This is a genomic window from uncultured Shewanella sp. (assembly GCF_947491715.1).
Lineage (GTDB): Bacteria > Pseudomonadota > Gammaproteobacteria > Enterobacterales > Shewanellaceae > Shewanella.
On record NZ_CANLKR010000015.1, the window covers coordinates 1 to 113,403 of the forward strand.

92 protein-coding genes and 1 pseudogene are annotated in these 113,403 nt (G+C 41.2%); 46 read left to right on the top strand and 47 right to left on the bottom strand.

Annotation, left to right across the window (positions count from 1 at the left end; genetic code table 11):
* The first annotated feature begins 145 nt into the window (after positions 1-145).
* The 4 genes from Q0779_RS11665 (at position 146) to Q0779_RS11680 (ending at position 2,773) form a co-directional block, all read left to right on the top strand.
* Positions 146-268 (top strand): hypothetical protein, encoded by a 123-nt coding sequence (locus Q0779_RS11665; RefSeq protein ID WP_298772755.1) that lies wholly within the window; start codon positions 146-148, stop codon positions 266-268.
* A gap of 153 nt (positions 269-421) precedes the next feature.
* A complete protein-coding gene (locus tag Q0779_RS11670) occupies positions 422-796 on the top strand; it encodes a hypothetical protein (protein WP_298772756.1) in 375 nt (124 codons plus the stop codon).
* Positions 797-1,032: 236 nt separating this feature from the next.
* Positions 1,033-2,247, top strand: a complete 1,215-nt coding sequence (locus tag Q0779_RS11675; protein WP_298772757.1) for an Nramp family divalent metal transporter — start codon at positions 1,033-1,035, stop codon at positions 2,245-2,247.
* 193 nt (positions 2,248-2,440) lie between these two features.
* Entirely contained in the window at positions 2,441-2,773 is a 333-nt protein-coding gene (locus tag Q0779_RS11680; protein WP_298772758.1) for a hypothetical protein, read from the top strand.
* A gap of 113 nt (positions 2,774-2,886) precedes the next feature.
* Here the strand turns inward: Q0779_RS11680 and thpR are convergent, their stop codons facing one another.
* A complete protein-coding gene (gene thpR, locus Q0779_RS11685) occupies positions 2,887-3,417 on the bottom strand; it encodes an RNA 2',3'-cyclic phosphodiesterase (protein ID WP_298772759.1) in 531 nt (176 codons plus the stop codon).
* Positions 3,418-3,683: 266 nt separating this feature from the next.
* Complete coding sequence (locus tag Q0779_RS11690; protein WP_298772761.1) at positions 3,684-5,678, bottom strand: TonB-dependent copper receptor; 1,995 nt, start codon at positions 5,676-5,678, stop codon at positions 3,684-3,686.
* 592 nt (positions 5,679-6,270) lie between these two features.
* Between Q0779_RS11690 and Q0779_RS11695 the strand changes: the two genes are divergently transcribed.
* Entirely contained in the window at positions 6,271-8,103 is a 1,833-nt protein-coding gene (locus Q0779_RS11695; RefSeq protein ID WP_298772763.1) for a M20/M25/M40 family metallo-hydrolase, read from the top strand.
* A 119-nt stretch (positions 8,104-8,222) separates the two neighbouring features.
* Here Q0779_RS11695 and putA read toward each other — a convergent pair whose 3' ends face one another.
* The 4 genes from putA to Q0779_RS11715 all read right to left on the bottom strand — a co-directional run bounded on the left by putA (position 8,223) and on the right by Q0779_RS11715 (position 14,364).
* Positions 8,223-11,429 (bottom strand): bifunctional proline dehydrogenase/L-glutamate gamma-semialdehyde dehydrogenase PutA, encoded by a 3,207-nt coding sequence (putA, locus tag Q0779_RS11700; RefSeq protein WP_298772765.1) that lies wholly within the window; start codon positions 11,427-11,429, stop codon positions 8,223-8,225.
* A gap of 218 nt (positions 11,430-11,647) precedes the next feature.
* A complete protein-coding gene (locus Q0779_RS11705) occupies positions 11,648-12,235 on the bottom strand; it encodes a TIGR04211 family SH3 domain-containing protein (protein WP_298772767.1) in 588 nt (195 codons plus the stop codon).
* Positions 12,236-12,390: 155 nt separating this feature from the next.
* Positions 12,391-13,659, bottom strand: a complete 1,269-nt coding sequence (locus Q0779_RS11710; RefSeq protein ID WP_298772769.1) for an inorganic phosphate transporter — start codon at positions 13,657-13,659, stop codon at positions 12,391-12,393.
* 24 nt (positions 13,660-13,683) lie between these two features.
* Positions 13,684-14,364, bottom strand: coding sequence for a TIGR00153 family protein (locus Q0779_RS11715; RefSeq protein WP_298772771.1), 681 nt, complete (start codon positions 14,362-14,364; stop codon positions 13,684-13,686).
* Between the two features lie 233 nt (positions 14,365-14,597).
* On the opposite strand from Q0779_RS11715, the gene Q0779_RS11720 reads away from it, so the two are divergent.
* Positions 14,598-15,692, top strand: coding sequence for an inorganic triphosphatase (locus tag Q0779_RS11720; protein ID WP_298772772.1), 1,095 nt, complete (start codon positions 14,598-14,600; stop codon positions 15,690-15,692).
* Between the two features lie 16 nt (positions 15,693-15,708).
* Here the strand turns inward: Q0779_RS11720 and Q0779_RS11725 are convergent, their stop codons facing one another.
* The 8 genes from Q0779_RS11725 to Q0779_RS11760 form a co-directional block, all read right to left on the bottom strand.
* Entirely contained in the window at positions 15,709-16,530 is an 822-nt protein-coding gene (locus Q0779_RS11725) for a potassium channel family protein (RefSeq protein WP_298772774.1), read from the bottom strand.
* 100 nt (positions 16,531-16,630) lie between these two features.
* Complete coding sequence (locus Q0779_RS11730) at positions 16,631-16,954, bottom strand: hypothetical protein (RefSeq protein ID WP_298772775.1); 324 nt, start codon at positions 16,952-16,954, stop codon at positions 16,631-16,633.
* Positions 16,955-17,026: 72 nt separating this feature from the next.
* Positions 17,027-17,683: a hypothetical protein gene (locus Q0779_RS11735; RefSeq protein WP_298772776.1), complete on the bottom strand. Its 657-nt coding sequence runs from the start codon at positions 17,681-17,683 to the stop codon at positions 17,027-17,029.
* Between the two features lie 11 nt (positions 17,684-17,694).
* A complete protein-coding gene (locus Q0779_RS11740; protein WP_298772778.1) occupies positions 17,695-18,384 on the bottom strand; it encodes a PspA/IM30 family protein in 690 nt (229 codons plus the stop codon).
* Between the two features lie 11 nt (positions 18,385-18,395).
* Positions 18,396-18,809 carry a DUF2170 family protein gene (locus tag Q0779_RS11745; protein ID WP_298772780.1) on the bottom strand — a complete coding sequence of 138 codons (414 nt, stop codon included), beginning with the start codon at positions 18,807-18,809 and terminating at the stop codon, positions 18,396-18,398.
* Positions 18,810-18,943: 134 nt separating this feature from the next.
* Positions 18,944-20,653, bottom strand: a complete 1,710-nt coding sequence (locus tag Q0779_RS11750; protein ID WP_298772782.1) for a polyamine aminopropyltransferase — start codon at positions 20,651-20,653, stop codon at positions 18,944-18,946.
* 80 nt (positions 20,654-20,733) lie between these two features.
* Complete coding sequence (locus Q0779_RS11755; protein WP_298772784.1) at positions 20,734-21,633, bottom strand: DUF350 domain-containing protein; 900 nt, start codon at positions 21,631-21,633, stop codon at positions 20,734-20,736.
* Positions 21,634-21,647: 14 nt separating this feature from the next.
* Entirely contained in the window at positions 21,648-22,619 is a 972-nt protein-coding gene (locus tag Q0779_RS11760; RefSeq protein ID WP_298772785.1) for a hypothetical protein, read from the bottom strand.
* A 547-nt stretch (positions 22,620-23,166) separates the two neighbouring features.
* On the opposite strand from Q0779_RS11760, the gene glnE reads away from it, so the two are divergent.
* Positions 23,167-26,022: a bifunctional [glutamate--ammonia ligase]-adenylyl-L-tyrosine phosphorylase/[glutamate--ammonia-ligase] adenylyltransferase gene (gene glnE / locus Q0779_RS11765; RefSeq protein ID WP_298772786.1), complete on the top strand. Its 2,856-nt coding sequence runs from the start codon at positions 23,167-23,169 to the stop codon at positions 26,020-26,022.
* Between the two features lie 40 nt (positions 26,023-26,062).
* On the opposite strand, the gene Q0779_RS11770 is transcribed toward glnE, so the two are convergent.
* Positions 26,063-26,869: an ABC transporter permease gene (locus Q0779_RS11770; RefSeq protein WP_298772788.1), complete on the bottom strand. Its 807-nt coding sequence runs from the start codon at positions 26,867-26,869 to the stop codon at positions 26,063-26,065.
* 180 nt (positions 26,870-27,049) lie between these two features.
* Between Q0779_RS11770 and Q0779_RS11775 the strand changes: the two genes are divergently transcribed.
* The 6 genes from Q0779_RS11775 to Q0779_RS11795 all read left to right on the top strand — a co-directional run bounded on the left by Q0779_RS11775 (position 27,050) and on the right by Q0779_RS11795 (position 36,312).
* Positions 27,050-27,304 carry a DUF3081 family protein gene (locus Q0779_RS11775; protein WP_298772790.1) on the top strand — a complete coding sequence of 85 codons (255 nt, stop codon included), beginning with the start codon at positions 27,050-27,052 and terminating at the stop codon, positions 27,302-27,304.
* Complete coding sequence (locus Q0779_RS11780) at positions 27,294-27,419, top strand: hypothetical protein (RefSeq protein ID WP_298772792.1); 126 nt, start codon at positions 27,294-27,296, stop codon at positions 27,417-27,419. The genes Q0779_RS11775 and Q0779_RS11780 overlap by 11 nt, the downstream gene beginning before the upstream one ends.
* Before the next feature lie 18 nt (positions 27,420-27,437).
* Positions 27,438-27,644, top strand: a complete 207-nt coding sequence (locus tag Q0779_RS24015) for a helix-turn-helix transcriptional regulator (RefSeq protein WP_367180815.1) — start codon at positions 27,438-27,440, stop codon at positions 27,642-27,644.
* Between the two features lie 25 nt (positions 27,645-27,669).
* Positions 27,670-28,056, top strand: coding sequence for a hypothetical protein (locus Q0779_RS11785; protein ID WP_298772794.1), 387 nt, complete (start codon positions 27,670-27,672; stop codon positions 28,054-28,056).
* Between the two features lie 334 nt (positions 28,057-28,390).
* Positions 28,391-35,983, top strand: coding sequence for an RHS repeat-associated core domain-containing protein (locus Q0779_RS11790; protein ID WP_298772796.1), 7,593 nt, complete (start codon positions 28,391-28,393; stop codon positions 35,981-35,983).
* On the top strand, positions 35,980-36,312 hold the full coding sequence (locus Q0779_RS11795) for a hypothetical protein (protein WP_298772797.1): 333 nt from the start codon (positions 35,980-35,982) through the stop codon (positions 36,310-36,312). The genes Q0779_RS11790 and Q0779_RS11795 overlap by 4 nt, the downstream gene beginning before the upstream one ends.
* Positions 36,313-36,523: 211 nt before the next feature.
* Here Q0779_RS11795 and hxpB read toward each other — a convergent pair whose 3' ends face one another.
* The 4 genes from hxpB to Q0779_RS11815 all read right to left on the bottom strand — a co-directional run bounded on the left by hxpB (position 36,524) and on the right by Q0779_RS11815 (position 40,633).
* Entirely contained in the window at positions 36,524-37,219 is a 696-nt protein-coding gene (gene hxpB / locus Q0779_RS11800; protein ID WP_298772798.1) for a hexitol phosphatase HxpB, read from the bottom strand.
* 171 nt (positions 37,220-37,390) lie between these two features.
* Positions 37,391-37,813 carry an organic hydroperoxide resistance protein gene (locus tag Q0779_RS11805; RefSeq protein WP_298772799.1) on the bottom strand — a complete coding sequence of 141 codons (423 nt, stop codon included), beginning with the start codon at positions 37,811-37,813 and terminating at the stop codon, positions 37,391-37,393.
* Between the two features lie 221 nt (positions 37,814-38,034).
* A complete protein-coding gene (locus Q0779_RS11810) occupies positions 38,035-39,987 on the bottom strand; it encodes a lipoxygenase family protein (RefSeq protein WP_298772800.1) in 1,953 nt (650 codons plus the stop codon).
* Positions 39,988-40,138: 151 nt separating this feature from the next.
* The gene (locus tag Q0779_RS11815) at positions 40,139-40,633 is read right to left on the bottom strand and encodes an Lrp/AsnC family transcriptional regulator (RefSeq protein WP_298772801.1); all 495 of its coding nucleotides are present in this window, start codon (positions 40,631-40,633) and stop codon (positions 40,139-40,141) included.
* Between the two features lie 209 nt (positions 40,634-40,842).
* On the opposite strand from Q0779_RS11815, the gene dgcA reads away from it, so the two are divergent.
* The 4 genes from dgcA to Q0779_RS11835 all read left to right on the top strand — a co-directional run bounded on the left by dgcA (position 40,843) and on the right by Q0779_RS11835 (position 47,013).
* The gene (dgcA, locus tag Q0779_RS11820) at positions 40,843-41,832 is read left to right on the top strand and encodes an N-acetyl-D-Glu racemase DgcA (RefSeq protein ID WP_298772802.1); all 990 of its coding nucleotides are present in this window, start codon (positions 40,843-40,845) and stop codon (positions 41,830-41,832) included.
* A gap of 37 nt (positions 41,833-41,869) precedes the next feature.
* Entirely contained in the window at positions 41,870-42,865 is a 996-nt protein-coding gene (gene dgcN, locus Q0779_RS11825) for an N-acetyltransferase DgcN (protein WP_298772804.1), read from the top strand.
* A gap of 330 nt (positions 42,866-43,195) precedes the next feature.
* Entirely contained in the window at positions 43,196-46,123 is a 2,928-nt protein-coding gene (locus Q0779_RS11830; RefSeq protein WP_298772805.1) for a DNRLRE domain-containing protein, read from the top strand.
* A gap of 20 nt (positions 46,124-46,143) precedes the next feature.
* Positions 46,144-47,013 (top strand): hypothetical protein, encoded by an 870-nt coding sequence (locus Q0779_RS11835; RefSeq protein ID WP_298772807.1) that lies wholly within the window; start codon positions 46,144-46,146, stop codon positions 47,011-47,013.
* Positions 47,014-47,051: 38 nt separating this feature from the next.
* On the opposite strand, the gene degS is transcribed toward Q0779_RS11835, so the two are convergent.
* From degS to Q0779_RS11850, 3 genes are all read right to left on the bottom strand, one after another.
* Positions 47,052-48,134, bottom strand: coding sequence for an outer membrane-stress sensor serine endopeptidase DegS (degS, locus tag Q0779_RS11840; RefSeq protein ID WP_298772894.1), 1,083 nt, complete (start codon positions 48,132-48,134; stop codon positions 47,052-47,054).
* 208 nt (positions 48,135-48,342) lie between these two features.
* A complete protein-coding gene (locus Q0779_RS11845) occupies positions 48,343-49,695 on the bottom strand; it encodes a DegQ family serine endoprotease (RefSeq protein ID WP_298772809.1) in 1,353 nt (450 codons plus the stop codon).
* A gap of 173 nt (positions 49,696-49,868) precedes the next feature.
* Positions 49,869-50,186, bottom strand: a complete 318-nt coding sequence (locus tag Q0779_RS11850) for a DUF1043 family protein (RefSeq protein WP_298772811.1) — start codon at positions 50,184-50,186, stop codon at positions 49,869-49,871.
* Between the two features lie 163 nt (positions 50,187-50,349).
* Here Q0779_RS11850 and zapE point away from each other — a divergent pair, with 163 nt between their 5' ends.
* The 9 genes from zapE to Q0779_RS11895 all read left to right on the top strand — a co-directional run bounded on the left by zapE (position 50,350) and on the right by Q0779_RS11895 (position 59,845).
* Positions 50,350-51,462 (top strand): cell division protein ZapE, encoded by a 1,113-nt coding sequence (zapE, locus tag Q0779_RS11855; RefSeq protein WP_298772813.1) that lies wholly within the window; start codon positions 50,350-50,352, stop codon positions 51,460-51,462.
* A gap of 250 nt (positions 51,463-51,712) precedes the next feature.
* Complete coding sequence (gene rplM / locus Q0779_RS11860) at positions 51,713-52,141, top strand: 50S ribosomal protein L13 (RefSeq protein ID WP_298772814.1); 429 nt, start codon at positions 51,713-51,715, stop codon at positions 52,139-52,141.
* A gap of 14 nt (positions 52,142-52,155) precedes the next feature.
* Positions 52,156-52,548: a 30S ribosomal protein S9 gene (rpsI, locus tag Q0779_RS11865; protein WP_298772815.1), complete on the top strand. Its 393-nt coding sequence runs from the start codon at positions 52,156-52,158 to the stop codon at positions 52,546-52,548.
* Positions 52,549-52,703: 155 nt separating this feature from the next.
* Entirely contained in the window at positions 52,704-52,892 is a 189-nt protein-coding gene (locus Q0779_RS11870; protein ID WP_298772817.1) for a DUF2065 domain-containing protein, read from the top strand.
* Between the two features lie 66 nt (positions 52,893-52,958).
* Positions 52,959-54,254, top strand: a complete 1,296-nt coding sequence (locus Q0779_RS11875) for an adenylosuccinate synthase (RefSeq protein ID WP_298772819.1) — start codon at positions 52,959-52,961, stop codon at positions 54,252-54,254.
* 334 nt (positions 54,255-54,588) lie between these two features.
* Positions 54,589-55,134 (top strand): flagellar protein MotX, encoded by a 546-nt coding sequence (locus Q0779_RS11880; protein WP_298772896.1) that lies wholly within the window; start codon positions 54,589-54,591, stop codon positions 55,132-55,134.
* Positions 55,135-55,198: 64 nt separating this feature from the next.
* The gene (gene rnr / locus Q0779_RS11885) at positions 55,199-57,721 is read left to right on the top strand and encodes a ribonuclease R (protein WP_298772821.1); all 2,523 of its coding nucleotides are present in this window, start codon (positions 55,199-55,201) and stop codon (positions 57,719-57,721) included.
* Positions 57,722-58,474 carry a 23S rRNA (guanosine(2251)-2'-O)-methyltransferase RlmB gene (gene rlmB / locus Q0779_RS11890; protein ID WP_298772822.1) on the top strand — a complete coding sequence of 251 codons (753 nt, stop codon included), beginning with the start codon at positions 57,722-57,724 and terminating at the stop codon, positions 58,472-58,474.
* A gap of 1,020 nt (positions 58,475-59,494) precedes the next feature.
* Complete coding sequence (locus Q0779_RS11895) at positions 59,495-59,845, top strand: hypothetical protein (protein WP_298772824.1); 351 nt, start codon at positions 59,495-59,497, stop codon at positions 59,843-59,845.
* 114 nt (positions 59,846-59,959) lie between these two features.
* On the opposite strand, the gene Q0779_RS11900 is transcribed toward Q0779_RS11895, so the two are convergent.
* Entirely contained in the window at positions 59,960-60,559 is a 600-nt protein-coding gene (locus tag Q0779_RS11900; protein ID WP_298772826.1) for a hypothetical protein, read from the bottom strand.
* A gap of 462 nt (positions 60,560-61,021) precedes the next feature.
* Between Q0779_RS11900 and Q0779_RS11905 the strand changes: the two genes are divergently transcribed.
* The gene (locus Q0779_RS11905; protein WP_298772828.1) at positions 61,022-61,495 is read left to right on the top strand and encodes a DUF1203 domain-containing protein; all 474 of its coding nucleotides are present in this window, start codon (positions 61,022-61,024) and stop codon (positions 61,493-61,495) included.
* A 299-nt stretch (positions 61,496-61,794) separates the two neighbouring features.
* The gene (locus tag Q0779_RS11910) at positions 61,795-65,163 is read left to right on the top strand and encodes an Ig-like domain-containing protein (protein ID WP_298772830.1); all 3,369 of its coding nucleotides are present in this window, start codon (positions 61,795-61,797) and stop codon (positions 65,161-65,163) included.
* A gap of 659 nt (positions 65,164-65,822) precedes the next feature.
* On the opposite strand, the gene Q0779_RS11915 is transcribed toward Q0779_RS11910, so the two are convergent.
* Positions 65,823-66,566 carry a YdiY family protein gene (locus Q0779_RS11915; protein ID WP_298772897.1) on the bottom strand — a complete coding sequence of 248 codons (744 nt, stop codon included), beginning with the start codon at positions 66,564-66,566 and terminating at the stop codon, positions 65,823-65,825.
* A 279-nt stretch (positions 66,567-66,845) separates the two neighbouring features.
* Here Q0779_RS11915 and rpsF point away from each other — a divergent pair, with 279 nt between their 5' ends.
* Genes rpsF through rplI form a run of 4 tightly spaced genes read left to right on the top strand, consistent with a single transcriptional unit; the run spans position 66,846 to position 68,305 of the window.
* Positions 66,846-67,271, top strand: coding sequence for a 30S ribosomal protein S6 (rpsF, locus tag Q0779_RS11920; RefSeq protein WP_298772898.1), 426 nt, complete (start codon positions 66,846-66,848; stop codon positions 67,269-67,271).
* 8 nt (positions 67,272-67,279) lie between these two features.
* A complete protein-coding gene (gene priB / locus Q0779_RS11925) occupies positions 67,280-67,585 on the top strand; it encodes a primosomal replication protein N (RefSeq protein ID WP_298772832.1) in 306 nt (101 codons plus the stop codon).
* An 11-nt stretch (positions 67,586-67,596) separates the two neighbouring features.
* Positions 67,597-67,824 carry a 30S ribosomal protein S18 gene (rpsR, locus tag Q0779_RS11930; RefSeq protein WP_248939820.1) on the top strand — a complete coding sequence of 76 codons (228 nt, stop codon included), beginning with the start codon at positions 67,597-67,599 and terminating at the stop codon, positions 67,822-67,824.
* Positions 67,825-67,852: 28 nt separating this feature from the next.
* On the top strand, positions 67,853-68,305 hold the full coding sequence (rplI, locus tag Q0779_RS11935; protein WP_298772836.1) for a 50S ribosomal protein L9: 453 nt from the start codon (positions 67,853-67,855) through the stop codon (positions 68,303-68,305).
* A 64-nt stretch (positions 68,306-68,369) separates the two neighbouring features.
* Here rplI and Q0779_RS11940 read toward each other — a convergent pair whose 3' ends face one another.
* The 5 genes from Q0779_RS11940 to Q0779_RS11960 all read right to left on the bottom strand — a co-directional run bounded on the left by Q0779_RS11940 (position 68,370) and on the right by Q0779_RS11960 (position 74,867).
* Positions 68,370-68,699: an HdeA/HdeB family chaperone gene (locus Q0779_RS11940; protein WP_298772838.1), complete on the bottom strand. Its 330-nt coding sequence runs from the start codon at positions 68,697-68,699 to the stop codon at positions 68,370-68,372.
* Between the two features lie 143 nt (positions 68,700-68,842).
* Entirely contained in the window at positions 68,843-70,051 is a 1,209-nt protein-coding gene (locus Q0779_RS11945) for a hypothetical protein (RefSeq protein ID WP_298772840.1), read from the bottom strand.
* A gap of 352 nt (positions 70,052-70,403) precedes the next feature.
* Positions 70,404-72,212, bottom strand: coding sequence for a curlin (locus Q0779_RS11950; RefSeq protein WP_298772841.1), 1,809 nt, complete (start codon positions 72,210-72,212; stop codon positions 70,404-70,406).
* A gap of 614 nt (positions 72,213-72,826) precedes the next feature.
* Complete coding sequence (locus Q0779_RS11955) at positions 72,827-74,470, bottom strand: curlin (protein ID WP_298772843.1); 1,644 nt, start codon at positions 74,468-74,470, stop codon at positions 72,827-72,829.
* A 22-nt stretch (positions 74,471-74,492) separates the two neighbouring features.
* Positions 74,493-74,867: a curlin gene (locus Q0779_RS11960; protein WP_298772900.1), complete on the bottom strand. Its 375-nt coding sequence runs from the start codon at positions 74,865-74,867 to the stop codon at positions 74,493-74,495.
* Between the two features lie 549 nt (positions 74,868-75,416).
* On the opposite strand from Q0779_RS11960, the gene Q0779_RS11965 reads away from it, so the two are divergent.
* Positions 75,417-77,930, top strand: coding sequence for a S8 family serine peptidase (locus Q0779_RS11965; protein ID WP_298772845.1), 2,514 nt, complete (start codon positions 75,417-75,419; stop codon positions 77,928-77,930).
* Between the two features lie 418 nt (positions 77,931-78,348).
* Complete coding sequence (locus tag Q0779_RS11970) at positions 78,349-78,795, top strand: hypothetical protein (RefSeq protein ID WP_298772847.1); 447 nt, start codon at positions 78,349-78,351, stop codon at positions 78,793-78,795.
* A gap of 46 nt (positions 78,796-78,841) precedes the next feature.
* On the opposite strand, the gene galK is transcribed toward Q0779_RS11970, so the two are convergent.
* The 3 genes from galK to Q0779_RS11985 all read right to left on the bottom strand — a co-directional run bounded on the left by galK (position 78,842) and on the right by Q0779_RS11985 (position 84,307).
* Entirely contained in the window at positions 78,842-80,038 is a 1,197-nt protein-coding gene (gene galK, locus Q0779_RS11975) for a galactokinase (RefSeq protein WP_298772848.1), read from the bottom strand.
* Between the two features lie 299 nt (positions 80,039-80,337).
* Positions 80,338-81,954 carry a cation:proton antiporter family protein gene (locus Q0779_RS11980; protein ID WP_298772849.1) on the bottom strand — a complete coding sequence of 539 codons (1,617 nt, stop codon included), beginning with the start codon at positions 81,952-81,954 and terminating at the stop codon, positions 80,338-80,340.
* 502 nt (positions 81,955-82,456) lie between these two features.
* Positions 82,457-84,307 (bottom strand): protein-disulfide reductase DsbD, encoded by a 1,851-nt coding sequence (locus tag Q0779_RS11985; protein ID WP_298772851.1) that lies wholly within the window; start codon positions 84,305-84,307, stop codon positions 82,457-82,459.
* A 358-nt stretch (positions 84,308-84,665) separates the two neighbouring features.
* On the opposite strand from Q0779_RS11985, the gene Q0779_RS11990 reads away from it, so the two are divergent.
* Positions 84,666-85,214, top strand: a complete 549-nt coding sequence (locus Q0779_RS11990) for an FxsA family protein (protein WP_298772853.1) — start codon at positions 84,666-84,668, stop codon at positions 85,212-85,214.
* Positions 85,215-85,245: 31 nt separating this feature from the next.
* On the opposite strand, the gene Q0779_RS11995 is transcribed toward Q0779_RS11990, so the two are convergent.
* Positions 85,246-87,126, bottom strand: coding sequence for a protein kinase (locus tag Q0779_RS11995; protein WP_298772855.1), 1,881 nt, complete (start codon positions 87,124-87,126; stop codon positions 85,246-85,248).
* A gap of 275 nt (positions 87,127-87,401) precedes the next feature.
* Between Q0779_RS11995 and Q0779_RS12000 the strand changes: the two genes are divergently transcribed.
* From Q0779_RS12000 to Q0779_RS12020, 5 genes and pseudogenes are all read left to right on the top strand, one after another.
* Positions 87,402-88,013, top strand: a complete 612-nt coding sequence (locus Q0779_RS12000) for a hypothetical protein (protein ID WP_298772857.1) — start codon at positions 87,402-87,404, stop codon at positions 88,011-88,013.
* A gap of 58 nt (positions 88,014-88,071) precedes the next feature.
* Positions 88,072-89,063, top strand: a pseudogene (locus tag Q0779_RS12005) (transposase).
* A 404-nt stretch (positions 89,064-89,467) separates the two neighbouring features.
* The gene (locus Q0779_RS12010; RefSeq protein WP_298772858.1) at positions 89,468-89,920 is read left to right on the top strand and encodes a hypothetical protein; all 453 of its coding nucleotides are present in this window, start codon (positions 89,468-89,470) and stop codon (positions 89,918-89,920) included.
* Between the two features lie 44 nt (positions 89,921-89,964).
* On the top strand, positions 89,965-90,387 hold the full coding sequence (locus Q0779_RS12015) for a hypothetical protein (protein WP_298772860.1): 423 nt from the start codon (positions 89,965-89,967) through the stop codon (positions 90,385-90,387).
* A 211-nt stretch (positions 90,388-90,598) separates the two neighbouring features.
* Positions 90,599-91,723 carry a hypothetical protein gene (locus Q0779_RS12020; RefSeq protein ID WP_298772862.1) on the top strand — a complete coding sequence of 375 codons (1,125 nt, stop codon included), beginning with the start codon at positions 90,599-90,601 and terminating at the stop codon, positions 91,721-91,723.
* A 118-nt stretch (positions 91,724-91,841) separates the two neighbouring features.
* Here Q0779_RS12020 and nfi read toward each other — a convergent pair whose 3' ends face one another.
* Positions 91,842-92,609, bottom strand: a complete 768-nt coding sequence (gene nfi / locus Q0779_RS12025; RefSeq protein ID WP_298772863.1) for a deoxyribonuclease V — start codon at positions 92,607-92,609, stop codon at positions 91,842-91,844.
* A 102-nt stretch (positions 92,610-92,711) separates the two neighbouring features.
* Between nfi and Q0779_RS12030 the strand changes: the two genes are divergently transcribed.
* Positions 92,712-93,134 (top strand): hypothetical protein, encoded by a 423-nt coding sequence (locus tag Q0779_RS12030; protein WP_298772864.1) that lies wholly within the window; start codon positions 92,712-92,714, stop codon positions 93,132-93,134.
* 135 nt (positions 93,135-93,269) lie between these two features.
* Here the strand turns inward: Q0779_RS12030 and Q0779_RS12035 are convergent, their stop codons facing one another.
* Together Q0779_RS12035 and Q0779_RS12040 are read right to left on the bottom strand one after the other, a co-directional pair.
* A complete protein-coding gene (locus tag Q0779_RS12035; RefSeq protein ID WP_298772865.1) occupies positions 93,270-93,605 on the bottom strand; it encodes a hypothetical protein in 336 nt (111 codons plus the stop codon).
* Positions 93,606-93,838: 233 nt separating this feature from the next.
* The gene (locus Q0779_RS12040) at positions 93,839-95,101 is read right to left on the bottom strand and encodes a cytochrome P450 (protein ID WP_298772866.1); all 1,263 of its coding nucleotides are present in this window, start codon (positions 95,099-95,101) and stop codon (positions 93,839-93,841) included.
* Positions 95,102-95,366: 265 nt separating this feature from the next.
* Here Q0779_RS12040 and Q0779_RS12045 point away from each other — a divergent pair, with 265 nt between their 5' ends.
* The gene (locus tag Q0779_RS12045; protein ID WP_298772867.1) at positions 95,367-96,170 is read left to right on the top strand and encodes a glucosaminidase domain-containing protein; all 804 of its coding nucleotides are present in this window, start codon (positions 95,367-95,369) and stop codon (positions 96,168-96,170) included.
* A gap of 18 nt (positions 96,171-96,188) precedes the next feature.
* Here the strand turns inward: Q0779_RS12045 and dkgB are convergent, their stop codons facing one another.
* Positions 96,189-96,995 (bottom strand): 2,5-didehydrogluconate reductase DkgB, encoded by an 807-nt coding sequence (dkgB, locus tag Q0779_RS12050; protein ID WP_298772868.1) that lies wholly within the window; start codon positions 96,993-96,995, stop codon positions 96,189-96,191.
* 19 nt (positions 96,996-97,014) lie between these two features.
* Here dkgB and Q0779_RS12055 point away from each other — a divergent pair, with 19 nt between their 5' ends.
* Both Q0779_RS12055 and Q0779_RS12060 read left to right on the top strand, forming a co-directional pair.
* Positions 97,015-97,293 (top strand): hypothetical protein, encoded by a 279-nt coding sequence (locus Q0779_RS12055; RefSeq protein WP_298772869.1) that lies wholly within the window; start codon positions 97,015-97,017, stop codon positions 97,291-97,293.
* Positions 97,294-97,425: 132 nt separating this feature from the next.
* Positions 97,426-98,091: a thiopurine S-methyltransferase gene (locus tag Q0779_RS12060; protein WP_298772871.1), complete on the top strand. Its 666-nt coding sequence runs from the start codon at positions 97,426-97,428 to the stop codon at positions 98,089-98,091.
* 42 nt (positions 98,092-98,133) lie between these two features.
* Here Q0779_RS12060 and Q0779_RS12065 read toward each other — a convergent pair whose 3' ends face one another.
* The 4 genes from Q0779_RS12065 to Q0779_RS12080 all read right to left on the bottom strand — a co-directional run bounded on the left by Q0779_RS12065 (position 98,134) and on the right by Q0779_RS12080 (position 103,254).
* Complete coding sequence (locus tag Q0779_RS12065; RefSeq protein ID WP_298772873.1) at positions 98,134-99,249, bottom strand: porin; 1,116 nt, start codon at positions 99,247-99,249, stop codon at positions 98,134-98,136.
* Positions 99,250-99,614: 365 nt separating this feature from the next.
* Positions 99,615-100,670 carry a porin gene (locus tag Q0779_RS12070; protein ID WP_298772875.1) on the bottom strand — a complete coding sequence of 352 codons (1,056 nt, stop codon included), beginning with the start codon at positions 100,668-100,670 and terminating at the stop codon, positions 99,615-99,617.
* Positions 100,671-101,053: 383 nt separating this feature from the next.
* Positions 101,054-102,100 carry a porin gene (locus Q0779_RS12075; protein WP_298772877.1) on the bottom strand — a complete coding sequence of 349 codons (1,047 nt, stop codon included), beginning with the start codon at positions 102,098-102,100 and terminating at the stop codon, positions 101,054-101,056.
* Positions 102,101-102,204: 104 nt separating this feature from the next.
* Entirely contained in the window at positions 102,205-103,254 is a 1,050-nt protein-coding gene (locus Q0779_RS12080; protein ID WP_298772879.1) for a porin, read from the bottom strand.
* A 479-nt stretch (positions 103,255-103,733) separates the two neighbouring features.
* Here Q0779_RS12080 and tcdA point away from each other — a divergent pair, with 479 nt between their 5' ends.
* Positions 103,734-104,567: a tRNA cyclic N6-threonylcarbamoyladenosine(37) synthase TcdA gene (gene tcdA / locus Q0779_RS12085; protein ID WP_298772881.1), complete on the top strand. Its 834-nt coding sequence runs from the start codon at positions 103,734-103,736 to the stop codon at positions 104,565-104,567.
* 286 nt (positions 104,568-104,853) lie between these two features.
* Here the strand turns inward: tcdA and Q0779_RS12090 are convergent, their stop codons facing one another.
* The 6 genes from Q0779_RS12090 to rsgA all read right to left on the bottom strand — a co-directional run bounded on the left by Q0779_RS12090 (position 104,854) and on the right by rsgA (position 112,341).
* Entirely contained in the window at positions 104,854-105,048 is a 195-nt protein-coding gene (locus Q0779_RS12090; RefSeq protein ID WP_298772883.1) for a bacterioferritin-associated ferredoxin, read from the bottom strand.
* A 118-nt stretch (positions 105,049-105,166) separates the two neighbouring features.
* Positions 105,167-106,093, bottom strand: a complete 927-nt coding sequence (locus Q0779_RS12095) for a D-2-hydroxyacid dehydrogenase (RefSeq protein ID WP_298772884.1) — start codon at positions 106,091-106,093, stop codon at positions 105,167-105,169.
* 116 nt (positions 106,094-106,209) lie between these two features.
* Positions 106,210-106,908: a glycerophosphodiester phosphodiesterase family protein gene (locus tag Q0779_RS12100; RefSeq protein ID WP_298772886.1), complete on the bottom strand. Its 699-nt coding sequence runs from the start codon at positions 106,906-106,908 to the stop codon at positions 106,210-106,212.
* Positions 106,909-106,940: 32 nt separating this feature from the next.
* A complete protein-coding gene (locus Q0779_RS12105; protein ID WP_298772888.1) occupies positions 106,941-110,141 on the bottom strand; it encodes a mechanosensitive ion channel domain-containing protein in 3,201 nt (1,066 codons plus the stop codon).
* Between the two features lie 241 nt (positions 110,142-110,382).
* The gene (gene asd / locus Q0779_RS12110) at positions 110,383-111,252 is read right to left on the bottom strand and encodes an archaetidylserine decarboxylase (protein WP_298772890.1); all 870 of its coding nucleotides are present in this window, start codon (positions 111,250-111,252) and stop codon (positions 110,383-110,385) included.
* 18 nt (positions 111,253-111,270) lie between these two features.
* The gene (rsgA, locus tag Q0779_RS12115; protein ID WP_298772892.1) at positions 111,271-112,341 is read right to left on the bottom strand and encodes a small ribosomal subunit biogenesis GTPase RsgA; all 1,071 of its coding nucleotides are present in this window, start codon (positions 112,339-112,341) and stop codon (positions 111,271-111,273) included.
* A 201-nt stretch (positions 112,342-112,542) separates the two neighbouring features.
* Here rsgA and orn point away from each other — a divergent pair, with 201 nt between their 5' ends.
* Complete coding sequence (orn, locus tag Q0779_RS12120; protein ID WP_298772902.1) at positions 112,543-113,088, top strand: oligoribonuclease; 546 nt, start codon at positions 112,543-112,545, stop codon at positions 113,086-113,088.
* The last annotated feature ends 315 nt before the right edge of the window (positions 113,089-113,403 follow it).

Below are 113,403 nucleotides of genomic sequence, written 5' to 3' on the forward strand. Positions count from 1 at the left end.
CGTAGGGTGAAATGGGCGTTGTTGGCGAAGCGTAGCTTTGCGCCCATTGATAGAAAATAGTTCCAGACATTTTCTACATTCTCCAGATCCATGTAGTTTAACGCGGAGGGTTTACCCGCAGCTGGTGACCTATAGGATGTAGGAAATGTCATTGACGCAGGATGCATATCAATGGCCCATGACAGGCGCCACTCTTTGTTTTGTCTGCTTTTTGGTAATGACCCATGACAGACGTCATTGTTTACGAGATTGGTATAACGCAATGTAGCGTGTTTTGAACCCCGTATAGGTGAGTTTCTGAATTGATCAATTATGGGGAAAATTTATTATAATTAGTATGTTACATATTTAAAGCTTGTGAACTTAATTGAACAGCTTTGGTCTTAACTATGTGAGTTTAATTCTCTGGATAAGGTGTGTTATGAATCGAATTGTTTTGTTTTTCTTACTTATCTTACCTGTGATCATGATGCGTAGTGTTTTTGCTGATAATGATCCCAATAGAAATGTGGGATCGTGTATTGTTCCTAATTATGCAAAAGTGCTGGGGATCCCAACCAATACTGTAGGCAATAACATCACAGTTGAAGCTTGGAAAGATTGCTTTACTGATGTAAAACCGGCAGAAAATAAGCATCCCGATGGTGATTTACAAAAACGTAATAAGGCGATTCAGTTTTCTTGTTTAAAGAAATTAGCCCCTAGTTTAACGAATGAAATAGTTGATAAAGTCATGAATACTTGTCGTCCTGAAGGTGATATTGGTATTGGTAATAAACATGGCGATATAGATTGATGTTTCTCTTTACTTATAAGAAAAATTTTTATTCTTAGATTCAGTTGCTAAGCAGAGTCGTTTAAATCATGTGTATCAAGAGTTACTTTATCAAAATAGACAAACTATCAGAATCTATCTTCAATTTTAAAGGGGCGCTGTGAAAGAGGAAGTATTTAATACAGCATCACCTAATGAGTATTGCTATAACTACTATATAAAAACTCAGTCAAAACTCAGCAATAGTGATTCAATACATGAAATTTCCTCAGCTTGGACCTGCTTGCCTTGTCACTGCCGCCTTTATTGGCCCTGGCACAGTGATCACGGCTTCTCTTGCTGGAGCGGATTATGGTTTTTCATTGCTATGGGCTTTACTTTTTTCAATGGTGGTAACGATAAGCTTGCAAGAGATGGCTGCTCGTTTAGGTATAGTGACTCAAAAAGGATTAGCAGAAAATATTCGAGAAGCTTGTAGTAGCCGAGTATTAAAAGTAGCAATTGGAAGTCTCATTATGATTGCGATTGTCATTGGTAATGGTGCATATCAAAGTGGCAATATTCTAGGAGCGAGTTTGGGATTATCTCATTTATTTTCTGATGGTTATCTTTATTCTCAGATTTCAATCTGGCCACTACTCATCAGTCTTATCGCTTTTATCATATTGTTTAAGGGGAATTATCAATTCATCGAGCGTAGTTTGATGTGCTTAGTTGGATTAATGAGTATGGCTTTTTTAGTGACATTTATTTTGACAAAACCGGAATTAAAACTATTTTTTAGTGGGTTACTTATACCGAGAATTCCTGCTGGTGCGAGTTTAACGATAATTGCATTGATTGGTACCAGTGTGGTGCCATACAGCTTATTTCTACATTCATCAATAGTCAGTAAAAAGTGGCATAAGAGTGATGATTTACTCTTGGCTAGAAAAGATATTTTTGTTTCAATTCCATTAGGAGGGTTGATTTCTATCGCGATTGTCTCTACGGCTGCGATGGCTTTTTTTGGTAAAGGTATTGCTATTATTAATGCTGCTGATTTAGCGCCGAGTTTGACACCCATTATGGGGGAGTATTCAAGCGTCTTTATTGCCATTGGACTCGTCACAGCTGGCCTTTCCTCAGCGCTCACAGCGCCTCTTGCAGCGGCATTCGCATTGAGTGAAATATTGAATTTAAGCCGTGATTTACACTCAATATCATTTAAAGTTATTTGGGGCGGAATTATATTGATTGGCGCACTTATCTCGAGTGCGGATTATGAACCGATCAGGGTGATTTTCCTTGCGCAGATTGCCAATGGCATTTTATTGCCTTTGGTGACGTTATTTCTCTTGTGGATAATGAATACAGAAAAATTAGGCGCATATAAAAATGGCTGGTTTGGGAATATTTCAGCCGTAATTATTTTTTGTGTCACCTTAGTATTAAGTGCACGCAGCCTCTTTATCGTGTTTGATAAGATGTAAGTTATGTGAATTGATGTATGGGCAAATTAATGGTTCATCTTAGTTTATATTTTAAAATATGAACATCATCGAAGAGATCTTGTATTAGCATTGAGATATAATAAATCTCTAATTGGCAAATCGATTGAGTATTTTTATTTAAACTCGATCATAAGCTAGTATTGATTAATTATGAGTAACATAGGAAGTATTTATGATATATTTATTCAAATTAACGATGATAGTTTTATTACTATTATCTTCTAATGTTTATGCAGTAGGCTGGAGCAGTTATGGAAAAATAACAGAGTTTAATCAACAACCTCCTGGTCAAGCTGATATTATATTAACTGTAGATGTTGCCAGTAATCCAACGACTTGTGGTGTTAAGAATAAGTTTTTAATTGATGTTGAGACGAAAAAAGATGAGAGACTATATAGTTTGCTTTTGGCAGCATTTATGTCAGGAAAAGAAGTAAAACTTTTTATCGAAGATGGTTGCCCTGTTTGGAATATGCCAAAAATAACAGGTGCGTATGTAAGATAGATATCATTTTTTAGGTAATCATGGTTTTAATTTATTTGGATGCAAAACTCGCTTTTTTCTGCTTTACTTTTTATTTGTCAGATCATGTAACAACCCTGTTTGGCTTTATTTACTCAAAGCACCCAACTTTCAATAATAGGGTATTCGACACTATTTTTGCCGGGAAAAGATTCAAACAGGTGCAATTGCTTGGGGCTGAGTATGAGTGGTTGATAACGGATATGTTTAATGAGTGTTTCTATTTCCGGTTTAGCTTTTCGGCAGAGCGTAATATGAGGTGTGTAAGGGTATTCACTCTGGTGTAGGTTTAACTTTTTTGCCATTAATTGTGCGTGATTGGCGAGTTGCAGCAAGTTTGTGTCATTAGCGGACCCTTTTAAACAGACTATTTTAGGTTTCTTCCAATATGTGAGTTCATTTAACGTGACTTGGAATGTGGTTTTTGTAATCAGACTAACGTGTTGATTGAGTTGGAAGAGATGATGTGTGCTTATACGGCCTAAAAAAGCTAAGGTCATATGTAAATTGGCCTTGGGGACTAATCTGACATTATCCGGTAATTTGCTCTGTATAAGAGCGATTTTTTGAGTTTGTTGTGCGGTTAGCGAAAACCCAAGAAAGATGCGTTTGTTGTTTAGCGGCATGGCTTTTCTTTATATGGTGATAAATCATATCATCATTATACGTGTTGTTAATGAATATAATCTTGTTTTTTGGCTGTAAAGGTGACTGTTTTCCTTGCTTATATATTTAATGTAAGTTGTCGGACCGTCTGTGTATTATCACAATACATGGAATCTAACATAATCAAGACATAACATTATATTTGAACTATACCTATTTAAATTAAAGTCTAAATCATTTGCCAATAAACAGTGTTTTTTGGCAAATGATCCATTGTGAAACAAGGTTAAAAAGTATAATCGACTTTAACCCACGCCGTGCGACCAGGTTCATTCACTTGAAACATAGGTTCGCTGCCCGGTGCATCATTACTGGCTCCTGAGCGGCTAATATGCTCAGCATAAGTGGAATTAAAAAGGTTCTCAATCCCCAAGCTAATCAGCAAACCTAAATCATGACGCCAGCTGGCATTGAGCGCAACAGTGTTAAAAGCGCTGCTCTTGCTTAAATCTTGTCCTGCAATATTACCTTCACCTAATGTGACGCGGTTTTGGGCTGCAACCACTCGCCATAATGTGCCAACTGCCCATGCTTGGTATTCATAATTCAATGCAAACTTTGCCTCTAGTGGGGATATTTGTCCAAGGGGCGTATGTTCTGTGTCATTTCGGCCATGACTGTAGCTGAGGCTGCTTTGGGTTGACCAATGTGCCGATAGCGGTACATTGAGTTCCAATTCACCACCCCATATAGTGGCGTCAATGTTGTAAGCTGTTGTTTTATCTGTGTTGCTGTTAATCAGTATATAGTCTTTAACTTGGCTATAAAATAATGATGTTGAGACGATTATTTCATCTTGGTAAATCCAACCTATATCAATTTGGGTGTTTTTTTCTGGTTTTAAGTTGAACGCTTTTTGGGAGAGATCACCTGAGTCGGCTTTCATCAATTCCCAATAGTCAGGCATTCTTTGGGCATGAGCTAGACCTATATAATACTGATCTTGCTGTATTGGAAGCTCATAGCGAAGGTAACCGCTGCTGAGTTCATCGGTTCGCTTGCCCGTTTGCCCGATAAACAGTTCAGTATTCCAATGATCAAACCGTAAACCTGAGACGATATTACCATTTTCTAATGCATAGGTGAGTTCACTAAATAAGGCACTATTTTTATACTCTAAATTGTCTCTAAAGGGCTTTGCGAGTAGATCATTGAGTCCATTGTCTTGGGTTTTATCTAGGTATCGACCCTTATGTTGACTTTGCATGTGATCCATACCTAGCGTAAGGGAGAGATCGTCACTTGGAATGAGATCGAACCAAATATGTCCTCCGGCGGTATTGCGCCTGACATTGGCTCCAGCATTCACACCAAGGTCAAATTGGTCCATGATGTGATTGTTATGATTACTGTAGGCTTGCATTTCTATTTTATCTAACAAGGGATGATCAAAATCTACTTGAGCGAGCAAACTCACATTTTCATTTTTAATTTCGCGTGCTCGATTGGAGCGATCAGCATACTCTGCATTACCATTAGAGTACCCATAAGCAAGTTCAATAACGCTGTCTTGCGTCGGTGTCCAGCCCATAGCAATACTGGCATTGTGGCGATCGTAGCTTGATTGTACTCTATTGCCGCTGCCATCTTTGTAATCATTACTACTGGATTGATTGGCATCGATATCAATATAACCTTGTGTGTTGCCGCCTTTTAGGGCTCCAACATAATCACGACGATTAAAGCTGCCAAAGGTGGTGCTGAGGCGGCCTTCCAAATCAGTGTCAGTGAAACTATGACGATCTTTTTCAAATAAAACCGTCCCTGCGGATCCCACTGGACCATATTTAACGGTTTGTGGCCCTTTGATGACAGTAATACTGGAGTAGGTTTCAGGATAGATATAAGCCGTAGGCGGATCCATTCTCCCTCCGCATGTGCCGTATACATGTTGGTTATCATCAACGATACTGACACGCGATCCTCCCATACCTCGTAACGTAGGATCGCCACCAGCTCCTCCTTTACGGCCCACATTGAATCCTGAAATGGTTTTGAGATAGCCCGCACCATCATAAGCAGGCAGTGGAAGCCTAGGCTTTTTGGGATCAGTACTGATTTTGACAGGCTCAAGCATGGGGTCGCTGGTGATCACCAGATGTTCATCAATTTCCACAGTATCAGTGTTAATGATTTCTGTATGAGCGAAAGCGAAATGTTGAGGCGCTAAACTCAGACTCAAAGCGATAGCGGCATAAAATGAAAAATGCGGGGAGGTCATGGTAACTCTATTTGATTATTCTGTTTGGTCATTGAGGCGGGCATTGTCAATAAACAATCTATCAGGTCAAACATAAAGTGATTGATTGCGACAATGGGTCACACATGGTGGCGATCTTTGTCACAAAATGACTTTTGTCTCATATAGCTATTGATCGATAGTCCTGATGGTTGATCTGTAATGAGCACCTTGAAATAAAGTGAATACTTCTGAAAATAATTAATTTAGAGTAAACTAAATTAGTGTTATCGAATTGTTATTGCCTATAATGTGAAGGGCGATATGTTGACGGGTTTATCGTCAATAAATGCATTATAAAAAAATCCTGAACTCAGTTTATGTCATACAGAGGGATATCATTATTTTGCTTTTATCTGTGTTGAGACTTCGCGTTGTCGCCTGTATGTGTGGTGGAAATCCCCGCTTTGATATCGAATAAAAGTGCGATACCTGTATGATTAAAAGTGATTGAAATAATTAAATTAATTATTTTAAAGACTGATTAAACATTGCTTCAAGTTTAACTGACACTGAACATTCTGAGTTCAGGCTAAAAGGATGTTTCAACAATAACATTAAAAGGAAAATAACAATGAAGCGCGTTTTTACTACTGCACTACTGGTTTTTTCGGGGGCAATGCTGGCATCAAAGGCTTATGCGAATGATTTATGGATCACAACTGATGCTGATTCACTTAAGCTTTTGAAGCGAGTGAATGCAAATGTATTAGTTCCTAGCAGTCCGAATAATTTACAACATAAAATGGTTGCTAAAATTTCAGAAAAAGAAGTACTGACGTTAAGCGAATTGATGCATGAGGAGCATCAACGCTGTGGAGGGTTCACCGTTCATGATTCTGAAGCCGAAGCCTATGCGGTGAGTCAACTTCCTGTGCATTTGTTGGCGTTTAATCCACCACCAATTAATCAAGCTGATAAAGTGAATGCAGCGTTGCCGCTACTTTCAAGTGCGAGTTTACTGGCTTCTATCAGTACGCTATCGGCTTTTGACAATCGTTATTATAATTCCACTCAAGGTGTGAGTGCAGCGCAGTGGATAGGTGATACTTGGAGCCAACTGAGTAGTGGCGAAAGCTGGGCGAGTATGAGCTATTATCCTCATGCTGCTTGGTCTCAAGACTCAGTCATATTAACCTTAACAGGGAGCGAAGCCCCTGATGATATTATTGTCATCGGTGGGCACTTAGACTCTATCAGTAATTCAGGTTCGGGGAATAATATGCAGGCTCCTGGGGCCGATGATAATGCCTCTGGTATTGCAACGATAACGGAAGTGATCCGTGTTTTCATGTCGCAAGGTATCCAGCCTAAACGGACTATTAAGTTTATGGGCTATGCTGCTGAAGAAGTGGGGCTTAGAGGCAGTGGTGAAATTGCCAGTCAGGCTTCAACCGATAACGATAATATCATCGCTGTAATGCAGCTCGATATGACAGGGTATATTGGCAGTACAGAAGATATTATCTTTATGGATGATTATACCGACTCTGGACTCAACAGTTATTTAATGAGCTTAGTCGATACTTATTTGACGGGTGTGAGTTATGGGACTGACAGTTGTGGATATGGTTGTTCTGATCATGCTTCATGGCACAATTTAGGTTATCCGGCCAGTATGCCCTTTGAAGCGCGAATGAATCAGTATAATCGCTCTATTCATACGATTAATGATACCGAAGATAAACTCGATGCAACGGGTAACCATGAACTAAATTTTGCCAAACTCGCCATGGCGTTTGCCATTGAGTTGGGATTTAATACCGAGGCGGGTAATGATGACAGTATTCCTTTGGTTAACGATGTGCCTGTGACCAATTTATCGGGTGCTAAGAGCAGTGAAGCTTATTATGTGTTATCGGTGCCTGCTCAAGCTAGTAGTGTGACGATTGCCACTTCAGGTGGAACAGGCGACGCTGACTTGTATGTAAAATTAGGTGCTAGACCGACTACCAATGATTATGATTGTCGTCCTTATATTGGGGGGAATGATGAAAGCTGCCAATTCACTCCTAATGATGCTGGGGATTATTATGTCATGGTGCGTGGTTATGCCAGCTATGCAGGGATGACATTGTTAGGTTCTTTTTCTGAAGGTAATGGCGGAGGAGACAGTGGTCATTGGCTGGGACAATCGGCGACTAGGGGGAACTGGCTGCAATATGAAGTTACCGTACCCAGTGGAATGCAATCTTTGATTGTCTCAACAACAGGTGGTTCTGGGGATGCAGATTTATACGTTAGGCAAGCGGGGCAGCCAACACTATCGAGTTATGATTGTCGTCCTTTTAAGAATGGGAATGAAGAAACCTGTACCTTGAGTACGCCTGTTGCTGGAACATGGTATATTGGCGCATATGCTTACAGCAATTTTGCTGATCTTGATGTGAGTTGGAAGGCGCAATAAGTTGATAGTTTACGCTAGCTGTTAACTTAATGCTTCTGCTCGAAAAAGGATCGGTATAGTAAAATAAAACCCACTTGTTGGTGGGTTTTATTTTTACCTTGCAATAAAAGTGAGAAGGGTTATTGGTCTAACCAATCATCACCATCCCCCAAGGATAATAGTGTGGCATTGCCGCCAATGGCGGTAATATTATTGGTACGCGTTTTCTCTGTGACGAATTGAGTGAGGTAATGTGGACCGCCAGCTTTTGGACCTGTGCCTGAAAGGCCTTGGCCGCCGAAAGGTTGTACTCCCACTACTGCGCCAATTTGGTTGCGATTAATGTAGACATTACCCACATTGACGCGATCAGCCAAGGCGAGTGCATGGCCTTCATTTCGGCTATGGATCCCCAGTGTGAGTCCAAAACCTGTACTGTTGATGTCATTAATAATGTCATCGAGCTTATTGGCTGCAAAGCGTATGATATGCAAAATAGGGCCAAAATGTTCCTTGTTAAGGACTTTGATAGATTCAATTTCAACGGCTGTGGGTGAGACAAAATACCCCTTGTCACTTCCTTTTGGAAGAGGGACAGACTTTACTAACTTTCCAGTTTGCTTGATATGATCAATGTGGGCATTCAGATTGGCTTGCGCGGTTGCATCAATAACCGGTCCGACATCGGTTTTTAACAAACTAGGATCGCCAATGCAGATCTCATCCATCGCGCCTTTCATCACATCGATGACACGATCGGCAATATCTTCTTGTAAATATAGCACTCTTAGCGCTGAGCAGCGTTGTCCTGCACTGGTAAAAGCGGAAGAAATAACATCATTAACCACTTGCTCAGGCTGTGACGTTGAGTCAACAACCATGGCATTTTGACCACCGGTTTCAGCAATAAGAGGAATGATCGCCCCTTCACGGTTAGCCAGTGTGATATTGATCCGTTTGGCTGTTTGAGTCGAGCCAGTAAAACAAACCCCAGCAATACGCTCATCACGAGTAATAGCTGAGCCCACTGTTGCTCCTGTACCGGGGAGAAATTGCAATACATCGGCTGGGATCCCAGCTTGATGTGCAAGCTCTACAGCACGATAACCAATTAATGACGTTTGTTCCGCGGGTTTGGCAATAACAGTATTACCTGCTGCCAGTGCAGCAGTAATTTGTCCTAAGAAAATGGCTAAAGGGAAGTTCCAAGGACTGATACACACAAAGAGGCCTCGACCTTGTACAAAAAGCTCATTTAATTCTCCCGTTGGGCCATTAAGTTTTTGGGGATGGGTCATCATTTTAGTGGCTTGAATTGCATAATAGCGGCAAAAGTCGACGGCTTCTCTGACTTCATCAATACCATCTTGAATGCTTTTCCCTGCTTCTCGCGTGCATAAGGCAATGAGTTCACATCGGTTTTCTTCTAGTAAGTCAGCCAGTTTGTTGATGGTCTCAGCGCGGACAGCGACTGGTGTTTTTGACCAGCGATGAAAAGATTTGCTGGCACTGTCGAGCGCATTTTCTATGGCCGCTTCATCGGCAAAACAGATTTTCCCCACTATTAACTGAGTGTTGAATGGGCTGTTGACGCTTATGCTGTCGCCTTCTAACGCTTTACCGTCCACTAAAGGGGCACCAGACCATTGAGTGTGATTAAATTGATTGATGGCTTTAAGGAAAGGAATAGATTCTGAATCAATATTCAGGTTTAAACCTTTTGAATTTTGACGATTATCATCGAAAATATGTTGAGGCAATACAATGGCTTTGTTTGCAAACGTCGCATGTTTTTTAAGGTTAACTATCGGATGAGTGATCAGCGAGTTAATGGGGGTTTTGGGATCAATTAACTTATGCACAAAAGAAGTGTTAGCGCCATTTTCTAATAGACGGCGCACTAAGTAAGGTAATAAATCTTTATGGGCGCCAACGGGGGCATAAATTCGAACGCTGGTGGACTGCTTCTCGGCTAATAGCGTGTCATATAACTCTTCACCCATACCATGAAGACGTTGGAACTCATGTTTACGTTCCCCTGCCATATAGGCAATGCTGGCGACAGTTTGTGCATTGTGGCTGGCAAATTGTGGGTAAATGGCTCCTTGAGTTACCTCAGATAATAAATAGCGTGCGCAAGCCAGATACGATACATCGGTGCCAGCTTTGCGGGTAAATAATGGATAACCCGCTTCCCCTTTTTCTTGGGCCCACTTCAGCTCGCTATCCCAATAAGCCCCTTTGACGAGCCTCAAAGGGATCTCATCGCCTTGTTCTTTGGCTAAACGAGTGAGCCAGCATAAAACCGGTAAAGCTCGTTTAGAGTAGGCTTGCACAACAATACCCAGTAATCCCCAGCCTTTAGCGGCGGTTGATTGATAGAGCTTTTGGAATAGCTTTAAAGACAGCTCGAGTCGATCGGCCTCTTCTGCATCAATTGAAATCCCAATGTTCAACTTTCTGGCTTGGGTGATAAGGGCACTGACAGTGTCAAATAGCTCGGTTAACACGCGGGCTTCTTTGGCAGCTTCATAGCGAGGATGCAATGCAGATAATTTAATGGAAATAGTCGGTCTAGGCGCATCATTCTCATTGTAGCGTTTAGCAGCTAAAGCATCGATAGCTTGACTATAATCTTGAAAATATTGCAGTGCATCTTTTTGCGTTAATGCGGCTTCCCCGAGCATATCATAGCTGTGGGTATAGCCCATTTTGCGTTTAGCTTCGCTGTTTTTTAAGGCTTCTTTAATGTTTCGGCCTAATACAAATTGTTTACCCATGATCTTCATTGCTGCGAGCATCGCTTGGCGGATCACAGGTTCACCCATGCGATTTACTAAGCGGTTGAGTAAGTGACTGGGTTGGCCGTCGGTGTTTTTATCCAGTTTGACGATTTTGCCTGTCAACATCAGCCCCCAAGTGGATGCATTGACTAAAACGGAATCACTTTGCCTTAGATGTTCATCCCATTGGGCACCAGATAACTTATCTTGAATGAGCGCATCGGCGGTGGCACTGTCTGGGATCCTAAGTAAGGCTTCTGCCAGACACATCAAAATAATGCCTTCTTGAGTCTCTAAGCTATATTGTTGTAGAAAAGCATCAATGCCTACTGTGAGTCCTTTTTTATCGTATTGACGGACTTGTTTTACTAAGTCTTCTGCGCGGTGATGAATGGTCTCTAAGGTGTCCTTTGATGTGGGCACTAAGGTGATAAGCTCAGATAAATAGGCTTCTTCATCGACGATGTAATTATCGCTAATTGCATTAAAGAGTTGATCAAGAGTTGCAGAGTCATAGAAACCGGAGAGAAGCTGACTGGCTTTAAACATAGTGAATAGTTCCATTTGTGTGCCCGCTTACCTGATAAAGCACCGCTTAAGTTGGATATGGGCTGGTTTTTGTATTTTGTATACAATATATGATTATTTGATCGAGAGTATAACGATAAAATAATGTGAGGAACAAGCGCTAGTTTTGTTATTTTTTACTGGCAACAAAAAAGCCAATGCAAAGGGCATTGGCTTTTTGAATCATTGGAATATAAAAATGATTTACAATTTATTTAAAACCTTGATTGGTATTTGTTTTTATTTCTGCGTCTTGGTCTTGGCATGTAAATTAGAATCATACCGACAAGTGCACCAATGCCCGCAATGATGCCGCCTTCTTTCCACATTTCAAAGCGCTCGTTGGCTTGAATATGATCCAACTTGGCGTTAGCTTCGTCTCTTTGATCCGTTGTGGTTTCAAGGATCGCTTTTAATTTAGCAACTTGCGCTTTGGCATCACTTAAATCTTGAGTATTGGTCTCATTTGAACTTAAAGACTGAGTCAGTTTGACTTTAGTGTCTTCCAATTCTTTTTGAAGTTTAGGGTATTTAAAACGTAAGCTTTCTTCTTTGGTCAGTAACTTAGTTTCAACCCAACCTTCACGCCCCTTAGGATCGATAATTTTGCTGTAGTCACCCTGTGTTTCAGAAAGAAAGGTGACACTTTGACCTGCTTCGACACTGCCAAGTATACGGTATTGGGTTCCGGGTCCACCGAGTAAATAGAGATAGACATCATCAGAGATATAGCGAGTTTGATTGGCCGCCAGTAAGCTTGGGGAGAGTAATAGTAACCCCACTAAAGTCAGGAGTCTTAACACTTCAGAATTCTCTTCAATTAAATATATGAGGACATGCTAGGGATTTAGCGCGCTGTTTGCAAGTGATACTGCTAATTGTTAATGGTAAAAAAGAAGCCTGCTCATAAGCAGGCTTCTATGCATTGAAGCTATTTCAATGATGTTATCTTATGGCGTTAACTAAAAACACCTTTGATGGTAAAGAAGAAAATAATAGACAACCCAGCACCTGCGGGTAAGGTGATCACCCAAGAGACAACAATATTACGAACAACCCCAATATTAATCGCCGCAATGCCGCGAGCCATACCGACACCTAGCACTGCACCCACTAAGGTTTGTGTGGTTGAAATCGGTAAACCTGTGCCTGATGCAATGACAACCGTTGAGGCGGCTGCAAGCTCTGCAGCAAAGCCTCGACTCGGGGTTAAATGGGTAATGTTAGAGCCAATGGTTTTCATGACGCGTTTACCAAAAATAGCCAGACCCATGACGATACCGATGCCACCGAGTGGAAGGATCCACCAAACAAGAGGGGATTTACTGCCAATTTCGCCACCACTTTGTACCACAGAGACAACAGCAGCCAGTGGACCAATTGCATTAGCCACATCATTTGAACCATGAGCAAAGGCCATACAACAGGCTGTTACGACCATTAAAATGGCGAAGACTTTCTCAACATTACCAAACTGTGTTTGGCGATCGGCCTTCGCATCCATTTTGAGGCGTTTAACGGCAATCATACCACCGATAACAACTAAGACCGATAGGCCAACAGCTAAGGCATACGCTTGGCCATTAGTGAAGTCTAAGCCCAAGTGCTTTAAGCCTTTTTTAATGGTAACCAGTGACATTACAAAGGCGGCTAATCCCATGTAATAGGGCACAAAACGTTTAGCATTACTCAATGGATCATCGGTATTGAAGATGAGTTTTTGTACACTTTGGAAAATAGCAAAAGCAATAAAACCAGAAATCGCAGGGGTGACAATCCAAGAGCCAACGATACCACCCACTTTACCCCATTCAACCGCATCGGGACTCACACCTACCGCAGCAAAACCAACAATGGCGCCAATGATAGAGTGTGTTGTCGATACCGGCCAGCCTAGCGCAGAGGCTAAGATTAACCAGATACCTGCAGCCAACAAGGACGCTATCATTCCGTAGACGAGTAATTCGGGCGCATTCACAAAATAGGCTGAATCGATAATCCCTTTACGTATCGTACTGGTGACTTCACCACCGGCAAGATATGCACCCGCAAATTCAAAAATCATCGCGATAATAATCGCTTGTTTAATGGTAATTGCTTTAGAGCCTACCGAAGTCCCCATTGCATTGGCGACGTCATTTGCGCCAATACCCCATGCCATTAAAAACCCAAATGTAGCCGCGATGGCAATTAGCCACGGGCCATTGGTGATTAATACATCAACCATGTCACTGCCTTATTAATCTTATTGTTAGACGCGAGCTAGCATTAGCTCTAAGCGAGAACCAACGCGTTCTGCGAGGTCGGCTAAATCACCTACCCATTCGATGATCTTATATAAAAACATCACATCAATTGGATTCATTTCATTCTCGATGGCAAAAAGTTGGCGACGAATATTGATTTGTAAACTATCCGTATCCTCTTCAATGCTATCAAGCTTGCTGATCATTTTTTCTACTAAAGTCACTTCGCGACCCCGAAAACCTGTTTCTAACAAGTCATCAAGTTCGTTAATGGCTTCTTTTGCCATCCCTACAGCGTCTAAACAACGAGTCAGGTAGGTTAAGAAAGGGGTTTGGATCTCAGTAGGAACAAGTAGTTCACGACCAATGACTCGGCCTGAGATATCTTTCGATTTATTTGCTATTTTATCTTGCTGGGTAAGCAGCTCCAGTAAATCAGTGCGCTCAACTGGCATAAATAAACCACCAGGCAGTTTCAAGCGGATCTCACGTTTTAGTGAATCAGCATCTCTTTCTGCTTGGCTAATTTTTTTGCGCAGCTTAACGGCACTATCCCAGTTTCCTGACATAGTGGCTTCGAAAAATGGGACAAGTAGGGATGAACAATCATATACTTTGTCGATATGCTCTTGTAGAGGCTTTATGGGCGATTTTGCAAACACGCCTAAAATAGAGTTGACTGGCATTGCCGTTTACCTATTTTTGGTTATTCCATTATTGGAAAAATCGGGCGCATGTTAACTCAAGCGCCAACGTATTAAAACTGTGTTTTTGTATAAATGGACCAGTTTTTATTTTAACGAGTTACTTCATAACTGTAAATCGCATCCTACGGCGTTAATATTACAAAAATATTACACGAATGAAGGCTTGATGACAGTTTGATTAAAATTTCATGATGAGGCGTGTTAAAAGTTATATGGCAACGGAAATAGAATTGAAGTTACTGTTTCAGCAACAGAACAAAAAAAGCATTATTGAGCTGTTTAATCATTTAAATGATTGTGAGGCTAAGCCACTTGTGACACTCAAGAATAAATATTTTGACACGCCAGGGTTGCAATTACGCCACTGGGATATGGGGCTGAGGATCAGGCAAGTTGGTTCTAAAAGAGAACAAACAATTAAGACGGCAGGCACTGTGGTGGGAGGGGTGCATAATCGACCCGAATTTAATGTGAATATTGAGCAAGATTTTCCGAATTTGGTTCTTTTTCCGTGTCATATCTGGCCAAGTAATGCACAAGTTTCATTCGTGAATAATGATTTACAATGTTTATTTAGTACCGATTTTCAAAGACTGTGCTGGCATATTAGCTGGAATAATAGTCTTATTGAGGTGGCTTTAGACGTGGGTTCTATCTATATCGACGAACTGAATGAGTCCATTTGTGAGTTGGAGCTTGAGTTGATTTCAGGTAGCAGCGAGACACTCATCACGCTGGCAGAGTACCTGCTTACTAAGATCCCAATGCGCTTTGGGCAATCCAGCAAAGCTAAGCGAGGCTATGCTTTAGCCGCGAAAGCAGGCATTATTCGTGCTGAAAATCGCCAGCAATTGAGCGATACAGAAAAATTGGCGCACTTTAAAGAGCAAGTGAGCCTTATGATTAATCAGCAAGATTCGGCTTCTTATCCTGTGAGAGTCCATGAATGCTTGACGGCAGGGTTAGCGAATTGGTTGGCGTTGGAAGAGGCTTTGGGTGAAGAAGAGATAAGTGACTCTGTGAGTCGATATCAGCTTTTTCAACAGCATTTAAAATTGCTACAAATTGTATTTTCTTATATCCAAGGTCTTTCAGATGAGGGTAAAGCGATGTTTGAGCAGCTAATAGAAGCGATTGACGAAGTCTCATTTGATGATGAAAGGGAAGCCGAACAACAGCAAAATGAGACAAATGATCTGATTGTAAGCGCTAAAATGGCGTCACTCTTCTCTCATACTGACTATGGTAATATTCAACTGATATTATTAAATAATATATTGAAGAGTGAAGATTTTTTAATGGCTTAATGTTCAGCTGTTTAGATTAAGGTTTTTCATTGGACTGGCTTTGGCTGAAATTTTGTTGCGCTATCATCTCTTTAAGTGCACTAATTTCGGCCAGTAATTTATTTTGACTTTCTTCAACTCTTAGACAGTAGTCTTCAAAATCATTACGCATTTCATTTCCATAGGCTTCGAGTTGTTCATGATCGCCAGGCGCAATGAGAATGGAGGCCATATAACCTGAAATAACACCAAAAAAACTAACGCCACAAATAATGACGAGTGCGCCAATCACATGACCTAATGGCGTAATAGGAAAATAATCTCCATAACCGACAGTTGAAATAGTCACAATCGCCCACCAAATAGCATCTTCTGCAGTAATAATATTGGCACCGGGTACACCATTTTCAACAATTAACATAAAAACAGAAGATAAAGTTAAAATAGTCACCATGGCAACGAGTAATCCGGCAAGGGTCGTTTGGTTTCGCTGTGTGACAAGCGGAACCAGTAAAGATCGGGTCATGCGAATTAAGCGGATCACTCTGAGAATTTGAAACAGCCTGGCAAAACGAAAGGCTTCCACTGCCGGAATGCTGGCAATGAGATCGATCCAATGATGTTTTAGGTAATTTTTTTTGTTGGATGATTTAAAAAAACCATAAAAGAAATGGGTCAAAAAAATAATGCAAATACTGGTGTCGATAATAAAGAGCAGATAGCGTGTTTCAGGATTGAGTTTGGCAAAAGCCAAGGTCAACACAACAATCACTGAGAGTAATGATAGTAACATCATTGCTAACAGCATTGGCGTTAAGGCTTCCGTTTTGTGGAGTATTCGACGCTCTGTTTCTTCCATGCAGCAAGTCCATTTCAAGTTTGCAGGGCTTCAGTATAAGCTGCAAGCTTAACGGATGTAAAACTTTTGAAAGCGGTGAGATATTGTTGATGAAAAAGGCTTATTCTTCATCAACAAATTTTACTAAATCATTGAGAACTTGCTTTTTAATTTCTAATTGAGCGTCGATAGGTAGCTGATATTTTTCTGCCAGTAATGCATAATCTTCGCTGCTTAATGAGACGGTCAGTCTAGGACGTTTGGGGCGCTTTGTGACACTGAGGCCTAAAATATCTCTAATTTGATCAGAAGGACTGACACCAGCATCTAGAGCCGCCTTACGAATACTGTACTGAAATTTTTCATCGAGATCGAAAGCCACTTGAGTCGCTTTTGCCGCTTTTTGGTTTTGTTGCCAGTGGGGCGGTAATGATGGTTTACTCATGGCATTATCATCTTGTCATATCAATAAAGCCATCAAACCCAGTTAACGTCGAACTTGGCTTGATGGAATAGGTTATAGCTCTGCAGGCCAGTAATCACGGATATCAGATAGGGGTCTGTAGAGTGTGAGCATCACGTCAGTGACACCTCCTTCATAGACTTCAATATCGATAGCTTTGGTCTCATCATTACTGAGAAGCTGATAAGACTCAAATGCTTCACCTCGTTCACCTTCTTCATCTTGTGGTGGTTTTTGACCACGATAATCGAGTTTATGAAAATAACCGAGATCCGAAAAAGAGACCTGATGATAAGCATCTGCATACCAATTATCAAGCAGATCAGCCAACTCTCCCTTCAGGGAGTGCGTGGTTAGCTGTGCTTTGCCTGGCTCTTCAAAAATATTGGCAAATTCGTCAAGATCAAATAATTGCTCAACTTGATCCCGTGTCACTTTGATGGATAAAGACAGGTAAGTCTCATCATCTTCATCTAATGACAGAAACACAGCTTCGTTGCTGTGGCCTTTGAGAACCCATTCGGCAAATTGCTTACGCTTATATTCGTAAGTATTCACTGTTTCGACCCTAAGCTGTTGCCCACGTAGCTGTATGGGCAAGGCAAAGCTATCATCAAGGGAGATCATGTCTCCCTTGTTAAGCTTGTTAGGATGGTCGAGTTGACGTTTAGGTGCTTCTTTTTTGCCAAAGAGGCCGCTTAGAAATCCCACGTCTGTCTCCTTTAGCCTTTACGTGCTTTAATGCGGTCGAGTACAGCATTGGCATTGGATTTTTGCTCACCAATTCCGGCTTCTGCTAACTTATCATTTAAGGCTTTATCACTATTATCTTCAGCTAATGTTTCTGCGGCTTGAAGACGATCATCAAAAGTTTGTTGACGAGCTTTGATACGTTCTAATGAATCTTTAGCATTTAGCAGTTTTGAATTGCTGCCTGCAAACGAGTCTGTAATGGTCGCCGTGGCTTTTTGCACGCTTTCAGTGGTTTTAACCATGGTTAACTGACGTTGGTAATCAGCCACTTGGCGCTCTGTTTTACGAACAAGCTCTTTTAAGCGAGTAGCATGTGCGGTAAAGCTTTCATTGGCAGATTGTTGCTCGGCGAGCTCTTGTTCAAGTCCGGCAATTTTTTCAGCCACTTCGAGGGCTAAACTTTCATTTTCTTTTTCAAGCGCTTGAGCAACATAACCTTCATGTTCGGCGACAGAGCGCTTTAAGCGGTCGACTTCACGACTGGCTTGCATTTCTTTAGCCATCACATCAGTAAGATCGCGTTTGGCTTTCGTTAAGTGCTTTTCTGCATCACGTATTTCTTGTTCAAAAATACGGGTTGAGTTTGCATCTACGATACTTTGTCCGACTTCAGTGGCGCCGCCACGAAAAGCAGTAAGAATTTTATTTAAAATGCCCATAATAGGCTCCTTTATTTCAAATAGTCGACCAATTCGTCGATGACTTCTAGGCAGTTATCAGACAATACTGATAACTCTTGTTCTACTTCTAGCATGCTTGATTGCACAGAGAGTGCACCATATACAACATATTTATCATCGACTTTTGCAAAAGATGATAAAGGCATGGGAATATTTAATTCCAACATGGTTTCAAACATGGCTAAGCGTGTGTCTGGTTTAACTTCATCTTCTCCCCATAAATAGCTAATGCAGAGAATTTGGTTATCCGTAACCGATACAAATATGGGTAACTCTTCACGGTTGACTATGTTGACTTGCAACACATCCACTTCACCATCAATAGGGTAGCAATCAAATTTAAGACCCGTATGGCTACTATCACCTAAAGCATTGAGGTGATCCGCGATATTGTGTATATTCATGTTTGTCCTTATGACATATTATGTCTTAATTAAAGATTAGCACTGTGACATAATATGTCAAGCACTATCTTACTGTTAATATACCTAAACCTACTTAAACTACCGTTTTTATAACCCTGAAGCATTCAAAGGCATTATCCTTGATCATTTAACCATGCTTGTTGATGATATTGATACAATTGCATTGAACCTAACACATTCACTTTGACTAGTGCTTTATCTTTATAAAATTGTGCGGGAAACGCGAAAGCACCATGGATAAGTTCAGGTGTTAACCAAGGATCGTTCACTGGCAGTTGCTGTAATTTTTGTAACCGTTGCTTAGCATTACTGCCCATTAGGGTGCCAATACTCCAGCCCCATTCACCGAAGCTTGGCACATTATGATGATACTGTTTTACATTAAATCCTGCGCTTTCTAGCGTATTACCAACTGAAATAAAGGCATTAGCGGCGTGGTACGGTGAGGTTGATTGCACCGTAATAGCCCCATCTCGACTTAATAATTCCTTTAGTTTTCGATAGAAAACGTCTGAATAAAGTTTATTTAAATCCGGATGACTGGGATCCGGTAAATCGACAATAATGGCATCAAACATTTTGCCTTCAGCCAGTAATTGATCGACTGCATTATAGGCATCATTAAAGACTAAATTCACGCGGGGATCGTTAAGGGCGTTACCGTTGAGGGCGAATAACGCTCGTTGAAGACGAGGTGGGATGGTGTGATTCGGCTGTTTAAAGATATCAATTAATCCCACATCGAGATCAACAAGAGTGACCTGTTTTGGCTGCCATTTAAGGACTTGTTTCAACCCTAAACCATCTCCTCCTCCAATAATTAAAATATTATCATGGCGAGCACTGGCGGCCAGTGTTGGATGAACGAGAAAGGCATGGTAAATATGCTCATCGCTGCTGGAAAATTGTAATCGGCCATTGATATACATGGAATAAACAGGAGGAAGCGGGGCGGCCCTCAGGCGTTCTGTGAAAGTGAGCTGTTGAAAGCGGGTGGCTTTCGAGTAAATAACCTTATCTTTATAAAGTAAATTATTAAAGTCTTGTTCCCACTTGGGCCCATGTAATGCTAAAAGTACGAGCAAACCACTGGCAATAATATGACCCGCAAGTAATAATTTAGGGTGTTGAATTTTATGCCAAAATCGGCTAATAAAAACAAAACCGGCTAATAAGTTAAAGCTGGCAGTGAGTGCTGCGGCCAGTTGAATATCAATGGCGAGCATGAATGTCACCCAGATAGCCGCGCCAATCCCAGCGCCAATATAATCTGCACCATAAATAGTGCCCGCATTATGTAATAGGTGTTCATCCGATAATGCCTGACGCACGCGCGCAATGAGTGGGATCTCCATGCCGATCATCAGGCCTAATAATACGCCCCAAACATAAGGTAAGTACTGACTTAAATTTTGAAAAGTGCCAATAAAGCCACCGTTGGGTAATTGATCGGCGGGTAAACCTAAGGTGTTGGCGATAATTTGAGGTAATTGCTGGCTAAAACCAATAACCGATGCGGTGATCAAAATGGCTAATGCGCCGCATAGAGCAACAATAAGCTCTAAAACAGCAAAACCGGTGAACGCGCAGCGAATTTTTCGAGCGGCAAAAGCGCCTAAGCCCATAGAGACGATCATCAAGCCTATCATGGTATAAATGGCCGCTTCTAATGCGCCAAGTATACGGCCAGCATAGTGAGATAATAGGTATTCATAAATTAGCCCGCAAGCGGCGAGCACGGCCATGATGCCGAGCAATAACACATCGTCGAACCAAGCTAATTTTCGGTTTTTCACCTGTGGAGTGTTCACATTGGCGTACATCAATTTGTCCAATTATCGTCAAGTAAGGCGATTAGTCATAGAAAAAGGGCAGCGATAAAAACTGCCCGTATGATCTAAGATTAAGCCATTAATGCCATTAAAATTAAGGCAATAGAAACACTGATGGCCATTTCGACCGCAGCGACACCAATATTTTTCTGTTTTTCCACTTCATCGGTAAGATTAATCCTTGCTAAGACTAATTTTTTGACTATGGCTAACAGCACAGATAAGGCAATGAGCATAATGATGGAGAAAATAAGCCAACCCAGCAAATTATTCACATAGGCTTGAGGATCATAATCGATGAAATGACTTGCAGCGCTAAAACTAAAGGCCATAGCTAACAAATATCCGGCATGACGGACGGCAATGGCAATTTCACCTTGCTCTAATGCAGCTTGCATTGAGGCATTTTGATTGCGTTTCGCGTAACGATTCTCTCTCCAGCGAGTCAGTAAAACCAACATTAACTGAGAAATGATAAAGGCGCTAAAGATAGCAATAAAGGTGTCTAAGGTTAAGTCTTCGGCCCACATCAGCACGGAGCGAATAATGATTGCAGTGGCGATTACTGCGCTAGCATCAACAATGGAAACAGCGACATTGCCTTTAATAATGAGATCATTTTTACTGATTTCATTGAGTGCTATCTTATCGTGCAAAAAACGACCTAATTTGATGAGGACAAGCCCAAATACACCATAGGCTGTCATTCCGATTGCCTCGATTAAATATGAGCTCGCGGCTTCCCCCGTAATGGCGCCAGTCAGTACAATACCAAGTGCCATTACGCCACCAGCTGTACTGATCCCAAAGGCGAAATTGTCCTTTTCTGCCAGTTCATGGTGACTGTTTACATTAATGCTCCAACCTTGTAGATAACGCATTAAGGTTAGCAGTATGACGGCAATCGTTAAATCAATGGCTAAAATAACGGCCAATTCTGGTGTTAAACCGTAGTCTTGAAAAAATGTCATATCAGTTCCTTAAATTATTTGCCCCGACGAACACTACGGGTAGTCCGGCTACTGGAGTTACGAAAGCTACTGTCTTTGGAATAAGTTGAATTAAACTTACTGCTACTTTTTGTTTTTGAATAGCTGCTTTTAGTGCCCACAGTGCTGGCTTTTGGGCTGCTGGTGCTTTGGCGAGATAAGCTTGAACCTCCCGTGCGCGTTTTAGCGTAAGGACTATTAAATTGACGTCCTTGGGAGTTGAATTGTTTTTTAGTTCTCTCATAAGTACTATTTTGTGCTGCTGCTTGTTTGGGGGAGGTATATCGAGAGCGACCGACATCGTTGTAATAACTGTAATTACGGCCACTTGACCAACGATCATAGTAGACAGGTCCACGAGTGAGATTGGAAAACATAGAGTACATGCCATACCAAGCCCAAAATGACATGCCATTTGAACCCGTTTGCCAACTGCCATAACTTGGATTGCCGACGAGTTGATTGCCTTCACTGCCATCGACATTATTGGCCAGTTTTGATGCGGCTTGGCTGATGGAGTTTACTCGCCCGAGTTCTCCATTAGACATGTCAGCAACCACATTAACGGGATCGGAGAGCATATCGTTATATTGGTTCGGATCGGCCGCCTCATAAATATTTTTAACCTCAGCAAGCTGCTGATCTAAATCTACAAAATTAGAGGCTGTTTTTGAAGCGATCAAGCGACGTGTCAGCGAGGTAAATAAGGGGCCGTTGGGGGTTGAATCGGTCGCAAGTTGATTTAACAGCGGAGCGAGATCGGGTTTTTGTTTCGCTAATATATTGGTATATTGGCTCAATAAGGTGGCGTTTCGAATTTGGCCATCATTGAGCATACTGGCGAGGGTATCTAACCGTTGTTGAGCTAAGGTTTGAAATTGGGTTATTTTTTCCGGTCTTTCATCACCACATCCTGTTAGCGATAACGCGAGTATGACGGTGAGAACACCTAGCAGCATTCTTGCCATGCTTTCTCCAAATTAATGATTATGGGTATTTTGATAAAAATACCGAATGTAAATTACAATAGGCCAAAATGATTGTGGTACAAAGAATAACAAGTGTTCATTAAAGGGCCAGCTCTTTTGAGTTATTCTTTTCTATGGCAGCATAAAATCAATTGACTGAGCCATATTGCTCTGACATGACAGATTGAGAATGTCAGTCATACAATATGGCTCGTTCAATTGTGGCACAGTTATACCATCGACGACATATTATGTCGATAGTCTAAAGCATTAGGGCCTGTTTATCTTTGGTGAATATTTCTGCAGCAGTTTGTCGTTTCTTTATACAAGGCAGAGCTTATGCGGTGTAGTTATTCTCCATAAATAAGCGATAATGCCGTAGAAAGGAGCGACAAGCGCTGTCCGTAGGATCCGGCTACACGTGTTTTACTCTTTGTTGAGAGGCATTCGCTTAGAATGACTAGGCATCACACCTCTCGCCGCGATTAAAACACGTTTATCTCGGACATAATTTAATCACGAAATATAAACAGGCCCTAGGGGTATTATGACCACGCTTGAACCAGGTAACAAGTTGTTCTCTCAACTTCTTCTACAAACAGCCGACGAAGCTTGGCAGCGATTATCGTCAATTTGGCCAGAGGCTGTTGCGGCATTGAATGATGCTGAGCAAAATGAGCTACGTCGTGTCATGGGGCTGAGTGATTTTATTGCCGAACAGATTTGTCGTCATCCCGATTGGATAGCCGATTTATTGCATGATAAATTGCATACATTTGCACGAGATCAGTTTGCTAATGAGTTACAGACTTTAGTCAAAGATGTGAATGATGAAGAAGTCTTTAAACGGGTGTTAAGGCAATTTAGAAACAAGCAAATGGTGTGTATTGCCTGGCGAGATTTTCTAGGCTATTGCGAGCTTGAGTCAGCTTTACTCGATTTATCTATGCTGGCTGAAGTCTTGGTTGTGGCGGCTAGAGACTGGCTCTATCAAAAAATGTGTCTGCAATACGGTACGCCTTGTGACGATGAAGGTCGGCCACAATCTTTATTCATTTTAGGTATGGGTAAACTGGGGGGCAAAGAGCTTAATTTTTCTTCCGATATCGATTTGATTTTTACTTTTCCTGAACATGGACAGACCAAAGGTGGCCGAAGAGCACTTGAAAATCAAGAGTTTTTCATTCGCTTAGGACAAAGATTAATTAAAGTCTTACATCAAGTGACCAGCGACGGGTTTGTGTATCGAGTGGATTTACGCTTGAGACCTTATGGTGAGAGTGGACCTCTTGTGGTGAGCTTTTCAGGCCTTGAAGATTATTATCAAGAGCAAGGGCGTGATTGGGAACGTTATGCCATGGTTAAAGCGCGTCCACTGGGGGAAGAAAATGAGCATACCCGTGAATTACTGAATATGTTGAGGCCTTTTGTTTATCGGCGCTATATTGACTTTTCAGCTATCGAAGCGCTTCGAAGAATGAAGCAGTTAATTACTCAAGAAGTGCGTCGTCGTTCACTCGTTAATAATATTAAATTAGGGGCCGGTGGGATCCGCGAAGTTGAATTCGTGGTGCAAAGTTTTCAATTAATTCGCGGTGGACGTGAACCGACATTAAGACAGCAAAGTCTTTTTGCGGCCATTGAAAATTTATACCAATTAGGGGTATTAGAATATTTAGCCGTTGATGAACTGAAAAAAAGCTATGTGTTCTTAAGGCGAGTCGAGAATTTGCTACAGGCGATTAACGATGAGCAAACGCAAACTTTGCCAGAGGATGAACTTAATTGGCAACGCTTATGTTATGGATTGCAAGTGCAATCGCCTGAAAAGCTTAAAATGAAAATCGATGCCGCCATGAAAACAGTCCATGGGCATTTTATCGACACGATAGGGGGACAAGAAAAAGAAGATAATGATCAAAGCTGGACTCATCAGCTTTGGCTTGCTTACACCGAAGAAGATATGCAAGTCTTGTTTGACGAGCAATATATCAGTGATACTCAATTTTGGCCGGTATTACAGCAGTGGCGAGAAAATATTACCAGTCGAACCATTGGTCATCGTGGGCGAGAGACCTTAGATAAATTAATGCCGAGGTTGTTTACAGAGCTTTTTTTGCAAACAAGCCCTTCTGGAGCATTCGCTGCGGTCTCAAGCGTGTTGGACAAAATTTTAACGCGGACGACTTATCTAGAATTGCTGTTTGAAAATTTAGGCGCCCGTCAACAATTAGTCAGATTGTGCTGCGCAAGCCCGTGGATCACGGAGCAATTAGCTAACTTTCCTATGCTACTTGACGAGCTTATCGATCCTGCCCAGCTTTATCACACTACCTCGTTAAGCGATTATGCCAGTGAATTAAGGCAGTATTTACTTCGTGTGCCTGAAGGCGATTTAGAGCAGCAAATGGAAGCACTTAGGCAGTTTAAATTAACCCAGCAATTGAAAGTGGCCGCTGCGGATGTAACAGGCATATTACCCGTTATGGCTGTGAGCGATCATTTAACCTTGCTTGCTGAGGCGATTACAGAGCAGGTGGTTATTCAAGCTTGGGCGGAACTTAAAGCACGCCATGGTGTTCCCGCTCATTTAAGGCAAGGTGAAATGGGCTTTGCGATTGTGGGTTACGGAAAAGCCGGCGGAGTCGAGCTAGGCTATGGCTCCGATCTTGATCTGGTTTTTTTGCATAACAGCCCTGGGCAAACGGAAACCAATGGTGATAAGCCTATTGAGGTGGGCCGTTTTTATCTTAAGTTGGCTCAGCGTATTTTGCATTTATTTTCCACTCGTACTTTATCGGGGGAATTATATGAAGTGGACATGCGCCTTAGGCCTTCAGGGGCTTCTGGTTTGTTGGTGAGTGAAATAGAAAGTTTTGGTGAATATCAAAAACAAGAAGCGCATACATGGGAGCATCAAGCTTTAGTGAGAGCGCGGTGTTTATTTGGTGATAATGAATTATTGAGTCGATTTGGTGAGATTCGAGATGAGGTCATTCGCCTGAAACGAGATACGACCCAGTTAGCAATAGATGTGAAAACCATGCGTAAAAAGATGTGCGATCATTTACTGAAAGTGAAAGCAGATACCTTTGATTTAAAACAGAGTTGTGGTGGTATGGTTGACATTGAGTTTATTGCTCAATATCTCGTGCTTGCCCATGCTCATGAATATAAAGAGCTCGCGGCATGGTCAGATAACATCCGTATTTTTAGTATGTTAGCCGATTTAGATTTGATTTGTATTAATCAAGCTGAATATTTAACTCAAGCGTATTGTTTTTTAAGGGATGAAAATCATAGACTCACTTTGCAACGATTACCTGGATTATTACCCGCTGAGAAAGTGGAGCCCAGTGTGCATAATGTGAGGTTGATTTACCAAGAGATGCTAGGGGAATAAGAAAGAACTCAGAGCCACCTTAAGGTGGCTTTTTTATTTATCACTTGACGGTTTTATTATGTTTATTATTAGAGACTAAAACCAAGCCGCTGGGGTTAATCAGTTTGCGCGTAGTGAGGAGTAACGCTGTAGTGACTGACAAAATAATCATGACAAAAATGGCGATTAAGATCACCAGTTGATATTTAATGGCAATGATAGGATCAACGCCCGCCAATATTTGTCCTGTCATCATACCGGGTAAAGTGACCAATCCTGTGGTGCTCATTGATGCTAAACTGGGGGCTAACGCCTGTTGCACTGCTGCTTGTATAAAAGGAAAAGCGGCTTGCCTTGGACTTGCACCGAGTGCAAGCAAGCCTTCATATTCCACCTTTCTATCCTCAAATGCGCTAAAGAGGCGTTGTAAGGCAACAATGTTTCCGCTTAGGCTGTTGCCCAATAGCATGCCAGCGAGGGGAATTAAATATTGTGCACTATAAATGGGTGAAGGTGACAGTAACCCTATGAGTATAATGAAGAGTAATGGAATAAGTCCCGCTAATAAACCACTAAAAATGGGAATGAAAAGTGGCTTTTTGGGCAGATGACTCTTACCTATGATGGAGCTGGTACCAATTAATGCCATTAATAGCAGCCAAAGTACATTTACCCATAAGCTATTTAAAGTGAATAAATATTGTAAATACAAGCCAACAAGCACTAGCTGTATAGCCATTCTCAGCGCGGAAATTATGATTTCTTGTGTCAATGCGAGTTTAAGGAAGTAATTAATGCCTAAGGGGATAAGTAAAATAAAGCCAAATAGCGAGAGCTCAAGCCAACTGATCTCAATAATTGATTGCATCGTTAAGCCCTATAGGTTGAATGAGTATGCCAGTGGATACAGAGATAATTCAAGTATACCGTTTGAATGTGACGAAGTGATATTAGAATGAAATTGTTTTTACTTGCATTCAGGTCAAGGTGGGAGTATCACTAAATAGAGACTGTTATTTTTCTTTTCTCTATTGATGAGGAGTCTTCCATGAGAAATGAAATCGATGTACATCAAGCTTTAGCTGTGGTGAATAAAATCACTCGAGATGGCGTCAAACAAGAGGGGGCCTATCATTTTGAGGGATTCACCGTTGAGCCTGACAGTGATGGTTACACGGTTGTGTTAACCGATGGCCGTACCAGCTTAACGCTTTTTTTTCATAATAAGTATGAATTTGACTATCCAGATAAAACCGCCTTAGACAGTTTTATGCACCGCTACTGGGCGGTTTATGGAATGTGACTTTTTAAATGTCACTAGCCCGGTCGTCAGTGTTTGTCGGGTTGATGTCGTGTCTATGACGGTTATTGATCAAGGTGTGATTGAAAATATTCTGCCAGTATATGGATTAAGTTGAATTTGAGATTAAGACAAAATGACTGGCAACTTTTTTAACAATAAAGCTAATTCAAAACAAACACTCGACATAAATAAGTTAAAGGCTCTTAGGGAAAATCAAGCATGGACTCAAGAAGAGTTAGCCCACTTGTGTAATGTGTCTACTCGCACCATTCAGCGGGTAGAAAAAACCGGGCACACTTCAAAAGAAACCCTTAAAGCCATTTCATCTGCGTCCGAGTGATTTTTTTATTCAAATAGCACCAAAATTGACGCCTATTGAACATAAAAATCAGGCTCGTGGGCGTTATATCGGGTTTGCCCTACTGTTAAGCTCGGCGTCTGTTTTATTTGGCATTAATGTTTATGCTGATAGTGAAACGAAAATAGTCTCTGACTCAATAGAGACCTCTATGGACGGCAAGAAAATGATTTATGCGGGTGATGTTCAGATCACAGCAGCAATGGATAATATCGATTCAATCGTAGCGGACAGTGTTTGGACACAAGGATCGGCGGCCGTATACACTGGGAATGTTCAGCTGACTTTAGCGGGAAAAACCTTGAACCTCAAAGACACTATCGTGACGCGAGGCGCTGATAACACCTATCAATTGCTTACCGACAGGGCAACAATGCCAGTGAAGACATTTTGATACTTACTGTTTAGTAAGTGAAATTGTAGAATATTTGGTAGCATTTGTGAGAAGTTAGTAATTGGAATTGTCCTTTGTTTCTTATGGCGTTCTCTTCGTTCATATTGTATTTATTCACTACTTTCCATACTTTACTTTTTCTGCCTTATGACTTCATTTCAATTTTAACAGTCCGTTATTTATTGATGATTGTTCAAAAATAAACCGATCGAGATAGCCTGAATAAATTAAGACTAAAGTTGTATTCCTTGTGTGTTAATATCGCCAATTGTTTCTATATTGTATTGATTTGTGCTTTTTTGTGTCTGTTTTGGGTAATTGATGGCGGTGGTTGATGTTTGGTTTTAAGTCAGTGTTTAGGGCAAGTTTGTTCTTTTTTGTGGTAATGATCAATTCAAAGATGGGGTTTGCAGCATCAACTAATATTTCGAAGATTTATATGGGTGAAGGGCAATTTTTATTAACAGTTTTTGACCCTAAAGAACTTGAGGCGCAAACACAATCAGAAGATGAAATTTTTATTCCTAGAGTTTGCGATATTTTAGATGAAATTGATCCTGCTGATAAAATAGATGGCGGTGTTGAGGATGACAGAAAAGATAGCATTGGAAGCTTTGCTCAAGTAGAAACGCAATTATCATCAATTAATACCAGTGATACATCAAGCAGTTCAGTTAGTCAAAATTGCACTGACTATCAATGGTCTCGTTCTTTAATTGAAGAGGGACAGTTAATTTCACAAGAGTCTGTTGGGGTGGCTGATACTTTAGGTCAAGGTTTATTACCCGAAGGGGAGTATGAATATACGTATCAGCGATGCCGTTCGGGAATTTGTTCTGCGATTACAAGTCCTTTAATTATCCAAGTACAGAAACCGATCCCTCCTGTAAAGTTAGCGGCTTCCTATAATGCAGCGTTAAGCATTAATCTAACATGGCAAAAAGATCCTAGTGCGAAAGACAGTATTATCGAAGAAAGCGTGAATGGTTCAGCTTGGCAAAAAGTATACAGTGGCACTAAGCAATCATTAACGGTATCGGCGGGTTTTGGGCGATATCGATATCGAGTAAAAAACTGTTCTTATGGTGCTTGCAATGATTATGTCAATTTTAAAGAGATCATCATCAATAAGCCTGTGAGCGCAGGAAAAATAGTTGAACTCGATTATCAATTATTTAAAGACAGTAAAGGGAATTTTTACCTTAAAGCACCTAACGAGTTTGTGCTCATTGCCAGTGATATTTCCATTCCTTTATTTGTCGAATCAAGATTGCCAGTACTTATGTTGTCTAAATTGCAAAATAAGTGGAATATTTCGGAGATTGCACTCGATTATTTTAAGGTACAAAAAGCCCAAGCTGTGACAGACTATCAACTGAAGTATGTTGATCAAGATGGCAATAAAAATAAAGAGCTCATTGTTTCATTAGGCCAAGGCCGCGAGTTTTCACATTTGGTGATATCAGATATTAATTCAAGTGCACATGCTGTTGCTGAATATGATGCGGCGGTACTGTCTGATAATCCTGAGGCCGATGTGAGGCCGACTAAAGTTCAAAATCCATTAGATGATACTGATAGAGGGGAAGTCGTCGGTTCTATTCCTGCTGAGTTTAAAGTCACTTCAATGGGAACAGCCAATTATAACATGCCAATTGAGCAAGCACCGGGAACCGCAGGGCTAGTGCCTAACTTGAGCTTGGATTACAGTAGCAGTAGTGGAAATGGTTGGTTAGGTGTGGGTTGGAGCATCGGTGGTATTTCAGTGATTACACGATGTCCTCAAAATAAAGAACAAGATGGTCAAGCCAGCGGCATTAGTTTTACCGATACCGACCGTTTTTGTCTTGATGGTAAAAAACTATTTGTAAAAAACGGTGGCCAATATGGCAGTAGTTATTCTAAATATCGTCTAGAAACCCATGAGCCACTCGATATTGAAATTATTGAGACGAACCAATTTGGCGCAACTAAATTTACAGTTAACAATATCGATGGTTCACAGCTTATTTATAAAGGCGTCAATGTAACCTCTTCACGTGGTGCAGTGGCATGGCCATTATGGAAAAAAGTGGACGCTGCAGGTAACGAAATAGTCTATCAATATACCAACAGTAATGTGAATAGCTTAAGTTATCGTCTATCGTCAGTAATTTATGCAAACGGGCTCAATAGCATAGAATTTGACTATGAAGACCGAGAGGATATTAAGCAAGGTTATTCAGCAGGTTATCGGTTTAGCATTGATAAACGGTTAACAACAATAACGTCTTATGTGAATAATCAAGAATTACGTACCTATCACTTTGATTATGTTTATGGCGCGGCCACCAAGCGCAGCTTAATAAGCTCAATTCAGGCTAGTCGTGGTGATAGTTATCTGCCTAAAACCCAATTCGATTGGGCTGAAGGGGATGTGAGTTTCGCTAGTGAAGTCAAATACAGTAATAACAATAACGATAGCTATAAAGATAACCGCATATCATCCCCTTTACCTTATTTGTTATTGGATATGAATGGAGATGGCATACAAGATTATTGGAAGCTAAGGGATGATTCTAACTCATCCAGTGATGATATTATTTTTATTAAAGGTGGCGCAACCTTTAAGCAAACTGCTTATTTTGAAGATGATGCTAAGGCTGATTTTCGCTTTACGGCAAAAGTAATTGATGTTGATAATGATGGTCGTGATGATGTTATTTTTAGACAAGCGGGTTACTGGCAAATTTACCGTTCTCACTTGGATGTCAATGATCCCTATGCCATTGATTATAAAATTGGCACAGGCGCTATTAATACCAATATTCGCTCGCAAGGCGATCATATTAAAATTGCTGATTTTAATAGTGATGGCTACGCCGATTTTGCTTATCAGGTAGGTGACAAGTTAATTGTTCATTTTAATGAATTTAAGACTCAAGGATTTGGGCGTTTTTCCGCAGCACAACAATGGACAATCCCTGGGGTGGCGAGCGCTAGAAATGCCTTTCCATATTTTTTCCATGATGACTACTTTTTAAAAAATTACATTAAGGTGTTGGATATTGATGCCGATGGGATAAATGATTTTCTCTTCGGCATTCCTGAGCATGATTTTAAAACCGTAAATATTACTCCTTGGGGACCTCGTACAGGCCCTTTTGGTGGCAGATGGAAATTATTTAACCTTAAGAATAATCAATTAAGTTTTGTAGAAACAATTGAATATTTTAATACGCCTAAGAACCTTTATACAATTGCACAAGGGGCTAGTGGTATAAGTTATGGTGATGTGTCTGCATATGGTAATGGGATCATTACTAATTCATTAACAGTTGAAGATTTAAACGGTGATGGTTTAGCAGATCTTACTTATTTGAAAATACATATTGAAAATCCACGTACTTATATTGATGAGGGCGAAGTTTATGTCCGTTTTAATAAAGGAAATGGTGAGTTTACCGATGAGCAGCATTGGTTAATAGTTAATGTAGATGATGAAGGATTACCCAATTTTCATTTAGCTGACATTAATGGTGATGGCTATACTGACTTTCTTATTAAGAAAAATGGCTATTACTATGTGCATTATTTTGATGGGGAAGGATTAAGCGCTCCCGTCAAAACCAGTATTCCCAGTTATACCGGCATGATTGATCAATTTGTGGACTTGGATGGTGATGATAATGCCGATTATTTACACCTCAATGGCCGACTATCCAATTTTAGATCTACAAGTGGTTTACGAGATGTTATTACCAATATTACTGATGGTTATGAAAATGAGAAGGTCATTACTTATACGAGCCTTACCAGCAGTGCTGCACTGACTAAATATACTCGTGAGGTCGATGGATATACCAAAAATTGGGGCAATGGCAGCTTAGTGGTGGATGTCAATCAACCTTATAAAGTCGTCACTAAAGTGACCTTTAAGGCGGGGTCATCCGAGTCAACCAGTAGTTATGTGAATTATTTTTATCGCGGTTTAAAGGCGCAATTTGGCCGTGGTATGTTAGGTTTTGCTGAGGTCTCTAATTATGAGTCAGACACTAAGACAAAACGGGTAGCCACTTATCATCAAGATTTCCCTTATACAGGCTTATTAAAATCAACTAAAACCTATGTTGATTCAAAGCTGATTAATGAAACGAAGAAGAATTATAAACGGTATTTAAATACAGGTTATGTTTATTCATCGCTTGAAGAAACCTTTCAATATGATTTAGCGACGACAGATGCGTTATCTTATACGCAATTGAAAAACGAGTTGCCGGATGCGTGGGGGAATTTTGGCAAAGTCACGACGCTCACCAAACCTTCTGCTTCCAGTAGCACTTGGTATAAAAGTACTGTTAATAATACTTATGAACATGCTGATTCCTTTTTAGGCGGCAGATTAACGCATCAAACGATAACGAAAAGCCGCAGTAGTGAAGCGCAAAGTATTTCTACCCGTCAGCATTTTGGTTATGACAGCTTAGGTTTACTTGAATTTACCGAAACCGATGGTTCCCAAGGTTCAGGTAGTGCGCCCGATGATGAACTCAGTGTAAATTTTTACTTAAAGGAAGCGTATACACGCGACAAGTTCGGTAACCTTGTGTTTGTTAAAACCACGGGAGATGGCATTAAAACTCGTGCAATTGAGTATCAGTTTGACACTTATGGCCGATATGCTACGAAAGAAATAGTATATCGAGGCTTTCCAACCGATGATTATGCCTTAACCACTCAATATACTTACCATTCTGTTTTGGGCGCTAAAACCAGTACCCGTTCCCCTAATGGCCAAACAGATTATTATGGCTACAGTCAATTGGGTCGGCTGAATTTTGAATATCGAGCCGATGGCACATTCTCGAGTATCGATTTACAAAAATGCACCAATACCTGTGTCGATGGCGCTTGGTATTATCAGACACAGACCGAAAGCCATGGTGGCGACAGTGTGGTTTACTTTGGCAGTAAAGGCCGAGAATTAGCAAATAAAACCCAAGTCATTGAAAGTTATAATGGTAGTGGGGTGACCCAAAGTTGGTTATGGACGCGACATGCCTATAACAGGGAAGGTCAAGGTATAGGAACCAGTATTCCGCATTTTAGTGATTTGGGTTTGACGCAACTGCGTGAAACGACTTTCCAATATTTACCACAAGGCTATGCGGGTGTTCAATATGATGCCGTGGGCCGAAAAGTGGCTGCAAAAGATGCCAAAGGCAATAGTTGGGCCATTGAATATGATGGTCGTACAGTTAAAGAGACTGATCCAGATGGTCGAGTACAGTCAAAAACAACCAATGTGATCGGTGAGCTTGTTGAGTCCACCGATGTCGATGGTAATAGCCTTTCTTATAAGTATGATGCGGCGGGTAATTTAACTCATGTTATTCGTTCGCACTCTGCTCATTCTGGTGGTTCGGGCAATATTATTACGCGTAATTATTACGATCACTTAGGCCGCAAGGTTAAAATGAGCGATCCTGATAAAGGCATTATTCAGTATAAGTATGATGCGGTTGGCAATATCATTTGGCAACAAGATAATAAAAGCCAAGTCACGACCCAAGAGTTTGATGCCTTAGATCGCATTATTGTTCGTCAACGTCGATTTGCCAATAGTGTATTAGATCAAGATACTCAGTGGATCTATGACACTCGCGCTTACGGCAAAGGCTTAGTCAGCCGAGTCAGTGATAAGGTTAATAACATCACTCAAGATTATCACTACCATTGGTTGTCTAAAGTCAATCAACGCAGCTTAACTTTTAACACTGGCAGTAGCACAGATCGTTACACTGAGCGGACGTTATTTTATGGGCCAGAAAATGCCTATGCGGTGAAAACTGAGATCGATGCCACGGGGTACGGTATAAAGAATACCTATACGGATTTTACTTTAGTTAAGCGTCATAATTTAAAATACAACAAGTTGTTATGGCAATTTGGTAAAGCCGATGCGTGGGGGAATACCACAGAGTATCAGCTAGGTAATAAATTGCTCACCGAGCAAGAATATGATGAGTATACGGGGCATCTAACCTCGATTAAAACGGGTCAATCAGGCGGAGTGCAAAATTTAAGTTATCATTTTGACAAATATGGTGACTTAGAGTATCGCTACGACAACTTAAATAATATCGATGAAAGCTTTGTTTATGATGATCTACATCGACTAACGGATATTACCCTGAGTAATGGCGGCGGGACGCAGCGCTATGCGATTCGTTATGATGAGCTGGGGAACATTATCAGCAAAACTGATGTGGGCACGTACCATTATGAGTCTGGACGGCCTCATGCCGTCAGTCGCATCAGTAATGGCGATTTAGCGGGCAGCTTTAGTTATGATGCTAATGGCAACATGACAAGTGGTGGTGGCCGTAGCTTAGTTGAATACAATACGGTCGATAAACCCACTTTAATCAGGGCAGGCAGCCAAACCACAGAGTTTGAATATGGTTTTGATGGTGTGCGCTTTAAACGGTTAGATAAAAATGGCAGCAGTGTAAAGCAAACCTTGTATGTGGGTAATGTCGAGTTTACCCGTACCAATGGGGTGATGTCGTTAGTGCAGCGCCATTTAGCCGGCGTCGCGGTCGAGATGGAATATTTTGGCGCTAACAGTCGTCAAGTATTAAGCTACTTGTATCGCGATCATTTAGGCTCTGTCACTGTAATGACCGATGCCAATGGCAAGGTCGTCAGTGAACACAGTTTTGATGTTTGGGGGCAACGCCGCGCATTACAAGTGGGCAGCGACAACCCGTTAAAGCCGTTAAATCGTGCCATGGACTTTGCCCATGCCGATTACAATCGCGGTTTTACAGGCCATGAGCATATCGATGAGTTAGGGATCATTCATATGAATGGTCGTGTCTACGATCCTCGCCTCGCGCGCTTTTTATCGGTCGATCCCTTAGTGGCCGACGGCACTAATTTACAAGCTTATAATCGCTATAGCTATGTACGCAATAATCCCCTCAATGCGGTCGATCCCAGTGGTTATTCGGTGGTGGCTATTTTGGCACAAGTTGTGGCCATTTTAGTCGCTGCCGATATGGTCTATGAAGCGGTGGCAATTGCTTATTATATTTATATGATTTATCAGGCGGTGGAAACGGTATACAACTCAGTGCAAGCTTTTAAATATGGTGATGGCGGGCCTGGGGCGATTGCCAATGCCGCCATGGCGGCTTATAGCGTCTATGGTTCAATGAAAGGGATCAGTGATACAGGTGCGGATTCATCCACCAAAGGTGCGGGCGCTGAAGGGAATCAAGTTAACCAGGCTAAGGGACAAACTGATGGCCGCACTAATACCTATGGTGGTGCTGTTCAACGAAATACTGCGGGCTCAGTAACGGGACCCGCACCGACTTTGGCACAATTTCAAAATAAATCGGACTTAATGGGGAGTTGGGGTGGCGATCTTCCCATGAACACCTTAGTGCATGAAGCCGATTATTGGATGGGGGCTGCAGATTGGGATTTCATGGCCCAAGTGAAGTACAATATAGCATTGGCTCAGCACAATTTAGTCACAGCAGCGGGGATAACCCCAAAGACCTATTTTACTGTGGTGAATACCATTTCGATGGCGGGTGGTGTCGGTGTCATTGCCAAAGCGGCAACGAAGAAGGTTGTTGCAAAGAAAGGGCCTGTGTTGTCAGATGAGGCTTGGTACAAAAATGCACCAACCCAAGTAAAACCTGGTACTAAATTTTTGACCCATACAAAGTTTAATCCCAACACCAAAAAGTTAGAATACTCTGAAGTTAAGTATGATCAATATGGTCGGCAAATAAAGAGAACTGATTATACTGATCATGGTTATGGTGATATTAGTAAGCCTAAGGAGTACCATTCAAACCCACATTCTCATTCGTATGAATATGGCCCTAAATTTGGCCCTAAGGGAAAACAGACAAGGTTAAATCAATGATTGAAATTGAGAGCTTAAATGAAAAACTAATAGTGTATAATTGTGTTTACTCTATTCATTTAGATGTTGATGTTGACACTTTACAATATAATTTATTGTTGACTTTAACTGAATCTGAAGATTTTTATACGCCTAAATTTCAGCTTCATTTTTTGGATATAAGTGATTTGAAAGTTGCTGATGTGGGAGGAGGTTTAACTCAATTTATGCACCTTCAGATTAATAGTGTAAATGACGGTTTAGAGCGTAATAGTTATAGATTAATTGATTGTGAGGAAAATAAAGTTTCTTTCAATTTTTACGATGTCAAAGAGTTGCTTGAGAATTAGGAAATTGTTGTAATCAAGTGATAGGTGATAGCCGAAGTAAAACGACCTACGTCACTTTCTTCACCAATAAATGCAAATCATGTATGAAGGCAGAGAAACACAATAAAGATTAGTCTGGCTTAGTGTTAACAATGAAGCGAGTACATTCAAGGTAATGTACTCACTTCATCCCTATTCCCTATTTATTCCCCTATTCATTTCCCAATTCACTCTATTTATTACTCTCTAAATAGCCCGCTAATTCGGTTAAATTCGCAAGCTGCTGGTGGGCAACAATCCACTTTGGAAGGTGCTGTTGCTCGGGCGCGGGGATCGCGATGGTGTGCATGTTGGCAGCGCGGGCGGCGATCAGGCCGTTGAACGAATCTTCAATTGCTAAGCAATGATGGGGCGAGACGCCTAATGCATCAGCGCAGTTAAGATAGACTTCGGGATGAGGTTTGCCGTGGGCGAGGTGCTCTGCGGACGTTGTCACTTCAAAGTAATGCGTGATATTAAGCTTCGTGAGTACGGTTTTAATCATAATGGAGGGGGATGAGGTGGCAAGACCGATTTTAAGCCCGTGAGCTTGGCAGTAATCAAGGGCTTCAATGACACCATGCATAGGCTTTGCATTTTGATTAATAGTGATAATAGCTTGATTGATAATCCGTTCAGCGATGGCGTGATTACTGTTTTCTTCGCTATGCTTTCCTTTTCTTTGATAGTCTGGCCAAGGATAACGTTTATACCAGTACTCAACCAATTGATCGATCCTCAGCCCCGTAGTTTGTAAAGTGTCTTCATAGGTGATGGGCAACCCAAGTGCGGTCATGGTATCAAACTCGACTCGTTGCCATAAGGGTTCTGAGTCAATGAGTACACCGTCCATGTCGAAAATAACGGCGTGAATGTCAGGAAAGGCCATAGTAAACCTAAGATAATAATAGACAGATTGTCATCTTAGCCTTGTTGGAATGATTTTTCAGTAAGATTTATGTTAGCCAAGGATCAGCGCCACTAGAAATGGCGCTGAGGGGCTCTATAAAAATCGCTTTTCGCTCTAAAAAAACTTTTCACAAATATAATCGAATATCAATTAGATTCTTTCACCATTCACGGTCAAACCCACATCGATGTTATTGCGGGTGGCATTGGAGTATGGGCATACTTGATGCGCCGTTTTAACCAGCTCTACTGCTTGAGTTTGCGGTAAATCCAGTGTAACGGCAAGACTTGCCGTTAATGCAAATCCGCCTGTGTCTTTAGCGCCGATGCCGATATCTGCTGTAACCGGTGCTTGGGTTAATGGAACCTTAGCTTCTTTGGCTACATGTAAAATAGCATTAGAGAAACAGGCGGCATAACCTGCTGCAAAAAGTTGTTCTGGGTTGTTACCGGCGCCTGAGCCGCCCATTTCTTTTGGGTAGCTTAATGATAAAGACAGTTGACCATCATTGGTGTTAACTTCGCCATTACGGCCAGCAGATGCGGTTGCGCTTGTTTGGTATAACGTTTTCATAATCGGAGCCTTAAAAGTTATCAATTTTTGGTGTGCTCAACAATGTAAATTGATATTTAAGTTGTGCACAATTTATCTTGTGTTCACTATAGCGCTGCTAACGGATATTTGCAACTAGGTTGTGCACAATTTAATTTTTAAAAAAGGTAATAGATGGCATATAGCAATATGAAGTTTATATAATAAATTGTTTTATATGGTTTTTTGTTTTTTGCGAGAGTTTAAATATTTATGCTGCATGGGATAGTGCTAGGTAATAAATAATCATAAGGTTCACCGTCAGGATTATATGATTGACGAGCAATAATTGCAGTCTTTATATCGTTTTCAATGCGCAGCAATTGATTTTGAAATTGGGTTAAAGGCCCATTGGCTTCGGTGACTTTTTTGTCTTTAAACCAAGGCTTGTAGGGAAAATGGTTGTCTTTGTATTCCCCCAGTTTTCGATAGTGGATAGAGCCCAATAGGGTTAACATCACTTGTTGTTCCAGTGCGATAACAATGGGCGGAAGGGTCTTTAACCAAGCGGCTTCATCATTCCTTGATTTGGGGCGCTTATCCCATATAGCCCCTGTCATAATAGGTGAAAATGACATTAAATTACGCTGAGGAAAGTTAATGGCAGCATGTTGCGCGCTGGTGGTGAAAATGATCATGGTTAATACTTCAGAAAGAATATGACGGCTGGTTAAGGTAGGAATATTATGGATTTTTCCTAATGAATGCACTTCGTTGTGCCAAGCTTGTATTTCATTATCTGTGATGACCTCATCATCACTCTCATAATATAGGTACACATAATTTTCACTCCATTGAGCAATGGCATGCCAAACTTTAAGCCCATCATCTCGATAGGGAAAATAAGGCAGAATTTGTGGATCAAACACGCCGCGGCGACTTAATTCATTTGGTAAGTAAGATCCTGAAAAATCAAATGATAACCGACTTTTTACAGCGGCTTGTTGCGAAGCGGTTATTTGGCCTGCAAAAATATTGGCGATAGGACCATGAGCGGCAATTAAATTGGATTCTAATTCAGAGTTTATAAATAAAGTGCCTTCAAAATGAGGCAGTAATAAACGGTTAATGGGGTGGCAGTGGGGTAATTGCCTATGTGTTGCAATGGCGAAGGCTTCTGCAATGAGGTGGGTTCGCCCAAAATGGACGATTAATTCATGATAGTTTGCGTCAGCATAATTGACACTGTTTTTGGCATATTGCCAAAGGTAATCGGTTTCATCATGGCAAGGAGGAGTGAATATAGGGCTGATGGCTGGATCTTGTGTTAACTGAATGGCAATGGGCATAAAGTGGTGTCTGTTTGCATTTAACAGGAAGGCGGCAATGGGGGCGTTGAGGTTTTTTTTACGATGTTGAAAAATGCCAGTTTGCTCTGTGAGGCTGGTGAGTGATTTGTAATCGCTAATAAAAATACGCTGATCTTGTAGTGCCTTATCTAGGTTATCATGGCCAATAAATAAGTGCTTAACCATGTCATTAGTCAGCGGAAAGTGTGAGGGAAGTTGTGTGATATTTTTCAGTAGCATAGGATTGGGGCCCGCCAGTCTAAGATTGGCAAAGCTTTGATCTTTTTTCATTTGACTTGCAATTCGCGGCAGCTTTAGAGTTTTAAACAGTTGCTGGTACTGTTCAGTAGACAGGCCTGATTGTGTGTTGTCTTTCTCCAATTGATGCAAGATGCGATCAATCTGTTTAATGTTATTTTGTATTTCAGGCCAAGCGATATTTTCAACATCATCCATGAGGCTTTTTCGATCAAATTCAGTATGATGGATAAGGTGCATAAAGGTATGCCATAGCGAATGATGATGGGGCGCTTGATGTAACTTTAAGTGCTCGATAATGGGTAACATATTTTGGTGACTGTCTTTTAAGGCGGCTAAATCAATATTGGGTGTGACCTTGAGCGGGAAATCTTCCATCACCACCAAAAAGTTATTGATGATTTCAGATAATGTAATACAAATTAAACTCTTCCACTCTTGCGTGGGCAGTTCTTCTTCATCAAGCTGGCTCACCAATGGCACACCCATTAAATTGGCCGAATGCATATTCCACTGATAGCACTTTCTTTGTTGTTCCAGAAAGTGGTTGCGTTCATGTTTTTGCGCCGTAGAAGCATGTTGAGGCAAAATGGGAGTGTGACTGTCCATGGTGCTTGATCTTTATGTGTTAGACCTATTATTAAAGTAAAGGTCTATACCCGCAATAATTCAAGATGCTTGTTTTTTGTGCGCATCGAAGTGTGTGATCCAAGGCGCATCTTTATGGCTATTGAGTGACATTGTTATCACACGGTAATGATTAGGTTTTTAAAACAGACAGTAATTCGAGTAATTTGACATCGAATTCATTTTTAACTGTTTTACTCACTGCATGGCTCGTGTATTCAAAGATAAAGTGTTTGGCTTGCAATGTTTCAATCAGTGATTGGTAATGTTGCACCGATTTAGCCGCAAAGGTGAGAAAATAATCCACTTCACCTAATACCGCTTTAATTTCGACGACTTCCGGCATAGCCAGTATGGTCTCTAAAAAACGGGCTCTTTCTGTGGGGAAAAAATCAATAAAGGCAAACTCAACAATAAAATAATTAATCTCAGCTAAGCGGTCATAGTCGATTTGGGCATGATAGGATTTAATAAAGCCTTTATCTTCTAATTTCTTTTGTCTTTGAGAGCAAGGGGTATCAGATAGACCAACGGCATCGGCCAGCTTGACTTTTGTCATTCTACCCTCTTGTTTTAACTCAGATAATATTTTTAGATCGTATCGATCCAGTTTGGCTTTTTTGACCATAAGGCGATATGTGCTCTCTTTTTATGTGCTAATCATTTGTTCTATTTGCTTTTATTGTTTAAAGCAAGGGAAATTCCCTTTATTTTTACAAAAAAGTGCGGGAATACCTAGAATATAAGTGTCAGTTTGTGGATTTCATAATAGGCTCTCTTGCTAACATCTGTGTTGTATTCAACCCAGCTGGGTGTCGACTAGAAGGAAATATGATTGTGCAATTACAAATGTATTCTGAAAAATGGGCGCTAGATACGCCATTTGTTATCTCTCGTGAAAGTACCACTTGTCAAGAAGTCTTAGTGGTTGAGGCGTCTGATGGGCAGTTAACGGGCTTTGGTGAGTCCTCTCCTACTGCGCGGTATGGTGAGTCCGTTAAGTCAGTGATGTCACAATTTGCAGCAGTACAGAAAAGGCTTAAAGATGATCCTCAATTGATGTTGACACCTCAGAGTTTACAAACGCTATTGAGGCCAGGTGCTGCTCGTAATGCGATTGATTGCGCGTTATGGGATTTAATCAGTAAACAACAAAATAAACCTGTTTGGCAACAATTTGAAATGGCTGAGCCTAAGCCAGTAGACACAGTCTTTACAATTAGTTTAGGCAGGCCTGAAGACATGGCTTTTGCGGCTAAAAAAGTGCAAGGGCATGCGGTGCTAAAGCTAAAATTTGGGGGCAAAGGGGACGTGGAAAGGATCAGCGCTATTCGGGATGCATTGCCTGATCAACGTTTAATCATCGATGCCAATGAAGCTTGGGCGCAAAGTGATTTAGAGCAGTTTCTGGATGTGATGTACCAACATAATGTGGAAATGGTCGAGCAGCCATTACCTGCAGGGCAAGATGAGATTTTAGCAAGCATTGAGCACCCTATGACAATATGCGCTGACGAGTCATGCCATACCAGTCGTGATCTTGATGCCCTTGTGGGGAAGTATGACATGGTGAATATCAAGCTCGATAAAACCGGTGGTATCACTGAGGCGATGCAGTTACTTCAAAAAGCGAAAGAAATGCATTTTGAAGTCATGGTGGGCTGTATGGTTGGGACTTCGCTGGCGATGGCGCCAGGCTTGTTGATCGCTCAACATACCAAATATGTCGATCTTGATGGTCCTTTATTGATGGGACAAGATCGTGACAATGCATTGAAATATGCAGAAGGCTTAGTGTATCCCTCTCACCAAGGGTTATGGGGTTAAATTTAAAGAGTCTAGCTTAGCATTTGAGGAAAGCAGTATGAATATCAAGAAACCTTATTTACTTTTTTTAGGTGACAGTGAGTTTGCTAAAACGGCCCAAGGCATTTGTCATTGGCGGCCCCAAGATTGTGTTGCACAATTTCGTTTAACAGGCTGTCAGGTGGATTTGGGCTTGCCCGAAGTGTCTATGCAAGAGGCGGCAGAAAGAGGGGCTAAGACGTTAGTGATTGGTGTTGCTCCTCATGGTGGATTGTTGAAAGAAAGCTGGTTACCCCATTTAAAAGCGGCATTAGAAGCGGGAATGGATATTGCGGGGGGGTTACATACCAAAGTGGCCGATATTGATGTGCTGCGAACCACTGCAAATAAGCATGGCCGCCAAATCATCGATATTCGCCATCCCAAGACCACCTTTGCTGTTGGTGATGGCGATAAACGCAGCGGAAAACGTTTACTGGCAGTGGGAACCGATTGCAATGTCGGCAAGATGTTTACTACTTTAGCCATTGAAAAAGAAATGCATAAGCGAGGCATGGATGCAACGTTTAGAGCCACAGGTCAAACAGGCATTTTTATTGCGGGAAAAGGTGCGGCAGTCGATGCGGTGATCTCGGATTTTGTCTCAGGGGCAGCGGAAACCTTATCACCAGATAATCATGAAGCGCATTGGGATCTCATCGAAGGACAAGGCTCTTTACATAATCCGTCTTATGCGGGAGTGAGTCTTGGATTACTCCATGGAAGTCAGCCCGATGCAATTGTGCTTTGTCACGACCCACTGCGTGAACATGTGGTGGACTTAGAAAATTATGCTATTCCTCCTTTGTTAGAGGCCATCGATACTGCCTTACGCGCCGCTCGGTTAACCAACCCCAATGTGCAATGTGTTGGTGTTTGTGTGAATACCTCAAAAATGACAGCAATCGAAGCTGAAGACGTGATTGCAAAGATCAGCCAAGAAGTGAGTCTACCTTGTGTGGATCCAGTTCGTACGGGAGTGGGGGTTATTGTCGATAAATTGGTGACTCTATAGCACCAAATGAATAGTCATAGTAGGGTAAGAGGAACGTCTCTTGCCCGCATTAGGTTTCATTGATTGATCATTTCCCCTTCATTTTTTTGTCATTTTTTCCATCTATTTTTGTCATGAATAAATAGCCTTTTGAGTGAGTGTCTTTTTAAGTTGACTTTGTATAATCAAATTCACTTAATCAGGTTTAAGTAATTTAGTGTTATCTTATGGTGCGTGTTTATGGCGATGTAAGATGCTGATAAATTAGGGCGTTCTTTAACCTCGTTTGACAATTCAAATCATCATCTTAACTCTTTACTGACGTGAAGAGCCAACAAGGAAGATAACCTTATGCGTCAAGCTTACTTTTTTTATCGGATCTTGCTGTGTTTATTTCTTTTCGTTCCCTTACTGGCAAATGCTGCTTCGGTGACGCGGGGACCTTATTTACAAATGGCCAATCAAGACAGTATCACAGTGCGTTGGCGTACCGATGTGTCGACCAGTTCGGTTGTGCGTTATGGCACCGATGTACAGCAGTTGAATCAATCCGTGGTAATTACAGGAAATCGAACTGAGCATGAAGTCCGCGTGACAGGGCTGAGTCCTAATAGTGTGTTTTATTATTCCGTTGGCACAGAGACTGACACCTTGGAAGGGGGAGAGACAGGTTATCGATTTATGACATCACCACCCATTGGAAATAGCGTGGATACCCGTATTTGGTTGATTGGTGATGCTGGCACGGCGAATGCCAATGCCAAATCGGTCTACAATGCTTATCTGAATTATGACAATAGTGATAATACGTCACTGTGGATCATGTTGGGTGATAATGCTTACAACAGCGGTACCGATAGTGAATATCAGGATGCTGTTTTCGATATTTATCCTGAGCTCTTAAGGCGTTCTACCCTATGGGCAACATTAGGTAATCACGATGGGTATTCTGCTGATTCTGATACAGAATCAGGGCCTTATTATGATATTTTTTCATTTCCACGCCAAGGTGAGGCGGGCGGATTAGCATCAGGTACGGAAGCTTATTATTCATTTGATTATGGCAACATTCATTTTATTACGTTGGACTCTTATGAGACAGATCGTAGCGTGAATGGGGCTATGATGACTTGGCTTGCAGATGACTTGGCTGCCAATACTCAACAGTGGACGATCGCATTTTGGCATCATCCCCCCTATAGCAAAGGCTCTCATGATTCCGATAATGAATCGCAATTGATTGATATGCGCGAAAGAGCATTGCCTATTCTAGAGAGTTATGGGGTGGATCTGGTCTTCAGTGGACACAGTCATTCTTATGAGCGTTCGTATCTCATTGATGGGCACTATGGTCATTCTTCAAGTTTTAATGCGAGTCATCAAATTGATGCGGGTAGTGGGCGTAGTGATGGAGATGGGAGTTATGAAAAAATTCAAGGTGGAGCGAATGCGGGTGCCGTTTATACCGTGGCGGGAAGCTCTGGAAAAATATCGGGAGGAGATTTGAATCACCCAGCCATGTTTACATCCTTAAACCAATTAGGCTCAGTGGTATTGGACGTTCAAGGGGATACTTTAACGGCTCGTTATTTAAATAACACGGGTAATATCACCGATTATTATACGCTGCAAAAAGGTGTGGATGTGACTCCGCCAACAGTGACCTCAGCCGAAGGGGTTGATGCGCATAGTGTTGAAGTTGTATTTAGTGAGAAGGTCGAGCTACAAAGTGCTGAAAATATTACGAACTACAGCATAGATAATAGTGTGACGATTATCGATGCTCAAAGGCAAGTGGCGCAAAATAAAGTGATATTGACTACATCATCATTAGATTTTGACACGCTTTATCGAATGGTTATCAATAATGTGAGGGATTTGAATGGTAATGACATTGCTGCTAATACTGAGCAAACGTTTATACGCAATCGCTTACAACAAATAGGCTTACAGCAAGGCCTCGATGGCTATGAAGGTGCGCAAGATGCCTATGTTGGATCAGGGGTAAGTGATGACAATTTCGGTACAGAGCCCATGATCCTCGCCGATGGCAGTGATGGATTTAACGGAGAGCTCATTAGCTTATTAAAGTGGAACCTTAACAGCTTGCCACACAATGCTATTGTCACTGAAGTGCAGCTAGTGATGAATTTATTTAATACATCTAGTGGACATTATGATATTTGGCAAATGAAGCAGGATTGGCAACAGGCTAATGTCACTTGGGGTAATGCAGCGCCTAATGAGAATATGGGCGTGAATGTGGCTGGCTTTTCAGATGCCCCACAAGGTGAGCTGGTATTGAACTTTAACCAAGCGGGTATTGATTTGGTGCAAGCTTGGCTTGATGGAACACAAATTAATCAAGGAATCATGTTAAAAAGCAGTGGCAGTAATGATGGCATTGATGTGCGTTCTAGCGAGTATAGCACCCAGTCAAATCGACCGATGCTAATCATCAGCTACATTGAAAGTGAAACAGATAATCAAACACCGACTGCTGATTTTAACTACCAAATAAACCAGTTAGAAGTCAATTTTATTGATGACTCGTCAGACAGTGATGGCACTATTGCGGCTTGGCAATGGGATTTTGGTGACGGTCAATTTGCCTATATTCAAACACCTTCACATCAATATACCAGCCCTCAAGTTTACACTGTTACGCTAACAGTGTTTGATAATCAAGGAGCCTCTGACAGTATTGAAAAAGTACTTATAGTGGGTGATACAGGCAATATGCTCGCTGAATTGCAGGATGGGTTATCAGGCTATACGGGTACGCAAGATACCTATGTGGCCTCTGGCAATCCAAATCAAATTTGGGGGAATGATGATGAGATCCTTGCCGATGGTGATGATGGCAGTAATGATGAATTAGTGACTTTACTGCAGTGGGATGTGTCATCGATCCCCAATACGGCTGTTGTGACTGGGGTGTCCGTTGTGCTTGATGTGTTTAATCGTAGTAGTGGCGAATACCAGTTAAGTGTAATGGATCAATTATGGTCAGAAAACACGGCGACTTGGAGCAATACGTCTCCTAATACCAACCAAGGGGATTTACTGGGAAGCTTTACCCCTTCAAGTACCGATGTTTACGAGATCTCGCTAAATGCAGCAGGTGTCGCTTTAGTGCAAGCATGGGTGCAAGGCGATAGCCCCAATAATGGCATCATGATTGAAAGTGCTGGCAGTAATAATGGTATTGATATTCGTTCGAGTGAATATTCAAATTGGACCCAAAGACCAAAATTGAAAATTGAATACCATTACTAATTTGATAGCACGGAGGCATTATGAGCCAATGGTCAAGAAGAGGAGTTTTGCTACTGTGTTTTTCAGTCTTTACTTACAGTAGCTCATTGTTAGCCCATGGGACATCGATAAGTCGATTGGAGCAGTTACAACATGAGTTATCGCATCACCCTAATGATGCCAATTTGTATATTGCGAGGGGGCGCCTTTATCAAGAGCGCCATGAGATGCACTTAGCCTTTGAGGACTATCAGCGGGCAGCAAAGCTTAAACCTCATTGGCCCGATGTACAGTATTGGTTGGGCTTACTTTACCTTGAGCAAGAAAAATATTCGCTCGCATTAACGAGCTTAAATCAATACACAGTCCGAAGCAATGCGGCTAAAGGCCATGCAGTACTGGCAAGGTTGTATGCGCAACAAAAGGCCTTTCGTTTAAGTGCCAATGCGTGGAATGAAGCGATTGTAAAAGACGGTAACCCTTCTCCGGCTATGTATCATGAGCGCGCTTTGGCGCTCATGAAAATGCAAACTCTACCTTATTCGAGTGCATTATTAGCCGAGATAGTGATGGGGCTTGAAGCGGGTATGGCTCAACATGGTCCTATTGCGAGTTATTTAACCTTGCTGGTGGATATTTATGAGCGAAATCAATTATATCAGAAGGCCTTGATGACACTTGAGCGTTTGCCATCAAATTTACTTAAGAGTCCAAAGTGGAAAGTCAAGAAAGCAAAAATGTTAGCGCTGGCTGGTGAGCAAGAGAAAGCTATCAAGGTTTATCAGGAGGCATTAATGGCTTTGGATATTTTACCTCGTGATAAACAGGCATTATCCATTAATAAAGTGATGAAGAAGCAAGTGATAAAGGCGATTTCCGGAATAGGCCAGCGTGTTGGCTGGCCCGATTAAAAGATATCAAATCGATCCATTATTTTATCAATTTGATATTAATTATAACTCACGGGTTTTTGCCCGATTAATACGGGCACATCAAATTGTTTTCCGTCTCTAATGATGGTCATAGTGACGGTTTGCCCAGGTGGAGTTTCGGCGATTCTGTCCATGAGCATTTCAACACCGGGAATTTTTTCTCCTTTAAAGCGTGTGATCACATCTCTGGGTTTTAGGCCTGCTTTGGCTGCAGGGCCGTTAGTATCTATACCCGTGATCACAACTCCCGTTAAGTTGGGTTTATTCAATAGCTGGCTCATTACAGGGCCAACGGCTTCGCCACTTATTCCTAACGCCCCGCGGATCACTCGGCCATTTTTAATGAGTTTACCCATAATACTGTGAGCCAATTTAATGGGAATAGCGAAATTAATGCCGTGCCCACCTCCTTCTCCGCCCACCTGAAAAGCGGCGGTATTAATGCCAATAAGCCGACCTTGAGTATTGATGAGTGCCCCACCAGAATTGCCCGCATTAATGGCTGCATCAGTTTGCAAAAAGTCCAAATAGCCAGAGCTGAGACCATTACGTCCAGTCGCACTAATAATACCTTGAGTGATGGTTTGACCTAAATTGTAAGGGTTCCCAATGGCAAGTACGACGTCACCAACTTGAGCTGGCTGATTGAGGTTCAACGGTGCGACGGGGAGATTATCTCCTTCAATTTTTAATACCGATAAATCGGTTTCAGGATCTGAGCCTACGGTTTCAGAAATAAATTGGCGACCATCTTGAAGCGCGACAACAATTTCGTCTGCTTTTTTAATGACATGATAATTTGTGAGAATATAGCCTTCTTTGCTCATGATCACACCCGCGCCTAATCCTTGTAGTGAACCGGGTTTGAGGGGATCATCTTTATCAACGGTTAACGTGTAGATGTTGACCACGGCTGGTGCGGCTCGCCTAACTGCAGCGGCAAACGACATTTCATGACCTTCAGTGACTTCATTACTGAAAAAAGTGTGGCTACTGCTTTCATCAGTTAAAAAGGGAACGATGAATAAAAAAATAGCGGCAATAACAAAGCCGAAAATAACGGCTTTAATCAGGTAAATGAAGCTGTTTTTAATGGTCATGTCAAAAAAAATAAGTGGAAAGATGCTTAAGGTTAACATGTTTAAGGCATTTTTTCGTCAACAAATTTGATGCGCTTGTATTAGAGAACGCTAAGGTAAACAGCATTTTAAAGCTGTGTTGTGTGAAGTGTTAATTTATTATCTCTCTGTAAATAAAAACAAAAAGCGGACAAACACCGAAGTGATTGCCCGCAATGCTGAATTGAGTTTAACGTAAAATCAGATAAAGATTCGTCTTGCCTCTTAAAATCTTCAATGCAACAGTGCCTTTGCGATCTTTGAGCTGGGCTTTGAGTGATTTCAGATCTTTGACTTGTGTGCGATTGACCGCGGTAATGACATCGCCTTTGACTAAGCCACTTTGTGCAGCTGGCGATCCCGCAGCTACATCGGCAATTTCGATACCCGCTTTGCTATTTTCAAGTGTCGCACCTGTGAGCATTGGGTGAACTGAGCCCGAGGCCATTTCCTCTGATTGCACTGACTCCCCTAAGGTTGCCGTTACCGTGCGTTTTTCTTCATTACGGATCAATCCTAAGGTGACTTTTGTTCCTGCACCTAAGGTCGCAATTTTAGCGCGCAGTTCTTGGAAGCTCTTAATTTTCTTGCCATTAACACTAATAATGATATCACCGACTTTGATACCGGCTTTTGCAGCGGCACTGTCAGGCATGACTTCGTTAACGAAACCACCATGCTGGGTCTTAAGACCAAAGGCTTTGGCTAAGTCATTGGTTAAGTCTTGCCCAGCGACACCGAGCACGCCACGACGAACTTCGCCATGATCGATAATTTGCTTCACCAAGCTTTTTACCATGTTAGACGGAATGGCAAAACCAATGCCCACATTGCCACCACCGGGTGCCACAATAGCGGTATTAATGCCAATTAAATTACCGTTGAGATTGACTAAGGCCCCACCTGAATTACCACTGTTGATGGCGGCGTCGGTTTGAATGAAATTTTCGAGCATTTCAATACCCAGTCCCGAGCGTCCAAGCGCACTGACAATTCCTGAAGTCACGGTTTGACCTAACCCGAAGGGATTACCAATGGCAACGGCAAAGTCACCGACTCTGAGTTTATCTGAGTCACTAAATGAAGCAGCAGTGAGGTTTTTAGCCTTAATTTGCAAGAGGGCAATATCCGATTCAGGATCGGTACCGATGAGTTTCGCTTCAACCTCTCGTCCATCACTGAGACCAACGAGAATATTATCTGCACCATCAATAACATGGTTATTGGTGACGACATACCCCTTATCGGCATCAATAATGACACCAGAACCTAACCCTTTGAAGGGTCTTTTCTGTACTTGCTCTTGAGGCATATTGGGGCCGAAGAAATAGCGGAATGCATCGGGTATTTGTTGTTTCGAGACTTGAGTGCCTGATACCGCAACCGAGACTACGGCGGGAGTGACCGTCTCCAACATAGGAGCGAGACTGGGCATCGGCTTATTATCGACGGCCTGAGGGATCGCGGCTGTCGATACCGCGGGTGTCATAATTAATGTTGCGCCGAGTATAGCGGCTGAAAATACAGATAATTTGGTTTTCATCTATGTATGGCTCCAGTTCTTGGCTCATGATAAAAAACATTATTCATGAACATTAAGTATTCGTTATGGTTTATCGAATCGGACTCAAGTAATGTAAATAAAGTTCAATATTGATTAATAAAGGTTAATCAAGTTTAGGATATATTTTCTCTTTTAGTCGACTTAAAGGGGACTTACGAGACTTGCTCTATTGTTCTATCGTTTTTTGTGAAAGTGGTCAAGTGCTTGTCATTATCGGGGGTTAAGACATGACTCGCTTCATTCCATTGGTGATTCATGTCGCTCAGTTGCTCAGTGAGTATATTGAGTTGTTTGTGCTGCTCATCAAGGGTATCAGCGACTTCTTGCTTGTATTGACTGAATTCCATTTTAGTTTGATTGAGTGCATCATCGCTTTGCCGAGATTGCTTGTTCCTAATGAGGAAGGTTTTGCCGGCAAAACCGAGTATAAGGCCGAATATAAATCCACTTAGGGTTAACGCCCATTGCATCTTATTTCCTTAGTATTTTGTGTGATGAAGAAGTTGCTATCAAATATACCTTGTCCTTGCTTATCGTGATACTATTTCTGCGTATTTATACCCTTGATACTTGACCCAATATGAGTTGAGACCATTTGGCCCGAGTTTTGTTAATAAAAAGAGAAGCAGTTCAGTGTCGCAATTAACCCCTTGGCAGCATTATCAACAGGATTTAACCCGTGATGACTTTTCATACGATCCCACTCAAGAGCAAGCGGTAAAAGCATTACAAACCGTATTTGATGACTTAATTGCTCTTGATAATAAGCCGTTGAAGCGAACCAAGTTACGCTCCTTATTCAACAGACGTGCCAAGCCTTCGCCTGTACAAGGTTTGTATTTGTGGGGAGGCGTTGGACGCGGTAAAACGTATCTAATGGACACTTTTTATGATGCACTACCGGGCACGCAGAAATTACGTGCGCATTTTCATCGCTTCATGCACCAATTGCATATTGATTTAGCCCAATGTCAAGGACAACAAGATCCACTTGTGGGCATTGCTAAACGCATGGCGGAGCAGTACAAGGTCATTTGTTTCGATGAATTTTTTGTGTCCGACATTACCGATGCCATGTTATTGGGCACCTTGTTTGAAACCTTGTTTGCTGAAGGTGTCGCGTTAGTGGCGACGTCCAATATCATTCCCGATGACTTGTATCGAAATGGATTACAAAGAGCGCGTTTTTTACCCGCGATAGCCTTGATTAACCAACATTGTCGTGTCCTGAATGTCGACTCGGGTATTGATTATCGACTGCGAACCTTAGAACAAGCTGAGATTTATCATTTTCCTTTGGATAAGGCGGCGGATGACAATTTGCAGAGTTATTTTGCTCAGTTGGCGCCAGAATCGACAGTGTCAAAGGCGGCGATCGATATTGATGGCCGCTCTATTTCCATTCGTAAGCAAGCCCAAGGCGTATTACTGATAGATTTTAAAGCCTTGTGTGATGGGCCGCGCAGTCAGCGAGATTATATGGAAGTGGCGCGTTTATACCACAGTGTGTTACTCAGTGGCGTGGTGCAAATGGGTGAAAAACAAACTGGTGACGATATTGCCAGACGTTTTTTGGCCATGGTAGATGAATTTTATGAGCGAAACGTGAAGTTAATCATTTCGGCTGACGTGCCCTTGGAAGCGATTTATTCTGACGGTTTATTGGCTTTTGAATTTAGACGTTGCCGTTCTCGGTTAACGGAAATGCAATCCCATGATTATTTGGCGTTAGCGCATTTACCTTAACCTTAAGTATAAGGGGGAAGGGATAAATTGTGATATTCGGCATTTTTAGTGAAAATAGCGCAGAAAGAAGGTGATTTTTGCTGCATATTTGTCTATAATCCGCGACCTGCCCTCGTTATTCCATCTTTAGGATGGAAGTTGTAAAGCCTGATTCTTTGCTCGAAGGGGCGGGGAATGGCACTATTTGTGTTATTTACTCCTTATAGTAGATAGCATGTTGAGACAGAATTTTAACATTGGGTTTTTGTAAATGAAGACTTTTACTGCTAAGCCAGAAACTGTAACTCGTGACTGGTTCGTCGTTGACGCCGAAGGAAAAACTTTGGGTCGTATCGCTACTGAAATTGCTACACGTCTACGTGGTAAGCATAAACCAGAGTACACGCCTCATGTAGATACAGGTGACTATATCATCGTTATTAACGCTGAAAAAGTTGCTGTTACTGGCAATAAAGCCAAGGGTAAAGTGTACTATTCACACTCTGGCTTCATCGGTGGCATTAAGCAAATCACCTTTGAAAAGCTGCAAGATCATAAGCCTGAAATGATTATCGAGAAGGCAGTTAAGGGTATGTTACCAAAAGGTCCTCTGGGCCGTGCCATGTTCCGTAAACTAAAAGTTTATGCTGGTACTGAACATAACCACGCTGCACAACAACCTCAAGTTCTTGATATCTAAACGGGATTAAGCTAATGGCTGCAACTCAATATTACGGCACTGGCCGTCGCAAAACATCTACTGCTCGCGTATTCGCTAAAGTAGGTACGGGTAACATTATTGTTAACCAACAACCTCTTGATCAGTATTTTGGTCGTGAAACAGCTCGTATGGTTGTTCGTCAACCACTAGAGTTAGTTGAAATGACTGATAAACTAGACATCTATGTAACTGTTAAAGGCGGTGGTAACACTGGCCAAGCAGGTGCAATCCGTCACGGTATCACTCGTGCACTGATGCAACTAGATGAAGCTCTACGTCCTTCACTTCGTGCCGCCGGTTTTGTTACCCGTGATGCGCGTAAAGTTGAGCGTAAGAAAGTGGGTCTACGTAAAGCACGTCGTAAACCACAATTCTCAAAACGTTAATTCGTTTTTTGGATTACAAAAAACCCAGCTTATGCTGGGTTTTTTATTGCCTGCAGTTTATGGTTACACGGAATGGGGATTAGTCAGAATGTAAAATAAACATGAATTTCTTTATGTTTGAGTTAGGATCTTTTTTTCATCTTGAGAATAAAAACATGTCATTTGAATCTATCATGCTCGCAATTGCGCTTTTATTAATCATTGAAGGTGTCGGTCCATTATTATTTCCTCGACGTTGGCAGGCCTATTTAAAGGAAATTTCGAATCAAAATCAGGCAGTTCTACAACGGGTGGGAGGGGCTTTTGTTACTGCGGGAATTATTTTATTGATTATTTTTTCATAAATTACTTGCCATTTTCCCCTAAAAATCTGTTAGAATCCTGCTTTAATCGCAACCTTGCAGCAAACAATGGGCAAAAACGTAGTTGTTCTCGGCACCCAATGGGGTGACGAAGGAAAGGGTAAGATAGTCGATCTTCTTACCGAACAGGCAAAATATGTCGTTCGTTATCAAGGTGGCCACAATGCGGGTCATACACTTGTTATCGATGGTGATAAAACCGTTCTTCATCTAATTCCGTCAGGCATCTTACGTGATGATGTTAAATGCATCATCGGTAACGGCGTGGTCTTAGCTCCAGATGCTTTGATGTCTGAAATTAACATGTTGAAAGAACGTGGCGTCCCTGTCGAGGAACGTTTATTAATTTCAGAAGCATGTCCTCTTATTCTTCCTTTCCACTGTGCACTTGATATCGCACGTGAAAAAGCACGCGGCAATAAGGCTATTGGCACGACAGGTCGTGGTATTGGTCCTGCGTATGAAGATAAGATTTCTCGTCGTGGTCTCAGAGTAGGCGATCTGTTTAATCCAGAATTGTTTGCTGAAAAACTAAAAGAAGTGATGGCTTATCACAACTTTATGTTGACTGAGTATTACGGTGAAGAAGCTGTCGATTATGATAAAACATTAGCAGATGCACTGGCCATTGCAGATTACTTGAAGAGTATGTGCGTGGACGTCACTGAATTGTTGGATCAAACACGCAAAGCCGGCCAAGCAATTTTATTTGAAGGGGCACAAGGCACATTGTTAGATATCGATCACGGTACCTATCCTTTTGTGACGTCTTCAAACACCACCGCAGGTGGCGTTGCAACAGGCTCAGGTTTTGGTCCGCGTCATCTCGATTATGTGCTTGGGATCATGAAAGCGTACACCACTCGTGTGGGTGCTGGACCTTTCCCCACTGAACTTGATTGTGAAATTGGTGATTACTTAGGCACTAAAGGCCATGAATTTGGTGCAACCACAGGACGTAAACGTCGTCCAGGTTGGTTAGATGTTGTGGCGATGAAGCGTGCAGTGCAAATCAATAGTGTCAGTGGTTTTTGCTTAACTAAACTGGATGTATTAGACGGTTTAGAAGAAGTTAAAATCTGTGTGGGTTATCAATACCCGAATGGTTCTATTGCGACTGTTACGCCAGCAGCGGCTGAAGGTTATGAGCAGGTGACGCCTGTTTTAGAAACCATGCCGGGTTGGAGTGAAAATACAGCCGGTGCGACATCGATTGATCAATTGCCACAAGCGGCAATTAATTATATCAAGCGTATTGAAGCCTTGCTAGAAACGCCAATTGATATTATTTCAACGGGTCCGGACAGAAATGAGACAATGATCTTAGTGAATCCGTTCAGTTAAACGCTTGTTTAATGAGTTGAATAGTAATTAAGGCCGCGTTGAGCGGCCTTTTTATTGTGAGGACTATGCTTTAATTTCATTGCTCAAAGCACGGACCTTACGCAAATTAAGAAGAACGATAACGAATAGCAATATAATCAAAAAAATTGATGTTGTACCGCACATTTTAAGCGCTAGATCCTTTCTGTTACCTGTGAGCGTGCTCAATTTTATTTTAAGAAATACGCCTAAACGCCGATGATATGAATAAGGATTGTCATTGGGGGTTTTTATGTTAGGTTATGTGTTAGCCTTGATTGTGTTTTTATTTTCGCTATCGAGCGTGGCGACGCCAATGGCGGTGGAGATTTACAGTCAAGAACGTTTACTGACGTTAATTAGAAAGCAGGCGTATTTACAGCAAGTGAAGCGTGATAACTGTCAATTAGTACAAGATATTGAAGCGAGAGCCGATGTGCTCAAACAGCCTTTATATCAATTCTTATGGGGCGAAATGCTCAATGTGGGTCAGTGCGTGAAAGCGGACCCTAAGCGAGGGATTGCACTGTTACGCAAAGCGGCCAATCAAGGCAGCAGCGAAGCCATGATGAAAATGGCAGACTATTATTATCGGGGTCAGTTTGTGATCCAGGATAAAACGAGGGCAGTGCGTTATGTGCTGTCCGCCGCAACTGGCGGCAACGTATCGGCTCAAATGAGCCTAGTGCGTTTATACAATGAAGGTTTAGGCAGTCCGGTGGATTATGAATTAGCCTTTCACTGGTTATATAACGCTGTTTTTACCGATGAGGCGAAAAAAAATGAAGCCTCACAATTATTAAAGTTGCTTGAAAAGCGCATGCCACCCAGTGTGGTGGCTAGAGCCAAGAAGTCGACTTGAATTTTACAATTAAGTGCTAGCCGATAAAAAAGATGAAGGTTGGCACCACTATTTTGGATAATGAATGATCAAAGATCCGCATTTAAAGCGTGAGCAAGAAAAGTATGACAACCCTATCCCTAGCCGTGAGTTTATTTTAGATCACTTACGCGCCCAAACATCACCTCAAAATCGTGAGCAAATCGGTTTAGCGCTGAATATTGAAAGCGAAGAGCAAGTCGAAGCGTTAAGACGTCGACTGCGGGCCATGGAAAGAGATGGCGAGTTGGTGTTTACTCGAGGAAAATCTTACGGATTACCGGAGAGAATGGATCTGTTAACGGGCACCGTTATCGGGCACAGAGATGGATTTGGTTTTTTAAAGTTGGAAGAAGGGGGCGATGACCTCTATATCCATAACCGTGATATGTTGATGTACTTTCATGGTGATAAAGTCTTAGCACAAAAAGCGGGCGTCGATCGCAAAGGTCGTCGTGAAGCGCGTATCGTGCGATTAGTACAACAAAGAACAGCGGCCTTAGTGGGGCGTTTTCACCTCGATGCTGGCATGGGGTTTGTGATTGCTGATGATAAGCGTATCACTCAAGAAATACTGATCCCAGAAGAAGACAGAAAAGGCGCTCGTCAAGGTGATGTGGTGGTGGTGGAGTTAACACGCCGCCCTGGTCGCTATGTCAAAGCAGCGGGGAAAGTGACCGAAGTGCTGGGTCAGCAAATGGCGCCGGGAATGGAAATTGAAATTGCCCTGCGTAATTATGATTTACCCCATACTTGGTCCAGTGTGATTGAGAAAAAATTGCGCCGCATTCCAGACGAAGTCACTGAAGCTGATAAAGAAGGTCGTGTCGATTTACGTCATTTACCGCTTGTGACGATTGATGGTGAAGATGCCCGTGATTTTGATGATGCCGTCTATGCGGAAACCAAAAAAAGTGGCGGTTGGCGTTTATGGGTCGCCATTGCCGATGTGAGTCATTATGTGCGAACAGAGTCTGCGCTCGACAGTGAGGCGCGTGCTCGAGGGAATTCTGTTTATTTCCCGTCGCAAGTGATCCCCATGTTGCCTGAAAAACTCTCTAATGGTTTATGTTCGCTCAAGCCTAAGGTCGATCGTTTGTGCATGGTCGCAGAAATGACCGTATCGGCAAAAGGGAAGTTATCGGGATATAAGTTCTACCCTGCTGTGATGCACTCTCATGCGAGGTTGACTTACACCCAAGTGGCTTCAATGTTAGAAGGTGGAGAGATTACATCAGATCATGAAGCCATTTTCCCACATCTGCAGACATTGCAAAGTTTGTATTTAACCTTAGACGGGACGCGGGCTCAGCGTGGGGCGATTGCCTTTGAAACCACTGAAACGCAGTTTATTTTTAATGAGCAGCGTAAGATTGACAAAATTGTACCGAGCACACGTAATCAAGCCCATAAGATCATTGAAGAATGTATGATTTTAGCCAATGTGGCATCGGCAAAGTTTGTCAAAAAGCATAAGGGTGAAGTGCTGTATCGCGTGCATGAGTCGCCATCAGAGCAAAAGCTGACGCAATTTAAAGACTTTTTGGCTGAGCGTGGACTCACTATGACAGGTGGATTAGAGCCTGAGCCCAGTGATTATCAAGCCATTATGGAGCAAGTGGCCGATAGGCCTGATGCTGAGCTTATTCAAGTCATGCTGCTGCGTTCTATGCGTCAAGCGACGTATACGCCGGATAATGAAGGTCACTTTGGACTCGCGTTGGAAGAATATTCACATTTCACTTCGCCTATTCGTCGTTACCCTGATTTAGTACTGCATCGTGTGATCCGCTATTTATTGGCTAAAAAAGCCGGTAGTGGCAATGATAAATGGACCAGTGATGGCGGTTTTCATTATCAATTAGATGAGCTAGACCAGCTAGGCGTAGAATGCTCTACCACTGAACGGCGCGCAGATGAAGCCACACGTGATGTGAATGATTGGCTCAAGTGTGAATTTATGCAAGATCACGTGGGTGATACCTTTGACGCTGTGATTGCCTCTGTGACGCATTTTGGTTTATTTGTACGCTTAAACAGCCTCTTTATCGATGGTTTAGTGCATATTTCAAGCTTGGGTAGTGATTATTATCAATATGATAATATGCGCCAACGTTTGGTGGGTGAAGCCACTAAGCAAGTGTACCAAATTGGTGATGCCGTAACGGTCAAAGTGGCTGCGGTCGATTTAGACGATCGTAAAATTGATCTGGTTATGGTGGGTGAAGACAAAGGCCGTCGACGTAAAAGCAACAAACCGATGACCGCCAGAGAGCGAGTGAACCAAGAAGGTGCAAAGCTTGGGAGTACTGACTCGAAAGGTGCTGGAAGCCCCAGTAGCCGAAGAGGAAGAAGCAGTGCTGGTAGCAAGGCTGACACAGATAGCCAATCAACTAAGTCTAAAAGCCGCAGTAAAAACCGTCGTAAGACTGGTGGCAGCAAGACTGGCAGCGCGACAGCATCATCGTCAGCTAACGCGACGAAAACTGGCGTGAAAGCCTCAGCAAAAAAATCAAAAACGTCGGCTAAAAAAGCCAAGACGACTAAGCGTAAAGCGAGTAAGAAGTAAATGAAGAAACAAGAATTAACTTTTGGTATTCACGCTGTGGGTGCCGTGTTAGAAAACAGCCCAGAGCGGGTCATTGAAATGTGGGTATTACAAGGGCGTGATGATAAACGCCTTGCGCCCTTGTTAGCGAAAGCGGCAGAGTATGGGGTATCCATTCAATATGCTTCGCGCAAGGCCCTAGATGACAAATCCAGTGGTGCTCAGCATCAAGGCGTCGTCGCAAAAGTGAAAGCGGCCAAGGTTCTCAGTGATAATGAGTTAGATGCGTTGTTAAACCAAGTAAAGGCTGATGAGACCAAAACGCCGTTTTTCTTGATTTTAGATGGCGTGACCGATCCTCATAATCTCGGTGCATGCCTGCGTAATGCCGATGCAGCGGGGGCCCAAGGTGTCATTGTCCCTAAAGATAATTCCGTTGGCTTAACGCCCGTAGTGAGCAAAGTGGCTTGCGGCGCCGCAGAAGTCGTGCCGTTATTTCAAGTGACCAACTTGGCGCGCACTATGCGTTACTTGCAAGAGCAAGGCGTGTGGGTTGTTGGCGCGGCGGGAGAAGCGGATTGTGAATTATATCAAGCCGATTTAAAAGGCCCAATTGCCATTGCCATGGGCGCCGAAGGTAAAGGGCTGCGCCGCTTAAGCCGCGAAAGCTGTGATACCTTAGTGTCAATTCCCATGGCGGGCTCGGTATCAAGCCTGAATGTCTCGGTCGCTACCGGCATTTGCTTGTTTGAAGCAGTGCGCCAAAGATTGTAGTCTTATCGCCCATTCGATAAGCTTGAATGAGTTTAACTAAACCGTTTTTTGTACTTGGTGGTTTGGTTTTTAGCATATTGCTACTATTCTTTTAGCGCAGCTTAGCTGCGCTAAAAGATAGCCCTGAGATCTCATTCACACAAGATTGTGATCACTGACTTTATTTGTATAAAGTTATTTGGTTCGTGTTGTTTCTTATCATTTAAGTCAATTGCCTGCCACAGGTTAAGATCGTGGATCCCCATCCACACTGGGCCAAAGGGGATCAACAGCAAATAATATCCTTATCTAAAGGCCAGTTCGATATCCCTATTTCTCGCTTAAAGAGATGACTACGTCACCTTCGCCCCCTCTTGGAACCCCTTGCCGCCCCTAGCGGAACAAAGCGCTTTATCATTCAAAAAACAAGAATTACTATCGCCTTATATTCGCCGTCTGATGTTTAGGACTAACGAATGTCGTGATGACAAGGATGTCATGGAACGACCGTGGCTCACCTAAGGCTATTTCGGCCCTGATGTTAAGGGACTCACAAATGCAGTGATAACATGGATGTTAAGGAACAGCCATGCCTCAATCACGTTATTCCTGATTGAGTTATCTCAGCTGTTCCTATGGGGGAGATTAAAGCATAAGCTAGTCTGTTGCTTAGAGTTGGCTTATAGATTTCCAAGTTATTAGTTGAGTATCATGAATGGGAACACTTAGCACCCTTAAAAGGAATGTATTTGATCTTTCCTCCATCCTTAATAAAGATAAGTCGTGAACCCATATGATCCTTACAATAGAAACAGATAGGCTATTGCTGCTTCCGCCCAGTGAAGTTGCGTTTGCTATGTACTCAGCGTTTTATACCGATGAACAGGTTTTCAAAATGTATGGCGGGCTCATCAGCGAAGCACCAGCCTGGCTGTGACCAAAAGCCGACGTGAAATGCATTGGGCAATGGTCAGTTTTATCATTTTACTTAAGCGTGCTATAATGTTTTAAAATAAGTCTATAAATTTAATGGGTTATGTAATGAAAAAATGTGCAGTGGCGGGACTCGTTGCTTTAGGTGCTTTGTTGTCTTTTAGTGCTGTTGCCAAAGATTTATCGTCAACAATAGAGCGTGTCTGGATGAAAGGTGATGGTAAGTTGTGGTTAAAAATGACTAGCGATGAATTTGATGCTTATTGTAAACCAGGTTGGTATGGGTTTAATTTATATATACCAGATTCTGATCCTGCTTATCCTTATTACTATGGTTTAATCACTTCTGCATTAGCGAAGCAACAATCTTTATTCATTGCAAACATTGATAAGTTTGATGGGACTGAAAGTTGTGACTTAACAGAGACTGCTTATGGGATAGTCGTTCAGAAAGCTTAATGATATGGAAAAGGTAAACTTATATTTTGAGGAATATAAGTTTCTGTTATAGAAAAAGTGCCATCATCATGATGGCATTTTTAGTTTGCTTTGTTTTTTGAAGCTGCGGAACAATTACTGCTCAAAGGCCACGGTTCTGTGCTGGCAACGGTAAATGTCGGCCATCACTGAGGTGGGGCGGCCGTTATTGGCATCGACAATTTTAGTGATATGAAAACGGTTACCGCCTTGCATATAAGTCTCATTAGCCAGTTCCACCTCTAAACTGTGTGGTGAGGTTTTCTCGATCATATGGGTGGTGAGCACTTTACAGTTTTGATTTTCGATTTCGGCAAAGGTAATGGGTTTGACGCTATTAGCACCGGGCAGTAACTGGATGGTGCCCGCAGGTTTGCTATCATACGCGGTAATGATAGGGCACTTGAACAAGGTCGCGTCAACATTCACTGGACGATGTTTTCTTTTCTCAATGACGTTAGTGATCAAATAGCGGTTAGCCCCAGCCAAATAGGTTTGGTTTTTCAGTTCTGGCTGAAGATTATTAGGGTGCTCCGTTTTAACATTGAAGCTTTTCACAAATTCACACTTATCTTGCGCCGCTTGCACTGCGGTGATTGGGATAACGTTACTGGCTTCTAACATGACGGGGATTTTCTTAGTGGCGCAGCCCGTTGCTGCAAAGGCAAGCAATGAAGCGATAATGACTTTTCTCATTAGGTAATTCCTTATAATCCTTTATATTTTTAATAGGTTAAAACTATTCCTAGTATTAATAAAATAGTGATATTAATAAAATAGTCGTATTAATAAAGTTGACCAGTATATGTTTTTATTGTTAAGCCCGATACCAAATTTTGTCAAAAATGTCGGTTTTATCGCCTAAAATAGAATGACTTAGACTAAAGTGGGTTGAGGGTGTGAACTTTCATTCACACTTGTGAGCCTCTAATTAAGCTGCGCTTAATGGAGATCGTGAACTCCATCCACATTGGGCATTTGTTATTCATCAAGTTGGGCTTATTGAAGGAGGGAGATCTATGATGAAACATGAAACATGAAACATGAAAGAGATGAACTCTGCTTAATTTTTATAGTGTCACTTCCGAATACGGCGAGTATTAAACCAGTTAATCTTTAGTATCAAAAATCTTATTGGCAGTGATAGAGACTTGGACTATGGCTATTAATTTTTTGATAAAAGCACTCAATATGGATATTTTTTATGAATACATGCTCAAAGATGATGAGGAGTTAAGTTTTTCTCATGCATCTTGGCTGACTGTTGATGCGACTCCTGGTTATCCTTGTCGTGTTTCCCTCACTGATGCAAAAATAGGTGAGAATGTTTTGGTGGTATCTTTTTGTCATCATAATGTTAGTTCTCCCTATAGAGCCTATGGTGCTATTTTTGTTAGAGAAAAAGCAACAATGGCGGTTTTAGATATTAATGAAGTCCCTGAAATGCTACGGTGTAGAATATTATCAATAAGAGCTTATAACGCTGAAACATTTATGATTGGTGCAGAAGTGATATCAGGAGAAAAGCTAGAGTTTGCGATTGATAGACAATTTCAGAATAGAGATGTTGAATACATCCATATTCATAATGCAAATCCTGGTTGCTTTAATTGCAGTGTATACCGAGCTTGAAAATAAGCATAGGCCGCAAGAGTCGAAATTAAAGCCATGACCACAGTTCAGTAATCTAGACGCTTAATTGTAAAATCTATTTTGTGATAAGTGTTATCAATGTAGTTGTTATAAAATTGCCTCCAATATGTTACATTTGGTTTTTTTTAGGGGTGGTAAATCTATTTGTGCATTAGGTCGTGTCGTTCGGCAATCACTTTTTGGCCTCAAAAAAGTAAAATAATCAGAATGAAAATGAACATAATAAGCGATGAAGTATCGATTATTAGTGGTCTCAAGGATGAAATTAAGGGAAAGATATGGATATAAAATTATCAGTTTTATTTCTTGCCATGTGCATAGGCTTAACAGGCTGTGGAGGGGGGGGGGAAGACAATAATAAGCCTGCTTCTGATCCAGTTACAGAAAACCCAGATCCCATCACCTCTTCAGTTACTGACAATCTCGCGCCGATCGCGATGGATGATAGCGCCAATACAGCCTTTAATACTGGGATCCTCATTAATGTGCTCGCCAATGACACTGATCCCGATGGTGATCCATTGCATATCAGCCAAGTTAGTGCCATCAGTGGTGGTCAGCCAAGTATTGAAGAGGATCAGATACGCTTTACTCCAACAGAAAACTTTAGCGGCCAGGCTCAGTTCGATTATCAAGTGAGTGATGCTCATGGGCTGACGTCATCGGCCAAGGTCAGCGTGCAAGTAATAGCACCAGTAATAGAAAATCTCGCGCCGATGGCGATGGATGATAGCGCCAGTACAGCCTTTAATACCGGGATCCTCATTAATGTGCTCGCCAATGACAGTGATCCCGATGGTGATCCATTGCATATCAGCCAAGTTAGTGCCATCAGTGGTGGTCAGCCAAGTATTGAAGAGGATCAGATACGCTTTACTCCAACAGAAAACTTTAGCGGGCAGGCCCAGTTCGATTATCAAGTGAGTGACGCTCATGGGCTAATGTCATCGGCCAAGGTCAGCGTGCAAGTGCTAGTGCCAGTGATGGAAAATAGCCAGCCTATCGCTAATGCCGACACTGTATTATTGAATCGTCCTTGGACAGGGGTGATCGATCCCTTAGTCAATGATACCGATCCTGATGGCGATCCGCTTAATATTATCAATGCTCGGCTGGTAAGTGATCTCTCTGAGATCACGCTAGATATTGCTGACAACAAAATTCATTTTTTCGGTGCAGATAGACTGGGAGTTGGCAGTACTGCTCATGTTGAATATACCATCAGTGACGGGCATACTGCGCCTGTCATTGGTACCATTTTGGTGACTTTAAATAACCCTCCTAGTGCTCAAATGGACAGTGTGCAAATTTGGCAGGGAGAGTCTGTGACGCTGGATGTGTTGGCCAATGATTTTGATATCGATGAAGATCAACTCAAGATAGTGTCAGTGACCCCGCGTATCGATGAGCCAGATGGACTTGGGAGTATGGAGATCATAACGCAAGATGCTTACCAGCAACTAAAATTTACCCCCTTGAGTGATTTTGTGGGTTTCGCTTTATTTGATTATGTACTGGAAGATGAACACGGTGATGCAGCGTTATTTTCAGGTGCCGTGAGTATTGAAGTACTGAGTGAACAGGTGCCAATTTTAGAAGATGACAGTGCGAGCACGGCGTATGAAACGCCCGTGACTATAGCGGTACTGGATAATGACAGCGATAACGAAGCGTGGCAACTGCTTGAGGTAGTGCAGGCACCCAATGAAGGCACTGCTGAAGTATTAGATGACTTATCGATACACTATACACCAGCTGAAGGTTTCAGTGGTGAGGTATCTTTTCATTATCAGGTGACCGATCCACGAGGCAATGCCGCCAGTGCAGAGGTTGTGGTGACTGTCGCGGAGCCTGAACCGTTACAAGCCGTGGCTGATATTATCAGTATGCGTAATGATCATCCACGGCTGATCTTGCCACTAGAAAATGATCTAGGATATGGCATCTTGAGTTTAAGCAGTGTCGCTGTAGAGCAAGTGGTTAATGGGCTACTGACGGTAGATCTTGAGTCAGGAGAGTTAAGCTATCGGCCAAATAGTGATTTTGTCGGTAATGAGCGTTTTAGCTATCAAGTGACTAATTATGAAGGTGAGATCAGTAGCGCGCAGGTGGTGATAAATGTGCGCGAGCAAGCCGACTTACTGCGAGCAATCGATCTCAACGATATTGCCAACAATGATCTTAGCACTGCACAGAATCATCACCTTACCTCAGATCATGATACCGAGTTAGTTAAATTGGGGGAGCGTTTGCATAATATCGGCGACATTAATGACGATGGTGTGAACGATCTGGCCCTCTCGCTTCGTTCCACGAGCATTGATAATATTGCTTATTATCTGCTTTGGGGGATAGGTGAACAAGATAATGGTGAAGTGTCACTGACACAGTTAGAGAGTGTGGAGGGCGATCTTACTTTAGGGCAAAAGCTTATCACGAGCAGTCCTGAAAGATTGTGGGGATTGACATTGCCGTGGGAGATATTGCAAGCAGATTTGAATCTTGATGGTCAAGCCGAGTTGTGGTTTTCAGATAGCCGTCCTGCACAGCTAAATGGGGTGCCTGTGAGTGGCCTTATTCTTGAACCGCAGATAGATTTAATGCAAGTTGCACAGCAAATCATCAAACCAGGTACTAGTGTACCCGCTGGGGAATTAAATATTGACACAGTATTTACGGCAATGACTGTATTGGATCTTAATCAGGATGGTAATGAGGATCTGTTATTAAATACAACTGATGGGATTTTTGTCGATGGTGTTAGTCAGCCTCAAGTGTTAGCACCGCATGTGCAGTTATTGTTTGGGCCTTTGTACGACAGTGAGATCATTGCAGGGGTGGAAGGCACGGTGGCAGTGCAAGATAAAATGCTGATTGAAGGCATTACTCGTTCAGGTTGGTCTGCGACAGGTGTCCCCAGTATCGATATGGATCAAGATGGCTTTACAGATTTAGTGATCTCGGCAACAAATAATAGCCATGTAAAGGTGATTTGGAGTCGTGATCAGGTGTTTCCTCCGATGTTGAATTTACTCGGGGTATCGCCGGAACAAGGGATTACCTTACAGCTAGATAATGACAATAGTATTAAGGAGGTGAAAGCGGTTGCTGATGTCAATGGGGATGGCAGTGCAGATATGCTGTTGTATGCTAACACCAGTCTTTATTTGATCTATAGTCAGAGTCAAGCGAGTTGGGCTGAGTTTATATCGGAGTCGGGAGTGATCGAAGTCGCCACCTTAGTGGATCGCCAGCAAGCACAGCGGATCGAGTTGCGTTCAACTTATGCTACTCCTGCAACGGGAGATGTAAACCAAGATGGCTATGCTGATGTACTGTTATATCTGCCACAGCTTACTCAAGATGGAGAATTACAAGCACAGTGGCAGTTATTATTAGGCAGCGCCGCAGGTTTTCCAAGTTCGATAGCGCTCAGCGATGTCAACAGTCATGACTGCATTATCATTGCAGATAGCCGACCAGTGTCAGCTGATACTCGCTATACCTCATTATTGCAAGACTTTAATGCTGATGGTTTTGATGACATAGTGATCAGTAATGGATTACAGGAGGTCTTTGTGATTTATGGCGGGCCGCAATTTGGTGTCAATAATGGATTGGCTATTTCATGGCGAGTTGAGCTTTAATATTAATAATGAAAAGCGCATGGTTTAGTTAATGTAATGCACTGTTTATTTGTTGATAAATAGTGCATTTTTATATTGCTTGTTCATCATTTCATTTGCGAAAAAATTGATGTTTAACTGGTGAAGTATTGTATAGCTAAATCAGAACAATATGCGAGAATACTTAGTTCATAAAGATGCTATCCAGAATACTTAAAAACCCACTTCGAAGAAACTATCTGTAGATACATCTGTGACCTTCGGCTTCAGGGATGAAGTCGTAGAGCGGCCATTGCCAAAATTGTTCCCAACAATTTAAGACATTCCCTGCTATCCATGCAGGTCAGATATTTACAACGATGTCCCTATCTAAAAGCCAGTTCGACATCCTGTCTCTCGCTCATTAACTTATGACCTTGTCATATTCGCCGTGTTACAGGAGTATCTACACAAAAGCCTGCGGCAGCAATAAGGATCAATAAGACTACAAACAGTAAAACTCTCACCAATACCAATGAAGCCAAACGCTAATTTACATTTTGCCCCAGTGTGAGTGGGAACTCACGACCTTAGCCCCATCGCAGGGCGAAGGTTACAAGGTAACCTTCCTGAGCGAAAGATAAGGATATCGAACTGGCCTTTAAACACGGAAGTGGTAAGAATATAAATTAGCCATACCTTTATTGAAAGGTATACAACAAACCTATGGTGGTAATGGTATCGGTTTGCTTTGTTCCTTCGGGTACGATTTGGGTGTATTTCATGACTGTGCCTATGGTGAAAGCCCAGTCTTGAAATAAGGTATTTTTATAACTGACATCGAGGCCGAGGGTGTTGTTGTCGGCGCCCACCTCTGAGGTGAGGGCGGCATTGAGGCTGGTGTATTCTTGCATTTTAAATTCAAAAATCGCGGCTGAACGTAAAATGATATCTTTGTTGGCACTGGGGTTGGGTTCGCTGTCGGTCGCAATGGCTAAGTTATAGCGATAACCGGGACCCACTTCTAGACTTAATTTGGTTTTGCTGTTGCTCACGGCATCGAAACCGTAACCACTCGATAGGGTATAAATACGTGTATAACTGCCGAATCGGTCCCAAGTACCATCACCGCGGCCGAAGACATAACCGCTGTCGAGTTTGTAGTTCGATTGCAGTTGTAAATCATACCGCTCAGACGTCGCACTTTGTGAGTCTGCAGCATAATAGGCTTTCATGGTCGCTTCTTGCTTAGCCGTGGTGGTATCGTAGACCAATTTGGTTCGACCATTGAAGCTGGTGGTGTTGGTATTGCCTGTATTGAGCTGAAAACCGCCTTCTATTTCGGCGGTAAAATCACTGGGTGGCTCTTTAAAATCGGGTGGAACTAATGCCTGCGCAAAAAAGGGGAGCCCTAATGTGCAGACAACAACAATAGCTCTAAACATGATGCTGAATTCTTGGGGGCCTAGCCGGCCTAAATTAGGTTTTTCTAATGGGCCAGTATCATACCGATAATCCACAGCGGCGCAAAGTGAATTAGTGTTAAATATATTCAGCTTAACGATGTTTAAATCTTTTCTCGTGGGCTTGTAGGATAGCGCTTGAATTCTGGGGCTGTTTTGTGTAATACTGCGCCGCTTAATTCAGTCACTTTAATTCGTTCCTTGCCTCTATTTGGGCCGACTGAACCAAGAATGAGGCTAGATAACCGTAAGGAGCAAAAAATGCGTCATTATGAGATCGTATTTTTGGTTCACCCTGATCAGAGTGAACAAGTACCTGGCATGATTGAGCGTTACACGGGTATTTTTACCCAAGCTGGCGGTCAAGTTCATCGTTTAGAAGATTGGGGCCGTCGTCAATTGGCTTACCCAATCATCGAATTGCATAAAGCTCACTATGTTCTTATGAACGTAGAGACAACTGCAGAATCGATTGAAGAATTAGAAACAGCTTTCCGTTTCAACGACGCTGTTCTGCGTAGCATGGTTATGCGTACTAAAGCTGCCATCACTGAAGCTTCTCCAATGGCTAAAGCAAAAGACGAGCGTGATACTCGTCGTTCTAATGACAGTGAGCGCGAAGAGCGCCCTGCAGTAGAAGCTGCCGCTGAAGAAGTGAATGAAAGCGCTGAAAACACAGCTGAGTAAGTTTTTCTGTGTTCACTAATCAGCTGAGTTTATCTGGTGTGATCACACGCAGTCGGCGATTTGACAGTCCAGCAGGCATAGCCCATGTGGTATTGCAGTTGGAGCACAAATCCCAACGTTTTGAAGCACAAATGCTTAGAAATGTGTACTGCCAGATACAAGTTGTATTAAGTGGAGATGGGTTTAATCACCTAACAGAACAACTGAAAATGGGCGTGGCAATTCAAGTGGACGGTTTTATTGCTCAACAACAGAGTAGAAATGGTCAATCTCGCTTGGTATTACACGCTGAAAATGTCGAATTGAAAACTTAGGAGACTGTCATATGGCACGTTATTTCCGCCGTCGCAAATTCTGTCGTTTCACCGCTGAAGGTGTTACACAGATCGATTATAAAGATATTGTTACTCTAAAGAACTATATCACTGAAAGTGGTAAAATTGTTCCTAGTCGTATCACTGGTACGAATGCTAAATATCAACGTCAACTAGCTCGCGCTATTAAGCGTGCTCGTTATCTTTCTCTACTGCCGTACACTGATTTACATCAGTAATACTGCAATCATTTAGAGGAATTAAATAATGAACGTTATTTTACTTGATAAAATTGCTAACCTAGGCAACTTAGGTGACCAAGTTTCAGTTAAAGCGGGCTATGCACGTAACTTCCTTTTACCACAAGGTAAAGCGGTTATTGCTAATGCTGCAAATACTGAAGTGTTCCAAGCGCGTCGCGCTGAACTAGAAGCTAAATTAGCGGGTGAATTAGCTACTGCTAATGCACGTGCTGAGAAATTGGCTGCATTAGAAAGCGTTGTTATCGCTTCTAAAGCCGGTGATGAAGGCAAGCTATTTGGTTCAATTGGTAACCGTGATATTGCTGATGCAGTAACAGCTGCTGGTGTTGAATTGGCTAAAAGTGAAGTTCGTCTTCCACTAGGTGCATTACGCAACACTGGTGATTTCGAAGTTGAAGTCCAATTACACACTGAAGTAAAAGCGATTGCAAAAATCTCTGTTGTTGCAGAAGATTAATTGTTACTTACTTTAAGAAAAACACCGCCTTAGGGCGGTGTTTTTTTATCTCTACTAATCGGTTTTAATGGCTATGATCGGCCCCTTTTGCGCCTTTGGCATCTTTGGCCTTTTTATTGGTGGCTTTGACAGCATCACTGACCTTAGCTTTAGGGTTCTTTTTACAAAAATCCACAACATCATCGACTTGAACATCATCCAGTTCATCAACTTCAACAACATTCACATTGCCAGCGTCGTCAACTCCGACGAGGTAGCCGACAACAACAGGTACAAGATCATCATCTACCTGTAAAAAGTCTTCACACTTTAGATCTTTCACTTTGGTATGTGCAGCCATACTGAATGGGCTGATAAATAATAGTGACATAAAGATGATCGGTAAAAATTTCATATCGCTCTCCAAATTAACATCATGAGTAATAGACATGAACTCTAATGAGCTGTCCTTAGGCGGCTATGTCCGTGCCTGATTAAGTTGGCACGGAAAGTTTATCAGCACGCTTGGATAAGTGTAGTCAAAGGAAGTGATTTTGCTTATTGTTGAGTGACTATAGCTGTATTCAACTCACCCGTTTGGGCGACAAATAAAGCGTGATGTTCGCCAATCTGCTCACCCATAACGATATTATCATGCCCATTTTGCGTCAAATTTAGTGTGCTATTATGCCCAGAGACGTCAAAGCTGGATGAGTCAATTCCTGTTAGGTTATTGTTATTACCCCATTGAGTGACTGTTGCCATGTTTTCATTGCCATCTATGAGGAGTTCAATAGTATTGATATCGCCTGTTTGGTTCATCTCCTTGTAGGTGTTGTCATCGCCAAATACATTGAGATGTGTACTATTATGGAGACCCGTTTGAATCACATCTGTCTGGTTGTTATCACCAAGAGTAAAGGTGAAGATATGATTACTCTGGCCATCGGAATAAAAGTTGACTTGATTATTTGAGCCTTCTGTTACTAAAGAAAGGCTGTTTTCAGCTCCGGTTTGGCGTAACATCTGAGTATTTTCATTTCCCCACATTTGTGTTTGTTGTGTATTGTTGCCGCCAATTTGTGCACTGATAATTTGATTATTATTACCATTACTTATGGTATAAAATGTATTTGAATCTCCTTCTTGGCTCGTGATGACTTTATTATCAACTCCTTGCGAGTCGATAATGTTGATATTGTTATCACCGATTTGCAAGGTGTGTGCATCGTTCAGATCACCATAAGTGTTGATCGACAAGTCATTTTGTAGACCTATTTGCTCGGTCAGTGTTGTATTTTCTTGGCCTATTGTATGGATATTGGTTTGATTGAATGTGTCTGCTTGTCTGGCTATAGTGTAGTTGTTATTACCTTCTGTATTGATGTCGCTTCTATTGTTGAAGCCTTTTTGATGGCTTTTATCGACATTTTTATCACCTTGCTGAAAGATATTGCTAATGTGTTCTTCTTCACCTTGATAGAGGCTAATCCAGTTTTTTTGACCACGAGTGAAAGTTGTTGCAGATGAAAGCGTACCATTCTGTTTAATTCTCACGGTTTGCCCATCACCGACTTGATTAACGCTTGCATGTTGGGCGTCCCCTTTCTGATCGACCACCACATTTTGCCCTATGACGGTATTATTGGTGACAATGGTTTGTTGGATATCTGCCGTATTGTTGGAGGCGGCAAAAGCGGTGGCTGACATACCGAGACTTGTTGCTGTACTGAATATCATTATCGTTTTTTGGGTAGGCATTTTCATCATTTTTCCTTACATGGCTGATCTTGTTATTCAGTGACCGAAAAACTAACGAATCATGCATAGAGTTGTCATATCATACTCATTAATCGAACGCCGCTAATGAAAGATAAGTTGCACTCTACAATGAATTGAATGCATTGCTGAATAATAACTAACTGGCTTACGATAGTAATGACACTAAATGTATAGGCATATGGTTTTTTTTGCATCGGAACTAAGTCTATTTTTTGAGCAATTATTAAGGCGATATTATTAGAATTGAGAAGGGTGAGAGAGGGAGTGATAAAAACAGAGAGCCACAGCTCTCTGTTTGATGGGAGTATAAATGCGTTTCTTTTAAGATAACCTCAAATTAGTTTTGAATAACAGTCGCAGAATTGAAATCACCTGCTTGAGACACGAGGAGGTTGTTTTGGTTGCCATGCTGCCCACCGATGAGAGTATTGTTATTGCCTGTTTGTGTTATCTCGAGCTGGTTGGCCTCACCGACAACAACAAATTCCAATTGGTCATCACCACCAATCCAGTTTCGATTACCCGTTTGAGTCATCATGGCGATATTATCATCACCATCAATGATCAGGGCGATTAAGCTAAGATCGCCAGACTGTGTGGCTTCAATATCCACATTTCTTTCACCCGTAAGCTTAAGAAGACTGACGTTGTCACTCCCATCTTGCGCAAGAACCACGTTATTTTGCTCACCATTTATTTCAGCATAACCGAAGTTACCGTTACCGTCTTGGGTTATCGCGATCTCATTATTATTACCGTTAGCGAAAGCAGATAAGGTATTCATCGTCCCATTAGAGTTGAGTCTTAAATGGTTATCATCACCGTTAACTTGAGCTAGGCTGAAATTATTATTGCCTTCTAAGTCAGTGTCGATGTTGTTGTTATTGCCGTCAGAAAAGGCAATGATGTCATTGTTATTGCCATCAGCAAAAGCAATGATATGGTTACTCAAGCCGTTAGCGTTAAGATCGAGGTTGTTATCATCGCCATAGATCCCAATAGTTCCGGTATTAGTGACGCCTCTTTGAGCTAATTTCAGGCTATTTTCATTACCATGAACTTTGAATCGAACGCTATTGGATTCGCTTTGTTGCTGGATATTGAGGTTGTTATCATTACCTTGAAGCAGAGCTGTCATTGTGTCGCCAATGACATTGTTGTTGCCTGATTGGACAATTTCAACATTATTATCATTTCCACTGGCGAACTCAAGGAAGTCAGTGTTGTTAAAGCCCGTTTGCACCATTTTGATTTCATTGCCTGAACCGACGAGTGAGTAAGTTAAACTGCGATTGTCATCACCTTCTTGCTGGATCATGAAGTGATTATCGTTGCCGTCCACACCTTGGATCACACCGAGATTAGTATTACCCGTTTGAGAGACTTCCATATCGTTGTTGTTTCCGATATTCATGCTACCTTGAGTCGATAGCATACCAGTAACGTTATCATCCCCAAATTGTGCGATACGGATGTCATTGTTACTACCTTCTACAAGAGAAACGGCATAATTAGTGATACCCTCTTGATGAATAAGGGCAGTGTTAGCATCACCCATGTATTCAACGGTTGCATCATTTTGCACGCCATTTTGCATAACATCTGTGTAATGACTGTTCCCCGTTAGGTCAATGCCTGTTTGGTTAAAGGTATCATATTGGTTTACAGTCACTTGGTTATCATTACCGAGCGATGTAATTTGTGCATCATTTTGAGAGCCAACTTGCATGACATCCGTCATGTTGCCGTTTCCAACACTGCTGATGTTTGCTTGGTTAAAGAAGTCATATTGCACAACACTTGTGTCGTTATGACTGCCTTCTTGATTAACTGTGGCGATATGCCAGTCATCTGCTTGATCAACATCCATGGTATTTTCAACACCTCTAGAATTGACATAAGCTTCTGCCCATACACCATCTTGTATGATGGTGGCAGTTTGCCCATCACCAACTTGGTCGACAGTGGTAATATGCATAGTTCCTGCCTGCTTAACATAAGCTTCTTGTTCCATCGGTGCACTTGCAGTGACAGTGGTTTGATTGATGTGAGTTGTGTTATCAGAAGCCGCTAACGTTGAAGCCGTGAATCCAATCGCTGCTGCAACAGCAAGAGAGATAATGGATTTCTTTGTATATGATTTCATAAGCATTCCCTGTTTTATGTGATTAATATGATGTTATTGAGAAATGAGTACTGCCGAGTTGATTAAGTTGAACTAAATTGGCGTCTCCAACCTGAATGATAGCGCCTGGGTTACCTTGCTCTATTTGATCCCGCTCCCATGGGGAGCATATGGGATGGGTGGCTCAATTTTGCTTGGTTTATCTCACTAAATTAAGAAAGATGAATAAGGTTATCTTGACCCTTTATTTTTAGCTGTGTGTGCCATGTTAATCCTTAGTCCCATTGGGATTGCCAAGTACATTAACGCCACTACTGATAGGGGGAATAAGGTGTTAAAAGGTGGTGATGAATGCTCCTTTATATCTGATTAAACAAACTTATTTTTTATTTTATTTGTTATCCATAAAGCATGGTCTACCTCATGTTTCATGATCCAAGTTATTGATAAAAATACAGGCATATTAATTTGCCGCAATCGGAATAAAGTCTATTTATCGACCATTATCATCAGAAGGGGGGATGAGGATTGAGAACGGTGAGAGGGGGAGTAGAATAAAACAGGAAGCCTAGGCTTCCTGTTTTTAGATATGTGTTATGACACTAACGGTATTTTCTCTTTAAGAGAAAGCCAAATTAGTTTTGAATAACAGTTGCAGAGTTTAAGTCACCCGTTTGAGAAACAACGATGTTGTTGTTAGTACCAAACTGAGAACCAGAGACTAAGTTGTCGTTACCACTTTGAGCAACCATTAAGCTGTTACCTTCACCGATAACTTCAAAGGCTGAACTATCGTCTCCGCCAACCCAGTTACCGTTACCTGATTGTGTCATCATAGCAATGTTTTCATCGCCTTCAATGATAAGATCAATTAAGTTAAGGTCGCCAGATTGTGTGGCTTCAACATCCACGTTTCTTTCACCCATGACAGTGATCAATGTTTCGTTGTCGTTACCGTCTTGCTCAACGTCAACTTCGTTACGCTCACCTAATACATCCACATAGCCGAAGTTAGTGTCACCTTCTTGTGCGATTTCGATGTCGTTGTTGTTACCATCAGCGAAAGCGACAACAGTGTTGCTTAGGCCGTCAGAGTTAAGATCAAGATTGTTGTCATCGCCGTAAATACCGATAGTGGCGAAGTTAGTGGTACCTTCTTGATCAAGATCTAGGTCATTTTCATTACCAAAGACTTGGAATTCAGCGGCATTGGCTTCACCTTCTTGATGAAGATCTAAGCTGTTATCATCACCTTGAAGTTCGGCAATCATAGTATCGCCAATGATGTTGTTGTTACCTGATTGGACTATTTCAACATCGTTGTCGTTACCGTTAGCAAAATCTAAGAAGCTAGTGTTATTAAAGCCCGTTTGCTCCATTTCAATTTCATTGTCAGAACCGACTAAAGAGTAAACTGAACTTTTGTTTTCATCACCTTCTTGCGTGATCATGAAGTGGTTGTCGTTACCGTCAACACCTTGAATAGCAGCTAAGTTTTGATTACCCACTTGAGATATTTCAGCGTCGTTGTTATTACCCACATTCATGCCGCGCTCAATACCTGTCATGGCTGCTAAGTTATTGTCACCCATTTGTGAAATCTGCACATCATTGTCTTCGCCTTCGACTTGAGAGATGGCGATGTTCGTCACACCTTCTTGGCTGATGATAGCAGTATTGGCATTACCCATATATTCAACAGTTGCATCATTTTGCACACCATTTTGCATAACGTCAGCGAAGTTACTGTCGCCTGTTAGGTCAATGACAGTCTGGTTAGAGGTATCATATTGATTTACAGTGACTTGGTTATCATTACCTAGAGAGGTAATTTGTGCATCATTTTGAGAACCATCTTGCATGACATCAGTCATGTTGTAGTCTCCAACACTGCTGATGTTTGCTTGGTTAAAGAAGTCATATTGAGCAACATTTGTGTCGTTATTACTGCCTTCTTGATTAACCGTGGCGATATGCCAGTCATCCGCTTGATCAACATCTACGTTATTTTCAACACCCCTAGAATTGACATAAGCTTCTGCCCATACACCATCTTGCATGATAGTGGCTGTTTGGCCATCACCTATTTGGTCGACAGTGGTGATATGCATAGTCCCTGTTTGCTTTACATATGCATCTTGACCCATAGGTGCGCCAGCTGCTGCAGTGGTTTGATTAACGTGAGCCGTATTGTCAGATGCGGCTAACGCTGATGCACTGAATCCTATACCTGCGGCTACTGCAAGAGAAATAATGGATTTTTTCGTTACTGATTTCATAAGCATTCCCTGTTTTATGTCATTAATATTGTGTGATTGAAATAGAGGCATTATCCGCAACTTGCTCTATTGAGAAATTAGCGCTGCCGAGTTGATTAAGTTGAACTAAATTATCGTCTCCTACTTGTATGATAGCCGCTTGATTATCGTTGCCGATTTGATCTAGCTCTACCTGATTGCGTTCCCCAAGCTGGGCAATATCGGCTTGATTTCCCAATCCTACTTGCAAAAGCTCTGCATAATTTTCATTACCAGATTGGATCAAGGTAGCCTGGTTCATTTCACCGAGTTGGGTAAGGTGAATCAGGTTATCTCGACCGCTTCTTTCTAGCAGTGTTTGAAGGGTAACGGGTAATTCATTTGTCCCTGTGATATTTTCGAGTTCATCAGCACTCACGCTGAAACTGCATACCTGAAAAACAGTGGCGAATAACAAGGTTTTAAAAGCTGACAATGAACACTCCTTTGTGTTTAATGAAACAAAGACGGTCTGCCTTTGTTATTTCATTTATTAGCTATCCATAAGACTTGGTCGACCCCATGCCTCATGATCCAAGTTATTGATAAATCTACATGCATATAAATTTGTCGCAATCGGAAGAAAGTCTATTTATTCGTTTGATATTTGTTGTTTAAAAAATGTTCTTATTGGTTACATGTAGCTATTTTTCAGTTGGTTAGTATTGATTTTGCAGTTTCCTTTCAGTTTACATAATATATTTGTATTAGTAACAAAGTTGTAAACTAAATTAAAAAACTTTTAAAACTTGATTTCACATGGTACCTATTCTTCTGCTTACTAATTTAAAGTTAAGTAAAGCATGTATCTTTTTTTACTTTTTCACTTTTTGGCTTTGGGGCTATCGTTTTTCTTTATTAAGCGAAGCGTTACATGGAAGTGAAATGGATTCTAAAAACGTAAAAAAACTAAATAGGAAGCCAGTTTATGTTTAAAACTTTATCTCCTCTTGCAATTGCCATTGCCGGTGCAATTGCGGTTTCATCTGTACCTGCTATGGCGAAAGATACAATTGAGCATGAGTATGTAAAAGACTCTTTAATTGTGGTTTATAAAGATAATGCCACGACTGCCGAAAGGTTGTCAGCACAGCGCCTTGTGCGTGGCACGATGCGAGATAGCAATGCTGATGGTATTGATGATAAATTTGCTCGTTTACTTGAGGGTAAGCTTGCACGTTTGGCATTACGTGAGGGAGCTGATGTTAAAAAAGCCATTAAAATAATCAGCCAGCATCCAGCAGTTAAATATGCAGAGCCAAACTATGTGATTAAAGCTTTGGGGATACCGGATGATCCAAGTTTTGTTTCTTTATGGGGAATGAATAATACAGGACAAGATGGCGGCAGCGCGGATGCTGATATCGATGCTGTTGAAGCGTGGGAAATTAGCACGGGCGATACGAATGTTGTGCTGGGTGTGATTGATACTGGGGTGGATTATAACCACGAAGATTTGCAAGCCAATATGTGGACGAACCCTAATGAGATCCCAGGTAATGGCATAGATGACGACGGTAATGGCGTTATCGATGATATTCATGGCTATAATGCAAACACTAATTCTGGTGATCCTATGGATGGCAATGGCCATGGTACCCATGTTGCTGGCACCATTGGCGCGAAAGGAAATAATGGTGTGGGTGTCGTCGGTGTCAACTGGGATGTGAGCATCATTGGCTGTCAGTTCTTAGATGCCAGTGGCTCAGGTTCAACAGAGGGGGCTATTGCTTGTATTGATTACATGACTGACTTGAAAGTTAATCATGGGGTTAATATTAAAGCGACCAATAACTCTTGGGGCGGCGGTGGCTTTAGCCAAGCGTTGAAAGATTCTATCGATGCTGCGGGTGATGCAGGCATTTTATTCTTTGCTGCGGCGGGTAACAGCGCAGTTGATAATGATGTGAATCCTCATTATCCATCAAGTTATGATTCTGAAGCGCTAATGTCTATTGCAAGTACCGATCGTAATGACAACATGTCGAGCTTCTCACAGTGGGGCTTAACCAGTGTTGATATGGGCGCGCCGGGTTCGTCCATTCTATCGACAACACCAAGTAATGGTTATTCAACCTATTCTGGTACATCAATGGCCACACCTCATATGACTGGTGCAGCAGGCCTAGTGTGGTCAGTCAACCCTAATTTATCGCCTGTTGAAATGAAGCAGTTATTGATGGATACAGGTGATGTGAATGCTGATTTAACGGGTAAAACCGTTGCGGGAACGCGTTTGAATGTCGCGCAGGCGGTAGACGGGGGCGATCCTGAGCCAAGCTTTAAGTTTGCGGTTTCTCCTATGACGCAAACCATCGAAGCAGGGGCTAGCACGAGTTACGATTATACTGTTGGCAGTATCGCAGGTTGGGATGGCGAAGTGGCACTATCAGTGTCTGTCTCTCCAGAGCTGGCGGGTGTGTCTTTATCAACGGATACCGTCGTTGTCGGTGATACCTTTATGGTGAATGTTGCAACCGATGCCAATGCGGCTTGGGGTGATTACAGCATTACTGTTCAAGGTGTGAGTGGTGATATTGATAAGAGTCAGTCTGTGTCTTTAACAGTGCTTCCACAAGGCATCGAAGATTTTACTTATGCTAACGATGAAGCGATGGACATTCCTGATAATGACGTCAATGGCATCGTAAGCACGATTGAAGTTGCTGATGATGTACAAGTGTTTGGTGTCAATGCTGATGTGAATATTTCACATACTTGGATTGGTGATTTGATGGTGACATTAACCTCACCAGCAGGTACTCAAGCTGTATTGCATAACCGCGAAGGTGGCAGCGCCGATGATATCGTTAAGAATTGGGACTTAAGTGCCTTTAACGGTGAAATGGCAATGGGGACTTGGACATTATCCGTTAATGATAATGTGGGCGCCGATACGGGAACGCTGAATAATTGGGGTATGGTTATTTCGGGTGTGGGAGAAGGTGGAAGTTCAGCGCCTGCTGCCAGTTTTGAATACAGCGCTTCAGGCTTGATGGTTGATTTCACTAACACCAGTTCTGATAGTGATGATGATATCGTCAGTTATGCTTGGTCATTTGGGGATGATATGACCTCTGCAGATATGAGCCCAAGCCATGAATATGCACAAGCGGGAAGCTATGATGTTGAGCTAACAGTGACAGATGCTGAAGGCAATACAGATACTAGCAATATGACTGTGACTGTGTCAGAAAATGAGATCGTAGCGAGCGTTGCACGTGCTAAAGTTTCCCGTCGTGGTAGTGCCTTAGTTGACCTGCGCTGGGGAGGGGCTATGGGTGACTTAGTGGATATTTATCGTGATGGCGTTTTGGTCAATACGACAAATAACGATGGCCGTTACCGCGATCGTTTCACTGATGCAGGCGACACTGCTGAATATCAAATTTGTCAGGCTGATACCGAGCTTTGCTCTGCGGTAGTAGTCGCGACGTTCTAAATTTTAAACAGCGATGAAAAGCGGCCCTTTGGGCCGCTTTTTTTGTTTGCAGCTAAAATGGTGTCATTTCATCTCATGTTTTAATGAAATGCTTATGTATTGATGAGTTAATTTAATTATTGTTTTAAGTGTTTTTATTACAGTAGGTTTGTTAATTATATTGATTTAACCTAACTTAAAACTTGAATAACTGATGCTTTCAACTAAATTCGATAGGAGAGAATGGACGAGCAGATTATTCGGTAATCAGTAGTGTGAACTTTGCTAAATACTCTATTGATTATCTCTAAATTTCTGTTAAAAATAGGCTCTATTAAATCATGATATAAACCATGGTTTTCAAGGTGGAGTGAGTTCCTTAGAGGCTCAGTTCAATTTATTGTGGCGGGTATGTGTTGATTTAAGGGTATTAGCATATATGTATGACATTTCTAAGAAAGAAGTTTGGTATGGTGAGTTAAGAACGGAGCGTGGCAATACGGTTCTGATTTTTGATGGCCAGTTTCCAGAAGCCTCGGCTGGGCGGATTTATTTTTATAATACGGTTCGCGATCAAATTATTGAGTATGCAGAGGATATCGTAAAAGTGAATCTGCATGATCTTGATGATGACGCGGTTAAAGCAGCAAAAAAAGAGTTTGGAAAAGCATGGGAAGCGGCACGGACGGCTTTCATGGATAAGCACGATGGGTGGGTTGAAGCGAATAGCCCTAAAAGTGCTCCAGTGAAAAAAGCAAAACCAGTAGCAGAACCCGTTGTAGAATTAGACTCAGAGGCTAATTCTGAAATTGATCCCGAATTAGAGACTGAAAGTTTAGAGGGTGAATTTGATACTGAATGGTCTAATGATGATTTTGAGAATTGATTTTTTGTCTATATCTTATTGATATAAAATCATTAAAAAGCAGCCTTTAGTGCTGCTTTTTTTGATTTAACGGTGACAGAGTCGATTCTAAGCGTTTTGCTCCATCACTGGCAGAGCATAAGTAAATATTGGCTTCTAATTGTGTGTGGCTAAAATATTGATTTTCTATGGCGCGGATGACAGTATCTGTATAGTGATGATCGACCAATGCCACTACGCAGCCTCCAAAGCCCGTGCTGGCCATACGCACGCCGCCTTTTTCACCAATAACATCAGCGATAATTTTGACAAGATAATCAATGGCGGGAACGGTAATTTCAAAATCATCTCTCATTGATGCATGGGACTGTGCCATGAGTTGACTGAGTTTTTTAATATTGCCCGCTTCTAATGCCCAAGCGGCTTGCTGAGTGCGTCGATTTTCTGTCACGATATGTTTAGCTCGTCGATAGAGGACTTCATCTAATGTATCTTTACCTGACTCGAGCTTTTTCAGTGTTAAATGACTTAACGCATCAAGTTTAAAATGGCTGGCAACTTGTTGACATTGTAAGGCTCTTAATTGGTATTGAGGCTCTAATGCTTGACGCTGCACATTGGAATTGACTATGAGTAAGCTTAAGCTTTGCGGAATAGTGATAGCCTCACTGTCTAAATCAAAACAGTCGATGAGTAAGGCTTTATCTTGTTGTCCCATTGCGCTGATCATCTGATCGACAATACCACAATGATAACCCGCATATTGATTTTCGCCTCTTTGTGCAATTTGAGCAATCGCAAGAGGGGATAAATGTAATTGATTAATATCGTTAACTGCGGTACCAAATGCAATTTCTAATGCCCCAGAAGAGGAGAGTCCAGCGCCTAAAGGCACACTGCTGACAATGGATAAATCCATGCCTGTGGCAGGCAATCCAGTGGCGGCCATGGAGGCACTAAATCCTTTTAAATAATTGACCCAAGCTTTTGGGTCGGCAGGGATCATGCAGTCTTCTTTACCAAATCGCCATTCCTGAATATGGCCCGGAAAGGCATCGGAAACGGCTCGAAACTGTTGATCATTTCTGCGTTTAACAGCAATGACCGTATGAAAATTAATCGCGCTCGATAGGACAAAACCTTCATTAAAATGGGCATTTTCTCCCATAATATTAATGCGTCCAGGCGCCAAGTAGAGGCCGTCGGCCTTAGTACCGAAGGTTTGTATGAAGAGCTTGTTCGCGCGTTGAGCTGGATCCGACATAATGAGCATTCCCGCAATATAAAACAGTATTATTATTATGTTTCTTCATTTCCCTTTAAAAATAATAATTAAGGGCAATTGACTTTCAGTAAAATAGCAACAGTTAAAATATGATTATAGTCAATAAGTTTACAACTTTGGGGGATGTATTTTAATTTTTTAAATGTCTCTTACTCTATATATAACACGACGAGATAGATAAAGAACTTGAGTTTTTAATCAAGTTCTTTATGAAAATCCGTTTTCTCCTTGTTTCTCATCGCTGGTATGGCTGATTTGAGCAGAGATGCTATGATATTTTATGTCATATTTTGTTTTAAATCTCGAATCATTGATTGAGGTGAGTTCATCTGGTTTAACGCATGTTCGGCAAAACCGACTCCAGCGACTTCATACAAGTTATAGACACTATCAACACCGGAACCCTTGAGGGATTCGACATCTTCACTGTATCGCACAATAGCACTGAATTTGCCTTTATAGTTAAGCAGCTTTAATTGTTCTACCGCAAACAAATTACCCGCATGGTGCGGCATGGCAAGTAAGACGAGTTCAAGGTTTGGAGCATCATCGAGTTTTTCCCAAAAATCAACATCGGCGGCATCACCTTGTAGTACATTACGTCCTTGCTTATTATGAAAATCAACGGCTTTTTGTTTATGTTCAATCCCTAAAACTTCATTGGGGTATAGGGCATTAAGTTCATCATAGGCCCCTGAACCAATTCGTCCCATTCCCAAAATAAGAAAGCGTGGATTACCCACAGGAATGGGCCTGTCTTCAGGGTGTAATACGGTTTGCTCTAAGCGTTGTAAGCGGCGTGGATTTTGTTGATAGAGCCTGTTTGCTAGTGTATTTAATGGTGCAGCAAACAAAAAGCTTAAACTGATGGCCACGGCAATAATGACCATCCAATGGGGAGGTAACCAGCCTTTATATGTCGCGACAGCGGCTACAATGAGCCCAAATTCACTATAGTTACTTAAGTTTAAAGCGGTCAATAAAGAGGTGCGCGCACGTAAATGAAAGCGCGTGAGCAAGTAGACAAATAATCCAATCTTGATGGGCACGAGAAGTACTAAAATACTGGCAAGGCCAATGTCACTTAAACTCGGTAATCCATTTAATCCAACGGTTAAGAAAAAGGCAATCAGAAATACTTCTTTAAAATAAAACATGGATTTTGCTAATTCTGATGATTTTTTATGGCCAGCCAAAAACACACCCATGATCAAGGCACCCAGATCCGGTTTGAGCCCGACTAGCTCAAATAAAGAGCCGCCCATCACTAATGCCATCACGAGCCCAAAGAGGACGAGTAATTCACCATGACCGACTTTATCAAATATACGGTAAATGAGTGGTTTAGTGAAAGGTAAGAGTAATAAGCCCAGCGCCCACCAAGAGGGGATTGCGCCTTTTGATATGGTTAAAAAAGCCACGGCAAAGATATCTTGCATGATCAAAATACCAATGGCAACTCGCCCGTAAAGGGTTTGCATATCCCCTTTATCTTCAAGAATTTTGACCGCAAAAATGGTACTGGAAAAACTTAACGCAAAAGCGAGTAAGGCGATTTGGGTATAGGCTAAATCGGTGAGTTGTTCGAGCCCTATCCAGCCTAATAGCTTAAGTAACGGGATGAAAAATAACATTGATCCCATTAAATGTAAGCTTGCGCCTGCCCAGACTTCGGCATTAAATAGACTGCGTAAATCCAACTTAAGACCGATAGCAAATAAGAGTAAGGTGACCCCTAAACTGGCTAACGATTGTAATAGCGGTAAACTTTTTTCATCGATGCCAAAAATATACAGAATAAAACCCGCTGCAAGATACCCAATCAGGGGCGGAAGGCCAATACGCTTAACAAGCATACCGCAAATAAGGGTGGTAATGAGAATGGCGGGTTCCATGGTACTCCACTTTTGGTTAGTTAATAAATACTAAAGCACAACAATATGAGATGCCCTTTTTAGGTTCACTATCATATTCATAAAAAGCTTAGGTTTAAATGGGAAAAAGACCTGAGTTTAACATTTTCTCATGGATTTAGACTAAAGAAATGCACGGAAAACTGATGGAAGCAAATGTCACAACATAAAGTGAGTATTAAGCTCACTTTATGTTGTTTTTTATAACGTTTATTTAATTGCTAGGGGCTGTTGAACTTTGGTGATGACTTCTGCAGCAGTTTGTGGGGGGTTTATACCAGGCAGAGCTTATGTGGTGTAGTTATTCTACATGAATAAGCGATAACGCTGTAAAAAGGCGCCACAAACGCTGTCCTCATTCTTTTATAAAGCAGGATCCAGCTAAACGTGTTTTACTCTTTGTTGTAGCGAATGTGCTTAGAAGACTAGGCAGCACTCACTACGCCGTGATTAAAACACGTTTATCTAGGACATAATTTAACCACTAAAGGTCATCAGCCCCTAGGAGTGTATCCAGATGTCTAGCAAAAGGTTGCGGCTTCATGAATCCGGTGACGGTTAAGGATGACACTTGCTCTCCTTGACGATTAAACATTAACAAGGTGGGTAAACCTAATACATGGTAATGCTCCAATAAGGCAATATCGGTGGCATCGTTTTTGGTCACATCTGCCTGCAGTAACACCATTTGATCCATTCGTTGTCTCACATCGCTATCTTGAAAAGTAATGTGCTCAAATTCTTTACAGGCGACACACCAGTCAGCATAAAGATCCAGCATGACAGGTTTACCTTGTTTTGTCGCTTTGGCGATTTCGGCTTCAACATCCTCAAGGGATTTGACCTTGATGAAGCCTTTTTCTTGCGGTGCGTTAAGTTGGCTATAAGATTGAAAGCCTAATTGATGCATGACGGATTGAAAGCCAAATGAAAATACGGCCAGTAAGCTCAATATTAATAGGACAGAGCGCGCTGTTTGCTTCCAATTAAAGCTTGTGAGCTTATTTTGGTGCATCAGGTAACCAATGAGCGTTATGCCCCAGAGAGCCCATAACACATCCGTTAGTGTGCCAGCCCAAATGCGAGCAATCAACATAATGGAAACGGCGATGAGTAAGAAGCCGAAAACCGTTTTTATGACATTCATCCATTGGCCTGCTTTTGGTAATAATTTACCACCAGAGGTGCCCATGATCAGTAGTGGGATCCCCATGCCAATACTCAGTACATAAAGGGCTAAAAAGCCCAGTACTAGGTTGCCAGTTTGAGCAATATAAATTAACGCACCAGAAAGCGGTGCAGTCGTACAAGGAGAAGCCACTAAACCGGAAATCGCTCCCATGGCAAAGACGCCAATGAGGTTGCCGCCTTTTTGGTTGTTTGACAGCTTGTTCATTTTATTTTGCCATTTTTCGGGCAAGGTTAAATCATACAATCCGAACATGGATAAGCTTAAAATGACAAATAAAACGGCTAATACAATTAATACAGCAGGGTGTTGTAATGCCGCTTGGTATTTCATTCCCGCTGATGCGACGACTAATCCTAATAAGGAATAAGTAATCGCCATACCTTGTACATAAGCCATCGACAAGGTAAAAGCTTTTGCGGTGGAGAGCTTTTTCCCTTGGCCGACGATGATCCCAGATAAAATCGGATACATAGGGAAAACACAAGGGGTGAGGGCTAAACCGATACCCAATACAAAAAAGCTGATTAATGTCCACAATAAGCTGCTATTTTCAAGCATTTGACTGAGACTGTCTTGCTGAGATAGGGCGATGTTATCGCTATTGTCTGTCGATTGTGATGTGGTTGAAGCTAGGTTGCTCTTGGTTTGGTCTATGTTGGCGTTCTCAAGTGGGGCATTTTGAGAATGTGGGGCGATGGTGTTCAGTGGAATATCACGTGTGGTTGGCGGATAACATAACTTATCCTCTGCGCATCCCATAAAAGTGATGGCTAGTACACCATCACTGGCAGCTTGAGTAAAACTGACAGGTAAAGTGACAAAGTCATAATAGACCTGCTGCTCACCAAAATAATCATCAAAGTGGGTTTTCCCTTCGGGCAAATTAATGTCTTTTATTTCGGCATTACTGGCTGAAAACTTGAGTTTATCCCGATACAGGTAATAGCCATTGGCAATGACGAAACGAATTTTGACTTGATTGCCTTCTTGCTTGAAATCCATTGCAAATGCTTGATCAACCGGCAGTAACTCGGGCTCACTTTTCAAAAAGTTAAGTCCACCTTGATCGAAAAGTCCTTCGGAATAAGCCAAGGGACTGAGTAACAGTAATTGAGCCAGTAGGATTAAAATAATTTTTTTCATATGTGAAGTCGTTTCTTTTATCCAGTCAAAATACAAAAATGGGTGAGGATAGCAAAGCCTATGTTTCATAAAAATTATTGATGACACGTCATTATACGGGTTTTACTTTATAAAGGTTAGTCTTTGAGCAATGCCTCGTTAATTGATGTGATATGGATGGTGTTTTCATCCGTTATTTTTTGAAATAAGTGTTAAGATTAAACTGTCGGAAAACACTTACTCTGTTTACTTTTAATGAACTTAGCGCTGTAGCTCTATAGATTGGGGCAAATCCTCAGTTTAAGTCATGAAATAGAGTAGACCCGATAATATCGATGTAACTTTCATCTTTTTATCGTTTAATCAATGTGAGGTCAGTGTGTTTTTACTCATTCTATTACTTTTTATTGTGTTACCCATTTTGGAGTTGGCAGTATTAATCCGTGTTGGAGAAGTATTAGGCACATGGCCAACAGTGGGACTGGTGATTTTGACTGCCGTTGTTGGGATCTCTTTAGTCAGGAGTCAAGGGATCAATACCTTGATGCAAGTGCAAAAGAAATTGTCCAGTGGTGAGGCGCCTGGACAAGAAATTGTTGAAGGCATGATGCTGGGGGTGGCAGGGCTATTACTCGTGGTACCCGGTTTTATTACCGATTTTGTTGGCATCTTATTGTTAACCCGTTTGATCCGTATTCCCGTGGCCGGATTTTTATATAAGCGGATGCAGCTTAAAGTGGTGGCCAATGGGCGTGGTGGTATGGGGAGAGGGCAGCATAATCCTTTTGGTGATGACTCCCAAGGTCAAACCTTTGATGGTGATTATGAAAAGAAGCCTGATCCCAGCGATAAACGACCTGAAAGCCATCAAGTGGGATCAGGCGATCAGGCCTCTTCAAATAATGAACCCAAAAAGCCATCAGAGTGATGTTATCCCCATGACACTTGAACATGTATCTTCAAGTGTCATGGGGATAGTCTGAGTCATGTGGCAAAAATGCTTTTGGGTTTTTAGGGTAAAAATGATCCGGCTGGTGGGCGATGACATGAAAGTGACGCGTGCTTTTATAGGGCAATTTCATGAACCCTGAAACGCCTTGGCCTTGAATTTTTTTCACATGGCTTAAGATCCTGTCGAGACTGGCTCGAAAAGCCGCTTGTTTTCGAGGGTTGAGAAGCCGTAGGTAGCTATGGATTTTCATATGATTCGGTAAGGCTTCAAAAATAATACAGCCAGTATGATGAATTTTGTTGATATGGCTAAGCTCTTGCATAATCTCAGGGGGCAGTTCCAGATTTTCTTCGGGATCGGGACCATCTTCAAAGTAAGAGTGCAATCGGGATTTATTTTCGATGAAGGGCGCGTCCCCTATTTCAAAAGGCAGCTGTTGATCTGGGGTTAAAATGAAAGGATCGTGCGTGTTTTCTCTTTCAAGGTGTAGTGTATCTTTAGCATTAAAAAAGCACGCCTTAAAGACCCCTAAACGTTTAATGCCACGGGCAAGTGTTACCATATTATTCACGGCTAAAGTAAAGGCCGCTTTTTCTTGTGCGTGCTTTTGTGCTTGTTCATCATGACTTAAATGAGCTTGATGGGAATAATATAGATTAAAACTGGAATCAATAAAAATACCGCTTTCACGCCAATGTATTACTAAGCCACCCACAATCGGGTATTGAGCGAGTCTGCCAACTGCCACAATAAAGCCTTTTTCATTATCTCCCATGCCCGCTAAAAAATTGCGGTAGTATTTTTCCAGTTCTCTGTCATCCATATTGGCAATAGGATCGTCGACATTATGCTCTTTTAAAAAGGCTTTTCTTGAACTGTAAGTCACCGTTTCCACTTGCTGTGACGTGTGTTGGGTCCAAATGGGGATCTCAGGCTCAATGGGCGCGGTTGGCAGTTCGGGTAAATGCAGCCAAGAATGATGGGACATGCTTTTTAAAAAGTAATCACCCGCTTTTGAGCGAATGAGAGGATTCTGGCTGAGCATGCCTGTTAGTGTGTTAGCCAGTTCAACGGGCAGGCCAATACTGGTAGGGGTGATCACTTGACTGCCAAAACGGCTTGCTTGGCCGGAAGCGAGGGCATAAAGGGTTGCGGCCACACCTTGCTCGTCAAATCGAGGACTCGATAAAGCGCCATTGAGCTGCTCATCGCCAATAAAATACACATCTCCCATTCTGGCATTGGTGTGCTGTTGATCGCTAGACATGACATCCATCACATTACCATTCACAGGGTTATCATGGACATCCCGTTGAGCAAATACAGCCGATCCCCAATCGATGAGGGAGAGCTTTTCTGTTTCGATATCGTAAACTAAGTTTGAAGGTTTAATATCCCCATGGATCAGTGGGCGACCGTGATGTAAATACAATAAAATGTTGGCCAATTGCCGTGCAATATTCATGATCATGGCCACAGGTAGCTTGCCTAAACGGCGGCACAGTATATCTAAATCTTCTCCCGGTGCTTTTTCCATCACCAAAATGCCTTGTTTACCCACGCGTTCAAATTTTATGAGTCCAGGGACATTAGGATGAATGACCTGCGATAACATAAAGGCCTCTTCTTCCAGCCTGTCTTGTACGCTTTGGGGCAAGGTAATGCGCGAAAACTTAAAAACATGGGCTTCATCTTCACTGTTAATTCCAGAAAAAACAAAGCCATAAGCGCCTTTTCCGACTAATTCAATATTCTGATAGCCGAGTTTAGTCAGCTCTTGTCGACACAGGCGGATCCACGCCTTATGTTTACGGGCATTGTCGGCTGTGAGCAAATAAACGGATTGCTCTTCAGAAATATAAAAATGTTGCAGCTCAGGTGTTTGCAAGGCCAATATCCAGTCATGATGGCAAGCTTATTGATAAAGAGTATACCTCAGTTTGCATAAGATAAACTCCAATGCATCGTCACAGCAGAAAACCCGCAAAAGAAAGCGAATGGAGAGGTGTGTTTGGTTTGTGTAAATTTAAAGGTCTTTTGGTTATTTTTATGTTGAGTTGGTGGTGTATATGTAGATAATAGACCTTTGTATTATAACCAATTGTATTATTTAATCTGGCAGTTGGTTACACCCCCACCATTTTAAGCATACAGGATGTTGTAATGTCACCCATATCCAGAATAGTGAGACGAACATCAAGTTTGTTATTCTTGGTTTTAATTATATATTTTCAATCTTTTAATATACTGGCATCAAGTTATTCTGTTGCCAGTAATAGCCCGAATACCCAAGTCAATCATCAGTCAAATACTGCGGCAGATATGCTGGTTCCGGCGCCAGCCGTTAATGGTGTATCGATGAATGTATTTACTCGGTTTGAAGTTTCAGGACGAAAACTCATTATTTATAATGGCAATCGTGAAACTGGAGGGACTGTCAGTGAAGATGCCGCTAGGCTGATTGTGATTGAAGCACCAATACTATCACTAGCTGATAACATTGAAATTTTAGGCGTGCCTGCCGATTTATTATTCGTGAGCAGAGGCTCAAATAAAACATTGAGCTGTCATCAATGCAGCTTTGACAACGTTGGGCGTTTAACGCTCACAGTTGCAGGTTTTAACAGTGCTGCCGTTATTCAAAATAGTGGTGAAATCGGCAGATTAACGGCGAGTTATAATGGTGTAGTCGATATTAACCAACTGTCAGCACCGGGAGTGCAGTCATTAGAGCTTATTGCCGATAGAGTGAAAAGTATAGACAGCCATAATTAATAGCATAGATTAATCTTACTTACTAAGCTTAATGGACTGGTTCATGTAGGAGGATGCTATGCCACGGCCAAGAAGAACGCTAATAAGCATTGAAGATACGCCCTACTATCATTGTTGTAGCAGAGTGGTAAGACGAGCGTATTTATGCGGTGACGATAAATATACTGGTAAAAATTATGATCATCGCCGTGGTTGGGTTGAATCTCAACTGCTTAAATTAGCAGCTGTTTTTTCCATTGATGTCGCGGCATTTGCAGTGATGAGTAATCATTTACATGTGGTGCTTTATATTGATGTTCATAAAGTGAATGCTTGGTCAGATAGGGAAATTATTGAACAGTGGCATCAACTATTTAATGGCACGACGATCACTCAAAAATTTGCGAAAGGTGAAGTCGTTGATGAATACCAAGTGGCTCAATTAAAAAATCAAATTGCAATTTACCGTTCACGGCTCTGTGATATTAGTTGGTTTATGAGATGTCTTAATGAACCGATAGCAAGACAGGCTAATGCTGAGGATAATTGCACAGGTCACTTTTGGGAAGGGCGATTTAAAAGCCAAGCCTTGTTAGATGAAGCAGCAGTGTTGGCTTGTATGGCCTATGTTGAATATTTTTTATTAATAGATAGGCCATTCGTGCAAAGATGGCGAGTACACCAGAGCAATCTGATTATACCAGTCTGAAGTTACGTATAGAAGCTGCATTGACGGGAAAGCAACCTCAACAGCTATTACCTTTTATTGGTAACGAACGTAAGTTTCAACCGAAAGGTATTGTTTTTGAATTGAAAGCCTACCTTGAGCTTGTTGATGAAACAGGCAGGCTTATTAGTGATAATAAGCGGGGAGCAATATCCTTAAATACCGAAAAACTATTAGATAGACTGAATATTCCGACGGAGAATTGGCTAAAAATTATTTCAGAATTTGGGATTTTGTTTCATGGGCCAGTGGGTACGTTACAAGAGTTAAGTTGTTACTGTGAACACTTAGAGAAACGACGACGGCATTTCACAAAATGTTGTCAGTACATGGGATTAAACTAGAGTTTAACTTTTTGGTTCAATATCATTACTATAAGCTCAGATAATAATCACTAACTGAGTTGGTAGATTATATTTACAATTCACTTAATTTCAAAAATTTAATCCTTTTTGGGGATAATTATCAATTACGTTAGTTCAAAACTGCTCAAGTCATAATGTAATCGATTCTAGACGTTAATGTATTACATCTATTTTGATATGTTATTGTTTTATAATGACTGGCTATAGTATTTCTAAGTTTAGAGTGGTTGGGATCACCTACCGCGGCAGTCATTGCATCTTATAAAGCGCTATCTCATATCGGTGTAAAAACAACGGAAACGGTCGCTCATCGTTGGAAGTCGGGGGTTAATAAAGTTGAGCCAGAAGTGTCAGGCATTCCTGGCCTTGAAAGGCCATTTCGAGTGCCTAATATTGATTATCCTTCTAATAAAGCAGTTGTTGATGCAATGCAAGATACAGCATCTCGTATGTGCGATGGTGTTGATTGCTCTGAAATTGCAGAACAATTATTCTATGTTGCTGGAGAGAAAGGTTATGTAGTTGTTTTTAGAAATGGTAACTCGATTTGGCCTAGTCCTCTTTCAGAAAATATAATGCCTAAGTTTTCACCTCCATTTAATGATGCTTATGAATTCAACTATCCTACAAAAGAATGGAATGGAAATATTGGAAGTGTTACTGAATCTTACCATGCAGTGTATTCTGATGGGAGATATATATATGATGGAGCTTTGCATACTGATGGAATTCCTATTAGTGACTATATGAAATTAGTTAATGCTTTGAATGACACTCGAGTGAGTTATCGCTTATATAATCCCAATGATGGTGGCTTGTTCAAAGGTACTCCTTAGATAGTATTCATATTCGGCATATTTGGTATTAAAAAGGGGGTATTGTGAGTAATGATATAAAAGATATTGAAAACAATAGTAATGTGCAGAGTTTCTTGAAGGTTATAAAACAAAAGCAACTCGTTACTTGGTTTTCAGGTCGACCAGCATTAACACCTTTAGGGCTTAATGATTCGATAGTTCCGATAATTATGTGGTCATTTGTGGATGAAGAATCTGATATATCTAAAAGAATGTTATTTTTAATTGATGAGTTTAAATCAGATATCGGTTGGAAGGTTGAGCGATTAAAATATAATGCTAGGTGGCGGTTAGTGCCGTTAAGAGTATTTGAATTGGCACAGGCGCATAGTGAATATAATGTGTTCGATGTTGCTGGCATATTGGAACAAAATGAACCTGAATTTGGGCAATTAGCCAATCAAGAAATGGGAAAGCTCGCCGCGTATCTAGAAAGGGCGCTATAAATGTAACCGTAAGTTTGTTATTCATTTATTTATAACTCAAGTGTTTCGAGCTTTGGCCAAGAGTATTATTGGATGTATACAACCAGCAATCACTGCCATTTTTATTGAAAGTGCTTGCTGGTTTTTTAGTGATTGATCCGTGAGATCTGAACATTGAGGTGTGAGCATTATCCAAAGAATGAAGTATGTTTGCCAATTACTGAGATTGACAATGCAGCGTGAGAAAGTGACGGATAAACAGAATGTGACTCTTGATGAAAAGCCTAAAAATCTATTAATACAGCGCCATACTAGCCGCACCTTAGGCATGAGCCAGAATGTACAGCTAGAGCGGATCATTTTAAATACCGTGCTAGTGATAAAGGATGAGCTGGGATATTTCAAAAATGGCTTGTTTACTGGTGGTGTATTCACATTAAAAGAAGGAAAGGTGATCTGTCAGCGCCGCTTTGAGCAAGGCGTGGATGTAGGGGAATACCAGTGCCCGTATTTGTCTGAAACCCATGATTTACATTTGGATATGAGCATAGTCGATGTTTATGAGAAGCCTTATGACGCCGAATACTATTACGGTTATCGGGATGAGGCCAATACACAGCATAACAAGTTTACTGTATATGAGTTTGAGCAAGGCCTGTGTATAAGTGCTAGGCAATATTGTCGAGGTGAGACTTATGACAGGTTTGTGTTTACTGATGATGGCTGGTTGGAAGATTTGCAATATCGCAGTTATGATGCAAAAGGAAACGAGTGTTATCAGAGCTTTACTTGGGCGCCGTCTGGCGAGCTGGAGTATTTGGAAATAAGAATAAAAGCAGCGAACAAATTAGTGTTTGATTTAGAATTAAACTTAAGTGATCAGGCCTTTATCTTTACAACTAAGGTTGGTTATCAGCAAGCCCTTTCACATGAAATTAAGCGTTTTTTTTCTATTATCAATGTTCCCGATTACCTTACTTGGGAAGATTTAAGCCTGTTACAGATCCACCAAGATCGTTTTAAGCTTGCGGGGAAGGGAGTTAGTGATGAGTTGATGCAAATGTTATTTTCAGGCAACGGAGTCAATGCCGTGCAAAGCATAACATTATGGGAAACAGATATTTCATCTATATCAATCGATGCATTGAAGCCATTAAAAAATTTAGCAGAATTGTCTATTTATAATGTGTCTCGTGATAGAAAATGGCGCCAACAACTTGCAGAGCAAGGTGAGTTAACTGAGCCTGATGCCCTTGAGGCGCAGCGGGAAGCAGACAAATTACAACAAGCATTGCTGGTGTTTAAGCACCAGCGGCCTGAGTGTGAAGTGAAATACAATGAACGGCTTATTCATTAATATTCACTCAATAAGATTTGGCGTACACAGGTGATATTAATAGGCTCGTGATAATTTACACAATCCTGACATATAGGGCACGAGCCCTATTGTTAGAGAAGAGGGTATTTAGTTAGTGTTATAGAGGCGTGTTATTGAGGCCTTGCTGGCTTAGATAGGCTTTGCGCGCACGATTGACGGCTTGGTCTGCTAGGCGAGTGGTTTGCGGCAAACGGTATTTTGGCGTGAGTTTGAGTAGGAACTCACAGGCACTCTCAAGGGAGATCTTATGGCCGATGGAAATATATAACGGCTTTATATTGGTTTGAGTTCGCAGCGCAGCGCCAATCACCTCATTATTATCCATGAGTAGACTACGCTCTCCTCGCGTTATGTTGACAGTATCGTGCTCACCCAATAACCGCGTTTTACCACAGCCTATGGTAGGTATATCAAACAGCAGGCCTAAGTGAGAGGCGAGACCAAAACGGCGCGGATGGGCGATGCCTTGGCCATCACATATGACTAAGTCGGGTGTGTGTTTGAGCAGTGCAAAGGCTTCAATCAGCGCGGGGAGCTCACGAAATGAGAACAGCCCAGGAATGTAGGGGAACTGTGCTTTGGCTTGTGTGGTGACGGTTTCGATAACGGCCAAAGTCTGTGCATCGAGAAGGACCACAGCCGCAAAGAGTACATCACTGTCATTACAATAGGCGACATCCACGCCTGCAATGATGTCAATCGAATTCGTGTTATCACAGCTATCAATATTAGAGGCATTAATATCACAGGCATCATCATGAGAACTGGGGTGATCCGTTTTAATGATCTTATGGGCTAATTGGTTTTGTAAGGCAATCGCTTGCTCTTCTGAACTGGGAAGCGTAAAAGGAATAACAGGTTGCATAATGTCAGTGTGATATCAATGTTTGTGAGTATAACGCTATAATAACAAAAATAGCTGCACTCAACTTAATTGACTTAATGTCTATTGATTGGAACCATGTCAATGGCGTTGATGTTGGTTATTGCGGGTGAGCATTATAATATTGATATTAAAAAATTTTCAGGAATTAAAAATAACAAAATGAAAAAACAACTATTAAGTGCAATATTAGCGAGTTTCTTAGTAATTGGCATAAGCACGAATGTCATGGCTAATACTGTCAAAGAAGTGACAGTCAGTAAAACCCATGTACATACCAGTTCGGGGCTCTATTTCAGTACCAATGAAACCATGAAAAATCCAGAAAACTGTGGTGGTGATAGTGACGCACCGGGTTTATATATACTAAGACAAGGCGATTACACTAAGGAAGCATTTAGTGTGTTGCTGGCGGCGCACATGTCGAATAAAAAAATCAATATTCATATTCAAGGCTGCAACGGAACATTTCCCATTGTTGATTGGGTTCAAGTTGATGATGCTTGATGCTGAGATCTAGGGTTTAAATTGAGATCTTAGGTCGTATTACTGCTAATGGTTCAATCGACTCAATTTGTTTCTTTAATCTATGGAACAATTTGAGTCGATTGTTTTATTGCTTATTTTATTGAGCAAGAGCCATTACATATTGCCAGACCAGATACTCTCGACGGTATTTGGATATTCTGTACAGTCACCTGTTCCATAAGCTGTCATAGGCTTTCCAGTGGTTCTGGCCGCTAGCGCCATTGAATAAATGGCTTTACCGCCTTGGGTATTGGCATCAAAGGAATAGGTTTTTTGGTAATATTCAATTGCACAACTGGCCATATTTTCTATGGCTGTATCGAAACGGATCATCCCTTCACCATTGTTATCGATCCGTACATTTTTGACTATACCTGTGAGCTTGCTACTTGCCGCATAAGCAGTATTCATGCAGGCAAATAGGGCGACTAATATGAATAATTTTTTCATGTTTTATTCCTAATGTTGATATTTATTCCATTGAATTAAATATATTTTATCATGAAAGGTATGGATATGGATATGGATATGGATATGGATATGAGTATAAGTATAGATATTGATTTGATTATTGTTCTTGGTGAGAGTAGATGAGATGAAAAAATAAAGCACCTAGGCTGATCAATAAGAGATAATTCAAAGGTGCTTTTATAGGTTTGTTTGAAGCGATTAGTCTATTGCATTTACAACTTTATTTTAAGTGATTTCATGGCTCGCAGGCCGAGGTTATGAATATATTGCGGTGGCTCGATAATGTCACCTTGGGGGAAATGTTCAAGCAGGGCTGCAATGGCGATTTCTGTTTCTAATCGCCCTAATGCGGCGCCGGGACAAATATGCGGGCCAAAGCCAAAACCTAAATGTTTAGGTTTACGATGAATATCGAACACATCGGGATTGGGATAGCGCTTGGGGCAGCGATGGGCCGCGCCTAATAGTAAAAAGACTCGCCGACCTTTCTCAAGTAAGGTTTCACCGATGAGGGTGTCTTTAGTGGTGATCCGGCCGAGGCGATGGACGGCGCCGTCATAACGTAAACTTTCTTCTATGACGGGTTTCAGTAGCGACGGATCATCCAGCAGCAGTTGTAATTGACTCGGATGGCTTTGTAATTGTTGCCATAAGTTACTGATTAAATTAGTCGTCGTTTCGTGTCCTGCAAATAACAACATGATGCAATTAGCGATCACATCATCGAGGGAAAATTCATTGTTATTTTGTTGATATTGTATAAGGCTGCCCAGTACTGTGGTGGATGCGCATAGGGCTTTATCATTGAGTATGACTTTTAAATAATCGGCCATTTCGATGACACTTTGTTGTGCTTTTATTGCGCTAGTTGCGCCTAAGGTGGAGCCCATAAATTGTGCGATATCATCTGACCATTTTTTAATTAAATGAATATCTTTTGCGGGGACACCTAATAAACGACTGATAACTAAGGCCGGCAGGGGATAAGCCAAGCCTTTGATGACATCATTTTGCTGTTGCTGCTTCATGTCTAAAATGAGAGTTTGGGCTAATTGTTTAATCTCAGGTTCCAGTGCCACTAACAACTTATGTTTTAAAGACGCATTAATTATCCGCCTAAGGGGCATGTGTTTAGGGGGATCTTGAAACAGCAGCCATTTGGATAAGCCTTGAATTAAGGGTTGCAAAAAAGCGATTTGCTCTGGCGCTAATGGCGCAGTAAAGGAGTGAACTCTATCGGATGAAAAAGCCTGATTGTCTTTGAGTATTTGTTCGATATAGTCAGGTTTCGAGACGTAGTAATGCCCTGATGATGGTGATTGATAGATAGGTGCTTGTTTGAGGAGTTTGTGGTAAGTATTAAAGGGGCTTTGAATAAAATGCATTGAACTTAAATCAAATTCTTTTGCGGTACAGTGAGTGTCTAAAGCAAGAGGTGAAAGTGGGTCTGACAACACATCGGTGTGATCGTCCATGTGACTTCCTTATTGTGCAAAAATAAGCGCTTGAGTGAGTGCCTGATTAATTCAATATTGAGTCAGTATTACGGTGCAAGAGATATGTAGTTATTGTTTTAAATTGTCACCTTGATGTTTGACTCGTGTTTAATGTAGCACAGTGCTAAAGGGTTTCGACATAGGTCGAGATGATCATTTTGCACGTACTTTAGTATGAAAAATAAGCTGTTTGCCACTATTGTTAAACAAGGAGTGTCGTTCTTTCTGTCCTTAAGGAATGAGTATGCTGTCGAATAATCTAAGTCGATTTTTTTGCTTAGCTTCAAAGTGTAATGTCAATTTGATGCTGTGTTTATGCTTGTTAATGATGGCTTTCCAGTCGTTAGCGTTGCAATATGAACTGCCGTTTTGGTCAAGTGAAAATGATGAAAAGGCGATGCCGGATTTTGCTAAAATAACCAATATCAGTGATAAAAAGAAAGCGTTTTTTGGTTATCTAAAACCCTTCGTGGATGAAGAAAATCATCGTATCAACACTGACCGTGTTTTTTTATTGTCCATGCAAAGTCGTTTAAACAAAGGTAACCCGTTATCCCATTCTCAGATGTCGCGCATACAATATCTTGCTCGGCAATATCAATACAAATTAACATCTATCAAAGCTAAGCAGTTAACTGGGCTTCTGTATAAGGTCGATACGATCCCCTCTAATTTAGTGCTCATTCAAGCGGCAGACGAGTCAGATTGGGGCAGTTCTCGTTTTGCGCGAGAGGGGAATAATTTTTTTGGTCAGTGGTGCTTTACAAAGGGTTGCGGCTTAATGCCTCGCTTGGCTTCAGTTGGTCGATTTCATGAAGTGAAACGTTTTAAGAGTGTGCAAGACTCTGTGATTGCTTATATGCATAACTTGAATGTTAATGGTGCTTATTTTTTGTTTCGAAAAATCAGAGCAACTCAATGGGCTAAGGGTGAAAAGCCCACGGCTGAGGAACTTGTTTATGGATTAGCGAATTATTCACAACGCGGGCAAGCTTATACGCATGATCTATTAAACCTGTTGCGGAAAAATAAGCGTTACTTGAATTAGGTTATCATCGATTCAATATCATTCATCCCAATCGGGTGCAAAATCAGGATCGGCAATTCGTTGCTTTTTATCTAATGAATCAATGAGCTGGCATTCGTGGTTGGTGAGCTCAATTTGAGTATAAAGTAAGTTGTTTTCCAAGTTGGCTTGTTTGGATGATGATGGAATGGCGATTAAATTCTTGCTATCCATCCAGGCTAAAATGATCTGTGAGGGAGTTGCATTGTGGAGGTTGGCTATTTGTATGATGGTATCATCTTTGAGGGCTTGCCCAACGGCAAAGGGCATGTAAGCGGTAACGAGAATGTGGCGAGATTGACAAAAGTCGACCAGTTTTTTGTTTTGTAAATAAGGATGAATTTCAATTTGATTGGTAAGGATATGCTCCCGTGGAAGCAGATCCATAGCCGTTTTCATTTGGTTTATGGTGAAGTTTGATACTCCAATATATTGTGTGAGTCCCATAGCTCTTGCATTGGCTAGTAATGAGAGATATTCCGACATGGGAACTTGATTATTAGGGGAAGGCCAGTGGATTAAGAGTAAATCAACATAGCTGGTATCTAAATTATCGAGACTCACTTTGACGCTATCGATAAAGTTTTTAGCGGACAAATTATTCATCCATACTTTGGTAGTGAGAAAAATATCATCGCGAGGGATCCCACTTTTTGAAATAGCTTGCCCGACAGGGATCTCATTTTGGTAAATCGTGGCGGTATCAATATGTCGATAACCCGCCTTAAGTGCCATAGAAACAGAGTCAAATGCAACCTGATCGGTTAGCCGATAGGTCCCCATACCAATCGCAGGAATATGCATCATATTATTGCCTTCTTGTTATATGTCTTCAGTTATTATTTTAGACGTATTTGCTGGCTTTATTGTATTTCCGTTATTCATTACGGGAATTGCTGGCATGATAGAGTCACAATGGGTGGGAGTGTTATCAGGCTTTCTATCGAGTGTTGCGCCTTTTTTGTTTGTTATACAGGAAACTTATGCTCATTTGGTTTCGGTTATGGTTTTTTATCCTTTGTATTATGTATCGTTAGGCATATTGTTCTCTTTGCTTACATTGAGTATTTATCTTGTTTTATATGTGTTTGTATATCAATATTGAAAGAGAAGCAGCAGATAAATAATGGTACTTAATAAGGTAATATGTGTTTTTTGTACAGATAAGAATGAGTCTATTATGACTTAGTCGAAAAACACACTTTTAAGTGTTTTGGGTATAAAGGTAAATAAGGGTATGAAAGCAAGTTTTTGGCATGAGCGCTGGGAGAAGCAGCAAATTGGATTTCATAATGAAGATGTTAACCCATTATTAGTGAAATATTGGCCGCAATTAAAGCTAAAGTCTGAGGCAAGAGTGTTGGTGCCGCTTTGTGGTAAAACATTGGATATGTGTTATCTAAAAGAGAGCGGGTACAGTGTATTAGGCTGTGAATTAAGTGAGTTGGCTGTGAGGCAGTTTTTTTCTGAATATCAGGCTGATAAGGAAAAGTTGACTTGTATTCAAAGAAATGAACATCAGCATTTCAGTTTACATCATATCGAAATAATACAAGGTGATATGTTGACCCTAACTTCGCAAGATTGTGGAACTATCGATGCTTTTTACGATAGAGCGGCATTAATTGCTTGGCCTGAAGCGTTAAGGCTTGCGTATGTTAAGCAGTTAATGATGCTATTGCCATCGGGAAGCCAAGGTTTATTGATCACCTTAGATTATCCACAAGAGGTGATGGCTGGGCCGCCGTTTGCCGTGCAAGATGATTGGATTATGGATAATATGGTATCGGGGTTTGAGATAGAGCGATTAAGCTGTGAGGATGTACTGCAAGATAATCCTAAATTTATACGTAAACAAGTCCCTTGGTTAACTGAATCAGTTTATAAATTGATCAGAAAATAGCAGGCCGAAGTGATGAGCCCTATTGCAGGGCTCATCAATTGATTAAAATACGTGTTCCATGCCTAGGGTGAAAATATTGTCTGTTTTCAATGATACTGGAACATTATCATTGAGGTAGTGCCCTTGATACCTGACATAATGTCCGTATATTTGCGTCGTGGCTAATAACATATGATCGGCCCCTACAGTGAATTGTTTCATTTTGATGTTTGAAAATTGGCTACGGGGGTTGCTTATGCCATCTTGAGATTTTATCGATTTCGTGGCATTAGAAAAATAGTAGCCTAATCCTGATGTATCTGTTGCGTATTCTGCTTTAAAATTAACGCGCTTATAGCAATACATGAGATTATAAAAGAGACTGTTACCTCGCATATTTTGCTCTTCTTCAAGGGTGCTCTTTGTATGCTGAAAAAGAGTGCCTAAGGTCAATTCTCCGAATTGGATCTGAGCGACGCTTCGGTACGCATTAACATTGGAAATGCCTCTGTTATAGGAGGCTGCAAAGTAATAGGGCTGTTTTCTAAAATTCTTGTCACCATAGGTCGTGGTTATTGCGTATTGAGTTTGACCATTATTTGAATGTCTTTTACTTTTTTCATTATTTTGACTGTCATTTGATGTGTGATTATCTGTCATCAAATAAGTTGAGCTAAATTCAAACCGATCTGCAAAACGTGGAGAAAAATACCAAATAGAATCAGCGGTTCGGCTTTGTCCTGCGACCAAATTGTTGATATCGGCATTTGTGCCGTTAAAGACATCTGCACTCCCCTCAGAATTTTTAAATACCGTGTTATTTCGACCCACCAAAACAGTGCCTAGCGTATCTTCTATACCCAGATAGGTATTGTGCGCTTTGATTGGATCTTTATCACCTTCAACGCTAGGGTTAGACAAACTGACACTTAATTTATAAATAATGTGCCTTTGTTCAGTGATATCATAACTGCCTTTCATGCCAATGGTGACATAGCTTTCGATACTGGTGCCTTTTTTATGATTTTTGGTCGCATAATCGGTTGTTGCATTAGCCAGTGAAAAATCCATGCTACCAAAAAGCTGTGGCTCTTTAGCAAAAGGTTTAAAACTGATAAAAGTAATGAAGATACAGAGTAAGGTTGTAAGGTGTGCTAACTTTCTAATTATAGTCGTCATTAGTTAATCTTTAACGTGTAGATATTATCCTTCATTTTTTTACAAGCATCCTGTCTTGTATTTATTAGGCGGAGAATATTAGCGTTTTATTAAGCATTGAGAAGGAATTAAAACATTTTTTCTTGCTTTACTGCTTAAAATTAACTTTTGGTTATTTTAGATTAACAAATGGTTGTTATCGTGTTCATTATGGTGGCATATTATTAATTTATTATTATCATTAATCGTCAAATTGTTACTTTTAAGGGGGAGGAATGATTTTTAACTATGCAGTGTTTGGATTTCGTTGAGGGGGGAGAGACTAACGTTATCATAGGTGGTCGAAAAATAAACATCCGTGTTAATTGAGCTGGCGATTATCTTTATTAGAAATGATAGTCCACACCGACAGTGATCATATTGTCGTTATTGAGCGTGTAATTGATACCAGCATTAGCATAACTTCCCCGATAGAGGGAGTAATGGGTATAAAGATCGGTAGAGTTCGATAGTACATAATCGGCTCCAATGGTGATTTGTGACATGCGAACATTGGAAAATAAGCTTCTATCGGTAGAACTTCCGCCTGTTGCATTCTTAAAGTAGTAGCCTAATCCTGAGTTATCAGCACCATATTCTGCTTTTAAGTTAATACGATCAAAAGAATAAATCACATTAAGAAAGTAACTATAACCTTTCATGTTGGATTCTGTCATGATTAAACTTTTTGTATATTGGTATAATCCTCCTAACTTAAATGCGCCTAATTTTATCTGTGATACGCCTCTGTAAGCGTTAACATTAGCAATACCATTGTTATAGCTGGCTGAGAGAAAATAGGCTTGTTCGAGTAATTGCTTATCCCCAAATGTTGTTGAGAGCGCATACTGGCTGTTGATATCGACATTGGCACTGTTAGATTGATTTGCAGCCATTAAATAGGTCGCATTAATGGAAATTAAGTCCGCAATTTTGGGTGAATAGTACCAAATGCCATCAGCGCTTCGAGTTTGGGCCGCGACCAAGTTATTAATGTCAGCATTGCTGCCATTAAACACATCGACGTTTCCTTCACTGGATTTAAAGACAGTATTATTACGACCAACTAATATCGTACCGTACCGATTACTGCCAAGGCCTAAATACGTATTATAGGCTTCGATGGGGGTTGATGAACCATCGGTACTGGCATTGTTAACTTGAAAGCTCATTTTGTAGACAAGGCTAATATCGTTCGTTATTGATTCATTACCTTTAATTCCGATTGCGGCCCAGTTTTCAATAGAAGTGCCCGCTTTTCCATTACGGGTACCATTATCGGTATCGGCATTGACGATTGAGTTATTCATTTCACCAAAAAAAGTCATGTCATCAGCATAACTTACTGCAGGAAACAGGCTTAGCAGTGATGCAAGAGGTGCCAGCAAAGTGAATTTATTCATTATTATTCTCAGAAATATTATGTAACAGAAAAGATTGGAACATTAGCCTAAATAATGGGAAGCAATAATAATAAATAATATTGATTGAAAGCTAATTTAATTTATTAGTTAATAATAAAATGGAGGTTAAAAAACAAAATAGTCATTATAATTTTTAAAAAAAAGAACCTTGATGATATATTTATTTTTAAAAATTAAATAATATCTAACAAAGTTGGTTAGCTATTAACGACTATTAAGGTGTTTAATGAAATCGATATTGGAGAGGTATGAGATTTTTCAGTGTAACAATTAAAATATTTTGATATATTGGTTAAATAATGATAAGTGTAATGTTATTATATTTTTTTGAAAGGTAATGTCATTAGTTAAATTTATTAATGTCAAAGATTAAAGTCAATACCAAAGGTTAAGATGTTATCATTTTTTAGTTGGTTGCTTATTCCAGAGTTTTTATATCGCCCTCGAAAAAAACTCATTTGACTGTATAAGCGCGTGGAAGCTGTAAGCATATAGTCTGCACCAAGCGTGATTTGTTTCACCTGAATATTAGAGTACTGACTTCTGTTTATATTACTTGTTGAACCTCCAGTAGCATTGGTAAAATACCAACCTAACCCAGATGTATCTTTGCCATATTCAGCCTTCAAGTTGACTCGATCAAGTGAGTATTTGAGGCTGATAAAATACGTGCTGCCTTTTAAGTTTTTTTCAGTGGATGTTGTGCTCTTAGTGTATTGATAAAGGCCTCCTAGATAGATATTGTTCATTTTAATTTGCATAACTTGTCGTAAGGCATTGATGTTGTCTATACCTTTGTTATAGGCCGTAGCGAGGTAATAATTTTGCTCAGTGAGATTTTTATCACCCATAACAGCAGTGAGTGCATACTGAGCATTGGTTTTTTCGGTTGTGCTGTCTTGATTACTTCCCATTAAATAAGTGCTATTAATAGTGATTATGTTCATCATTTTTGGTGAGTAATACCAAATGGCATCGGCGCTGATGGTTTGACCTGCAGCTAAGTTGCCTATGTCGGCATTGGTTGAGTTAAAGAGATCGATATTACCTTCAGAAAATTTAAAAACAGTATCATTTCGTCCAACAAGTATTGTACCGAGTCGGCTTTCAAGCCCTAAATATGTATTGTATGCACTGATCGGTGACTCATTTCCATCAAGAGTTGCGTTATAAACCAAAGAACTTATTTTGTATATCACACTGAGTTGCTGGCTCAGTTCACTTTTTCCTGTCGTGTCGATGTAAATCCAATTCTCTAAAGTCGTATTTTTTTTTTCACTTAGTGTTGCATAAGAGGTGTTTGCACTTGAAATAGCACTATTGATTTCTGCTGAAAATTGCATTTCATTTGCTTGAGACTTGAAAATAAAAATAAAATAAAGCAGAACAGTTTTATTTTTAAACGCCATTTTGAATATGATCCACTCATTTCTCATTTTTTTTGCTAATTAAAATATGGGTAAATTTAAATTAATATCATTTATGTTGTTATTAATTTGATAACGGTTGATTATTAGAAACTGTAATCAAGGCCGACAGTAAAAATATTGTCATTTTGTAATGTATTTTGGGTTCCAGAGTTTTTATAGCTTCCTTGATACATAATATAATGAGAATACAGTCTGGTGGATTCAGATAACATGTAATCAGCACCGACTGTTATTTGCGTCATATTAATATCGGAATAACCACTCCTATCTATGCTGGTGCTAGTACCACCTGTGGCATTAGTGAAGTATTCGCCGAGACCAGACGTATCTGCGCCATACTCAGCTTTTAAATTAATGCCATTGAGATCATATTGAAGGTTAATGAAATAAGTATTCCCTTTCATATTACTTTCGGTAGTTTTGAGGCTTTGTGTTTGTTGGTACAAGCCACCGAGTGTCAATTTACCTAACTTAATTTGGGCGACTTGTCGATAAGCATCAATAGAAGCTATGCCTGCATTGTATGAACTCGCGAAATAAAAATTTTGATCTTTTAATTTTTTATCACCCAAAATAGCGGTGAGTGCATACTGAGAGCCAATATTGACGCTAGCATCGACACTTTGGTTGGAGGCCATTAAGTAAGTGGCATTGAGCGTGATTAAATTCGCTAATTTAGGGGAATAATACCAAATGGCATCAGCACTTCGAGTTTGTCCTGCGACAAGGCGATCGATATCGGCGTTACTGCCGTTAAAAAGATCAACGCCGCCTTCGGCAAACTTAAAGACGGTATCATTGCGACCAACCAAAACGGTACCGTAAAGGCTGTTTAAGCCTAAATAGGTATTGTAAGCCTTTAATGGACTTGATGAGCCATCAGTGGTGGCATTCAATACTTGAAAACTCATTTTATAAAGTAGTTTTAGATCGGTATCAAGTTGTTCACTGCCTTTTATACCAAATGTTGACCAGTTTTCTAACGAAGTGCCCGTTTTTTCACTTCGAGTGCCATAAGGAGTATTGGCATTGGCGATGGAAACATCCATATTACCATAAAAGGTTGGCGCTTCTGCTTGAACTGAATAGGAGGTCATTGCCAGTATAGAGGCTAATAATCGCTTTATATTCATGTTTAATTACTCTCATCATTTTTATGCCGATCTGGCGGCGAACCGAAATTCATATTGATGTCATTTGAGGCAGGATGAGACTAACGTTTAATGATGATTAATCCTCTATTTTTGAGAATATTCGAGTAAAAAATTGTAAAAAAAGCAGAGTTCAAACTTTTTCGCTATTAAAAAGCTACTTTTACGATATTTATATTTTTATAAATAAATAAACCATCGTTACAAGTCAATTTAAACCTTAACTTTAATACATCTTAATTGATCTCTATTGTGGAAATGGGATTGATTTGTTATAGCGGGTTGGACAAATGTTGTTCGGTTAGGTTGTTTTTCCATCTTTTTATTCCCTACTTAGACGTTGATTGAATCAATCAAATACTTTCTGGTTATAGTCATCGTTAAATTGCTTTTAGGTATTTGATGGCTTTTACGATAAAATATGCTTTCATTTTTGAAGTGGGTTGACTATAGGTGTCACTTTGGATCCTAAAATTATTTCTGATGGGTATATGAATCGTTTTGCTGGTATAGGGCGTTTATATGGGCAAGCTGCATTAACATTATTTGCTCATTCACATGTGGCTGTTGTTGGAGTTGGTGGCGTTGGTACTTGGGTGGCCGAGTCATTAGCGAGAAGCGGTATAGGTGAGATAACCCTGATTGATTTAGATGATATTTGTGTTACCAATACGAATAGACAGTTACATGCTTTAAAACAGACGATAGGTCGGTCCAAAGTGGAAGTGATGGCTGAGCGTATTCGAGAGATTAATCCTGATTGTGTCGTCAATGAAGTTGAAGATTTCATTACTGTGGATAATTTAAGTGAATATTTTGCTTCCAAAAAGCAGGGAGGCAGCCTTGATTATGTAGTTGATTGTATTGATGCAGTCAAACCCAAAGCAGCGCTTATCGCTTGGTGTAAGCGAAATAAACTCCCCATAACGGTCATAGGTGGGGCTGGGGGTCAATTGGATCCTGTGCAAGTTCAGGTCGCTGACTTAGCAAAAACGTATCAAGATCCTTTGTTGGCAAAAGTGCGTAATCTATTGAGACGAGAGTATCATTTTTCTAAAAATACTGCTCGACGTTTTAGTATCGAAGCGGTATTTTCAACGGAGCAATTGGTATACCCTCAAAATGATGGCAGTGTATGCCATACCAAAGCTACGGCAGAAGGGAGCATGCGAATGGATTGCGCTTCTGGTTTCGGAGCGGTAACGGTCGTCACTGGAACGTTTGGCTTCATTGCCGTAAGTCGTGTTTTGATGAAGTTAGCTAAAAAATCGACGAGTCAGTCTTCTACGATATAATGATATTTACTCAAGTGAAATGAAAATGTGAGTGTTAGAATCGCTCAAATGTTCTATTTCAAAGCGCCATCAATGAGAGAATATAGGCAGTTTTTGAAAGGAGGGAATGCAGAAATGGGGTATGTGAGAGATCCCTAAAAGGCGGGTTGAAAAGCTTTTTATGCTGCATTGATCCTCATCACCTTAGTATAACCTCGGCTCGTGGTTTAGTTGACCATCAAGGATGATGGGAATGTCATCTATCATTTTGATAGATTTTATTGATTGAATAAAGCCACTTGTTTTTTTAATCAGCCACTTCATAAAAATTAGGGGTGAGTTCGCGCTCATTTAGTATTATCTGTACAGCCATTTTTGCACATTTACCACATTGATCCGCGACACCTAAGCGATGTTTGACATCAGTCAAAGATTTATCTCCTTGATTTACAGCTTCTTTTATTTGAGTATCTGTGACAGCATGACAAATACAGACGTACATTGGCGAAATCCTACTGATCTGAAGTAATGTAAGTGTAAATGAAAATAATTCTCACTGCTAATAACAGATTGGAATAACGAAGCTGAATTTGTGTCAGAGCAGGTGAAAAGGAAACGTTTTAATAGCCTTTTTCAAAATCAATTTGATGCAGTAAGGATTTACTGTTTATCCAGCGTGAATAATTTTGAGCAAAAATCTCGACAACTTGCTCTGGAAAGCTTGGTGCTGCGATATGAGGAGTAATAGTGACATTAGCGAGTGTCCAGATGGGATGCTCTTTGGGCAGGGGCTCTTGATTAAACACATCCAGAATAGCATGTTGTGTTTGCTGTTGGCTAAGTTGACTAAATAATGCATCGAGATCTAACACATTCCCTCGCCCTAAATTGAATAGAACAGCGTTTGGTTTCAACAGTGCCAGTGTTTCTTCATTGAGGATGTTTTGAGTATCTGGTGTATTGGGTAATATACTGGCAATGGTGTCTGCGTGGGGTAAATAGTGATTGAGTTTGCACAGGGTATCAATGCTATTAAAATGCGGAGCGGGTTTGGCACTGCGATTAATACCGACAACTTGCATGCCAAAGTGTTTGGCTGTTTTGGCAATGTGCTGGGCAATAGAGCCCGTACCTAATAACAGCAAGGTTTGTCCTTGTAAACTCTTGAAGCTCTCAGGCCGCCATATTTTGTGTGATTGTTGCTGTTTATATTTCTGATGTTGTCTATGATGAGCCAGTAAATAACCGAAAAGGTATTCACTCATTAAAGGGCCAAAAATACCTCTAATATTGGTCAGTTTATAATCTTTTCTGAGTTTAGGTTTTATTAATGGCTCTATGCCTGCAAAGGTTGATTGTAGCCATTTTAGTTGATATGCGTGGGGCAATAAGGGAGCGGCTAATTCTGGCTCCGCTAACCAGATATCGGCTTGTTGAATATTAATGGGCTTGTCGTCAAGTAAGTGTAGGTTGGGGAGCTGGCATGAGGTGAGCAATTGTCTGTAACAGGCGTTGGTTTTGGTAAGCAAGAATAACTTATGTTTCATTCCCCCTCCTTTGTCAAAGGCTTACGTTTGGTGATGCCGATAACGACTTTTTGATTTGACGCTAATGTATTAATAGACTCTTGTGATAGGGAAGTTTGACTTAAGTGTAGAACAAATTAGTCTTTTATGGGGAATAAGGATAAGGCTTTATCAGGGAAATTAGTAAAAATACCATCAACACCTACTCGAAATAAATTAGACATATCATCAATATTATCAACAGTATAAACAAATACTTTTATATTTCTTTGATGGGCATCATTAATGATTTCAGGCGTAACAAAGTTGAGGTCTAAATGAATGGAATAAGCGTTTAATGTTGTGGCTATTTGGGCTAGTGATAATGGAATACCGCTAATGATAGGGGCGATATAGGCTGTTGGAAAAACGTGCTTAACTTTTGCTAAGAAAGGGTGGTTGAAAGATGAAATGAGCAATTGTTCTGCGTTAAATCCTAATTCATTAATGAGCTTAGGGTAGATGTTTATAAAGGGTTTCAAGCTATTCAGGCCTTTGAGCTCAATATTGACTTTACAAGGAAAGGCTTTTAAATAGTTCATGACTTGCCAAAGAGTAGGAATAGGCTCCCCTTGTACCAATGTACTTTCTACGGCATCGATACTACTTTGTTCTATGAGAGGGTGATGCAGCTTAGCGTTATCAAGACGACTGTCATGATAGACATAAAGCTGTCCTTCGACGTTTTGAACATCAAGTTCAATCGCTTTAGCACCTAAAGTGATTGCTTTTTTCATTGCCACTAAGGTGTTTTCTGGCGCATGAGCACTTGCACCTCTATGAGCAAAAATTTCCATAAATTAGGTTCCGTTGACCTCTTGCTATTGCATTACGTTCTAATTATCCCCTGATTATCTTTTAGAGAGGTATTGTTAATATGTACCTCTAATTGAGGATAGGCGAGTTCCAATTGATTTTCACGGAGTTTTTTACTAATAAGCTTATGTAGCTTGTGCCTTAATGGCCAGCGTGCGCTCATTTCTTTAGCGTATGCTCGCACTTCAAAGTTTTGAGTATGTTGCCCAAAGCCAGCAAACCAGACTTCAGGCTCAGGGAGCTTCAATGCATCTTCACATTCTTGAACCGCTTGGTATAAGGCTGCTTCGACACGAGAAGGATCGGAATCTCGTGCAACGGAGACATCAATGATAACGCGAGTAATCGGATCGCTTAATGACCAGTTAATGAGTTGTTCAGTAATAAAGGCTTTATTAGGCACAATAATTTCTTTTCTATCCCAGTCAATGATAGTGGTTGCCCTTATTTGAATTTTACTGACAGTGCCTGTGAGATCGCGAATGGTTACGGTATCTCCGATACGGACAGGTTTTTCAAATAAGATAATTAAGCCAGAAATAAAATTGGCAAAAATCTCTTGTAAGCCAAAGCCCAAACCGACCGAGAGAGCAGCGACAAGCCATTGCAATTTAGACCATTCCATTCCTAAGGTCGAGAAACCCGCTAAAATGCCAAAAAAGACCACAAGATAGCGACTCACTGTGGTGATAGCAAAGCCAGTGCCCGGACTTAAATCCAGTTTTTGTAAGACTATCAGTTCCATTAACCCTGGAAGGTTAGTGGCGATCATCAATGAAAAGCTGACAATAATAATGCCGAGTAATAAAGATTTTAGTGTGATAGGTAATTGCTGTTCCATGCCATTAATGGTGCTATTACTGGTCCAGAGGGTCACACCATCGAGTAAGGAAAATAAAGCGGTATGAGTTTGGGTCCAAAGGCCGACTAAACTGGCAAGAAAAGCAAGTAATAATAATGATCGAACGAGCCCTAATGACTGGCTTGAAATGGTTTCGAGATCCACTTCTGGTTCTTCATAAGTTTCGAGTTGTTCATTACTGGTAGTGGTGTTGCCTTCTTTTTCTCTTTGAGCAAGCTGCTCGGCGCGCTTGGCTTTCGCCCTTTCAAAAGCAATGCGACGCCTTTCAATTAACATCCAGCGCTTTATAAGTTGGTAGGTCATTAAAAAGCCCAATCCAAAAAGCAAGGATAGTTGAAGCTGAAGCAACATTTGAAAAGCGGTGTAGTAATAACCTTGAAAAGCGAGTATTGCACAAGCGGGTGGCACCGTCATTAGCATAATCCACAAAAACTTTTGAATAAGTCGCTTGTTTTTGTCATTTTGGTGGGTATGACTGTATCGCTTAGATAGCGAGAGAATGTCTTTGTAAAACCAAAATAACATGATGCAAAAAATAATAAAGGCGCCACGACCTATGCTGTTTCTGACAAGAGAATTATCCAGAATTTGTGTAAATCCCATTACACCTAAAAACGGAACAGACATAATGATGAATTGCCGTAAGCGGATCTGACTGGTGCGAATAAGGCCTCGAGGGCCTTTAAAGTGGCTGATCAATAGTCCTTTATCAAGTGCTAACAGGTAAGCGACTCGGTAGAGCAAATAAAATAAGCCAATGGAGAATAATGCCATTCCCATAGCAGAAGCGAGATTATGAGGCGATAAATATAAAATAACCCCAGCAACAATAATAGGAGAGGGTTTAATAAAACTGTAGCAAAGAGAGTTGCTTAGTACACTGAAAGTATTAATGAATTTATCTTGGGTGACATTACCAACATTGGCAAGATCACGCCTAACAGCGGCTTTAAATTTAGGAGTGAGAATATCTTGCAGCACTAAACTTAAGACTAAAATGATAATCCACCAAGACCAAGCTGTATTTTGGTCTTTAAAGGAGTTAGTTAATTCTTGCCAAGGGGCTTGCTGAGTCAGCCATTGCCAACTTTGCAGTAGGTCAATGCCCCAGAGTTTACTAATACTACTGGCATTAGGCACCCAAAATAAATGCTCATTTAAGGTGTTTTTTAAGGTTAAGTATTGTTGAGTGAGCTGCTCATTACTGACTCTGAGATCCGCCATTTTACTTAAATATTGATCATAACTTTGCAGTAGTTGTGTCAAGAGCAACTTTTGTGAGTTCAATAATTTTTGTTGAAGTGGAGAAAAATCGGTAATTTTTAATATTTGCTGTGAATTGATATTAAGGCTTTGCTCGAGTCGATACCGATCGAGTCTAGTATTGGCTATCTTTGTTTGCAGCTTCTCTTGATTAGGTGGCTTAGGTAAAGACTGTAAAATCTGTAAAAATTGCTCACCAAAGGCTGAATTGAGTTTTATCCAACCAATTTGTTGCTGAATACTGGTGAGTTGCTTGGCTTGAACTTGGTATTGCTTTTCCGCTTTTTCTTGCTGACTCACTGTGAGACTGATGTTATTCGTGAGTTGTTGTAGCAATAAACCATATTTTTGGTTGTCTTGGCTGAGTTGACGAGTGAACGGGCTCGTATTTTCATCGGTTTGTATTTTGCTGTCGGCAATGGCTGCAGAGGTTTTTTGTTGTCTTTGCTTAGCAATTTGTGCATTGAGATCTTCAATTAATGCTTCTTGCTGGGCTAGTTGTTGTCGAACAAGTTGGAGTTGGAGTTGATTAAGTTCAATACGCTTTTGGCTGCTAGCAAGTTCAGCCTCAAGGGTCGTCACTGTCTGGTCGTATAAGGTTCTTTGTACTGTTAATAAAGCGTTTTCTGAGCTTTTGTTTTCAATAATAGGGTTTTTTTGATGTTGCTGTAAATTTTCTCGAGCATCGGTTATTTCATTGGGAAGTTCATCTCGACTCTTTATTAGCGTATTAATTTTATTGCTTAAAGTTACTTCGATTTCTTTTAATTCAGACAAACGAAGGTAAGCCATTGAGGCTTGTTGATTCAGATCTTGTTTATTGGACCAAGAAAGCTTAATGCTGGCACTGGTGAGTTGAGCTGCAAGGCTTTGCTTATGGGCGTTGAAGTTTTTAAGCAGATCGTCGGCATTTTTTTCGGTGGCTTTAAGTTTATCGATTTCTGCTTGTATTGAGGCCACTTTTTCTTCAGTGGTCGGTGTTTTTGTTGTATCTGTCGTTATTCCTATTCGTTTATCCAATTGGAGAGGATCGGCGCCATAGGCTGATAAGGACGTTAAACAAAAAAGGAATAATAAAACACGGAACATTAAGAGGCTACATTATCTGAGAAACACATGTTTTATACTAGCTAAGTTCGCTCTAGAAAGAAATCATCATAGGGCAACTTTTGTTGAACTTTTAAGGACCTTGTGCTGCTTGTTGTTAAATGGTTTTTTATGTTTTTTTAGTGTTTACTTTATGTTTATTTGTTCGGCGGTAAATTAAAGGAGTAGGAAGATGAAGGCCAAGCGGTTAGCCCCTTTAACAAGTAAAAGGGGCTAATATAAATTAGCTGTGCTTTTTCGTCATGGCAAAGTGCTCACCCATGCGGGTGACAGCTTTAGGGGTAAGATTGTCAGCAAAGTGTTCAATGGCATCTTTTTCAAATAACATGACAACGGTGCTGCCTAATTTAAAGCGTCCCATTTCATCGCCTTTGGCTAACGTGATGGCATCAGGTCCCGATATCGGATAATCCCAAGTGAACACATCTTTCCCTGTGGGCGGAGTGACGGTGCCAGCCCAAACTGTTTCGATACTCGCAACAATGGTTGCGCCAACGAGCACCATGGCAATAGGGCCAATTGCCGTTTCAAAAATGGCCACTACACGCTCGTTTCGTGCGAAGAGTCCTGGTACATTTTCGGCTGTTAATGGGTTAACAGAAAAAAGTTCTCCAGGAACGTAAGTCATTTTAGACAAGGTGCCTTCAATGGGCATATGGATACGATGATAATCCTTCGGAGCAAGGTAAATAGTGGCAAAATCCCCATCAATAAAGCGTTGAGCATCATCACTTTGATCGCCTAATAAAGCCAGAGAAGAATAATCATGGCCTTTAGCTTGGAAAATTCGTCCTTCTTTAATGGGACCGAGTTGACTGATTGCACCGTCTACAGGGTGAATAAGCGCATGGTTTTGCTCGTGCAAAGGGCGAGCGCCAGATTTTAATGGGCGCGTAAAAAAATCATTGAAACTGCGATAAGATTCTGGTCTAGGATCAGCAGCTTCGCTCATGTTAACCTGATATTTTTTGATAAACCCTTTGATTGCAGCAGTAGTAATTGCTCCCATCTCTGCGCTGGCGAGTTTGCCAACAAGGCGAGACAATAAGTGTTTGGGTAACAGATACTGTAAAGCAATTTTTAACTTGTCCAATGTTTGATCCTTGTGCTCTTATTCGTCTGGGCCAACTCTAAAATGACGAGCATGTCGTTGCTCATCTAAGCTGGCAATAATTTTATGGTAGTTTTGGTAACGATCAGTGCTGATTTCACCTGCATCATAGGCGGCTGTAATGGCACAACCTGGGTCACTGAGGTGTTTACAATCTCTGAATTTGCAGGTACCGAGATATTCTCTAAATTCAATAAAACACCAACCTACACGCTCAGCAGGTAGGTGCCAAAGTGCAAACTCACGGACTCCGGGTGAATCGATAAGATCACCACCGCTTTGAATATGGAGCAGTTTAGCTGTGGTAGTAGTATGTTGACCGAGCCCTGAGTTTTCAGAAATATCTCCAGTGATTAATGCAGCATCGGGCATGATGGCATTAATGAGAGATGATTTACCGACACCAGATTGTCCAACAAACACACTGACTTTGTCTTTCATTAACTCATGTAATGTTTCTACGCCCTGAAGTAAAGTGCTGCTGACTTTGTAAACTGGATAGCCAATATCACGATATCGCTGTAGAGCGGCTTCAATGGCTTGGCTTTCTTCTTCTGAAATCAAATCGATTTTATTCAAAATGATGATAGGTGCAATGCCTGTATCTTCAGCGGCGACGAGATAGCGGTCAATAATTTGTGTGGTAAAACTGGGTTTGACTGATGACACAATGAAAATTTGGTCAATGTTTGCCGCAATAATTTTAACGCCATCATAAAGATCGGGGCGAGATAATTGAGAATGTCTAGGGTGAACGGCTTCAACAACACCGGCAATGGCTGTTGGATTCCCTTGGTTTACATGTTGAGATAATCTTACAATGACTTTATCGCCAGTAACTAAGCTTTTAATATTTCTTCTAATATCACAGCGTGAGATCACCCCGTCTTGTGTTTCTACATCTGCATGTTGGCCAAAGCGGGAAATAATGGTGCCTGCTTGTTCGCTGCCTAAAGAGCTGTCTTGGAGATCTGTTGAGGACTCCGGTTTATCATGCTGTTGTAGCTTTTTTTTATGATTGGTCCGCATTCGGCGTAATTGACCATGGCTTAATGGTTTTTTTTTGCTCACAGAATAGTCTTCGTCATTTTATAAGGCTCACTCATCTTGATTTGTCTTAAGTTCAGTAAGGCTAATTTTGTGTCTGTCACACACGCTCCCTTTCTTTAATCAAGGTAATATCAGAAGTGGTACGAGTATAAATAAAGCAGTATGATACACGGTCTTAAAGAAAAAAGCCTAAATTTAGATAAAACAGATGAAGAGGATGCTATGACTGCCGATGCAAATAACCTGATATGGGTCGATTTGGAAATGACGGGACTTGATCCTAGCGTCGATAAAATCATTGAAATTGCAACGATTGTTACGGATAAAGATTTGAACATTCTTGCTGAAGGACCCGTATTAGCGATTCATCAATCTGATGCGCAACTTGCCTTGATGGATGAATGGAATCAGACACATCATGGAAAATCTGGGTTAATTGACCGAGTGAAGGCTAGCAAAGTGAATGAGCAGCAAGCAATTGAGGAAACAATTGCTTTCTTATCTGAATATGTATCTGCAGGTGTTTCACCTATGTGTGGTAATAGTATTGGGCAAGATAGACGGTTTTTGAATCGATATATGCCAGAGCTGGAAAATTATTTCCATTATCGTAATATCGATGTCAGTACCATAAAAGAGCTGGTGAATCGTTGGCAGCCTCAAATGATGAAAGGCTTGACGAAAAAAAATGCTCATCAAGCTTTACTTGATATTCAAGAGTCGATTGCTGAATTACAGTTTTATCGCGAAAAAGTATTTAAAATTTAATCAGTCGGTCAGTTTATTTACAAGAAGGGGTTGCAGTACGGCGAAATTCTCCTATAATGCGGCCTCAACTTTACTGGCTTTATGTCATGTGATGTTGGAAGTTGATGCGACATTAGCTCAGTTGATAAGGTTGAAAATCGATACCTTACGGTTTTGCTAATATAGCGAAAAGTAATGCGACATTAGCTCAGTTGGTAGGTTGGAAATCGATACCTTGCAGTTGTGTTAAGATAGCAATAAGTGATGCGACATTAGCTCAGTTGGTAGAGCGATACCTTGCCAAGGTATAGGTCATCGGTTCGAACCCGATATGTC

Bases quoted from the DNA above. Each gene is read 5' to 3' on its own strand.
- rplI (WP_298772836.1), top strand. From the start codon at position 67,853: ATGAACGTTATTTTACTTGATAAAATTGCTAACCTAGGCAACTTAGGT.
- Q0779_RS11665 (WP_298772755.1), top strand. From the start codon at position 146: ATGTCATTGACGCAGGATGCATATCAATGGCCCATGACAGGCGCCACT.
- Q0779_RS12060 (WP_298772871.1), top strand. From the start codon at position 97,426: ATGAAAGCAAGTTTTTGGCATGAGCGCTGGGAGAAGCAGCAAATTGGA.
- Q0779_RS11760 (WP_298772785.1), bottom strand. From the start codon at position 22,619: ATGGCAAGAATGCTGCTAGGTGTTCTCACCGTCATACTCGCGTTATCG.
- Q0779_RS12080 (WP_298772879.1), bottom strand. From the start codon at position 103,254: ATGAATATAAAGCGATTATTAGCCTCTATACTGGCAATGACCTCCTAT.
- Q0779_RS12045 (WP_298772867.1), top strand. From the start codon at position 95,367: ATGCTGTCGAATAATCTAAGTCGATTTTTTTGCTTAGCTTCAAAGTGT.
- Q0779_RS11965 (WP_298772845.1), top strand. From the start codon at position 75,417: ATGTTTAAAACTTTATCTCCTCTTGCAATTGCCATTGCCGGTGCAATT.
- Q0779_RS12100 (WP_298772886.1), bottom strand. From the start codon at position 106,908: ATGGAAATTTTTGCTCATAGAGGTGCAAGTGCTCATGCGCCAGAAAAC.
- Q0779_RS11830 (WP_298772805.1), top strand. From the start codon at position 43,196: ATGCGTCAAGCTTACTTTTTTTATCGGATCTTGCTGTGTTTATTTCTT.
- Q0779_RS11875 (WP_298772819.1), top strand. From the start codon at position 52,959: ATGGGCAAAAACGTAGTTGTTCTCGGCACCCAATGGGGTGACGAAGGA.
- Q0779_RS11915 (WP_298772897.1), bottom strand. From the start codon at position 66,566: ATGTTTAGAGCTATTGTTGTTGTCTGCACATTAGGGCTCCCCTTTTTT.
- rlmB (WP_298772822.1), top strand. From the start codon at position 57,722: ATGAAGAAACAAGAATTAACTTTTGGTATTCACGCTGTGGGTGCCGTG.
- Q0779_RS12090 (WP_298772883.1), bottom strand. From the start codon at position 105,048: ATGTACGTCTGTATTTGTCATGCTGTCACAGATACTCAAATAAAAGAA.
- Q0779_RS12105 (WP_298772888.1), bottom strand. From the start codon at position 110,141: ATGTTCCGTGTTTTATTATTCCTTTTTTGTTTAACGTCCTTATCAGCC.
- degS (WP_298772894.1), bottom strand. From the start codon at position 48,134: ATGACCATTAAAAACAGCTTCATTTACCTGATTAAAGCCGTTATTTTC.
- Q0779_RS11970 (WP_298772847.1), top strand. From the start codon at position 78,349: ATGTATGACATTTCTAAGAAAGAAGTTTGGTATGGTGAGTTAAGAACG.
- Q0779_RS11940 (WP_298772838.1), bottom strand. From the start codon at position 68,699: ATGAAATTTTTACCGATCATCTTTATGTCACTATTATTTATCAGCCCA.
- Q0779_RS11755 (WP_298772784.1), bottom strand. From the start codon at position 21,633: ATGACATTTTTTCAAGACTACGGTTTAACACCAGAATTGGCCGTTATT.
- Q0779_RS11905 (WP_298772828.1), top strand. From the start codon at position 61,022: ATGGCTATTAATTTTTTGATAAAAGCACTCAATATGGATATTTTTTAT.
- Q0779_RS11745 (WP_298772780.1), bottom strand. From the start codon at position 18,809: ATGAATATACACAATATCGCGGATCACCTCAATGCTTTAGGTGATAGT.
- Q0779_RS24015 (WP_367180815.1), top strand. From the start codon at position 27,438: ATGACTGGCAACTTTTTTAACAATAAAGCTAATTCAAAACAAACACTC.
- Q0779_RS11985 (WP_298772851.1), bottom strand. From the start codon at position 84,307: ATGAAAAAAATTATTTTAATCCTACTGGCTCAATTACTGTTACTCAGT.
- Q0779_RS11945 (WP_298772840.1), bottom strand. From the start codon at position 70,051: ATGAAAATGCCTACCCAAAAAACGATAATGATATTCAGTACAGCAACA.
- rpsF (WP_298772898.1), top strand. From the start codon at position 66,846: ATGCGTCATTATGAGATCGTATTTTTGGTTCACCCTGATCAGAGTGAA.
- putA (WP_298772765.1), bottom strand. From the start codon at position 11,429: ATGGAACTATTCACTATGTTTAAAGCCAGTCAGCTTCTCTCCGGTTTC.
- Q0779_RS11750 (WP_298772782.1), bottom strand. From the start codon at position 20,653: ATGTACGCCAATGTGAACACTCCACAGGTGAAAAACCGAAAATTAGCT.
- Q0779_RS12095 (WP_298772884.1), bottom strand. From the start codon at position 106,093: ATGAAACATAAGTTATTCTTGCTTACCAAAACCAACGCCTGTTACAGA.
- Q0779_RS11870 (WP_298772817.1), top strand. From the start codon at position 52,704: ATGTCATTTGAATCTATCATGCTCGCAATTGCGCTTTTATTAATCATT.
- Q0779_RS11715 (WP_298772771.1), bottom strand. From the start codon at position 14,364: ATGCCAGTCAACTCTATTTTAGGCGTGTTTGCAAAATCGCCCATAAAG.
- Q0779_RS11770 (WP_298772788.1), bottom strand. From the start codon at position 26,869: ATGCAATCAATTATTGAGATCAGTTGGCTTGAGCTCTCGCTATTTGGC.
- Q0779_RS11880 (WP_298772896.1), top strand. From the start codon at position 54,589: ATGGCGGTGGAGATTTACAGTCAAGAACGTTTACTGACGTTAATTAGA.
- Q0779_RS12035 (WP_298772865.1), bottom strand. From the start codon at position 93,605: ATGAAAAAATTATTCATATTAGTCGCCCTATTTGCCTGCATGAATACT.
- Q0779_RS12075 (WP_298772877.1), bottom strand. From the start codon at position 102,100: ATGGCGTTTAAAAATAAAACTGTTCTGCTTTATTTTATTTTTATTTTC.
- Q0779_RS12020 (WP_298772862.1), top strand. From the start codon at position 90,599: ATGCAGCGTGAGAAAGTGACGGATAAACAGAATGTGACTCTTGATGAA.
- Q0779_RS11710 (WP_298772769.1), bottom strand. From the start codon at position 13,659: ATGGTTGATGTATTAATCACCAATGGCCCGTGGCTAATTGCCATCGCG.
- Q0779_RS11950 (WP_298772841.1), bottom strand. From the start codon at position 72,212: ATGAAATCATATACAAAGAAATCCATTATCTCTCTTGCTGTTGCAGCA.
- Q0779_RS11900 (WP_298772826.1), bottom strand. From the start codon at position 60,559: ATGAGAAAAGTCATTATCGCTTCATTGCTTGCCTTTGCAGCAACGGGC.
- Q0779_RS12000 (WP_298772857.1), top strand. From the start codon at position 87,402: ATGTCACCCATATCCAGAATAGTGAGACGAACATCAAGTTTGTTATTC.
- Q0779_RS11845 (WP_298772809.1), bottom strand. From the start codon at position 49,695: ATGAAAACCAAATTATCTGTATTTTCAGCCGCTATACTCGGCGCAACA.
- Q0779_RS11980 (WP_298772849.1), bottom strand. From the start codon at position 81,954: ATGGAACCCGCCATTCTCATTACCACCCTTATTTGCGGTATGCTTGTT.
- Q0779_RS12040 (WP_298772866.1), bottom strand. From the start codon at position 95,101: ATGGACGATCACACCGATGTGTTGTCAGACCCACTTTCACCTCTTGCT.
- dgcN (WP_298772804.1), top strand. From the start codon at position 41,870: ATGAATATCAAGAAACCTTATTTACTTTTTTTAGGTGACAGTGAGTTT.
- galK (WP_298772848.1), bottom strand. From the start codon at position 80,038: ATGTCGGATCCAGCTCAACGCGCGAACAAGCTCTTCATACAAACCTTC.
- nfi (WP_298772863.1), bottom strand. From the start codon at position 92,609: ATGCAACCTGTTATTCCTTTTACGCTTCCCAGTTCAGAAGAGCAAGCG.
- Q0779_RS12065 (WP_298772873.1), bottom strand. From the start codon at position 99,249: ATGACGACTATAATTAGAAAGTTAGCACACCTTACAACCTTACTCTGT.
- dkgB (WP_298772868.1), bottom strand. From the start codon at position 96,995: ATGATGCATATTCCTGCGATTGGTATGGGGACCTATCGGCTAACCGAT.
- Q0779_RS11795 (WP_298772797.1), top strand. From the start codon at position 35,980: ATGATTGAAATTGAGAGCTTAAATGAAAAACTAATAGTGTATAATTGT.
- Q0779_RS11740 (WP_298772778.1), bottom strand. From the start codon at position 18,384: ATGGGCATTTTAAATAAAATTCTTACTGCTTTTCGTGGCGGCGCCACT.
- Q0779_RS11815 (WP_298772801.1), bottom strand. From the start codon at position 40,633: ATGGTCAAAAAAGCCAAACTGGATCGATACGATCTAAAAATATTATCT.
- Q0779_RS11690 (WP_298772761.1), bottom strand. From the start codon at position 5,678: ATGACCTCCCCGCATTTTTCATTTTATGCCGCTATCGCTTTGAGTCTG.
- Q0779_RS11730 (WP_298772775.1), bottom strand. From the start codon at position 16,954: ATGAGTAAACCATCATTACCGCCCCACTGGCAACAAAACCAAAAAGCG.
- orn (WP_298772902.1), top strand. From the start codon at position 112,543: ATGACTGCCGATGCAAATAACCTGATATGGGTCGATTTGGAAATGACG.
- rpsI (WP_298772815.1), top strand. From the start codon at position 52,156: ATGGCTGCAACTCAATATTACGGCACTGGCCGTCGCAAAACATCTACT.
- Q0779_RS11810 (WP_298772800.1), bottom strand. From the start codon at position 39,987: ATGGACAGTCACACTCCCATTTTGCCTCAACATGCTTCTACGGCGCAA.
- Q0779_RS11695 (WP_298772763.1), top strand. From the start codon at position 6,271: ATGAAGCGCGTTTTTACTACTGCACTACTGGTTTTTTCGGGGGCAATG.
- Q0779_RS11725 (WP_298772774.1), bottom strand. From the start codon at position 16,530: ATGGAAGAAACAGAGCGTCGAATACTCCACAAAACGGAAGCCTTAACG.
- hxpB (WP_298772798.1), bottom strand. From the start codon at position 37,219: ATGGCCTTTCCTGACATTCACGCCGTTATTTTCGACATGGACGGTGTA.
- rplM (WP_298772814.1), top strand. From the start codon at position 51,713: ATGAAGACTTTTACTGCTAAGCCAGAAACTGTAACTCGTGACTGGTTC.
- Q0779_RS11675 (WP_298772757.1), top strand. From the start codon at position 1,033: ATGAAATTTCCTCAGCTTGGACCTGCTTGCCTTGTCACTGCCGCCTTT.
- Q0779_RS11790 (WP_298772796.1), top strand. From the start codon at position 28,391: ATGTTTGGTTTTAAGTCAGTGTTTAGGGCAAGTTTGTTCTTTTTTGTG.
- Q0779_RS11955 (WP_298772843.1), bottom strand. From the start codon at position 74,470: ATGAAATCAGTAACGAAAAAATCCATTATTTCTCTTGCAGTAGCCGCA.
- rpsR (WP_248939820.1), top strand. From the start codon at position 67,597: ATGGCACGTTATTTCCGCCGTCGCAAATTCTGTCGTTTCACCGCTGAA.
- Q0779_RS11850 (WP_298772811.1), bottom strand. From the start codon at position 50,186: ATGCAATGGGCGTTAACCCTAAGTGGATTTATATTCGGCCTTATACTC.
- Q0779_RS11670 (WP_298772756.1), top strand. From the start codon at position 422: ATGAATCGAATTGTTTTGTTTTTCTTACTTATCTTACCTGTGATCATG.
- Q0779_RS11835 (WP_298772807.1), top strand. From the start codon at position 46,144: ATGAGCCAATGGTCAAGAAGAGGAGTTTTGCTACTGTGTTTTTCAGTC.
- Q0779_RS11895 (WP_298772824.1), top strand. From the start codon at position 59,495: ATGAAAAAATGTGCAGTGGCGGGACTCGTTGCTTTAGGTGCTTTGTTG.
- rnr (WP_298772821.1), top strand. From the start codon at position 55,199: ATGATCAAAGATCCGCATTTAAAGCGTGAGCAAGAAAAGTATGACAAC.
- Q0779_RS11775 (WP_298772790.1), top strand. From the start codon at position 27,050: ATGAGAAATGAAATCGATGTACATCAAGCTTTAGCTGTGGTGAATAAA.
- Q0779_RS12030 (WP_298772864.1), top strand. From the start codon at position 92,712: ATGGCGTTGATGTTGGTTATTGCGGGTGAGCATTATAATATTGATATT.
- Q0779_RS11910 (WP_298772830.1), top strand. From the start codon at position 61,795: ATGGATATAAAATTATCAGTTTTATTTCTTGCCATGTGCATAGGCTTA.
- Q0779_RS11780 (WP_298772792.1), top strand. From the start codon at position 27,294: ATGGAATGTGACTTTTTAAATGTCACTAGCCCGGTCGTCAGTGTTTGT.
- Q0779_RS11680 (WP_298772758.1), top strand. From the start codon at position 2,441: ATGATATATTTATTCAAATTAACGATGATAGTTTTATTACTATTATCT.
- Q0779_RS11720 (WP_298772772.1), top strand. From the start codon at position 14,598: ATGGCAACGGAAATAGAATTGAAGTTACTGTTTCAGCAACAGAACAAA.
- Q0779_RS12070 (WP_298772875.1), bottom strand. From the start codon at position 100,670: ATGAATAAATTCACTTTGCTGGCACCTCTTGCATCACTGCTAAGCCTG.
- Q0779_RS11805 (WP_298772799.1), bottom strand. From the start codon at position 37,813: ATGAAAACGTTATACCAAACAAGCGCAACCGCATCTGCTGGCCGTAAT.
- glnE (WP_298772786.1), top strand. From the start codon at position 23,167: ATGACCACGCTTGAACCAGGTAACAAGTTGTTCTCTCAACTTCTTCTA.
- Q0779_RS12055 (WP_298772869.1), top strand. From the start codon at position 97,015: ATGTCTTCAGTTATTATTTTAGACGTATTTGCTGGCTTTATTGTATTT.
- thpR (WP_298772759.1), bottom strand. From the start codon at position 3,417: ATGCCGCTAAACAACAAACGCATCTTTCTTGGGTTTTCGCTAACCGCA.